107 protein-coding genes, 2 tRNA genes and 3 pseudogenes (2 of these 112 cut by a window edge) are annotated in these 113205 nt (G+C 70.7%); 36 read left to right on the top strand and 76 right to left on the bottom strand.

Annotated features, from left to right (window positions below; genetic code table 11):
- The 4 genes from BKA18_RS20580 to BKA18_RS20565 form a co-directional block, all read right to left on the bottom strand.
- Nucleotides 1-188 carry the start of a phytoene desaturase family protein gene (locus BKA18_RS20580; protein WP_366044161.1) on the bottom strand. Its footprint begins 1294 nt before the window's first position, so only the first 188 of its 1482 coding nucleotides appear in the window; it begins with the start codon at nt 186-188; its stop codon lies off the left edge, out of view.
- Nucleotides 185-2122, bottom strand: coding sequence for an ABC transporter ATP-binding protein (locus tag BKA18_RS20575; RefSeq protein WP_366044160.1), 1938 nt, complete (start codon nt 2120-2122; stop codon nt 185-187). Before BKA18_RS20575 ends, BKA18_RS20580 begins: the two co-directional genes overlap by 4 nt.
- 456 nt (nt 2123-2578) lie before the next feature.
- Nucleotides 2579-4315, bottom strand: coding sequence for a threonine/serine exporter family protein (locus BKA18_RS20570; protein ID WP_006604056.1), 1737 nt, complete (start codon nt 4313-4315; stop codon nt 2579-2581).
- 258 nt (nt 4316-4573) lie between these two features.
- Nucleotides 4574-5284: a DedA family protein gene (locus BKA18_RS20565; protein ID WP_366044159.1), complete on the bottom strand. Its 711-nt coding sequence runs from the start codon at nt 5282-5284 to the stop codon at nt 4574-4576.
- Between the two features lie 207 nt (nt 5285-5491).
- On the opposite strand from BKA18_RS20565, the gene BKA18_RS20560 reads away from it, so the two are divergent.
- From BKA18_RS20560 to gad, 4 genes are all read left to right on the top strand, one after another.
- A complete protein-coding gene (locus BKA18_RS20560; protein ID WP_006604058.1) occupies nt 5492-5860 on the top strand; it encodes a YbjQ family protein in 369 nt (122 codons plus the stop codon).
- A 90-nt stretch (nt 5861-5950) separates the two neighbouring features.
- Nucleotides 5951-6613 (top strand): leucine efflux protein LeuE, encoded by a 663-nt coding sequence (gene leuE / locus BKA18_RS20555; protein ID WP_366044158.1) that lies wholly within the window; start codon nt 5951-5953, stop codon nt 6611-6613.
- 148 nt (nt 6614-6761) lie between these two features.
- Nucleotides 6762-7385: an NAD(P)H:quinone oxidoreductase gene (gene wrbA / locus BKA18_RS20550; RefSeq protein WP_366044157.1), complete on the top strand. Its 624-nt coding sequence runs from the start codon at nt 6762-6764 to the stop codon at nt 7383-7385.
- A gap of 17 nt (nt 7386-7402) precedes the next feature.
- Nucleotides 7403-8818 carry a glutamate decarboxylase gene (gene gad, locus BKA18_RS20545; RefSeq protein ID WP_366044156.1) on the top strand — a complete coding sequence of 472 codons (1416 nt, stop codon included), beginning with the start codon at nt 7403-7405 and terminating at the stop codon, nt 8816-8818.
- Between the two features lie 18 nt (nt 8819-8836).
- Here the strand turns inward: gad and BKA18_RS20540 are convergent, their stop codons facing one another.
- The 4 genes from BKA18_RS20540 to BKA18_RS20525 all read right to left on the bottom strand — a co-directional run bounded on the left by BKA18_RS20540 (nt 8837) and on the right by BKA18_RS20525 (nt 12687).
- Nucleotides 8837-9535 (bottom strand): PadR family transcriptional regulator, encoded by a 699-nt coding sequence (locus BKA18_RS20540; protein ID WP_366044155.1) that lies wholly within the window; start codon nt 9533-9535, stop codon nt 8837-8839.
- 59 nt (nt 9536-9594) lie between these two features.
- Nucleotides 9595-10143, bottom strand: coding sequence for a DinB family protein (locus BKA18_RS20535; RefSeq protein ID WP_366044154.1), 549 nt, complete (start codon nt 10141-10143; stop codon nt 9595-9597).
- 137 nt (nt 10144-10280) lie between these two features.
- Entirely contained in the window at nt 10281-11738 is a 1458-nt protein-coding gene (locus BKA18_RS20530; RefSeq protein WP_366044153.1) for an aldehyde dehydrogenase family protein, read from the bottom strand.
- 85 nt (nt 11739-11823) lie between these two features.
- Nucleotides 11824-12687: a helix-turn-helix domain-containing protein gene (locus tag BKA18_RS20525; protein WP_147247734.1), complete on the bottom strand. Its 864-nt coding sequence runs from the start codon at nt 12685-12687 to the stop codon at nt 11824-11826.
- 323 nt (nt 12688-13010) lie between these two features.
- Here BKA18_RS20525 and BKA18_RS20520 point away from each other — a divergent pair, with 323 nt between their 5' ends.
- The gene (locus tag BKA18_RS20520; RefSeq protein WP_359360234.1) at nt 13011-13493 is read left to right on the top strand and encodes an ATP-binding protein; all 483 of its coding nucleotides are present in this window, start codon (nt 13011-13013) and stop codon (nt 13491-13493) included.
- 146 nt (nt 13494-13639) lie between these two features.
- Here BKA18_RS20520 and BKA18_RS20515 read toward each other — a convergent pair whose 3' ends face one another.
- From BKA18_RS20515 to rpmG, 5 genes are all read right to left on the bottom strand, one after another.
- Nucleotides 13640-13879, bottom strand: coding sequence for a DUF397 domain-containing protein (locus BKA18_RS20515; protein WP_006604067.1), 240 nt, complete (start codon nt 13877-13879; stop codon nt 13640-13642).
- 285 nt (nt 13880-14164) lie between these two features.
- The gene (gene rpsR / locus BKA18_RS20510; protein ID WP_366044152.1) at nt 14165-14428 is read right to left on the bottom strand and encodes a 30S ribosomal protein S18; all 264 of its coding nucleotides are present in this window, start codon (nt 14426-14428) and stop codon (nt 14165-14167) included.
- 56 nt (nt 14429-14484) lie between these two features.
- The gene (locus BKA18_RS20505) at nt 14485-15633 is read right to left on the bottom strand and encodes a CobW family GTP-binding protein (RefSeq protein ID WP_366044151.1); all 1149 of its coding nucleotides are present in this window, start codon (nt 15631-15633) and stop codon (nt 14485-14487) included.
- Nucleotides 15633-15884: a type B 50S ribosomal protein L31 gene (locus tag BKA18_RS20500; protein ID WP_129250124.1), complete on the bottom strand. Its 252-nt coding sequence runs from the start codon at nt 15882-15884 to the stop codon at nt 15633-15635. Before BKA18_RS20500 ends, BKA18_RS20505 begins: the two co-directional genes overlap by 1 nt.
- Before the next feature lie 8 nt (nt 15885-15892).
- The gene (rpmG, locus tag BKA18_RS20495) at nt 15893-16057 is read right to left on the bottom strand and encodes a 50S ribosomal protein L33 (protein ID WP_006604069.1); all 165 of its coding nucleotides are present in this window, start codon (nt 16055-16057) and stop codon (nt 15893-15895) included.
- Between the two features lie 73 nt (nt 16058-16130).
- Between rpmG and rpmB the strand changes: the two genes are divergently transcribed.
- The 3 genes from rpmB (at nt 16131) to tatA (ending at nt 16979) form a co-directional block, all read left to right on the top strand.
- The gene (gene rpmB / locus BKA18_RS20490) at nt 16131-16367 is read left to right on the top strand and encodes a 50S ribosomal protein L28 (protein ID WP_366044150.1); all 237 of its coding nucleotides are present in this window, start codon (nt 16131-16133) and stop codon (nt 16365-16367) included.
- Complete coding sequence (gene rpsN, locus BKA18_RS20485; RefSeq protein ID WP_366044149.1) at nt 16367-16672, top strand: 30S ribosomal protein S14; 306 nt, start codon at nt 16367-16369, stop codon at nt 16670-16672. The genes rpmB and rpsN overlap by 1 nt, the downstream gene beginning before the upstream one ends.
- Before the next feature lie 109 nt (nt 16673-16781).
- Complete coding sequence (tatA, locus tag BKA18_RS20480; protein ID WP_366044148.1) at nt 16782-16979, top strand: Sec-independent protein translocase subunit TatA; 198 nt, start codon at nt 16782-16784, stop codon at nt 16977-16979.
- 18 nt (nt 16980-16997) lie between these two features.
- Here the strand turns inward: tatA and BKA18_RS20475 are convergent, their stop codons facing one another.
- The 9 genes from BKA18_RS20475 to BKA18_RS20435 form a co-directional block, all read right to left on the bottom strand.
- The gene (locus BKA18_RS20475; protein ID WP_006604073.1) at nt 16998-17843 is read right to left on the bottom strand and encodes a nitrilase-related carbon-nitrogen hydrolase; all 846 of its coding nucleotides are present in this window, start codon (nt 17841-17843) and stop codon (nt 16998-17000) included.
- A gap of 252 nt (nt 17844-18095) precedes the next feature.
- Nucleotides 18096-18392 carry a hypothetical protein gene (locus tag BKA18_RS20470; RefSeq protein ID WP_429638468.1) on the bottom strand — a complete coding sequence of 99 codons (297 nt, stop codon included), beginning with the start codon at nt 18390-18392 and terminating at the stop codon, nt 18096-18098.
- Between the two features lie 34 nt (nt 18393-18426).
- Entirely contained in the window at nt 18427-19041 is a 615-nt protein-coding gene (locus tag BKA18_RS20465; protein ID WP_366044147.1) for a chaplin, read from the bottom strand.
- A gap of 158 nt (nt 19042-19199) precedes the next feature.
- The gene (locus BKA18_RS20460) at nt 19200-19604 is read right to left on the bottom strand and encodes a rodlin (RefSeq protein WP_366044146.1); all 405 of its coding nucleotides are present in this window, start codon (nt 19602-19604) and stop codon (nt 19200-19202) included.
- 456 nt (nt 19605-20060) lie between these two features.
- Complete coding sequence (locus tag BKA18_RS20455; protein ID WP_006604076.1) at nt 20061-20468, bottom strand: rodlin; 408 nt, start codon at nt 20466-20468, stop codon at nt 20061-20063.
- A 334-nt stretch (nt 20469-20802) separates the two neighbouring features.
- Entirely contained in the window at nt 20803-21090 is a 288-nt protein-coding gene (locus BKA18_RS20450; RefSeq protein WP_366044145.1) for a hypothetical protein, read from the bottom strand.
- Between the two features lie 271 nt (nt 21091-21361).
- Entirely contained in the window at nt 21362-21595 is a 234-nt protein-coding gene (locus BKA18_RS20445; protein ID WP_006604078.1) for a chaplin, read from the bottom strand.
- 358 nt (nt 21596-21953) lie between these two features.
- On the bottom strand, nt 21954-22361 hold the full coding sequence (locus tag BKA18_RS20440; RefSeq protein ID WP_006604079.1) for a rodlin: 408 nt from the start codon (nt 22359-22361) through the stop codon (nt 21954-21956).
- A gap of 246 nt (nt 22362-22607) precedes the next feature.
- Nucleotides 22608-22853, bottom strand: a complete 246-nt coding sequence (locus BKA18_RS20435) for a chaplin (RefSeq protein ID WP_366044144.1) — start codon at nt 22851-22853, stop codon at nt 22608-22610.
- A gap of 339 nt (nt 22854-23192) precedes the next feature.
- Between BKA18_RS20435 and BKA18_RS20430 the strand changes: the two genes are divergently transcribed.
- A complete protein-coding gene (locus tag BKA18_RS20430) occupies nt 23193-24875 on the top strand; it encodes a bifunctional 3'-5' exonuclease/DNA polymerase (protein WP_366044142.1) in 1683 nt (560 codons plus the stop codon).
- 94 nt (nt 24876-24969) lie between these two features.
- On the top strand, nt 24970-25950 hold the full coding sequence (locus BKA18_RS20425; RefSeq protein WP_366044141.1) for an alpha/beta hydrolase: 981 nt from the start codon (nt 24970-24972) through the stop codon (nt 25948-25950).
- Nucleotides 25951-25972: 22 nt separating this feature from the next.
- Here BKA18_RS20425 and BKA18_RS20420 read toward each other — a convergent pair whose 3' ends face one another.
- Nucleotides 25973-26605, bottom strand: coding sequence for a TetR/AcrR family transcriptional regulator (locus BKA18_RS20420; RefSeq protein ID WP_366044140.1), 633 nt, complete (start codon nt 26603-26605; stop codon nt 25973-25975).
- A gap of 132 nt (nt 26606-26737) precedes the next feature.
- Between BKA18_RS20420 and BKA18_RS20415 the strand changes: the two genes are divergently transcribed.
- Together BKA18_RS20415 and BKA18_RS20410 are read left to right on the top strand one after the other, a co-directional pair.
- On the top strand, nt 26738-27436 hold the full coding sequence (locus BKA18_RS20415; protein ID WP_366044139.1) for a spheroidene monooxygenase: 699 nt from the start codon (nt 26738-26740) through the stop codon (nt 27434-27436).
- Between the two features lie 57 nt (nt 27437-27493).
- Nucleotides 27494-27967: a RidA family protein gene (locus tag BKA18_RS20410; RefSeq protein ID WP_366044138.1), complete on the top strand. Its 474-nt coding sequence runs from the start codon at nt 27494-27496 to the stop codon at nt 27965-27967.
- 225 nt (nt 27968-28192) lie between these two features.
- Here BKA18_RS20410 and BKA18_RS20405 read toward each other — a convergent pair whose 3' ends face one another.
- Nucleotides 28193-29374: an acyltransferase family protein gene (locus BKA18_RS20405; protein ID WP_366044137.1), complete on the bottom strand. Its 1182-nt coding sequence runs from the start codon at nt 29372-29374 to the stop codon at nt 28193-28195.
- 433 nt (nt 29375-29807) lie between these two features.
- A complete protein-coding gene (locus BKA18_RS20400; protein ID WP_366044136.1) occupies nt 29808-30692 on the bottom strand; it encodes a glycerophosphodiester phosphodiesterase in 885 nt (294 codons plus the stop codon).
- Between the two features lie 355 nt (nt 30693-31047).
- Here BKA18_RS20400 and BKA18_RS20395 point away from each other — a divergent pair, with 355 nt between their 5' ends.
- From BKA18_RS20395 to BKA18_RS20385, 3 genes are all read left to right on the top strand, one after another.
- Nucleotides 31048-31716 (top strand): response regulator, encoded by a 669-nt coding sequence (locus BKA18_RS20395; RefSeq protein ID WP_006604088.1) that lies wholly within the window; start codon nt 31048-31050, stop codon nt 31714-31716.
- Nucleotides 31713-32933, top strand: coding sequence for a sensor histidine kinase (locus BKA18_RS20390; RefSeq protein WP_366044135.1), 1221 nt, complete (start codon nt 31713-31715; stop codon nt 32931-32933). Before BKA18_RS20395 ends, BKA18_RS20390 begins: the two co-directional genes overlap by 4 nt.
- Before the next feature lie 88 nt (nt 32934-33021).
- Complete coding sequence (locus tag BKA18_RS20385) at nt 33022-33414, top strand: hypothetical protein (protein WP_366044134.1); 393 nt, start codon at nt 33022-33024, stop codon at nt 33412-33414.
- 203 nt (nt 33415-33617) lie between these two features.
- Here BKA18_RS20385 and BKA18_RS20380 read toward each other — a convergent pair whose 3' ends face one another.
- The 16 genes from BKA18_RS20380 to BKA18_RS20305 all read right to left on the bottom strand — a co-directional run bounded on the left by BKA18_RS20380 (nt 33618) and on the right by BKA18_RS20305 (nt 49397).
- Nucleotides 33618-33923 (bottom strand): hypothetical protein, encoded by a 306-nt coding sequence (locus BKA18_RS20380; protein ID WP_366044133.1) that lies wholly within the window; start codon nt 33921-33923, stop codon nt 33618-33620.
- Nucleotides 33924-34033: 110 nt separating this feature from the next.
- The gene (locus tag BKA18_RS20375) at nt 34034-34825 is read right to left on the bottom strand and encodes a hypothetical protein (protein ID WP_366044132.1); all 792 of its coding nucleotides are present in this window, start codon (nt 34823-34825) and stop codon (nt 34034-34036) included.
- Between the two features lie 52 nt (nt 34826-34877).
- Nucleotides 34878-35453: a hypothetical protein gene (locus BKA18_RS20370; RefSeq protein ID WP_366044131.1), complete on the bottom strand. Its 576-nt coding sequence runs from the start codon at nt 35451-35453 to the stop codon at nt 34878-34880.
- Entirely contained in the window at nt 35426-36706 is a 1281-nt protein-coding gene (locus BKA18_RS20365) for an MCE family protein (RefSeq protein ID WP_366044130.1), read from the bottom strand. Before BKA18_RS20365 ends, BKA18_RS20370 begins: the two co-directional genes overlap by 28 nt.
- Nucleotides 36703-38004, bottom strand: coding sequence for an MCE family protein (locus tag BKA18_RS20360; protein ID WP_366044129.1), 1302 nt, complete (start codon nt 38002-38004; stop codon nt 36703-36705). Before BKA18_RS20360 ends, BKA18_RS20365 begins: the two co-directional genes overlap by 4 nt.
- The gene (locus BKA18_RS20355; protein WP_366044128.1) at nt 38001-39329 is read right to left on the bottom strand and encodes an MCE family protein; all 1329 of its coding nucleotides are present in this window, start codon (nt 39327-39329) and stop codon (nt 38001-38003) included. The genes BKA18_RS20360 and BKA18_RS20355 overlap by 4 nt, the downstream gene beginning before the upstream one ends.
- 164 nt (nt 39330-39493) lie before the next feature.
- Nucleotides 39494-40501 carry an MCE family protein gene (locus BKA18_RS20350; protein WP_366044127.1) on the bottom strand — a complete coding sequence of 336 codons (1008 nt, stop codon included), beginning with the start codon at nt 40499-40501 and terminating at the stop codon, nt 39494-39496.
- Nucleotides 40498-41526, bottom strand: coding sequence for an MCE family protein (locus BKA18_RS20345; RefSeq protein ID WP_366044126.1), 1029 nt, complete (start codon nt 41524-41526; stop codon nt 40498-40500). Before BKA18_RS20345 ends, BKA18_RS20350 begins: the two co-directional genes overlap by 4 nt.
- On the bottom strand, nt 41523-42776 hold the full coding sequence (locus BKA18_RS20340) for an MCE family protein (protein WP_366044125.1): 1254 nt from the start codon (nt 42774-42776) through the stop codon (nt 41523-41525). The genes BKA18_RS20345 and BKA18_RS20340 overlap by 4 nt, the downstream gene beginning before the upstream one ends.
- A 3-nt stretch (nt 42777-42779) precedes the next feature.
- A complete protein-coding gene (locus tag BKA18_RS20335) occupies nt 42780-43607 on the bottom strand; it encodes an MlaE family ABC transporter permease (RefSeq protein ID WP_366044124.1) in 828 nt (275 codons plus the stop codon).
- A gap of 2 nt (nt 43608-43609) precedes the next feature.
- On the bottom strand, nt 43610-44380 hold the full coding sequence (locus tag BKA18_RS20330) for an MlaE family ABC transporter permease (protein WP_366044123.1): 771 nt from the start codon (nt 44378-44380) through the stop codon (nt 43610-43612).
- Entirely contained in the window at nt 44377-45366 is a 990-nt protein-coding gene (locus BKA18_RS20325; RefSeq protein WP_366044122.1) for an ABC transporter ATP-binding protein, read from the bottom strand. Before BKA18_RS20325 ends, BKA18_RS20330 begins: the two co-directional genes overlap by 4 nt.
- 125 nt (nt 45367-45491) lie before the next feature.
- Entirely contained in the window at nt 45492-46565 is a 1074-nt protein-coding gene (locus tag BKA18_RS20320) for an RNA polymerase sigma factor (protein ID WP_366044229.1), read from the bottom strand.
- Between the two features lie 524 nt (nt 46566-47089).
- Nucleotides 47090-47938, bottom strand: coding sequence for an alpha/beta fold hydrolase (locus tag BKA18_RS20315; RefSeq protein ID WP_366044121.1), 849 nt, complete (start codon nt 47936-47938; stop codon nt 47090-47092).
- A gap of 11 nt (nt 47939-47949) precedes the next feature.
- Complete coding sequence (locus BKA18_RS20310) at nt 47950-48510, bottom strand: anthrone oxygenase family protein (protein ID WP_366044120.1); 561 nt, start codon at nt 48508-48510, stop codon at nt 47950-47952.
- 26 nt (nt 48511-48536) lie between these two features.
- Complete coding sequence (locus tag BKA18_RS20305; protein WP_366044119.1) at nt 48537-49397, bottom strand: NAD(P)H-binding protein; 861 nt, start codon at nt 49395-49397, stop codon at nt 48537-48539.
- Nucleotides 49398-49481: 84 nt separating this feature from the next.
- Here BKA18_RS20305 and BKA18_RS20300 point away from each other — a divergent pair, with 84 nt between their 5' ends.
- On the top strand, nt 49482-49967 hold the full coding sequence (locus BKA18_RS20300) for a MarR family winged helix-turn-helix transcriptional regulator (RefSeq protein ID WP_366044118.1): 486 nt from the start codon (nt 49482-49484) through the stop codon (nt 49965-49967).
- Between the two features lie 907 nt (nt 49968-50874).
- Here the strand turns inward: BKA18_RS20300 and BKA18_RS20295 are convergent.
- From BKA18_RS20295 to topA, 10 genes and pseudogenes are all read right to left on the bottom strand, one after another.
- Nucleotides 50875-51096, bottom strand: a pseudogene (locus BKA18_RS20295) (hypothetical protein); the annotation flags it as partial.
- 175 nt (nt 51097-51271) lie between these two features.
- Nucleotides 51272-51655, bottom strand: a complete 384-nt coding sequence (locus tag BKA18_RS20290; RefSeq protein WP_366044117.1) for a hypothetical protein — start codon at nt 51653-51655, stop codon at nt 51272-51274.
- A 22-nt stretch (nt 51656-51677) separates the two neighbouring features.
- On the bottom strand, nt 51678-52994 hold the full coding sequence (locus BKA18_RS20285) for a WXG100-like domain-containing protein (protein ID WP_366044116.1): 1317 nt from the start codon (nt 52992-52994) through the stop codon (nt 51678-51680).
- Nucleotides 52994-53362, bottom strand: a complete 369-nt coding sequence (locus BKA18_RS20280; protein ID WP_366044115.1) for a WXG100 family type VII secretion target — start codon at nt 53360-53362, stop codon at nt 52994-52996. Before BKA18_RS20280 ends, BKA18_RS20285 begins: the two co-directional genes overlap by 1 nt.
- Nucleotides 53363-53576: 214 nt before the next feature.
- On the bottom strand, nt 53577-54173 hold the full coding sequence (locus tag BKA18_RS20275) for a hypothetical protein (RefSeq protein ID WP_429638462.1): 597 nt from the start codon (nt 54171-54173) through the stop codon (nt 53577-53579).
- 456 nt (nt 54174-54629) lie between these two features.
- Nucleotides 54630-54703: transfer RNA gene (locus BKA18_RS20270), tRNA-Thr, on the bottom strand.
- 102 nt (nt 54704-54805) lie between these two features.
- Complete coding sequence (locus BKA18_RS20265) at nt 54806-56395, bottom strand: alpha/beta hydrolase (protein WP_366044114.1); 1590 nt, start codon at nt 56393-56395, stop codon at nt 54806-54808.
- Between the two features lie 343 nt (nt 56396-56738).
- Entirely contained in the window at nt 56739-57989 is a 1251-nt protein-coding gene (locus BKA18_RS20260) for a DNA polymerase III subunit delta' (protein ID WP_366044113.1), read from the bottom strand.
- A 237-nt stretch (nt 57990-58226) separates the two neighbouring features.
- Nucleotides 58227-61616: a dTMP kinase gene (tmk, locus tag BKA18_RS20255; RefSeq protein WP_366044112.1), complete on the bottom strand. Its 3390-nt coding sequence runs from the start codon at nt 61614-61616 to the stop codon at nt 58227-58229.
- Between the two features lie 133 nt (nt 61617-61749).
- Nucleotides 61750-64587, bottom strand: coding sequence for a type I DNA topoisomerase (topA, locus tag BKA18_RS20250; protein ID WP_366044111.1), 2838 nt, complete (start codon nt 64585-64587; stop codon nt 61750-61752).
- A gap of 504 nt (nt 64588-65091) precedes the next feature.
- On the opposite strand from topA, the gene BKA18_RS20245 reads away from it, so the two are divergent.
- Both BKA18_RS20245 and BKA18_RS20240 read left to right on the top strand, forming a co-directional pair.
- Nucleotides 65092-65730 (top strand): hypothetical protein, encoded by a 639-nt coding sequence (locus BKA18_RS20245; RefSeq protein WP_366044110.1) that lies wholly within the window; start codon nt 65092-65094, stop codon nt 65728-65730.
- Nucleotides 65727-66167, top strand: coding sequence for a DUF2752 domain-containing protein (locus tag BKA18_RS20240; RefSeq protein ID WP_006604138.1), 441 nt, complete (start codon nt 65727-65729; stop codon nt 66165-66167). The genes BKA18_RS20245 and BKA18_RS20240 overlap by 4 nt, the downstream gene beginning before the upstream one ends.
- 25 nt (nt 66168-66192) lie before the next feature.
- Here BKA18_RS20240 and BKA18_RS20235 read toward each other — a convergent pair whose 3' ends face one another.
- The 7 genes from BKA18_RS20235 to bldG form a co-directional block, all read right to left on the bottom strand.
- On the bottom strand, nt 66193-66597 hold the full coding sequence (locus BKA18_RS20235) for a hypothetical protein (RefSeq protein ID WP_366044109.1): 405 nt from the start codon (nt 66595-66597) through the stop codon (nt 66193-66195).
- 255 nt (nt 66598-66852) lie between these two features.
- Nucleotides 66853-67050, bottom strand: a complete 198-nt coding sequence (locus tag BKA18_RS20230; protein WP_093484401.1) for a hypothetical protein — start codon at nt 67048-67050, stop codon at nt 66853-66855.
- Nucleotides 67051-67137: 87 nt separating this feature from the next.
- The gene (locus BKA18_RS20225; protein WP_366044108.1) at nt 67138-68676 is read right to left on the bottom strand and encodes a DUF7059 domain-containing protein; all 1539 of its coding nucleotides are present in this window, start codon (nt 68674-68676) and stop codon (nt 67138-67140) included.
- A 148-nt stretch (nt 68677-68824) separates the two neighbouring features.
- Entirely contained in the window at nt 68825-69409 is a 585-nt protein-coding gene (locus BKA18_RS20220) for a small secreted protein (protein WP_366044107.1), read from the bottom strand.
- A 218-nt stretch (nt 69410-69627) separates the two neighbouring features.
- A complete protein-coding gene (locus tag BKA18_RS20215) occupies nt 69628-72033 on the bottom strand; it encodes a sodium-translocating pyrophosphatase (RefSeq protein ID WP_366044106.1) in 2406 nt (801 codons plus the stop codon).
- 835 nt (nt 72034-72868) lie between these two features.
- The gene (locus tag BKA18_RS20210; protein ID WP_366044105.1) at nt 72869-73303 is read right to left on the bottom strand and encodes an ATP-binding protein; all 435 of its coding nucleotides are present in this window, start codon (nt 73301-73303) and stop codon (nt 72869-72871) included.
- A 111-nt stretch (nt 73304-73414) separates the two neighbouring features.
- Nucleotides 73415-73756, bottom strand: a complete 342-nt coding sequence (gene bldG, locus BKA18_RS20205; RefSeq protein ID WP_046926810.1) for an anti-sigma factor antagonist BldG — start codon at nt 73754-73756, stop codon at nt 73415-73417.
- Nucleotides 73757-73918: 162 nt separating this feature from the next.
- Here bldG and BKA18_RS20200 point away from each other — a divergent pair, with 162 nt between their 5' ends.
- Nucleotides 73919-76282, top strand: a complete 2364-nt coding sequence (locus BKA18_RS20200; RefSeq protein ID WP_366044103.1) for a DEAD/DEAH box helicase — start codon at nt 73919-73921, stop codon at nt 76280-76282.
- Between the two features lie 207 nt (nt 76283-76489).
- Here the strand turns inward: BKA18_RS20200 and BKA18_RS20195 are convergent.
- The 7 genes and pseudogenes from BKA18_RS20195 to ssd form a co-directional block, all read right to left on the bottom strand.
- Nucleotides 76490-76810 (bottom strand): annotated as a pseudogene (locus BKA18_RS20195) (Rv3654c family TadE-like protein); the annotation flags it as partial.
- Complete coding sequence (locus tag BKA18_RS20190) at nt 76788-77183, bottom strand: TadE family type IV pilus minor pilin (protein WP_366044102.1); 396 nt, start codon at nt 77181-77183, stop codon at nt 76788-76790. The pseudogene BKA18_RS20195 and the gene BKA18_RS20190, both read right to left, overlap by 23 nt.
- On the bottom strand, nt 77170-77382 hold the full coding sequence (locus BKA18_RS20185) for a DUF4244 domain-containing protein (protein WP_006604147.1): 213 nt from the start codon (nt 77380-77382) through the stop codon (nt 77170-77172). Before BKA18_RS20185 ends, BKA18_RS20190 begins: the two co-directional genes overlap by 14 nt.
- 224 nt (nt 77383-77606) lie before the next feature.
- The gene (locus BKA18_RS20180) at nt 77607-78167 is read right to left on the bottom strand and encodes a type II secretion system F family protein (RefSeq protein ID WP_366044101.1); all 561 of its coding nucleotides are present in this window, start codon (nt 78165-78167) and stop codon (nt 77607-77609) included.
- 275 nt (nt 78168-78442) lie between these two features.
- The gene (locus BKA18_RS20175; protein WP_366044228.1) at nt 78443-79357 is read right to left on the bottom strand and encodes a type II secretion system F family protein; all 915 of its coding nucleotides are present in this window, start codon (nt 79355-79357) and stop codon (nt 78443-78445) included.
- Between the two features lie 23 nt (nt 79358-79380).
- Nucleotides 79381-80547 (bottom strand): TadA family conjugal transfer-associated ATPase, encoded by a 1167-nt coding sequence (locus tag BKA18_RS20170; RefSeq protein ID WP_366044100.1) that lies wholly within the window; start codon nt 80545-80547, stop codon nt 79381-79383.
- Entirely contained in the window at nt 80544-81716 is a 1173-nt protein-coding gene (gene ssd, locus BKA18_RS20165) for a septum site-determining protein Ssd (protein ID WP_429638460.1), read from the bottom strand. Before ssd ends, BKA18_RS20170 begins: the two co-directional genes overlap by 4 nt.
- Before the next feature lie 489 nt (nt 81717-82205).
- Here ssd and BKA18_RS20160 point away from each other — a divergent pair, with 489 nt between their 5' ends.
- Complete coding sequence (locus BKA18_RS20160) at nt 82206-83111, top strand: HAD family hydrolase (protein WP_040898760.1); 906 nt, start codon at nt 82206-82208, stop codon at nt 83109-83111.
- A gap of 362 nt (nt 83112-83473) precedes the next feature.
- Here the strand turns inward: BKA18_RS20160 and BKA18_RS20155 are convergent, their stop codons facing one another.
- Nucleotides 83474-84331, bottom strand: a complete 858-nt coding sequence (locus BKA18_RS20155; RefSeq protein WP_366044098.1) for a Fic family protein — start codon at nt 84329-84331, stop codon at nt 83474-83476.
- 101 nt (nt 84332-84432) lie between these two features.
- Between BKA18_RS20155 and BKA18_RS20150 the strand changes: the two genes are divergently transcribed.
- The 7 genes from BKA18_RS20150 to BKA18_RS20120 all read left to right on the top strand — a co-directional run bounded on the left by BKA18_RS20150 (nt 84433) and on the right by BKA18_RS20120 (nt 93930).
- Entirely contained in the window at nt 84433-85419 is a 987-nt protein-coding gene (locus BKA18_RS20150; RefSeq protein WP_366044097.1) for an ATP-binding protein, read from the top strand.
- 459 nt (nt 85420-85878) lie between these two features.
- Nucleotides 85879-88215 carry a SulP family inorganic anion transporter gene (locus tag BKA18_RS20145; RefSeq protein WP_366044096.1) on the top strand — a complete coding sequence of 779 codons (2337 nt, stop codon included), beginning with the start codon at nt 85879-85881 and terminating at the stop codon, nt 88213-88215.
- A gap of 148 nt (nt 88216-88363) precedes the next feature.
- Complete coding sequence (gene acs, locus BKA18_RS20140; RefSeq protein ID WP_366044095.1) at nt 88364-90328, top strand: acetate--CoA ligase; 1965 nt, start codon at nt 88364-88366, stop codon at nt 90326-90328.
- Between the two features lie 330 nt (nt 90329-90658).
- Nucleotides 90659-92053 (top strand): Na+/H+ antiporter NhaA, encoded by a 1395-nt coding sequence (gene nhaA / locus BKA18_RS20135; protein WP_429638458.1) that lies wholly within the window; start codon nt 90659-90661, stop codon nt 92051-92053.
- Nucleotides 92054-92094: 41 nt separating this feature from the next.
- Nucleotides 92095-92553 (top strand): phage holin family protein, encoded by a 459-nt coding sequence (locus tag BKA18_RS20130; protein ID WP_366044094.1) that lies wholly within the window; start codon nt 92095-92097, stop codon nt 92551-92553.
- Nucleotides 92550-93488: an alpha/beta fold hydrolase gene (locus BKA18_RS20125; RefSeq protein WP_366044093.1), complete on the top strand. Its 939-nt coding sequence runs from the start codon at nt 92550-92552 to the stop codon at nt 93486-93488. Before BKA18_RS20130 ends, BKA18_RS20125 begins: the two co-directional genes overlap by 4 nt.
- A 244-nt stretch (nt 93489-93732) precedes the next feature.
- The gene (locus BKA18_RS20120) at nt 93733-93930 is read left to right on the top strand and encodes a hypothetical protein (protein WP_366044092.1); all 198 of its coding nucleotides are present in this window, start codon (nt 93733-93735) and stop codon (nt 93928-93930) included.
- Nucleotides 93931-93999: 69 nt separating this feature from the next.
- Here the strand turns inward: BKA18_RS20120 and BKA18_RS20115 are convergent, their stop codons facing one another.
- Genes BKA18_RS20115 through nth form a run of 3 tightly spaced genes read right to left on the bottom strand, consistent with a single transcriptional unit; the run spans nt 94000 to nt 97173 of the window.
- Entirely contained in the window at nt 94000-95199 is a 1200-nt protein-coding gene (locus tag BKA18_RS20115; RefSeq protein ID WP_366044091.1) for a MarP family serine protease, read from the bottom strand.
- Nucleotides 95200-95212: 13 nt separating this feature from the next.
- Nucleotides 95213-95941: an NUDIX hydrolase gene (locus BKA18_RS20110; protein ID WP_366044090.1), complete on the bottom strand. Its 729-nt coding sequence runs from the start codon at nt 95939-95941 to the stop codon at nt 95213-95215.
- A 53-nt stretch (nt 95942-95994) separates the two neighbouring features.
- Nucleotides 95995-97173 (bottom strand): endonuclease III, encoded by a 1179-nt coding sequence (gene nth / locus BKA18_RS20105; RefSeq protein WP_429638455.1) that lies wholly within the window; start codon nt 97171-97173, stop codon nt 95995-95997.
- Between the two features lie 251 nt (nt 97174-97424).
- On the opposite strand from nth, the gene BKA18_RS20100 reads away from it, so the two are divergent.
- On the top strand, nt 97425-98099 hold the full coding sequence (locus BKA18_RS20100; RefSeq protein WP_006604164.1) for a Crp/Fnr family transcriptional regulator: 675 nt from the start codon (nt 97425-97427) through the stop codon (nt 98097-98099).
- Between the two features lie 243 nt (nt 98100-98342).
- Nucleotides 98343-99161 (top strand): nucleotidyltransferase, encoded by an 819-nt coding sequence (locus BKA18_RS20095; RefSeq protein ID WP_366044088.1) that lies wholly within the window; start codon nt 98343-98345, stop codon nt 99159-99161.
- 38 nt (nt 99162-99199) lie between these two features.
- On the opposite strand, the gene BKA18_RS20090 is transcribed toward BKA18_RS20095, so the two are convergent.
- From BKA18_RS20090 to sp36, 4 genes are all read right to left on the bottom strand, one after another.
- Nucleotides 99200-100036, bottom strand: a complete 837-nt coding sequence (locus BKA18_RS20090) for an MBL fold metallo-hydrolase (protein ID WP_006604167.1) — start codon at nt 100034-100036, stop codon at nt 99200-99202.
- Nucleotides 100033-100974, bottom strand: coding sequence for an NUDIX hydrolase (locus tag BKA18_RS20085; protein WP_366044087.1), 942 nt, complete (start codon nt 100972-100974; stop codon nt 100033-100035). The genes BKA18_RS20090 and BKA18_RS20085 overlap by 4 nt, the downstream gene beginning before the upstream one ends.
- A gap of 124 nt (nt 100975-101098) precedes the next feature.
- The gene (locus tag BKA18_RS20080) at nt 101099-101563 is read right to left on the bottom strand and encodes a RidA family protein (protein ID WP_006604169.1); all 465 of its coding nucleotides are present in this window, start codon (nt 101561-101563) and stop codon (nt 101099-101101) included.
- On the bottom strand, nt 101560-101721 hold the full coding sequence (sp36, locus tag BKA18_RS20075; protein WP_003975360.1) for a Sp36 family protein: 162 nt from the start codon (nt 101719-101721) through the stop codon (nt 101560-101562). The genes BKA18_RS20080 and sp36 overlap by 4 nt, the downstream gene beginning before the upstream one ends.
- A gap of 209 nt (nt 101722-101930) precedes the next feature.
- On the opposite strand from sp36, the gene bagA reads away from it, so the two are divergent.
- Both bagA and bagB read left to right on the top strand, forming a co-directional pair.
- Nucleotides 101931-102986, top strand: coding sequence for an ATPase BagA (gene bagA / locus BKA18_RS20070; RefSeq protein ID WP_366044086.1), 1056 nt, complete (start codon nt 101931-101933; stop codon nt 102984-102986).
- Nucleotides 102983-104362 carry an ATPase BagB gene (gene bagB / locus BKA18_RS20065; protein WP_366044085.1) on the top strand — a complete coding sequence of 460 codons (1380 nt, stop codon included), beginning with the start codon at nt 102983-102985 and terminating at the stop codon, nt 104360-104362. Before bagA ends, bagB begins: the two co-directional genes overlap by 4 nt.
- 239 nt (nt 104363-104601) lie before the next feature.
- Here the strand turns inward: bagB and BKA18_RS20060 are convergent, their stop codons facing one another.
- Nucleotides 104602-104943 carry a WhiB family transcriptional regulator gene (locus BKA18_RS20060; protein WP_006604173.1) on the bottom strand — a complete coding sequence of 114 codons (342 nt, stop codon included), beginning with the start codon at nt 104941-104943 and terminating at the stop codon, nt 104602-104604.
- A 382-nt stretch (nt 104944-105325) separates the two neighbouring features.
- On the opposite strand from BKA18_RS20060, the gene BKA18_RS20055 reads away from it, so the two are divergent.
- Nucleotides 105326-107521, top strand: a complete 2196-nt coding sequence (locus BKA18_RS20055; protein ID WP_366044084.1) for a transglycosylase domain-containing protein — start codon at nt 105326-105328, stop codon at nt 107519-107521.
- 90 nt (nt 107522-107611) lie between these two features.
- Here the strand turns inward: BKA18_RS20055 and BKA18_RS20050 are convergent, their stop codons facing one another.
- Nucleotides 107612-108076, bottom strand: a complete 465-nt coding sequence (locus BKA18_RS20050) for a GatB/YqeY domain-containing protein (RefSeq protein WP_006604175.1) — start codon at nt 108074-108076, stop codon at nt 107612-107614.
- Nucleotides 108077-108207: 131 nt separating this feature from the next.
- On the opposite strand from BKA18_RS20050, the gene BKA18_RS20045 reads away from it, so the two are divergent.
- From BKA18_RS20045 to BKA18_RS20035, 3 genes are all read left to right on the top strand, one after another.
- A complete protein-coding gene (locus tag BKA18_RS20045; RefSeq protein WP_366044083.1) occupies nt 108208-109134 on the top strand; it encodes a metallophosphoesterase in 927 nt (308 codons plus the stop codon).
- Nucleotides 109135-109479: 345 nt separating this feature from the next.
- Complete coding sequence (locus BKA18_RS20040; RefSeq protein ID WP_366044082.1) at nt 109480-110208, top strand: integral membrane regulator; 729 nt, start codon at nt 109480-109482, stop codon at nt 110206-110208.
- 12 nt (nt 110209-110220) lie between these two features.
- Nucleotides 110221-110294 (top strand) — tRNA-Pro (locus BKA18_RS20035).
- A 931-nt stretch (nt 110295-111225) separates the two neighbouring features.
- Here the strand turns inward: BKA18_RS20035 and BKA18_RS20030 are convergent.
- A pseudogene (locus BKA18_RS20030) lies at nt 111226-111510 on the bottom strand (hypothetical protein); the annotation flags it as partial.
- An 850-nt stretch (nt 111511-112360) separates the two neighbouring features.
- Between BKA18_RS20030 and BKA18_RS20025 the strand changes: the two are divergent.
- Nucleotides 112361-113205 carry the beginning of an nSTAND1 domain-containing NTPase gene (locus BKA18_RS20025; protein ID WP_366044081.1) on the top strand. It continues 3145 nt past the right edge of the window, so the window shows 845 of its 3990 coding nt (coding positions 1-845); the start codon lies at nt 112361-112363; its stop codon lies beyond the right edge, outside the window.

Raw genomic sequence — 113205 nt, 5'->3', positions numbered from 1 at the left:
GCCATGGGGTGGACGGCGGCGCAGAGGTCGTGCAGCACGCCGCTGTCGAAGAGGGGGGCCGTGCGCAGCCCGCCGCCGATGGTGTCGGCTCCCTCGTAGAGCTCCACCCGCAGGCCGGCCCGGGCCAGGACCACGCCGGCCGCGAGGCCGTTGGGGCCGGTGCCCACGATGGCGACGTCGGCGCTCACCACTGCTCCTCACTCCTGATGGGCCGCAGGCGGACGGTCTGGTCGGTCAGGCCGGCATACGCGGGCCAGCCGATCGCGATGGCGGGCGGCGGTGACCACGGTTCCATGGGGACCGGGGCGGCCGCCGCCGGGGCGGTGTAGCCGGACCCGGCGTGCAGTTGCGAGCCCGCCAGCCGCCGGTAGAGCTCGTCGTGCTCCATCAGGTCCCGGTGCACGCCGGTCGCCCGGACCCGGCCGCCCTCCAGCACCACGATCTTCTCGGCGTCGACCACGGTGGAGATCCGGTGGGCGATGGCGATGACGGCGCACTGCCGGGAGACCCGGCGCAACACCTCGCGGAAGTCCCGCTCCGAGTCGGAGTCCAGGTTGGAGGTGGCCTCGTCCAGCAGCATGACCGCGGGCTTCTGCAACAGCGTGCGGGCGATGCACAGGCGCTGGCGCTGACCGCCGGACAACCCACTGCCCTGGTCGCCGAGTTCGGTGTCGAGCCCGCGCGGGAGATGGGCGACCACCGAGCTGAGGCCGGCCATCTCCACCGCCTCCTGGATGTCGTACTCCGTGGCGTGCGGATTGGCGTAGATGAGGTTTTCCCGCACGGTGCCGCGCATGGCGGCGCTGTCCTGCTGGACGTAGCCGACCAGCCCGCGGACCGTGTCGAGCGGCAGCGACTCGATGTTCTGCCCGCTGAGCTGCACGCGGCCGCCGTCCGCCGCGTAGAAGCGCTCGATCAGCTGGAACATGGTGGTCTTGCCCGCGCCGGACGGCCCGACCACCGCGGTCAGGCCGCGCGCCGGCACGGTGAACGAGACTCCCTGGAGAACCGGCGTCAGCTCCTCCTGCTTCCCGCGGCGGTAGGCGAACCGCACGTCGTGGAATTCGACCGCCGGCCGTTGCCGGGCCAGCGGCCCGAACGACATGGGGGGCCGTGCGTCCGCCCGCTCGTTGCCTTCCTGGGGCATACGGGCGAGCTCGTCGACCCGCTGGATGGCCGCTCGGCCCTGGACGAACTGGCCCACGCCCATGAAGAACATCACCAGCGGCGAGACCAGTTGGAACAGATACATGATGAACGAGGTCAGGGTGGCCATGTTCATCTCGCCACGGGCCACCCAGGACATGCCGACACCCACCACGACGGCCAGCGCGCCCTGCGTGCCGACGTTCATGGAGGGCATCAGCAGGGCGTTGTAGGCGTTGACCCGGATACCCGAACGCCGCGCCTTGTCGGCCAGCTTGCCGATCCGGGCGGCCTCCCGGGGCTCGGCACGGGAGGCCTTGACCGTGGGGAGCGCGGAGAGCACCCGCTGGATGTCACTGGCGAATTCGCCGGTGTCGTCCCGGTTTTCCAGGGCCACCTTGCGCAGCTTGCGGGCGAGCGCGATGGAGATGATGCTGGCGACGCCGAGGCAGCTGATGGTGATGACCATCAGCCACAGATCGATGAGGAACATCAGCACGACGCCGCCGATGACCGTGGCGCCGCTGATAATCAACTGAGCGAGGCTCTGCGAGAGGGCGATTTTCACCAATGAGGTATCGGTGACCGTGCGGGTGAAAATATCGCCTTGGGACTGCTTACCGAATGCGGTGAGGTCGGCGCGCAGAAGTCGTCCGGTCAAGATGCCGCGGACATCGAAGACGATATTCTCCCCGGCCCGGCCGATAATGTAGGCCTGCAGCGAGGAGAAAAGGGCGCCCGCGCAGAAGAGCCCGACCAGCTGCGCGATGGGTTGGGTCAGCGAGCCGCCGCGGCCCGCCGTCTTGATCAGTTCGCCGATGGCCCAGGGCTGGGTGAGCGAGGCAGCTACCCCGAACAAACCCAGCAGTACGCCTGTGACCAGCAGCGTGGTGTGTTGTCTGAAGACACTCGCGACCGACCCGGTGCCGTTTCCGGTCCCACCTCTCAGGCTCGCGTGGTGCGCATGACTCGCCAAGAGTGCTCCCCCCGTATTGACGACGGTCGCTTCGTGCGCGCGGCAAGGCCTGCCTGATGAGGATCCGTCGTCAAGGTGTTCGAAGCTAGCACGCCGCCCTATATCAAGTTACGGGTTAGTTGATTCGCTACCGCGCCCACCTTGGACGAGCGCCAGCCGTCCGAGACCGGCGTAAGTTAATTGCTTTGTTGTTTACTTGGCCGTTCCTCCGGGGCTGGCTACGATTGCTCTGTTACGAAGCCGGCGGCCGATCTCCGCACCGACCGAGTCGGCCCCACCATGGGGCTGCCCGGGGATGCCCCTCAGCGGCAGGCGCGAAACGCGTCAAAGATTCTCCGTCCCCCGCATTATTTGTTTTCCCGCACGCGCGCGCGACAAGGCCGCACCGTCGCAGCACTGACCACGGAGAGCACCCCTGGCCTGCGTTATCCGTGTCAGGTGCGGGCCGGCTGTCGCCTAGAAACCGCGGGTGCGCTTGGCGGCGCGGCGGCCGCCGGCGGCCTCCTCGACACCGGGCGCGCGCAGGAAGAGCCGGGCGACTTCGGCACCGAGGTTCACGCCGACGGCGATGGCGAGCGCCAGCGAGGCGGCCTGCACCAGGGACGGCAGACCCTGCGCCAGATGCCCCTGCGCGAAGTTGAGCAGGCCGAAATACGTGGCACTACCGGGCAGCAGCGGGCCGATGGCCGCCGTGACGTACGGCAGTGCGGACGCGTAGCGGTAGCGGGAGAGCAACTGTCCGAAGAGACCGACCAGTCCGGCGGCGATGGCGGTGGCGGGCACCACGTTGATCTCGGCGCGGTAGACGAGGGTGCCGTAGACGACCCAGGCGACCCCGCCGTTCAGCGTCGCGAACGCCACCGTGTTGCGTTCCTGTTGGAGCAGCACGCAGAAGGCCAGCGCCAGCAGCATGGCCGCGACGGTCTGGACCAGCGGCTCGTTGTACTGCCCCAGCGCCTGCTCCGGGTTGAGCCGCCGCAGGTCGGGATTGAGCTGCAGGCCGATGTAGAGCACGCTGAGCACGCCGACGACGATGCCGACGATGAGATAGCCGACCTCCAGCAGACGGGCGGCGGCGGTGATGTAGTAGCCGGTCAGCCCGTCGTGCACACCAGCGACCAGCGCCCGCCCCGGGATCAGCGCGAACAGTCCACCGGTGATCACCGCGGACGCCTGGACACTGGCGTGCGCCAGGCCGAAGGCGACGCCCACCGCGGCGGGCGGCATCGCGGCGACCACGAACTGGTAGAACTCCGGCAGCCCCCGCCCGGACGCGAGCCAGGCCAGCCGGTCACCGAGCATCGAGCCCACCGCGGCCGCGACGAACACCAGCATCGTGCCGCCGACCAGCATGGAGGCGGCGCCGGACAGCAGCCCGGAGGCCACCGTCAGGGCCCAGCTCGGGTAGGGGTGGCGATGACGGCGGATGTCGGCGAGGCCGCGGTAGGCCTCTTCGAGGGTGATGCCTTCGGAGGCGATGTCGTCGACGAGCCGGAAGACGGCGGACAGCCGGTTGTAGTCGACGCCGCGGCGCCGGACCGTGCGGCTGGCCGTCACCGGGTCGTCGACGAGCGACGGCTGGTAGGAGATCGACAGCAGGGTGAAGGTGACGGTCGGCTCGACGCGCTCCAGCCCGTAGGCGTGCGCCACACCGAACATCGCGGCCTCGACGTCCTCCGCGCCCTCGCCGCCGGCCAGCAGGATCTCGCCGATACGCAGCGTCAGGTCGAGGACGCGGGGGACGGCCGGGCCGGTGTCCTCCTCACCGCGCTCCGGGCGCTCGGGGACCGGCCGCTCCCCCACCGGCATCCGCAGCATCGTGCGCATCCGGTCCTGCCAGGGCGCCTCCTTGGTGAGGCGGACGACCGGTATGCCGTGCGGCGGGGTGAAGGCGGCGCCCATGGCGGTGGCACCGACGGGCATCGGGTGCTGGCCGGTGGTGCCGCTGGGCGGCGTGAACGCCGAGCCCTCCTGCTCGGCCGGGGTCTCCGGGCGCAGGCCCGCGGGCAGCGCGAACTCGGAGGTGGGGTGCTCTTCCTCGGGGACCGGCGGGTACGGCACGCCCAGCGGAGGGGTGAAGGCGCTGTGCGCCTCGTCCGACGCGGGCTTGCGGTCCTCGGGGGAACCGCTCGGGTCCGGGGCACCGCTGCTGCCGCTGGTACCTCGCTGGCCGCGTTGTGGGTCCGACGCCACGGATCTCCGCTCCTCGTACGCCTCCTGACAGGTGTCAAGGACACGATGCCTGATGGCCGTGCGCTGCGCTTCCTTGGGGCGGACGTTTTCGGCTGCGCCGTCGTGCCGCTTTCGGGAGCTCATCTCTCACACCTGCCCCGGGCCTGGTGGGAGCAGTCCCCGGGGCGGCTATACGGGGGCTGGCGGAGGCTGCGGGGGCCCGGTGGGGGCAGGGGCGGAAGCGCGCCAGGGAGGCCGGCGGCGGGTCGGGGCGCGGGGTCAGCGCTTGGCGTGGCGGCCGCGGCGCGAGGGCTCCGCGGGGGTGCCGCCCTGGGTGGCGCCCGGCGCGGGGGCCTCCATGGGCTCCTTCTTCGCCTTGCCGCGCGCCCGGAGGTACTCGACGGCGATCGGCACCACGGACACCAGCACGATCGCGAAGAGGATCAGCTCGATGTGCTTGTGGACGAAGGCGACGTTGCCCAGCAGGGCGCCGAGCAGCGTGACACCGGCGCCCCACAGGACGCCACCGACGACGTTGAAGGTGAGGAAGGAGCGGTAGTTCATCCGGCTCACACCGGCGATGATCGGCGTGAAGGTCCGCACGATCGGCACGAAGCGGGCCAGGATCAGCGACTTGGGGCCGTACTTCTCGAAGAAGTCGTGCGCCTTCTCGACGTTCTCCTGCTTGAAGAGGCGGGAGTCGGGGCGCTTGAAGAGCGAGGGGCCGACCTTGCGGCCGAAGAGGTAGCCCACCTGGTCGCCGATGACGGCCGCCAGCACCACCAGGAAGCACACCAGCGCCAGCGGCTGGTCCAGCTTGTTCGTCGTCACCAGCAGGCCCGTGGTGAACAGCAGCGCGTCACCCGGCAGGAAGAAGCCGATCAGCAGGCCGGACTCCGCGAAGACGATGACCAGGACGCCGATCAGGCCGAAGGTCGCGATCAGGTAGTCCGGGTCCAGCCACTGGGGGCCGAGCGCGAGAGTATTCACGGGGTGAAGGCTCCTGGGTCGAGGGCGCCGGATCGTGCGGTGCGACGAGCGAAGCGACGGGGTGGAGGCGCGTGTGCGGCCCAAAGCTATCAACGCCGGACGGCCCGCCGTGGTTCCAGGCGGGCGCCTGCACCCCCACCCGACGGCCCCCGACCGCTGGCCGCGCCCCCGGGGCCGGGTGATGCTGGCCACAAGGAGGTGTGCGGCATGGGCATCGAGGAGTACGGCGGCGGGCAGCACGCCCAGTCCGACGTCCTGGTGGTGACGACCAACGACGTCCCGGGGTTTCACGTGGAACGGGTGATCGGCGAGGTCTTCGGCCTGACGGTGCGCTCCCGGCACCTCGGCAGCCAGATCGGCGCGGGCCTGAAGTCGATGATCGGCGGCGAGCTGCGGGGCCTGACCAAGACCCTCGTCGAGACCCGTAACCAGGCGATGGAGCGGCTGGTGGAGCAGGCTCGCTCGCGGGGTGCGAATGCGGTGCTGATGTTCCGCTTCGATGTCACGGAGGCCGCGGACGTCGGCACCGAGGTGTGCGCCTACGGGACGGCAGTGGTACTCGCTCCGCTGAGCTGAGCGCGCCGGTCCAAGGCCGTACGGGCCGGGGGCGCGTCCGGATAGTGAAACCCGATGAGGCGGCGGACCGCGGGTGAGATCCTGCCGTCCATGCTGGGGATAACGGATCTGTCCACGTATCTGGTGGGGCTGGCACTGATCATTCTGCTGCCGGGCCCGAATTCGCTGTACGTCGTGTCGGTGGCGGCCCGACGCGGCCCGCGGGTGGCGTACCGGGCGGCGGCCGGGGTGCTGTGCGGCGACACCGTGCTGATGACGCTGTCGGCGGGCGGGGTGGCCTCGCTGCTGCAGACCAGCCCGGTGCTGTTCGCCGTGGTCAAGTTCGCCGGCGCGGGCTATCTGACGTGGCTGGCGGTCGGGATGTTGCGCGGCGCCTGGGCGCTGTGGCGCGGCCGGGAGGCGCGCCGGGCCGAGCCCGGCGAGACGCCGCGGGCGCCGAAGGAGGCCGTCGAGCGGCCGTACCGCAGGGCGCTGGTGGTCAGTCTGCTCAACCCGAAGGCGATCTTGTTCTTCATCTCCTTCTTCGTGCAGTTCGTGGACCCGTCGTACGCCCACCCGGTGCTGTCGTTCCTGACGCTCGGCGCCTGGGCGCAGCTGTTCAGCTTCACCTATCTGTCGGTCCTCATCTTCAGCGGAACGTTCCTGGCGGCGACCTTCCGCCGCCGCAAGCGGCTGACGGCCGGGCTGTCGGCGGGCGCCGGGGCGGCGTTCCTCGGCTTCGCGGCGAAGCTGTCGCTGGCGAGCGCGGGCTGAGCCGGCGCCGGCGCGGCGCGCACGACGCGGGAGCGGGCGGGCGGCGGTCCTTCGGGGCGGCCGCCCGCCCGCTCCCGCTTCCACTGGGTGAACCCTGGAGGCCACGCACCCCCTATGCCCTTATTGTCGGGTTTCAGGAGGTACGTCCATGCCCGTGCACGACGTCAAGGTCGCCGTCATCTACTACTCCTCGACCGGCACCGTCGCCGAGCTCGCCCGCCGGATCGCGGACGCGGCCGAGCACGCCGGGGCGGATGTGCGCCTGCGCCGGACCGCGGAACTCGCCCCGCAGACCGCGATCGACGCCAACCCGGCCTGGGCGGCGAACGCCGCCGCCACCGCCGACATCATGGAGGCCGCCCACGAGGACGTGCTCTGGGCGGACGCGGTGATCTTCGGGACCCCCACCCGCTTCGGCAATGTGACCTCGCAGCTCAAGCAGTACCTCGACACCATGGGCGGCCTCTGGCAGCAGGGCCGGCTGGCCGACAAGGTCTACAGCGGCTTCACCGCGAGCGCCACCAAGCACGGCGGTCAGGAATCCACCCTGCTCGCGCTGTACCACACCATCCACCACTTCGGCGGCATCCTCGTGACGCCGGGCTACACCGACCCGGCGAAGTTCGCCGACGGCAATCCCTACGGCACCTCGCACGTCGGCGGCCCGGACGTTCCGCTCGACGACGACGCCCGTACCGCCGCCCGCATCCAGGCGGAGCGCGTCGTGAAGTTCACCAAGGCCATCAAACATGGCCTCTCACCGGCCAGTTGACGGGTAGTGGCGACCACATGACTCTGCACAAAGGCGCATCGGCATCCGACCGCAAGCAGACCGGGAACCCGGTCAACCCCTTCTACGGCGAGGCCGACCCGATCGCCGGAATGGAGACCGCACCCCCGCAGCACACCCTGCCCGACGGCCCGCTCGCCCCGCACAACGCCTATCAGTTCGTGCACGACGAGCTGATGCTGGACGGCAACTCCCGGCTGAACCTGGCGACGTTCGTCACGACCTGGATGGAGCCGCAGGCCGGCGTCCTGATGGCGGAGTGCCGGGACAAGAACATGATCGACAAGGACGAGTACCCGCGCACCGCCGAACTGGAGAAGCGGTGCGTGGCCATGCTCTCCGACCTGTGGCACGCACCCGACCCGTCGGCCGCCGTCGGCTGCTCCACCACCGGGTCGAGCGAAGCCTGCATGCTCGCCGGGATGGCCTTCAAACGGCGCTGGATGCAGCGCAACCAGGACCGTTATCCGGGCAGCGCCCGGCCCAACCTGATCATGGGCGCCAACGTCCAGGTCTGCTGGGAGAAGTTCTGCAACTTCTGGGAGGTCGAGGCACGCACCGTCCCGATGGAGGGCGACCGCTTCCATCTGGACGCGGCCTCGGCCGCCGAGCTGTGCGACGAGAACACCATCGGCGTCGTGGCGATCCTCGGCTCGACCTTCGACGGGTCGTACGAGCCGGTGGCCGACATCTGCGCGGCGCTCGACGAGGTCCAGGAGAAGCGGGGCTGGGACATCCCGGTCCATGTGGACGGCGCATCCGGCGCCATGATCGCGCCCTTCCTCGACCCGGAGCTGATGTGGGACTTCCGGCTGCCGCGGGTCGCCTCCATCAACACCTCGGGGCACAAATACGGCCTGGTCTACCCGGGCGTCGGCTGGGCGCTGTGGCGCGATTCGCAGGCGCTGCCGGAGGAGCTGGTCTTCCGCGTCAACTACCTGGGCGGCGACATGCCGACCTTCGCCCTCAACTTCTCCCGGCCCGGCGCCCAGGTCGCCGCGCAGTACTACACCTTTCTGCGCCTCGGCCGCGCGGGCTTCCGTGCCGTACAGCAGGCGACCCGCGACGTGGCCTGCTCGATGGCCGAACGGATCGGCGCGCTGGGCGACTTCAGGATGCTCACCCGGGGCGACCAGCTGCCGGTCTTCGCCTTCACCACCGCGGACCACGTCACCGCCTTCGACGTCTTCGACGTGTCCCGGCGGATGCGGGAACGCGGCTGGCTGCTGCCCGCCTACACCTTCCCCCCGAACCGCGAGGACCTGTCCGTCCTCCGGGTGGTCTGCCGCAACGGCTTCTCCATGGACCTCGCCGATCTGTTCCTCGCGGACCTGGAGCAGCTGCTGACCGAACTCCGGGAGCAGTCGGGCCCGATGCAGCGCCCGGAGAACGTGGCCACGGCGTTCCACCACTGAGGGCACGGGGGCCCGCCCTCAGTGCGCGGGGGCGGCGCCGCCCTCGCTCTCGTCCCCGGCCGCGTCCGGACCCTGGTCACGGCCCTCGTCCGACGCCGCGTCCTTCCTCGCGTACGGGTTCTCCTCCCCGTCCGCCAATACGCCCACGAACGGCTCCCCTTCACCGGCGAAGACGTACGCCCCGCCCTCGATCCGCTCGATCAGCCCGCGGGTCCATTCGGCGCCGCTGTCCGAGGAGTGCAGCCACATCCGCATGATCTCGCCGATGTGGCCGAGCTGCCCCGGCCCGCCCTCGGGCGTGTAGTACTCGGTGACCGTGCTCCGCCACTCCTCCAGCGCCCGCACCCGCTCCCTGAGCAGCGCCACCGCCTCGTCCCGCGGCAGATCGACGACGAAGCCGATGCCCGCGCTGAGCATGTCGACCTTCTGGTCGTGCCGGGAGAGCGCGGCGCGCAGCAGGGAGAAGTACTCCGCCTCGCCCGCCGCGGTCAGCTCGTACTCGGTACGCGGCGGGCCGCCGGCGGTGCTGGGCGCGATGTCATGGGCCAGCAGCAGCCCTTGCCGGGCCATCTGCTTGAGCGCGTGGTAGATCGAGCCCGGCTTGGCGTGGGACCACTCGTCGGCGCCCCAGTACTCCAGGTCATTGCGCACCTGATAGCCGTGCGCCCGGCCGTGCTGCCGCACGGCGCCCAGGACCAGCAGCCGGATCGCCGACATCGTCTCCTCTATCCTCGCGCCCCCACCGTCAGCCTAGAGGGCCCCGGCAGGGCGCCGGGCTACCCCTGCCGCGCCGCCCGCTCCTCGTCCACCAGCACAAAGGCCGTCTTCCCGTCCAGGGACTCGCGGAGGATGTCGGCGTGACCGGCGTGCCGGGCCATCTCCTCGATCAGGTGCAGCATCAGCCAGCGCATCGACTGCCGGGCCTGCGGCGGGTACCACGGCGCCTCGGGCAGCCGGAAGGTGTCGTTCAGGCTCGGTACGGAGCGGATGAACTCCTCGGTCCGCCGCGCGACGCCGTCCCAGAACGTCAGCACGCCGGCCAGCGTCTCGCCGTCTTCGAGCTGGAAGCTCAGGTGCCAAGTGTCCTGGGTCCGCTCGATGGAGTGCGGCCGCTCCTGCGCGTTCTCCAGCCAGCTCTGCTCGGTCTGCGCGACATGTTTGACCAGCCCGGCCAGCGACAGCTCACTGGCGCTCGGCCGCTCGTTCGCCTGGTCGTCGGTCAGCCCCAGGACCGCCCGCCGCAGCCCGCCGCGCTGAGCCTCCAGGACGGCCAGCAGCGCGCCGGCCTCGTCGCCGTGTGCCTCGGCAGGTACGTAAGTGGGCATGGGCTCCGCCTTTCGTGACATGACATCCCTCGGCGGCCGGCCGTTTCGCCGTCCGCCTTTCGACGTGACTCACGGTAGGAGCCCTTGCGGTCAACTTCTGTCCGCATTCCGCGGCCGCTCGCCGCGGGGCGCTCCGCTCAGAACGGGAACTGCGACCGCCCGTGCTGGATGGAGATCCACTTGGTCGTGGTGAAGGCCTCCACCATCGCGTCGCCGTTCAGCCGGCCGACACCGGAGCTCTTCGCCCCGCCGAAGGGCACGATCGGCTCGTCGTGCACCGTGGCGTCGTTGACGTGGAACATCCCAGTCTCGATCCGCTTGGCGAACTGCACCCCGCGCTCGATGTCACCGGTGTGCACGGCGCCGCTGAGCCCGTACGGCGTCGCGTTGGTGAGGCGCACCGCCTCCTCGTCACCGTCGAACGGCACCAGCAGCACGACGGGACCGAAGATCTCCTGCTGGAGCAGCGGTGAGTCGTCCGCAAGGCCGCTCAGCACGGTCGGGCCGACCAGCGTGCCCCGGGTCTCGCCGTGCACGAGCGCCGCGGCACCGTCGGCGACGGCGCGGTCCACCAGCGAGCTGACGGCCTCGGCCTGGCCCTCGTTGATCAGCGGGCCGATATGGGTCTGCGGGTCGGTGGGGTCGCCCACCTTCAGGGACCGGACCTTGGCCACGAACTTCTCGGTGAACTCCCGCTCCACGGCGCGGTCCACGAGCACCCGGTTGGCGGCCATGCAGACCTGGCCCTGGTGGACGAAGCGGCTGAAGACCGCGGCGTCGACCGCGTAGTCCACATCGGCGTCGTCGAGGACGACCAGGGCGCTGTTGCCGCCCAGTTCCAGCACGGAGTGCTTGAAGTGCGCGGCGGCGACCGTCGCGACATGCCGGCCGACCTTCTCGGAGCCGGTGAAGGAGATGGTCTTGGGCACCGGGTGCTCAATGAGCGCATCGCCGATCTCGGCGATATCGGTGACGACGACATTGAGCACGCCCGCCGGCAGCCCGGCCTCCTCGAAGATCCTGGCGACCAGACCGCCGCCGCAGACCGGGGTGTTCTGGTGCGGCTTGAGGACGACGGCGTTGCCGAGCGCGAGGGCCGGCGCGACGGACTTGATCGACAGCAGAAAGGGGAAGTTGAAGGGGCTGATGACGCCGACGACACCGACCGGGAGCCGGTAGAGGCGGTTCTCCTTGCCGTCGATCGGCGAAGGGAGGATGCGGCCCTCGGCGCGCAACGCCAGCTGGATCGCCTCGCGCAGAAACTCCCTGGCCAGATGGAGTTCGAAGCCCACCTTGGCGAGGGTGCCGCCGACCTCGGCGGCGATCGCCGCGGCCAGCTCCGCCTCACGGTCGTCGATGATCCGCAGCGCACGCTCGAAGACGAGCCGGCGGCTGTAGGGGTTGGTGGCGCCCCACGCCCGCTGTGCGCGCTCGGCCGCGCGGTAGGCCTGGTCGATCTCCTCGACCGTGGCCACGGGTATGGAGGTCAGCTTCTCGCCGTTATAGGGATTGAAGTCGACGATGTCCCATGAGCCGCTTCCCGAGCGCCACTCACCGTCGATGAACTGATACGCCAACTCGTCGAAGTAGGACATGCCATCCCGATCTGGAGAACAGGGCGCTCAGGGCGCCGTATGGGGGGTGTGCTGACTCCTGATGGCACGCCATCCTACCGACGCGTCACATAAGTTGGAGCAGCCCGCGCAGGAGGTCCCTGGTCTCGGCCGGATTCGGACCCTCTTCCTGGAGGCGGTCCATCACCCGCCCGTACTGCGCCACCTCTTCGGGCTTGTCCACGTAGAGCGCGCTCGTCAGCTGCTCCAGATACACCACGTCCGGCAGGCCCGACTCCTGGAAGCCGAGCATGGTGAAGGCGCCGCTCTCGCCCGCGTGCCCGCCAAGACTGAACGGCATCACCTGCAGCCGCACATTGGGGCGCTCGGACACCTCGATCAGATGCTTCAGCTGCTCGCGCATCACCGCGCGTTCGCCGTACGGGCGCCGCAGCGCGGCCTCGTCCAGCACACAGTGGAACTGCGCCGACCGCTCCGCCACCAGCAGCTTCTGCCGCTCCATGCGCAGCGCGACCCGGCGCTCTATCTCTGCCGGACCGGCGTCCGGCATGCCGCGTCTGACGACCGCCTGGGCGTAGTTCTCGGTCTGCAACAGCCCGTGCACGAACTGGACTTCGTAGACCCGGAGCAACGACGTGGCTCCTTCCAGACCGACATACGTCTGGAACCAGCCGGGCAGCACATCGCTGTAACTGTGCCACCAGCCCGCCACATTCGCTTCCCGGGCCAAGGACAGCAGCGCCTCACGCTCCTGCGCGTCGCCGACCCCGTACAGAGTGAGCAGATCCTCCACATCCCGTGCCTTGAAGCTCACGCGGCCCAACTCCATGCGGCTGATCTTCGATTCGGACGCACGGATCGAGTAGCCGGCCGCCTCGCGGGTTATCCCACGCGACTCACGCAGCCGACGGAGCTGCGACCCGAGCAGGATCCGCCGCACCACCGACCCGCTCGACTCACTTGCGGACACCTCTCAGACCCTCCTGTGACCCCACCCCGTCCAACAGAGGGCCGCAAGTCTGCCACGTTCGGGCTTCGTTGAGTGCTCATCCGGTTACGGATGTGTGAGGCCCCCGCAAGCCCTCCACACAAATCAGCCGGAAGAATTCCCAACGAATCGGTGCGTGCCCCCGCAATCACGGCACGTGCACGTGCATCTGCCCTTGCATCTGTCTCGGACATTGGGAACCATGGGCGTCGCACGCATGCACGCTCGTGAAAGATCCGCCAGATCCGCCAGATCCGGCTGCCCGGCCAGGGTCATGACGTCCGCGAACGCCAGGAGTGCCTCGCATGGGGACCAAGGTTTTGACCATGCTCGAGCCGTTATGGCAGGGCTTTCCTCCCGTCGACCCTCTGGCCGTCTCCGGATCCGCGTCCCGCACGCTCCCGCCGCGCTATGAATCGGTGCGCAGCGCACGGGCGTTCACCCGCGAGACCCTGCAGGGCTGGGATCTCGACGAGCTCTTCGACTCGGTCGCGCTGGTGGTCTCCGAACTCGTCACCAATGCCCTGCGGCATGCGATCCTCGCCGCCCCGGAGCAGCACGACACCGCCCCGCCCGCCCGGCTGCATCTGATGCGCTGGTCCTCCCGGCTGATCTGCGCCGTACGGGACCCGAGCGACGACTCACCGGTCGCCGGCGAGGCGGACTCCGCCGCGGAGTCGGGTCGCGGGCTGTATCTGGTGGACTCCTTCAGCGACAGCTGGGGCTGGCACCCGCTGGCCGGCGCCTCGCACGGCAAGATCGTGTGGGCGCTCTTCCGGCTGCCGTAGCCGTTCCGTACACCGGGCGCTCCGCCATCGGCGGGCGCCCGGTTGGCGTGTGCGGGCACCCCGCCGCCTCCGGGGCCGCGCCCGCGGGCCGTCCCGGCCCGCGACACCGCCCGGTCGCATACGCGCGCTCAGCCCCGTACGGGCGCTCAGTCCCGTACGAGGTGGTCGAACTCCCCGTCCTTGATGCCGAGCAGCATGGCCTGGACCTCGGCCGGTGTGTAGATGAGCGCGGGGCCGTCCGGGAAGCGGGAGTTGCGGACCGCGATGTCACCCCCGGGCAGCTTGGCGAACTCCACACAGGATCCCTGGGAGTTGCTGTGCCGGCTCTTCTGCCATGTCACCTCGTGGAGATCCGTGGCGGCCATGCCGTTGTATGCGTGGGGCACAGAGGTCTCCCGGTGATAAATGGTGTCAACTGCCCGGGAGCATAGCTCCGTTCTCATGCGGATGCATGCGCAGATGCACGTGCACGACAGCCGGTGCCGAGCCGGTCACCGCTCGTCGAGCACCGCCCCCAGCCGCTCCCCCACGCTCGCCCACGGGCCGCCGGCCATGAGCCGGTGCGTCGCTACCTGGTACGGCTCACCGGGGCCGAACCCCTCACGGACGAGGAAGAGACGTGTGCCACGCCCCTCGGGTTCCAGGGTGCAGGTGCCAGGCCACAGCGGCCGTCACCGTGACGCATACGGGAGCAGCGCCATCTCCCGGGCGTTCTTGACCGCCCGGGCCAGCTGTCGCTGCTGCTGCGCGCTGACCCGGGTGATCCGGCGATGGGGGCACCTCCCGGCCGAAGGCTGGGGGAGGATCTTGCCGCGGTCCGAGAGGAACTTCCGCAGCAGGTCGGTGTCCTTGTAGTCGATGTAGGTGATGCCCGCCGCATCCAGCGGGTTGCGGCGCGGCGGGGGCGTCCGGCGCGAGTCGTGCCGACGGGGCATGAGAACTTCCTTGTCCGTGCGGGGCGGACCGGCCGTCACAGGGGACGTGGCCGGCGTTACGAAACGGGATCGAGCAGGGCGTCGAAGGCGGGCGGCAGGCTCTTCCAGGACGGCGGGCCGCCCGCGTACTCGGCGTCGGTGAGCAGACACGACTCCAGCAGGGACCGCAGGCCCTCGCGGTCCAGGCCGGGCGAGGTGAAGACCAGGTGCTGGGCGCGGTCCCCGTGCTCGGGGTGCCAGTCCAGCGCGGCCGCGGCCCGGCGCATCGGCGGCACCAGTTCCCAGGCCGCGTCCGGGAGCGAGGCCAGCCACGGTCCGGCGTTCTCCACGCACAGCGCACCGCCGGCCGCGTCCCAGGACAGCAGCGTGTCCGGGCGGTCGGCCAGCCAGAACCGGCCCCGGCTGCGGGCGGCCGCGCAGGTCAGATCCTCCAGCGCGGTGTAGAGCCGGCCGGGGTGGAAGGGGCGGGTGTGCCGCCAGACGAGGGTGCCGACGCCGTCCGCGTCGGCCTCCTGGGGCAGCAGCGCACAGGCCGGGTGCTGGCGCGCCGCGGCCGCCGCCACATCGAAGCCGGCCGTCGCCGCGGCCGCCAACTCCTCCGATGCGACGGGCACTTGGTGTGCCATCGGATGCAGCTGGGCGAGCAGCGCGAGGTCGGCCGGCTCCGCCGCCTCCTCCCCCGCCGCGATCGCCAGCACCGGGGCGTACTCCAGCTGCCGCGCCCAGGTGTCGGCGACCGTGCGCTGGTCGGAGGCCGCGGCGGCGAGGCCCGCCTCGGCGAGGTCGTCGCCGCAGCCGAGGTAGGGCAGCAGCAGTGCCGGGTCGACGGCGGTGATCACCCCGGTCAGCGCGAGGTTCGCGCTGCCGCAGGAGGTGATCACCTCGGCCATCGCCTTGGGCTCGACCGAGTCCCACAGTTCGACGACCGCCAGCCGGCAGGTCCGGCCGGCGGCCAGCCGCTCCAGCTCGGGCACCAGGTCCTCGCGCAGCGCACAGCACGCACAGTCGTTGACCAGCGGTACGTCGGCGGTGTCGAGCGTGCCGCCGGCATCGCGGACCGTGCGCCGCACGGTGCCTTCGACGGCCGAGCCGAGATCGTGGTGGAGGGCGACGCTGCCGGGCACGGACCGCAGCAGCCGCTCGACGGCGGCCTGCCGCGCCTCCGTATGCAGGCCGCCGAGCAGCACGACGTTGAGCCGCTCCATCAGCGGGCCCGCTTGCCGTAACGGCGCTCGAACCGCTCGACGCGGCCCGCGGTGTCCAGCACCCGGGCGGTGCCCGTGTAGAAGGGGTGGCTCGCCGAGGAGATCTCGACGTCGATGACGGGATAGGTGTTCCCGTCCTCCCACTCGACCGTCTTGTCACTCGTGGCGGTCGAGCGGGTCAGGAAGGCGTAGTCGGCGGCCCGGTCGCGGAAGACGACGGGCCCGTAGGCGGGGTGGATTCCAGGCTGCATCGCTGTCCTCAGCGCTCCTCTCGGAAAGCGACGTGACGGCCGGCCACCGGGTCGTACTTGCGCAGTTCCAGGCGGTCGGGGTCGTTACGGCGGTTCTTGCGGGTGACGTACGTGTAGCCGGTGCCGGCGGTGGACCGGAGCTTGACGACCGGGCGTAGTTCATTGCGAGCCATGCGGGTAGTATACGGAAATGGTTTCCATTTTCAATAGCCTCGCACCAGGGGCCCCGACCGGAAGGACCGCACCGTGTCCGCCCACTGCCAGCTGACCGGCCGCAAGCCGGGCTTCGGCAAGTCCGTCTCCCACTCGCACCGGCGCACCTCGCGCCGTTTCGACCCCAACATCCAGCGCAAGCGCTACTGGCTTCAGAGCGAGGGCCGGCACATCCGGCTCACCCTGAGCGCCAAGGGCCTCAAGACCGTGGACGTCATCGGGATCGAGGCGGCCGTCGCCCGTATCCGCGCACGAGGGGAGAAGGTCTGATGGCCAAGCAGAGCAAGATCGCCAAGAACGAGAAGCGCCGCGCGACGGTGGCCCGCTACGCGGCCCGGCGGGCCGTCCTCAAGGCCGTCATCCGCTGTGCGCACACCCCCGAGGAGGAGCGCACCGCCGCCCGGCGCGAGCTGTCCCGCCAGCCGCGGGACGCCAGCGCCACCCGGGTACGCAACCGCGACAGCGTCGACGGCCGCCCGCGCGGCTACTTCCGCGCCTTCGGCCTGTCCCGCGTACGGCTGCGCGACCAGGCGCACGCGGGCTATCTGCCAGGCGTCCGCAAGTCCAGCTGGTAGCCGTGCCCCGGCCGTCCGGTGCCGGGGGCGCCCCCTGGACCGGGCGGCCGGGCGGTTGGGGTCATACTGGACAGAACGTCCGCCGGCCCCGACGAAAGCGAGCGCGTCCATGCTCCGCAACGCCTTCGAGCCCTGGCACCTACTCCTGATCGTCGCGGTGCTCGTGCTGCTCTTCGGCTCCCAGAAGCTTCCCGACATGGCGCGCGGCCTCGGCCGCTCGATGCGCATCCTCAAGTCCGAGGCCAAGGCCCTCAAGGACGACGCGCCCGCCGAGGCGCCCCGCCAGGAATCCACCGGCGCCCACTGACGCCGGGCCCGGCGGCGCTCAGTGATCGCCGCCCTCGTCGATCAGCCGCCGCACCTCGCGGTCGATCAGACCCAGCCGGGCCTCGGCGACCAGCGGCACCGCACGCCGCTGCCGCCGCGCCTCGGAGAGATCGATATCGATGGTGACCAGCGAGGGCTCCCACTTGGGCGCCTGCGCCACCACCGCGCCCCGCGGGTCGACGGCCCGCGAACCGCCCCAGAACGCCGCCCCGTGCTCATTACCCACCCGGTTGACGAAGACCACCCAGCACTGGAGCATCCGCGCCGTATAGGACAGCAGCGTGTCCCAGTACATCCCGGTGTCCATCGCCTCCGGATCCAGGCTCGCCGCGCTGGCGGTCGGCACGAACAGCACCTCGGCGCCGTCCTGCACCGCCAGCCACGGCAGCGCCGGCTGCCAGGCGTCATTGCACACCAGCGTCGCGCCCCGGCCGCCGCTCCTGGACTTCGTCAGGTCGTACGCCCGCAGCGACTGCCCCGGGCTGACGTGCTTGCGCTCCTCCCAGGCCAGGTAGTTGGGGAGGTACAGCTTGCGGTGCGCATGCAGCAGGGCACCGTCCGCATAGTGCCCCGCCGTGTTGTACGCCCGCAGACTGGTGTGCTCATGGAAGCCGACCAGCACATCGGGGCCGAGGGTACTGAGCTCCAGCAGCCGGGGATCGTTCGCCTCCAGGGACTCATCGCGCTTGAGCGCGCCCAAGTGGTAACCGTGCAGGCTCAGTTCGGGAAAGACGACGAGGTCCGCGCCCTGCGCCGCCGACTGCTCGATCTGCTCGCGGGCGATCTCGAGATTCGCCTCCACGTCACCGAGCACGCAGTCCGTCTGCGCCAGCGCAATGAGCATGTCCCCACCTCATCGACCGATGGCTTTTGCGGCCTTCCTCCTCATTTTGCCAGAGGCGGCAGAGCCCGGCACGGCCCGCGGCCCCTCCGGCCCCGGCCCGCTGCGCATACCCCGCGGCCTGCGGCTCCCCACCGATGAGCGACGGCGCACCCCTGCCCGTACCACCGGCCCCGGTCCTCACCCGTAGATCCGCACGAATCCGTCGTACGCCCCCAGGCCGGCTGCCGGCCGCGGCATCGCCCGCCGACAGCGCTAAGACGGCCGGCGGCCGAACCGTCCGACCCCGCCGGCGGCCGGTTCGACCAGGTGGTGCGGGCCGAGCGGGCGGTGCGGGACGACCCGGCGGTGCGGGCCGAGCGGGCGGTGCGGGACGACCGGGCGGTGCGGGACGACCGGGCGGTGCGGGACGACCGGGCGGTGCGGGACGACCGGGCGGTGCGGGACGACCGGGCGGTGCGGGACGACCGGGCGGTGCGGGACGACCGGGCGGTGCGGGACGACCGGGCGGTGCGGGCCGAGCGGCCCGCCGGACCCGCTCGGCCGGGCCACCGAGCCCCGGCCACCGCCCGGCGGCCGCCCCGCCTCACCTGCGCCGCGGACGCGCCCTGCGCAGCAGCAGCACCCCGCCGAGCAGCAGCCCACCGCCCGTACCTGCCAGCGCGCTCAGCGCACCGGGCCCGGTGGCGGCCAGCAGCGCTGATCCCGCCGAGGACCCGGCCCGCTCCACCTCATCCACGCGGGCGTCCGGTGCGGGGCGCGGGGCGGGCCTGGGGGCATGCGCCACCGGTGCCGGCACCGGGGCAGGGCGCTCGGCCCGTTCCGGACCCGGGCGCTGCACCGGCTCCGCGTGCTTCGCCGGCCCCGCGGTCGTCCAGTGCACCCCCGGGGCGCCCTCCGCGTTTGGAGGCCGCGGGGCCACGCGAGGCCGCTGCTCCGGAGGCGGTTGCTGAAGGGGCGGCGCACCGTTCCCGCACCCGTTGCCGAATGCCGGGTTGAGCGCCGCGCCCGCATTCACCGAATTGCCACACGCATTGACCGGGGTGTCCACGGTCACCTGGATGTTGTTCCCGGACAGCACCCCGGGAGAGTTCGTCGTGCTCCCTCCGGCGCCGGCATCCGCGTACGCCGCGCTGCAGCTCGCGCCGAGCACGCCCGACGCCGCCACTACGAACACGCACGCCTTCAGGCTCTGTCGCATCTCTCGTCCTTCCTCTCTCGCCCTTCCTCCGCGGTCATGGCGCACGGACCGCCGCCCGCCGCTCTCCCAGTGCCGCTCACACGACCGGGCGGTCGGCAGCGCATACGCGGCGCCGACCGCCCGAGACACAAGCGGTGATGCGGCTGGGTCGTTGGCCGTCAGCCGTTGCCGACACCGTTCCCGGAGAGGATCGGGATGTCGTCGACGATGTGCGACAGCGGGTCGTCGCCCTTGGCCTGAGTCGACTGCTCGGTGCACTGCTGGTTCTGCGAGCTGGACAGCGCGTTGATGTCCTGCGCCGCGATCGGCAGCGCGCCGGCGAAGATCTGGAGATCCAGCTTGCCCAGACCGAGGCAAGGCTTGTTCAGCGAGCCCTGGATGAGCCCGAGCTGCGTGCTCAGGTCGCCGCGCGTGGTCGAGTTGCCGAAGACCGACGACCCCCCGTTTCCGTTGACCGTCCTGGTGCCGTGCTGGTCACCGATCGCCATGGCCTGCGGAGCGGCCATGGCGGAAGTGCCGACCAACGACGCCACCACTGCCGCGCCCGCGATCATCTTGTTCATCACGAAAACCCTTCAGGAGAAGAAACTCCCGACACGGGAGCCCTGTTTGAACAACCCGCCATACCGGCTTGAGTTCTGCACCATCACCCGAATAGCCGGCATGAATCTCCCGCAAAGACAGCACCGCCGTTGCGGCGGCCGACGACGCCCCAATTCGCATAGCGGCAGTGCGACTTGTCGGTCCGGTACGTCAATTCCCTTTACATGCCGCAGGGCCTGCGATACCGATGAACGGATTCGCAGGCCCTGCTTCATTACGGACGGCATGCCAATGCCCCGGCAGCCCCATCAATCCCACAAGGGCATTGGCAGCTTCCCTCCACACACCATTCCTAACGATCCGGTTCACCGGAGTTCAGTCACGAGCGAATAACATTTCCGCTCCGGAGCCGGACAGCGGAAACCCGGGCCGCCCGGAAGAAGGAGGACCGGGCGGCCCGGGTCGTTCGCGGCCGGTCAGTGGTTGTGGACGCCGTTGCCGGAGAGGATCGGGATGTTGTCCAGAATGTGCGACAGCGGGTCGTCGCCCTTTGCCTGGGTCGAGTTCTCGGTGCACTGCTGGTTCTGCGAGCTGGACAGCACATTGATGTCCTGCAGCGCGATCGGGACCGCCCCGCCGAGAGCCTGGACCGGCACCTTGCCCACAGCGATGCAGGGCTTGTTCAGCGAGCCCTGGATCAGGCCGATCTGCGGGCTCATGTAACCGTACGTGGTCGAGTTCCCGTAGAACTGCGTAGCGCCGTTGCCGTTGACGGTGGACGTCCCGTGCTGGTTGCCGATCGCCATCGCATCGGGGGCGGCAGCGGCGCCCACGCCGACAATGGACGCAGCCGCGGCCGTGGTCGCCAGAGCCTTCTTGATCATTTTGGTCCTTCGTGTTTCGGGATGCCCTTGGGCCGGGCAATCTGCCCAACTCACAGGGAGGATTTTGGTTGTTGCCATTCACTCAAACAGCCGCGCCCTGAGCCGTTTTCGCCGCTCGGCTTCACGACTGGGCGCCGACGCTCGGAAGGAGAAACGGCCGAGGCGTGGCGCGGCTCCGGGCACCTGAATCCGCAGCCACGTACCGCGACATCTCGATATCCGCATCGAAATCACCTGACGCGGCTATGGGCTGGGAATTCCACACCCGTCGCCGCTCCAGGGCCGGGCAGCTCCGAGACCCGCACTCCAGCGGTTAATGCCACCCGCCCCAGCATTACTTGAGCGGCAGCCCACCGAGCAGCGGAGTCTTCTTGGCCGTCCCGGAGACGCCACGGAGCAGCTTCTTCGCGTTGGTCGACCTGACCTTGCCCTCCGTGGCCTTGACCGTATTGAGCAGCGGAGTGAGCTGGTGGCCGTCCAGCTGCTTGTCGCTCAGGGCATCGGTCAGCCCGCCGTTGAGGCTCATGGTCGGAGCGCCGGGCTGGGCGGCGAAAGCGGGCGCGGCGACCCCCAGTGCCATGACGGAACCGGCGACAACCGCAGCAGACTTTGCGTACTTCACTTCAACTATCCCTTCTCGGGCGGTGCTTGACGGTCCCGCGACATCAGCGCCACGTGAGCAATCACGTCGCTGATCGGATCACCGCTTTCAGCGTGACTAACGAGTTCCTTCGTCCGGGGAAACCCTGAAGTTCCACCCTTCTCGGCTGATCCGCCCGAAAATTAGAGGGGTTATGCGGATGCCCACCGGAAATGAAGGGCAACCGGCCCCGGTGCACAGGGGACCGTGCACCGGGGCCGGGTCACATCGACACGGCTCGAATTCCTTCGAGTCAGTGGTTCAGGCAGGTGTTGCCGAACGCCGGGTTCAGCAGAGCAACGATGTTGATGGTGTTGCCGCACAGGTTGATCGGAACGTGAATCGGAACCTGGATGGCGTTGCCGGAGAGGATTCCGGGAGAGTTCTTGGCGCCCCCTGCGGCCCCCGCGTCGGCGAACGCCGGTGCTGCCGAGCCCACCGCCATGAGCGTGCCGGCAGTGACTGCTGCGACCTTTGCGTACTTCACTTTCTGCCCTTCCTTGCAGCGGGTCCGTAGCGCACACGACCGTCGTGTCGCACGGGCTGCTCGCCCGTAACGCCGCTGCCGATATTGGTAACGATTTGCCCTCGTGGACGAAACTCTTGCCCGGAGGTTTTCGGAGGAATCGCCCGAAGGATGCACGACCGATTCGAGAGATTGCCACCGCGCATACGACGCGGAAAAAACACCGGAGTTCGAACAGACGAGGTATCCGCCGAATACGAATTCCTACCGAAAGGGGGATCGAGAAATTCCGTCCCTACGGTTCGTAACGGGGTACCGCAGGCCCCGGACCGCTCTGGAAAGGAGAGCCGGCGGTCCGGGCCTGCGACCGATGGCCGGCTCAGTGGTTGCCGACGCCGTTGCCCGACAGGATCGGGATGTCGCTGAGGATGTGCGACAGCGGGTCGTCGCCCTTTGCCTGAGTCGAGTTTTCGGTGCACTGCTGGTTCTGCGAGCTGGACAGCACGTTGATGTCCTGCAGCGCGATCGGGGCGGCCCCGGCCAGGATCTGGGCGTCCACCTTGCCCAGAGCGAGGCAGGGCTTGTTCAGCGAGCCCTGGATGAGCTCCAGCTGCGGGCTCATCCGGCCCACGGTGGTGGAGTTGCCGAACGCGCTCTTGACGCCGTTCCCGTTGACCGTGGACGTGCCGTTGTGGTTCCCGATCGCCATGGCCTGCGGGGCGGCAGTCGCCGAGATTCCAACGACGGACGCGGCTACAGCCGTCGTGGCCAGGACCTTCTTGATCACGATTTACCCTTCTCGAAGCGGAGTGCCCGTATCCGGAGCGCACTGGTCAACTCCCTTCTGAGGGAGCGGTTTCGCCGTTTCACCCGAATGCCACGAAACCAATAGACACATATCATTGACGCTGAGCCGCGTTGCGTGATCGGGGCCTTTACGGCATACGAAAGGCCGGTACGGAATGCGTACCGGCCTTTTGCCGCCGAGAGGCCCCGCCCGCGCGCAGGCCGGGCCTCAAGCACCGTACGGTGGTCAGAGGTTGACGCAGGTGTTGCCGAAAGCCGGGTTCAGCAGCGCGCCGGCGTTGACGGTGTTGCCGCAGATGTTGAGCGGCAGGTCGATCGGGACCTGAATGAGGTTGCCGGAGACAATGCCGGGCGAGTTCTGGGCCACGCCCGCGGCGCCGGCACCGCCGTAGGCGCTGGCCACACCTGCCCCGCCCACAACGGCAAAGCCCGCGGCGGCGGACAGGACAGCGGCCTTGGAGACAAACTTCACGGTGAACCTCTTCACTGAGCAGCAAGCAGATATCTGTGATGCGCCGCTTTGCGCGACAAGCTGCTCAACGCATCAACAGGGGGAAAGTAGCGAGTCATTCGGGTGAATGCGTGACTCATTGATCCAAAGAAATTCGGTGTGTCACCGAGTTCCTCATCCTTGCACCTCGCGCCAATCTCCGGGTGCCACACGGCGGTTGTCGGTGGTGTCGTGTGCCCTTGCCGGCCGATGCCGTGCGGAATGGGCGGTGCCGCCGGCGGCCGCGGCGACGTCCGCTCGGGCGCATGTCGTTCGTGCTGGTCAGGGCCATTGTCAGACCCTGGTGCAAGACTCAGGGGCATGAGATGGGCGGTGGTGGAGACGGGCGACGGGGGTGCTCGTCTCTGCCCGCTCGCTCCGGACGGGCGGGCCGCGGGGCCGGTGTTGCAGGAGTCCTCGCTCGCCGCGGCCGTGCGCAGCCGTCCCGAGGTCGAGCGGTGGGTGTGGCGGTCCACCGCGGAGATCTACCGGCCGCTGCTGGCGGCGGGGGTGCGGGTCGAGCGCTGCTATGACGTGGAGGCCGCGGAGGCGCTGCTGATCGGCCATGAGGAGGGGCAGTACGGCCAGCCGCGTTCCCTGGCCGCTGCCTGGGCGCGGCTGCACGGCCTGCCCGTACCGCAGGACGGGCCCGCCCGTACGGCGCAGACCCAGCCGTCCCTGTTCGAGCCGGGCGCGGTGCCGCTGCCGCCCGGCACGGACGAGCTCGCCGCGCTGCTGGAGGTCTATGCCGGCCAGGTGGCGCGCACGGAGAAGGCGGAGCATCCGGAGCGGATGCGGCTGCTGCTCGCCGCCGAGTCCGCGGGCATGCTGGTCGCCTCGGAAATGGGGCGGGCCGGGGTGCCCTGGCGGGCGGATGTGCACCGCGAACTGCTCGACCGGCTGCTGGGCGAGCGCTATCCCGGCGGGCTGGAGCCGCGGAGGATGGCGGAGCTGGCCGACGAGGTGTCCCGGGCGTTCGGCACGGACGCGCGGGTGCGTCCGGATCTTCCCCAGGACATCGTCAAGGCCTTTGCCCGCGCCGGGATCTCCCTCACCTCGACCCGCAAGTGGGAGCTCCAGCGGATCGATCATCCGGCGGTGGCGCCGTTGTTGGCGTACAAGACGCTCTACCGTCTGCACACCGCCCATGGCTGGTCGTGGCTCCAGCAGTGGGTGCACGACGGCCGTTTCCGCCCCGAGTATCTGCCCGGCGGCACGGTCTCCGGCCGGTGGACCACCAACGGCGGCGGCGCACTCCAGATCCCCAAGGTGGTCCGGCAGGCCGTGCGCGCCGATCCGGGGTGGCGACTGGTGGTCGCCGACGCCGACCAGATGGAGCCCCGGGTGCTGGCGGCCGTCTCCCGCGACCGGGGCCTGATGGAGGTGGCCGGCAGCGGCGAGGATCTGTACGCGGATCTGGCGGCCCGGGCGTTCGGCGGCGACCGCGACCGGGCCAAACTCGCCCTGCTGGGCGCCATTTACGGCCAGACCTCCGGCGACGCCCTCAAGCACATGGCCGATCTGCGCCGCCGCTATCCGGCCGCGGTGGCGTATGTGGACGAGGCGGCACGCGCGGGCGAGGAGGGCCGGCTGGTGCGCACCTGGATGGGGCGCACCTGCCCGCCGGTGTCCGTGGCACCGCCAGACGAGGCGGGGCTGCCCCAGGAGGAGGAGCAGGCGCCGGGGTACCGCACGGGCTCGGCCGCCGCCCGCGCCCGCGGCCGGTTCACCCGTAATTTCGTCGTCCAGGGCAGCGCCGCCGACTGGGCGTTGCTGGTGCTGGCGGCGCTGCGCCGGGCGCTGTCGGAGGGCGGGCTCCGCGCCGAGTTGGTCTTCTTCCAGCACGACGAGGTGATCGTGCACTGCCCCGCCGAGGAGGCGGCGACCGTGTCCGGGGCGATCGCGGCGGCGGCCGCGGCGGCGGGGCGGATCGCGTTCGGGGACACCCCCGTGCGCTTCCCGTTCACCACGGCGGTGGTGGAGTGCTATGCGGACGCGAAGTGAGCGCGGGCGCCGGCGGGGAGAGTGTCGGTCATGGCAGGGAGGGTGCGGTGTGAGCAGAATGCATGGCCCCTGACGCGACCACCGGAGGCTCCCTGTGCCCTTCCCGCCGGGAATAACCGTCCATCCTGAACTCGCCCCCTTTCTGGACGCCTTGCCGCCGTATGCCGATCCCTTCCAGGACATCGCGGCGACCCGTGAGCGGTTCGGGGAGCTGCTGGCCGCGACCCCGGCCGACCGCACCGGGGTGCGCAGCCGGCGGTACGACATCCCGCGGGAGGACGGCAGCGCCCTGACGGTCGAGGTCTACCGTCCCGAGGTCGCCGAGGGCTCCTCGCCTCCCGGCGCGCTGCCCGCCGTACTGCACTTCCACGGCGGCGGGTACGCCATCGGCCGCGCCCTGCCGGGGCAGGACAAGACGGCCATCGATCTCTGCCGGGCGCTGCCCGCGGTGACCGTCACCGTCGAATACCGTCTCGCGCCCGAGCACCGCTGTCCGGCGGGTGTGGAGGACTGCTATCGCGCGCTGGAGTGGACCGCACAGCGGGCGGCCGAGCTCGGCATCGACCCCGAACGGATCGCCGTCACCGGGAAATCCGCGGGCGGCGGGCTGAGCGCGGCGGTGGCCCTGATGTCCCGCGACCGCGGCGGACCGGCCCTCGCTTACCAGTCGATGTGCGTACCGGACCTCGATGACCGCATCGCCGAGGAGCCGGTCCCGGCGGATGCCGAAAACGCACCGGCTCCGTGGGTCAACAGCCTCCGCACGATGCGTGCGTCGTGGCAGCACTATCTGCCGGAGGGGGCCGCGGCGGGCGTCTACGCCGCGGCGGCCCGCGCCGAGGACCTCACGGGGCTGCCGCCGGCCTATGTCCTGGTCTGCGATCTCGATCCGCTGCGGGACCCGGGACTGGCGTATGCGCGGCGTCTGATGGACGCGGGGGTGCAGGTCACCGTCCGCAATGTGCCCGGAGCCTGGCACGGCTTCGAGCTGCACGCACCGCGGACGCGGCTCGCGCGGGAGATGGCGGCGCACTGGACGGGGCATCTGCGGGCGGCGTTGCATCCGGCGTCTTAGCGCACCCGGTCAGAGCGTCCGGTCAGGGCGTCCGGTCGCCCGGGCCCGTGCCGTCCGGGTGGCCGACCGTGGCGATCAGGCCACGGGTGAGCCGCACCATCGCGGCGACCAGGGGCTCGCGCGGGCGGTCGGGGCGCTCCAGCCACCACAGGGCGAGGCCGTACAGCGCGCTGCGGATCGCCTCGCCGAGCGGCTCCAGTTCGGCCTCGGGGATGCCGGGGACGAACTCGCGCAGCAGCGCCATGTCCGTCTCCCGCTGTCTGCCTTGCAGCTCCTGGTGGAAGGCCTGCACTTCGGCGTCCCCGGTGGTGTCCCGGAACATCATGCGCCAGGTGTACGGATGGCTCTGCACATGCGCGAACCAGGCGTCGTACATCGCTGTCAGCCTCCCGTCCAGATCGCCCTCGCCGTGCAGGAGTTCACCGATCGGGGCGGCGGCCAGCTCATCGCGGTGCCGCTCCAACAGGGCGAGGTGCAGCTCCTGTTTGGAGTCGAAGTGGCGGTAGAGCATCGGCTTGCTCAGGCCCGCTTCGGCCGCGATCTCCCCGATGGTCGTGCCCGCGAAGCCGCGCTCCGCGAACAGCCGGGCCGCGGTGTCCTCGATACGGGTCCTGGCCGCGGCTCGCGCGGCGCGGCTCCGGTCGATCTCGTTCATGCGCTCCCACCCCTGCGATCTGGCTTGTTCCGGCCGGTGTTTTCGGGTCGCCCTTGCCTCTCCAATGAAGCATACTAGGTCGTGTACCAAGTGGTACACGCATCAGTAACATCGAGGAACGGGGGACCTGCCGTGATCGTTTCCGTCCATGTCGCAGATATCGGTGTCCGCTCCGTACGCAGCGTCCTCCGTACGTGCCCACGGCCGGACGGGACACCCGGCCTGCGCTGGGCCCAGACCGCACTCACCGGCCTCATCGCAGCCGGCCCGCCCCGGCTGCGTCCCGGCCGGGCCACGCTGCTCGCCGCGTGGGAGGACGATGCCGCGCTCGACCGCTTCCTCGCCGAGGACCCGCTGGCGCGACGGCTGGCCGACGGCTGGCGGGTGCGGCTGCAGCCGCTCCGGATATCCGGAGCCTGGCCTGCGCTGCCGGTGGAGATCGACCCCGGTGCCGCGCGGGACGAGGAGGACGGACCGGTCGCCGTCCTCACCCTGGGGCGGTTGCGACTGCGTCGCGCGCTGCCGTTCCTGCGGGCCAATTCCCGGACCGCCGGCCGGGCCGCGGCCGACCCCTCGCTGCTCGCTTCGGTCGCCGTGGCCCGACCGCCCCGCTTCGTCGGCACCTTCTCCCTCTGGCGGAGCACGTCGGCGATGCGCCGGTACGCGTACGGGGCCGCACTCCCCGAGCACAAGGAAACCGTCAGGGAGCACCGGGCGAATCCGTTCCACCATGAGGCGGCGTTCGTGCGTTTCCGGCCCTACGGTGCGCAGGGAACGCTGGACGGGCATGAGCCGGAGACGCTTGAATCCCTGGGAGGCGGGTCGCATTGACGGCGAACGGGGGCCCGCGGAAGGCATGAAGAGGCCGGGACGAGCGCGGGAGCAGCGATGACGACCGAGAACGGCGACCACGGCGCGACAGGCGGGAACGGCGCGCACGGCGGGGATGCGGACGCGCGGCGCGACGGGCTGGCGCGCATCAACCCCCCGCATCTCGCGCCGCCGACCGGCTTCAGCCATGCCGTGCGCGCCGCCTCGGGCACCATGGTCTTTCTCGCCGGGCAGACCGCGCTCGACGGAGCGGGCAGGATCGTCGGGGACGGCATCGTGGAGCAGTTCGAGCGGGCGCTGACCAACCTCTTGGAGGTCGCGGCGGCCGCCGGCGCCGGCCCGGCCGACCTCGCCAAGCTCACCGTCTTCGCCGTCGATGTCGCCGACTACCGCCGGCATGCCCGCGACCTCGGCCAGGTGTGGAAGCGCCTGGTCGGCAGCGACTATCCGGCGATGGCCGTGATCGGCACCACCCGTCTGTGGGACGAGGCGGCACTGGTCGAGATCGAGGGCATCGCCGTCGTCCGGTAGCGGCGACGTCCGGTAGCGGCGACGTCCACCCCGTCCGCCCCGCACACACACCAGAGGCGCCCGCCCCACCGGTCCTCCGGTGGAGCGAGCGCCCCTGACGCTGTGGTTCTCAGACGCATGCCGGGCGCAGCGGCGTTCCGTTACAGACGCACGTTCCGTCACAGGCGTGCGCTTCCGTCAGGGACCCCCGCGGTGTCCCCGCGCTCGGTGCCCGACCGCGTCCGCTCAGTTCCGGCTGCGGGCCATCCCCACCGGGTCCTTCTTGAACGCCCAGGTCATCTTGGGCTCCATGGCCCACCGGAACATCCGCTGCACGGGTGGGGTGCACAGCAGGGTGATGACCGTGCCCGCGATGAGCGTCAGGAGTACCGCGCCCCAGGGCGTGTGCATCCACGGGTTGTCGTACCAGTTCCAGAAGCGCGAGCCCTTGGCCAGGAAGCCGTGCAGCAGATAGCCGTACAGCGTCCCCGCGCCCAGCGCCGTGCACCACATCGTGCGGCCCGGGATCCAGGCGAAGAAGCAGGCCACGAGCACCAGCGAGCAGCCGAACATGGCCAGCGTCATCACCGCGCCGCTCCACCACGGGGCGGCGAGTTCCTGCGCGGCATCGCGGTGGTAGAACCACGCGGCGTTCATCCGCGGCGCCGCCCAGTACGCGAAGACCAGCGCGGCGGCGAAGACCGGCACGGCCAGGATCCGCGCCTTCTTGCGGCGTACCAGCCTGAAGTGTTCCGGCCGCAGCGACAGCCCGATCACGAAGAACGGCAGGAACTGCAGCACCCGCTGGAGGTCCAGGTCGTCACCGATGTCGGGTGAGATGGATGCGAGCACGGCGATGGCCAGCGCCAGCGGGACCGGCCAGCGCACGATCTTCCACAGCGGGGTGGTCAGCCGCCAGATGAACAGCGCTGCCAGGAACCAGGTCAAATACCAGGGGTCCGTGAGACTGATCGGATATCCCGGATCGTCGTCCGCCCACCTCTTGAAGAGCGTGTAGGCGACTTCGAAGAGGATGTAGGGAACGGCGACTCCGGTAATCAGCCGCTGCAACCGGTCCTTGCGCATATCGAAACTGCGCGAGAAATAGCCGGAGATGATGATGAACGCCGGCATATGAAAGGCATACACGGTGATGTAGAGCGCCGCCGCGGACCGGCTGCCGTCCCGCAGCGGCTCCCAGGAGTGCCCCATCGCCACCAGCACAATGGCCAGGTACTTCGCATTGTCGAAAAAGGCATCGCGCGGCTTCGCCTTGGCCTCGGCCGTGGCCTCATTCTTCGCACGGCTGCCACTACGGCCCGCGGCGCGGTGCCGGGTCCGGGCCTGCGAAGTACCGCCCGCGGCGGGGGAATCGGCGGGCGGGCGGGCAGCCGTCGCCGTGGCGGAAGCCGTCGCCACGGGTGCCATCGTGGCCGTCGCACCTGTGGCTTGCGCCGGCGCCGCGGCGCCCGTATGCGTCAGCGTGTCATGCGGCATCTGCCGTGGCGGGGGAAGCGGAACCCGCCGTTCGCCGTACGCCGGAAAGTCGTTCGTCAAGGAGCCTCCCGAAAGGATCCCAGGGGAGGAACTGGGCGATGGCCCGCACCGGGCCGCACATCGGAACCCAAAAGCCAAATCCTGCGTCTTAGTTCTTTTACGGGGAGTGTGGCGGTGTCGAACACCTCAGGCACCTTAGCCCCGCGGCGGGAATCACGTAAATCCCCGACTGCCGCGGCCACACGCGGCGCATCCGCCCTCCACAGCTCCTTCACGCAGCGCGGACGGCGGTGCGCCGCCGTGGCGTGACCCCGGCACCGCGAGCGATCTGGACAATGCCCCTCGAATCACCGTCCGTTGCCCATTATTCAATAACACCGTCGACGCCCCGCGCACGCACGGACCGCGCGGTGGTGTTCTTCGCCACGTCCCACGCATAGACCTCCAAGGCGCGCCCGTGCGGCCCGCGCAGCCGGTGCACGGCCGCCAGCCAGCCTGAACTGACCGCGGAAAGCGGGGGGTTGATCTGATCGGCGAAGCGCGCATAGCCCGGCAGCCGACGCACGTCGGGCGCGCCCAGAATTCCGGTACGCACCTGCGGTGCCCGCTCGTGCACGGCCTTGACGCAGCGCACGGAGAAGCTCTGGATCACCAGCCGGCTGCGGACATGGGCGCGATCCAGCCACCCCAGTGCCCGTAGTTCGCGGAGGACCTGCGCCTCGATACCGGGATACTTCTCCGGCGCCTTGATCTCCAGCAGCAGCCGCTGCCCGTTGTGGTCCAGACGGCGCAGATAAGCGGCGAGCGTCGGCAGCCGCTCCCCCGCGAACCGTGCGCCGAACCAGCTCCCGGCGTCCAGCCGCGCGAGCTCGGCAGCCGTGAAGTCTCCCACTCGCCACGGCGCCCGCCCGGGGAACACCTTCGCGGCGTCGGTGGTCCGCTCCAGCGTGGCGTCGTGCAGCACCACCAGCCGGCCGTCCTTGCTGCGCTGCACATCGTTCTCCACCCAGATGAGTCCGCGACGGTGTGCGGCGTCGACGGCGGCGAGGGTGTTCTCCGGCGCATCACGGGAGGCGCCGCGGTGGGCGATCACCCGGGTCGCCGCCGTGCCGGGGCCGGCCCGGGCACCGCTGATCACGGCGACGTCCGCGTACTCCCCCGGTCCGGCGGAGAGCACGGACGACGACACCGCGGCCGTCACCAGGTAGGCGACCGAGGCGGCGGGTATCCGCAGCGATCTCCGAAGCATGCGGGAGCCTCCCGGTCCGCTCACCGCAGACGGCCCCGTCTGCGCCAGGTACGCCCCGTCAGGCCCTTCCTCCGGTCCAGGACCACGGCTGTCACCTCAACATGCCCGGATCCCCCCGCACCCGCCACGCGAGTACACCCCCCTGCCGCCGATCGCCGGCCGCCCCTCCGAGAGCATTTCCCCAGTTCAGCATGGGTGGGGAGGGGATCCGGGCGGCCGGGTGACGAGGTCCCGTGCGGCCCGCCATCCGTGCGGGCCGCCGCCGGAGCCACGCGGGTCCACACCCGCCGCCGATTCCCCGCCCGGCAGGGAATTCGGCGGCCCCCTCGCGCCCCGTACGGCAGAATTCCCGCCTGTGACGATTCGCCTACTGATCGCCGACGACCAGGAGATGGTCCGCCGGGGCATGCGCCGCATCGTGGAGAGCCAGCCCGATATGGAAGTGGTCGGCGAGGCGGCGAACGGCGCGGACGCCGTGGAGCTCGGGCGCACGCTGCGGCCCGATGTGGCGCTGGTGGACATCCGGATGCCGCGGATGGACGGCCTGGAGGTGACCCGCCGGCTCGCCGACCCCGCGGCGCCCGACCCGGTCCGGATCGTCATCGTGACGACCTTCGACCTCGACGAATACGTCTATCCCGCGCTGCGTTTCGGCGCCTCGGGCTTTCTGCTCAAGCGCTCCGGACCGGCGCTGCTGACCGAGGCGGTGCGGGCGGCCATGGCCGGTGACAGCCTGATCAGCCCGTCGATCACCGTACGGCTGTTGCAGCACGTCACCGGGCCGACGGCCGGGCGCCGCCCGCGCCGCCGCGATCCGGTGCTGACCGAGCGGGAGGTGGAGATCGCCGGGAAGGTCGCCGAGGGCAGGACCAATGCCGATATCGCCCGCGAGTTGTTCATCTCCGCGGGCACGGTCAAGACCCACGTCGCGAGCATCCAGCGCAAGCTCCAGGTACGCAATCGGGTCGGGATCGCCGTGCGGGCCTGGGAGTTGGGATACGCCACCGGACGGACGCCGGGATGACGGTGCCCGCCCGCGCCACGGATCGGGTGCCCGGCCTCGCCGTCGGGGAGGACGACGCGCCCCGCCGGCGAAGACGCCGCCGGTGGTCCGGGGCGGCCGCGGCGGCGATGCTCCTGCCCGCCGCCCTCTGGCCGCGCGAGGCCCTGCCGCCGGCGGTGCTGGCCGCGCTGGCGCTGGTGGTGTCGATGGCGGTCCGGCCGGCGGGCCGGCTCCCGCTCGACCGGGCGGCGGGCGGGGTCGCAGCGCTCTCCCTGGTCGCGGACTTCATCCCGTTCGGGCGGGCCGAGGCGGCCCTGCTCTGGCTCCCGTTCGAGACGCTCGCGCTGCTGGTGCTCCTGGAGCGGGTGGTACGGCACGTACCGGCGCCCCGCGTGGGCCTCGTCGGTGCCCTGACCGGCACCGCCACGGTCCTGCTGCCGCTGCGCTTCACCCTGCACGCGCCGCACACGGGGCTCAAAGAATCGGTCTTCCTGGCCGCGCTGGCCCTCTTCCCGGCCGCCGGAGCGGCGGGCGTCGGGCTCTCTCTGCGGTCGCTGGACAACCGCCGGGCGCATGCCGTGGCGCTGGCCCGGCGCGAGCAGCGGCTCGAAGTCGCCCGCGATCTCCACGACTTCGTCGCCCACGAGGTGACCGGCATCGTCCTGGAGGCCCAGGCGGCCCAGCTGGGCGAGGACCCCGGGCCGGCGGAACACCGCGCACTGCTGGAGCGCATCGAGCAGGCCGGGCTGCGGGCGCTGGACTCCATGGACCGGACGGTGACCACCCTGCGCGAGGCGGACGGCCGCCCCTGGGAGGAGCCCGGACCCACCCGGCTCCACGGCCTGGCCGATCTGCCCGAACTCCTCGACCGCTTCTCCGCGATGTCCCCCGCGGAGGTCACTCTGTCCCTGGCGGACGAGGTGGCCGGCACGCTCGCACCCGAGGCCGAGGACACCGCGTACCGCGTGGTGCTGGAGGCGCTGACCAACGTACGGCGGCATGCGCCGCGGGCCGGCGGGGTCGAGGTGTGCGCGGGCCCGACCCCCGAGGGCGGCGTGGAGATCTCGATCGCCGACCACGCCGGGCCCGCCACGCCCGACGGCACCCGGCAGGGCGGCGGCACCGGCCTCGCGGGCCTCGCCGAGCGGGTCGGCGCTCTGGGCGGGAAGCTGGAGGCGGGCCCGTACGCGCAGGGCTGGCGGGTCCGTTGTGTGCTGCCGGGGCCCGCCCTTCGCTGACCCGATATCTGCCGAACGGCAGATGTGCGGCCCGCCCCGGCTCGGGATCCTCCTCGGAGTGCACCATCCCGTACCCGTGGAGGAACCGATGTTTCCCAGTCCCGGCCCGCGCCGGTCCGTTGCCCTCGTCGTCGCGGTGGCGGCCACCGCCCTCGGAGTCACCGGCTGTTCCGTGGACGCCTCGCAGCAGAAGCCGGAGTCGAAGAGCTTCCGGTACGCCGGGACCGCCCTGAAGCTGACGACGCACGAGGTGGCCACCGACCTCGTCGCCGCCGACCGCAAGGACATCAAGGTCATCCGCTGGTTCGACGCGGCCGCGGGCAGCGAGCATCTGACGTGGACGCTCAAGGGCGACACCCTCGACATCGACGCGGGGTGCAGCGGGATCGCGTTCTGCGACGCGAAGTTCAGGGTCGAGGTGCCCCGGGGCATCGCGGTGATCAAGGACGGCAGGAAGACCGGGCTGACCGGGAAGAAATGACCCGTCTTCCGCACCGGCACCCTGCGCCGCACCGGACGCGACCGACCACACCACCGCTGACCTGGCCCGTCCCGCAACGGCCAGCACGGGAGGGGGAGTTGCGATCTGCCCGCCGCACTGCGTCGGACCATCACCGACCGCCCCGTACGGGTGGCCGGCCTGGTGACCGCCGTCGGCCTGCTCCCGCCCGGGCGGCGCCTCGGCTACACCGGCGGGTGGTCCGGCACGGGGGAGGCAGCGACCGCGTCGTCAAGGATCTGCTCCCGCGCGGCGATGGTCATGGCGTTGATGGCGGCGGCCAGCGGGAGAAGCTCACCGGCCGGGACGGGATGCGCGCGCAAGTCACCGGATACCTCCAGTGTGGTGATGGCATCCCTGATGAGACGCATCGCTTCGGGAGTCCTGGGGACCGCGTCGGCTTTCACGAGGTTCAGCATCGTCTCCAAGGCATCGGCCAACTCACGTACCGCGTGCCGCAATTCGTCGGTATCGGGGAGTTCTTCGTCCATGGCGCAATGATCCCGCCGTGGCCGTGGATGCGCCAGCGCCCCGGGCCGCCAGGTGAGTTGGCGGTCCAGGTTGTCTGGAACGGCGGGTTCCACCGATGCGCGGCACACCGTCACAGGGCGTCGAGCGCGCTCACCTTCCAGCCCCCGGAGGTGTCCACGAGCGTCATGCGGACCCGGTTGAGGTCGAGGCGCGGACCGGACACCTGAGTGCTGTTGGTGACCTGGTTCATGAAGAGGAGAACGACGACCTTCTCCGGCGAGGCGGAGACCACCGATGCGGCGGAGGCTCCCCCGGCGGGGGGCTTCGCCACCGTGGCCGTGACGACGCCCTGGTACTTCTCGGCGGTGGGCGCCACCACCCTCGTGGTCGTCTTGCGGTACTTGCCCGCGAAGGAGCCGGTGAGGTGGGCGCGGGCCTTCGCGAAATCGCGATCGAGGTGGCGGTGGTCGTAGGAGAGGATCTCCGGCGCGTCCTTGCGCGCGACGGCCGGGGCCTCGGTGCGCGCCTCCTGCGTCCGCCGGTCCTCCCGGTACTCCCAGCCCAGCATGGCGGCGGCGACGAGGCCCGCCACGACGAGTGCGGCCAGCACGGCGGTCACCGCACCGGAGATCCGGCGGGCCGGCTTCGCGCTCTTCTCCGCTCCTGCGTTCTTCTCCGCTCCGGCCTCGCCACGGACGGCGCCCTTCGCCCGCTCCCGGGCCTCGGCGCCCGCCTCGGCCCCGGAACCGGACGCTTCGTCCACCACCGCGCTCTCCGTCGCCGCCTCCTCCTCGTCGAGGGCCGACTCATGCGCTTTCTCGGCCCGCTTGGAGGCGGCGCGGGCGGCCGCCGCCACGGATCGCTGCCGGGCCGATGTGCCGGCGCCGGCGCCGGCGCGGCCTCGTACGGTCGCCTTGGTCACGGTGTTTCTCCTTACTCGCCAGACGGCTGGGGGGTGCGGATCAGCCGACGGGTCAGCCGACGAACTCGAGATTCGAGGTCAGCCACCGCCCGCCCTCGAGCACGAGGTCGAGTTGCAGCCGGTAGTTGCGGGCCTGGCCCTGGGGCGCGGCGACGTTGGTCACCTTGCTGTCGGCCACGACCAGGACCTGGGCGGATGTGGCGCCCGCCTTGGCGATACCGGCTTCGAGGACATGTCCCTCAGAAACCGACTTGTTGTCCGTGACCAGCTTGGTGAGCTCCTTGGTCTGGGTGGTGAACTGCTCCTTGAAGTCACCGGTGGCGCCCTTCAGGACGTTCTTGCTGTCCCGGTCGTAGTGCCGGTAGTCGAGCGAGGTGAAATTCACCGCAGACTGCCGGGCCGCCGCCAGAATGTCCTGGTTACGTTGTTCCTCCCCGTGCTGTTGGTACAGCCGCACCCCGAAGAAGCCGGAGAGCACCACCAGCACGGCGAGGACGCCGGCGAGCACCACGGGGAGCACCCGGCTCTCCCGCGCCGCGCGCACGGCCTCGGTCGCAGGGCGCGGCGCGGACGCCGCCGTACGCTCCGCCAGGCGGCGGATCATGCCATGGGTCCGACGAGCAGCCATTGCCACGAGTCCTTTCCGAACGCACTCTGTTCTCCGCCCGTCGAGCCGATCTGGACGGTCCCCCCGCCCGGACCGGCGGCCTGGCCGGTCGCGGGATCGTACGGTGCGATGTACGACGCCGGATCGCCGCCGCCCCGCACCTCGGAGCTTGTGGGCCGCGGAACGTTCTGCGCGCCGCGGACCGAACTCTTGCTGCCCCGCGGGAGCGTGCAGCGCGCGGACGTGTTCGCCTGCACCTCGCGGGTGTCCTTCGGGTCGCGCCGCTGCGTCGATCCGTAGCCCTGCCGGCACGACGGGGGGTCGTCGGCGTTGACCACCAGGCCGAAGTGGCTGGTGCCGTCACCCGGCAACACGGTGAAGCTGCCGGCCACGACGACCGGGAAGGTGACCAGCGTCTGCTCCACGTTGGGGAGCCGCGCCACGGTGACCTGTCCACCGCTGATCAGGTTCCCCAGCAGGACCGGCAGCGCCTTCCGGTTGGCCTTCAGCAGCGAGTCCATCTCCTGCGCCGCCGTCGAACCGCCGTCCACCAGCCGCCGGACGTCGCGGTCGCTGTCCTTGATCTGGCCGGTGAGGTCCGCCAGATCGCGGGAGAACGACTTGAAGGCCGAGCCCTTGTCGTTCTGCGTCTTCAGGACGGTCTGCGAGTCGTCGATCAGCGAGATCGTCTGGGGCAGGCTGTCGCTCGCCGACTCCACGAGCCGGTTGCCCGAGTCGACCATCCGGGTCAGGTGCGGGGCCGTGCCGGTGAACGCCTGGCCCAGCTCGTCGACGGTGGTCCGCAGGTCCTTCTTGTCCACGGAGCCGACGAGGCGGTCCAGGCTGCGGATCATCTCCGTGGTCGGCAGCGGCGTGCGGGTGTCCTGGGGGGAGATCGTGCTGCCCTCGTGCAGATACGGGCCGCCTGCGGCACGCGGCTGCAGATCGATGTACTGCTCGCCCACCGCCGAGCGGTTCGCCACGACCGCGAGCGTGTCGGCAGGGATACGCGAGCCGTCCTCGATACGCAGCTCCGCCGAGACGCGCGAGCCGACCAGGCGCAGATCGCCGACGCGGCCCACGGGCGCGCCGCGGTAGGTGACCTCGGCGCCCGAGTAGATGCCGCCGGAGTCGGCGAACCGGGCCTGCACGGAGTACCCGCTGTCCGTCAGGCGGTCGCCCAGTCCCGCGTACTCGGCGCCGACGTACGACACACCGATCGCGGTGACCGCGGAGAAGGCGAGCAGTTGGACCTTGACCGTACGAGTGATCATGGCTGCATCCCCTTCGTCAGGAGCTCCGCGAGGCCCAGGTCCACGCCGTCGCCGAAACCGGTCCCGCCGCTGCCCTGGTGGGCGTCGTAGCTGCTGGTGCACACCGGCGGGCAGAGCACGCCGCCGCCGGACGATCCCTTGTCCCCTCCCTGGCCGTCTGCGCAGTCGCTGCCGGGCAGGCAGGGCGCCGAGGACGGTGTCGGCAGACCGGGCAGGTCCGGCACGTGCGGGGTGGCCGGCAGATCGGGCGTGCCGGGGAGCTTGGGCTTCGGCTTGTGCGGCGAACCGGGCTTCTTGCCGCCGCCGTTGGAGAGATTGCCGTAGATGCTCTTCAGGTCGAGATCCGCGGTGATGTGCAGGTTGGTGTAGTCGCCCTTGATGGCGTCGACGGAGTTGCGCGGGAACGGATAGGTGGTCATCAGCTCCAGCGCGTTGGGCAGGTCGTCGCCCGCCTTGTTCAGCTGGGTGAGGATCGGCTGCAGGTGCTTGAGGTTGGCGATCGTGTCGTCCCGTGAGCCGTTGATCACCTTCGTGCCGACCGTGCCGAGGTCGGACAGGGAGCGCAGCATCCGCGTCAGGTCCTTGCGCTGGTCGGCCAGGACCTTCAGGGCCGGCGACATGGTGTCGACCGCCCGGCCGATCGTGGTCTTCTCCCGCGCGAGCCTCGTGGACAGCCGGTCGATGCCCTTCATGGCGCGGATGATCTCCGAGCGCTGGTCGTCCAGGCCGCCGAGGAAGGTGTCCAGCTCGGTCAGCAGGTTCTTCACCCGGTCCTCGCGGCCCGCCAGGGAGTGGTTCAGCTCCACGGTGATCGTGTGGAGCTGCGCCACACCGCCGCCGTTGAGCAGCGCCGACAGAGCGGACAGCACCTCCTCGATCTCCGCGTTCCGGTTGCTCCGGGACAGCGGGATCTTCGCGCCCTCGGTGAGCCTGCCGACGGGCGCTACGTCCGCGGGCTTGGCGAGCGAGACGTACTTCTCACCGAGCACGCTGGTCTGGCGCAGCTCCGCGACGGCGTTGGCCGGCAGCTTCACCGTGTCGTCGACGCGCAGCCGTACACGCGCCTGCCAGCCGTGCAGCTCCACCTTCTCCACGGCGCCCACGGTGACGTTGTTGACCTTGACCGCGGACTGCGGCACGAGGTCCATCACGTCCCGGAACTCGACCGTCACGTGGTACGCGTCTCCGGCGGCGGCGCCGCCGGGGAGCGGGACGTCGTACAGGCCGTTGAACTCACAGCCGGTCAGCAGCAGCGCCCCGGCGACCGCCCACGCGGCCGCTTTGCGCGGGGCGGTCATGCCTGGGCTCCCAGGATGCCGCCGAGCGTCTTGTCGGTCGTGGCGACACCGGGCGCCGGGGGGACCGCGCCGGTCAGGGAGTTGGCGGTCGGCAGTTTCGGGAGGCCACCGAACAGCTTCCCCAGGTCGTGGCAGTCCGACTTCTCGCCCGCCGTCCTGAGCAGGGCGCACATCAGGCCGGCCGGATCCTGCGGTTGCTCGGCGTTGTTACGGGTGTCCAGCGTGCCCGATGCCGGGTTGTAGGCGTGCGCGAGATTGCCGAGACCGGCGGGCGCGACGTCCATCAGCTCCTCCAGCGCGGCGCGCTGCTTGACCAGCACGCGGGTCACCTCGCTGAGACCCTTCACATTGCGGGTCAGCGCCTTCTTGTTGCCATGGACGAATCCGGACACGTCCTTGAGCGCGACGGACAGGTTCTTGAACGCCTCCGCCAGGTCCTTGCGCTCGCCGGAGAGCTGGTGCGCGGTCGTGGCCAGACTGTCGTTGAACGAGCGGACGCTGTCGTCGTCCGCGGCCAGCGCGGCCGTGAACACCTGAAGGTTCTTCACCGTCCCGAACATGTCCTTGCGTCCGTCGGAGAGAGTGGTGAGGGCCTGCGAGACATCCTTGATCGTCTGGTTCAGGTTCCTGCCGTTCCCCTTGAGGTTGTCCGCACTGACGCCGATGAGCCGGGACAGCGCTCCGTTCTTGTTGGCACCGCGCGGACCGAGCGCCTCCGATGTGGTGTGGAGGCTGTCGAAGATCCGGTCCAGCTCGACCGGTACGGCCGTCCGCTCCTCGGGGATGACCGCGCCGCTCTTCATGGCCGGGCCCCCGCGGTACACCGGCAGCATCTGCACGTAACGGTCGCTGACCACCGAGGAGTTGACGATCGCGGCCTTGGCGCCCGCGGGCACCTTGCGACCGGCCTCGTACTCCATCTCGACCCGCACCCTGCGGCCCTGCGGGGTGACGCTCTTGACCTCCCCGATCGGGATGCCGAGGACGCGGACGTCCGAACCGGGGTAGATGCCGACGGTCCGCGGGAAGTACGCGGTGACCTTGACGGGGTCCGGCTTCGGCCAGAACGCGACGGCCAGGCCGGCGACGAGCAGGCACAGGGCGGTGCCGAGCGCGACGACGCGGCGGATGCGCCCCTGGGAGAGGCGGCGGGTGCGCCCCTGCGGCAGGAAGGTCCACCGGGGCCGCTGCAAGGACCCGCGCCGAGGCCGGTCCGGTGGCCGGTTCATCGGGACCCGCACGGGGGTGTCTGTACGGCCGGCGCTCCCCTGCGGGACGCGGCCGGCGCGCCCCTGCGGCAGAAAGGTCCACCGCGGCCGCTGCAAGGACCCGCGCCGAGGCCGGTCCGGTGGCCGGTTCATCGGGACCCGCACGGGGGTGTCTGTACGGCCGGCGCTCCCCTGCGGGAGGCGGCCGGTGCGCCCCTGCGGCAGGAAGGTCCACCGGGGCCGCTGCAGGGACCCGCGCCGGGGCCGGTTCGGTGGCCGGTTCATCGGGACCCTCCCGAGGGTGTCTGGGGCGCGGACGAGCCGCCCCGCACGGTCGCGGGCGCGGCGACGAGGTTCTGGATGTAGGTGTCGAACCAGCGGCCGTTGCCCAGGGTGTTGGTGAAGACCCGGACGAAGGGCGCCAGCCCTTTGATGCTGCGGTCGAGGCTCTTCTCGTTGCGCTGCAGCATCCCGACGAAGGTGTTCAGGCGGTTCAGCGCGGGGCCGATCTGCCGGCGGTTGTCGTCGACGAGGCCGGAGAGCTGCACGCCGAGTTCGGAGGCGTTCACGAGCAGGTTGTGGATCGCCGCGCGCCGCTTGTTGATCTCCGCGAAGAGCGCGCTGCCGTCCTTCACCAACTTCATGAACTCCTTCGACCGGTCGGAGAGCACACCGGTCACGCCGTTGGCGTGCGAGAGCAGCTCACGCAGCTCCTTGTCGCGCGAGGCCACGGTCCTGGAGAGCCGGGACAGCCCCTTGATGGACGCCTTGACCTCGGCGGGCGAGTCCTTGAAGGTCGTGGAGATGGTGTCCATGGCCTTCGCCAGGTTCTCGGTGTCGACCTTCTCGCTGGTCGTGGTCAGGTCGCTGAACGCCTCCACCACGTCGTACGCCGACACCGTCCGCTTCAGCGGGATCTCGCTCCCGGGCTCCAGCTGACCGGTGCCCTTGGGCTCCAGTGAGAGGTACTTGGCTCCCAGGATCGTCTTGACCCGGATGGACGCGCCGGTGTCGGTCCCGAACCTCGGCTCGTCCTTCACCCGGAAGGTGACCTTGACGTGGTCGCCGTCGAGGTCGACGTCGCCGACCTTGCCGACCTTGACCCCGGCGATGCGGACCTCGTCACCCGACTTCAGACCGCCCGCCTCGGAGAAGGCGGCGCTGTACTCCGCTCCGTTCCCGATCAGCGGAAGGCTCTCGATGTTGAACGCGCCGGCGATCAGCAACGCGAGGGTGATGAGGCCCACCGCTCCGATCGTGACGGGGTTGCGCTCGCGGAAGGGAATCATCGGCCGCACCTCGCCTGGGCGACGTGGAGGTCGGGCGTGTACGCCTTCGCCGTCTGCGGCAGCATGATCCGGCCGTCGAAGTCGCACAGGTAGAAGTTGAACCAGGAGCCGTACGAGCCGGTGGCGGTCAGCTTGTTGAGCTTGTGCGGCAGTCGCTTCAGGACGCCCTCCACGGTCTTCTGGTTCTTGTTCAGCGTCCCGGAGAGCTCCGACAGTCCCGCGATGTCGGACCGCAGCGCCGGACGGCCGTCCCGCAGCAGGCCGGAGGTGGCACCCGTGAGGTCGCCGATGCCGGTGAGCGAGTCGCCGATCGCCACGCGGTCTGCGGACAGTCCGGAGATCACCCGCTGGAGTTGCTTGAGCAGGCCGGAGAAGCGCGTGCTGCGCTTGTCCAGCGTTCCCAGCACCTCGTTGAGGTTGTCGATCACGGAACCGATCAGCTGGTCGCGGTCGGCGAGCGTCGTGGTGAGCGAGGCGGTGTGCGCGAGCAGGCTGTTGACCGTGCCGCCCTCGCCCTGCAGGGTCTTGATGATCTCCGACGCGAGCTGGTTGACGTCCTTCGGGCTCAGCGCGGCGAAGAGCGGCTTGAAGCCGTTCAGCAGCGCGTTGAGGTCGAGGGCGGGCTGCGTACGGGAGAGCGGGATGCTGCTTCCGGGCTTGAGCCGGGTGCCGTCCCCGGCCCCCTCGGTCAGCGCGATGTACCGCTGCCCGACGAGGTTCCGGAAACGGATGACGGCGCGCGTCGAGGTGAGCAACGGCCGGTCCTCGGTGACGCTGAAGGTGACCTCGGCGAGGGTCCGGTCCTTGATCTCGATGTCCTCGACCTCGCCGACGCGCAGGCCGGCCACCCTGATGTCGTCGCCCTTCTCCAGGCTGGTGACGTCGCTGAACACCGCCTTGTAGGTGTCCTTGGGGGTGAAGTCGACGTTGACGATCGTGGCCGCGAGCAGCGCTGTCGCGAGGAGGGTCACCGCGGCGAAGATGCTGAACTTGACCAGCGGCGCGGCCGTTTCCATGGCCTTCATGCGACGCTCACCGCCGTTCCCCGTGCCATCGGGCCGAAGAGCAGGGTCGTCACGGACGGCACCTCATCGGCGGGCACACCCATGACCGGGGCCACGAGCGAGCCGATGACCCGCTGCTCGGCGGCCGTTGCCGTCACGCCGCTCTGTCCTGCGGATGCCGAGCCGCCGGAGCCCTTGGTGCCGTCGTCGAGCTTGATCGGCGGCTGGGGCGTGCCGGGGTGGGGAAGTCCGCGGCAGTGGGGACCGGAGCGGTCGGCGTAGCGCGGCTCCTCGCCGGGGCGGTAGGGGGACCTGGGCAGGACGGCCTCCAGGGTGATGTGCATCTTCCCGCCCTGGAAGATCTGCTCGGCCAGCGGTTCCTCCTTCGTCAGACCACTGAGGAGACAGGGGAATTCGGGTGAGTAGCGATCGAGCAGCGCGAGGGTGGGGCGGGAGACGCGACCGAGGGTGATGAACCGCGCGGAGTTCTCGTCGAGGAAGTCCTTCGCGGTGTGCGCGAAGGTGGTCGTCCCGGTGAGGGTCGAGGCCATCTCGTCCTTCTTGTCGACGACAGTCAGGCTGGTGGTGATGGTGTTGTGCAGGATTCTCAGCAGGTCGGGGGCGGCGTCACCGTAGAGCTCGACCGCGTCGGCCAGCCGCGAGATGTCCTTGCGCATCGCCGGCATGTGCGGGTTGAGGCGGTGGAGGTAGCGCTCGACGCGCTCGAAGTTCGCACCGATCTCGTCCCCGCGGCCCTCGAATGCGGTGGCGACCGCGGACAGCGTGGCGTTCAGCTTGGCCGGCTGGACCGCACGGAGCAGCGGCAACAGGTCGTTCATCAGCTTCTGGAGCTCGATGGCGGCCTTCGTACGGTCCTGAGTGATCACGTCTCCGGCCCGGATGGGCCGCGCGGCGGGCTTCTTCGGGACCTCCAGGTCGACGTACTTCTCGCCGAACAGCGTCTTGGGCAGCAACAGGGCGTGGACGTCGGCCGGGATGAGCGACGCGTGCTCGGGGGAGAGCGCGATGTCGACCGTGGCCTTGTCGCCGTCGGCCCGCACCTCGCGGACCTCGCCCACGACGAGGCCGCGCAGCTTCACGTCGGCGGGCGGGTCCAGCTGGTTGCCGACGGTGTCCGCCTGCAGGGTGATCGCCACGGCCGGCGTGAACACCTTCTGGTAGATCGCCACGGTGAGCGACAGCAGCAGGCCGATGACGACGAGGAAGACGACGCCGTAGAGCCGCAGCCTGAAGGGATGGGTTGTCGACATCGGCTACCCCGCGATCCGCACGGTCGTGGTGGCTCCCCAGATCGCCAGGCTGAGGAAGAAGTCAAGGATGTTGATGGCGACGATGGACGTCCGTACACCGCGGCCGACCGCCACACCGACCCCCGCGGGGCCGCCCTTGGCGCAGTAGCCGTAGTAGCAGTGGACAAGGATGATCACGACGGCGAAGAGGATCACCTTGCCGAACGACCAGAGCACGTCGATGGGTGGCAGGTACTGCTGGAAGTAGTGGTCGTACGTGCCGCTGGACTGGCCGTAGTAGCCGGTGGTGATCGTCCGGGCCGCGAAGTACGAGGACAGCAGACCGACCACGTAGAGCGGGATCACCGCGATGAACCCGGCGATCATCCGGGTCGTGACCAGGAACGGCAGTGAGGGGACGCCCATCACCTCAAGGGCGTCGACCTCCTCGCTGATCCGCATCGCGCCGAGCTGGGCGGTGAACCCGGCGCCGACCGTGGCGGAGAGTGCGAGCCCGGCGACCAGGGGTGCGATCTCACGGGTGTTGAAGTAGGCGGAGAGGAACGCCACGAAGTTGGAGGTGCCGAGCTGGTTGAGCGCGGTGTATCCCTGGAGTCCGACCTCGGTGCCGGTGAAGAAGGAGAGGAAGGCGATGACACCGACGGTGCCGCCGACGACCGCCAACGCTCCGCGGCCGAAGCTCACTTCGGCCAGCAGGCGCAGGACCTCCTTCTTGTAACGGCGCAGGGTGCGGCCGGTCCAGGCGAGGGAGCGCCCGTAGAAGGACAGCTGGGTCCCGAGCTCTTCGAGGGTGCGGAGGGGGCCGGAGAGGAATCGTTTGGACAGCGCCATCACTAACCCCTCTGCGGAACGAGCTGGAAGTAGACCGCGGTCATCACGAAGTTGGTGACGAACAGCAGCATGAAGGTGATGACGACCGACTGGTTCACCGCGTCGCCGACACCCTTCGGACCGCCCTTGGCGTTCAGGCCCTTGTACGAGGCGACGATCGCCGCGATGGCGCCGAAGAGCAGCGCTTTCAGTTCGGCCCAATAGAGGTCGGGCAGCTGCGCGAGGGTGGTGAAGGAGGCCAGATACGCGCCCGGCGTCCCGTGCTGCATCACCACGTTGAAGAAGTAGCCGCCGCTCACGCCGACCACGGAGACCAGTCCGTTGAGGAGCACCGCCACGGCCATCGAGCCCAGCACACGGGGGACGACCAGCCGGTGGATCGGATCGATGCCGAGGACTTCCATGGCGTCGGTCTCCTCGCGGATCTTGCGTGCGCCGAGGTCCGCGCAGATCGCGGAGCCGCCGGCTCCTGCGATGAGGAGGGCGGTCACGATCGGCGACGCCTCACGGAGGACCGCCAGGACCGACGCGGCTCCGGAGAAGGACTGTGCGCCCAGCTGCCGGGTCAGGCTTCCGATCTGAAGTGCGATGACAGCGCCGAACGGGATGGAGACCAGCGCGGTCGGCAGGATCGTGACGCTCGCGATGAACCAGGACTGCTGGATGAACTCCCGCAGCTGAAAGGGGCGGCGCGGCAGGGTGCGGAGAACATCCAGAGCCAGCGAGAAGAGGCTGCCCGAATGTTTCAGCCCGGCCGTGGGCGAGAGGCTCATGCTCCGCTCCCCCCGCCGTCCGGGCCCACGGCCACGCGCAGATTCCGCAGCCGCTGCATCTTCTCCTCGTGCTCGGCGATCCCCTCCCAGCGGGGCGAGCGGGTGATGCCGGGGCTGGGCAGCAGGCGCGGGATCTTGCCCCCGCCCGATCCCTTGCCGCCCTTCGGGCCGCGGTGGTTTCCGGCATGGAGCTCGGCGAGTTCCTGCTTGACCTGGGCCGCGTCCTTCTCCTCGGCCATGCCGATCGGACCCTGCATGCGTCCGTTGAGGAACTGGCCCACGACCGGCTCCTCACTGGTGAGCAGGTCTTCGCGGGGGCCGAACATCACCAGCTCGCGGCGGAAGAGCAGGCCGATGTTGTCCGGCACCTGGCGGGCCGAGGCGATGTCGTGGGTGACGATCAGGAAGGTGGCGTCGATCTGCGCGTTCAGGTCGACGATCAGCTGGTTGAGGTACGCCACGCGCACCGGGTCGAGCCCGGAGTCGGGCTCGTCGAAGAGGATGATCTCCGGGTCGAGCACCAGCGCCCGCGCCAGACCCGCTCGCTTGCGCATACCGCCCGATATCTCGCCGGGCAGCTTCTCCTCGGCTCCGATCAGGCCGACCATGTCCATTTTTTCCAGGACGATCCGCTTGATCTCGCCCTCGGACTTGCGCGTGTGCTCACGCAGCGGGAAGGCGATGTTGTCGTAGAGGTCCATCGAGCCGAACAGCGCACCGTCCTGGAAGAGGACGCCGAACAGCTTGCGCACCTCGTACAGGTCGTGCTCGCGGAGGCGGGTGATGTCCTTCCCCGCGATCGTGATCGAGCCTCGGTCCGGCTTCAGCAAGCCGACGAGCGTCTTCAGGAAAACAGACTTGCCGGTGCCCGAAGGGCCCAGCATGACCGATATCTCCCCGGCGGGCAGAGTCAGCGATACGTCCTGCCAAATAACCTGCTGACCGAAGGATTTGGTCAACCCTTCCACGCAGATCTCGACACCCATCCGGCCCGCCCTTCAGCCCTGAAGTAGCTCTGTCATCAGCTCTACGGGGGAGGGCGGGGCGTCCGTCGCTCGTCCGCCAAGATTTTTTTACCGGGCCGCAATCCTGCGTCGACGAGGGGCAAACATCACTGTGCGCGGGGCACGCGCGGCAGTTCGTCGGCGGCGCTCGGGGTGACCACCGGTGCGTCGTCCTCGGCGTCCTCGGCAGGCGTGCCCGGGACGGACGGAGCAGCCGGAGCGGCCGGAACAGCCGGAGCGGCCGGAGCAATCAGGGGCGCCGAAGAAGCGGCAGAAGGACCGGGCACCGCCGGGGCTTTCGGAACATCGGGCGCTTTCGGAACATCCTTGACGTCCGGTACGGACAGCATCCGAGGAACGGACGGGGTGGCCGGAACAGCCGATTCCGTCAGCGGCGGCAGCGGGAGCGACACGTCGAGAAGCATCAGAGGGGCGCCGGCGAACGGCCCGTCCGGTCCCCACGCGGCGGGACCGCGGGGTTCCGATCCGGCCATGGGGCCGGGCGCGTCGGTCCGGTGGTGGCCCTCCTCCGCCGTGGGCGAGTCGGCCACGGCCTGGGAGGAAGCCGGCGGACGAACTCCGCCCTCCCCCATCTCCCTCTGTATGGAGGGAAGTGCGAACCCCAGAGCTGCGAGCGTCGCCGCGGTGGACGCCACCGTCGCCACCTGCGCACCGCTGCCCAGCCGGGGCCGGCCGCGCCAGCACATCCAGAAGCCGGTGGCGAGCGTCGCGCCGAGCGAGTTGCGCATCGTACGACGGGCCCTGGCGAGCAGCGACTCGACCGTCCGGTAACTCAGCCCCATCTTCCGGGCGACCTGGCCGACGTCCAGGTCCTCCGACTTGAGCCAGAGCGCCTCCGCCTGCCGTGCGGGCAGTTCGCCGCTCCGGCTCGCCAGCCACTTGGCCTCGGCGCGATCGCACACCACTTCGTCGACGGGGGCGATGGGGTGCGGGGTCAGCGTCGAGCGGGTGCCGACCTCGGCTTCACGTTTGGTCTGGCGGTACCGGTCGACACACAGACGCATGGTCACGGTCGTGAGCCACGCCCCGAGCCGCTCGTCCTCGACGTGCGGAGTCTCCATGGCGCGCACCATCGCCTCGTGTACGGCGTCCTCCGCATCCTCGACGCTCATGGACCGCCTGCGCGCGACCCTCAGCAGATGCTCGCGATGGCTCCACATACGCTGCCAGCGCTCGTCCGAGCGGCCATGCGATCGCCCCGAAGGTACGGACTGCGGATCAGTCGCCATCAGGCCTCCTCGCACCGTTTCGCAATACTGGCCCTCGGAAGAGCCGTCCATCCCCCCGGTCGATGGCGGCCGACATTACCGGCAGGTACACCGTGGCGGGAGGGGGGACCGTGGCCGAATGAGCGCGAAGACAGTCACGATTCAGTTGCGTTTCGCTCCACTCAGTAGCGTTACGATCCACGCATCCAGATACCGGGATCGCTCCGCCTCGCCCGCGAGGGCGCCCGGCACCGAGTGGTTCAGCCGCATACGCCGTAATAGCCGGTATACGCCAGCAGGGCGCCCTCACACCCGGGATCGCACGGCACGGCCCCAGACGCTCTGCGACCGGACGCGGGCCCGCGGCGTGCACCGGCGGCACCACCCGCAGGATCGTGGGGTGGTCCGCTCACGCGAGCTCGCGCCAATGCCGTATCAGGCAGTGTTCGCCTGGTCGTGGTCCAAGGGGTTCCGTCCTAGGTGGCGTCGGATGCGTGGGTGAACTCCCGGAGGAGTTGGGCGAGTTTCGTCGGCTGGTCCAGGGGGACGAGGGTGTAGCTGTCTGCTATCTCGACCAGCCGTCCGTGGGGGAGGAGTTCGGCGAGGCGTCGGCCGTGCTCGGGGGGCATCACGCGGTCACCGCTTGCCCAGACCACGAGGGCGGGGGACGTGAAGTTCGGCAGGCGTTCGGCCGCGGCGAGCAGGAGGTCGGTGTCTGCCGCTGCGGCTCGCAGTGTTCGTACGGCGTCGTGGCGGATCCCGGGCTGCTTCATGACCGGCTTCGTCCACCGGGCGGTGGCGGCGTCTCCGCGCAGTGTCAGCCACCCGAACGCGATCGGGAGGCGGCGGAGCGGCCGCAGCCTCATCTGCTGCATGAACAGCCCGAACATCCGGGGCGGGAGCTTGCCGGTGAGCACGAGCGTCTTGCCGGTCAGTCCTGGCAGGAAGTTGTCGAACGCATCGCATGAGACGAGCACGGCCCGTCCCACGCGTGCGGCGCCGTCGCACATGAGCAGTTGGACGAGTGCTCCGCCGGTGTCGTTGCCGACGAGGGTGACGTCGTGGAGATCGAGGCGGTCGAGGAACTCCGTGACCAGCCGTGCCACCCCGGGCAGCGAGAGGTCGGCGTCGGCGTGCATCGCGCGACGGTGCGCGCCGAACGGCAGCGTCGGTGCCACGCACCGGTGGTCGGCGGACAGGTCGGCGATCGGTCCGTCCCACAGCGAGGCGTCCATCATCAGCCCGTGCAGGAGCACCACCGTCGGGCCGTCGCCGCCGGTGTCCTCGTATGCGATGGTCCCGGCGGACAGTTCGATCTCCCTCATGTCGATCTCCCTCAGGTCCGTTGGTGCAGCGGGGAATCTTCTGGTGCGGCGGGGAGTCCGCGGTGCGGCGACGTCGATGTCGCCTGGTGGGTGCCGTGCGATGTTCCCGTCGCATGGGCGATCAAGGCTGTGAACGCGAGCACGGCCGCGCCTGTCCGCACGCCGTGGGCGATCTGCCAGTGATCACGTACGGTCGCCCAGTCCGCGGGCGGCGCCTGCACATTCCAGTCGAGCTGGTCGGCGTTGATCGGCATGTTGATCACGAGCGTCAGGGCGAGGATCCCGACCAGCAGGGTGAGGGCCATCAGCGTCCACCAGGGGGTGCGTCCTGACGCCTTGAACGTGAAGGCGACGAGCAATGCCGTGGTGATCAGTGCCGGCAGGAGCGTGGCGACGGCGAGCTTGTCCAGCGAATCGAGTTCGACCTGACGGACCTGGGTGTACACGTGCCGGTCGAAGCCCCGCAGGGACAGTTCGAGGACGAGCACGGAGACGAGGAAACCCGCGAAGACGCCCGAGAAAAACAGGCCGGCCCACCGCACGACCTTGGCAACCGGACTGTTCGGCACCATCGTTCCTCCCTGTCGCGGCCGCGGGCTCATGAGCCGGCCGGGGCCGCGAAGGCGGCGATGTTGTCGGCGGCCCACGCGGCGAAGGTGAGTGCGGGGCGGCCCAGGAGCTGCTCCACGGTGTCCGTGGACGGGCCCGGCGTGTTCGCGTAGTCGGCCAGGGAGCCAAGGAGCCGGTCGGGAAGGTCCTCGGCCAGGCCCTGGGCGAGCATGGCCTGGCGGACCTGTTCGGGAGCGAGCTCCTGGAAGGACAGGTCCCGGCCTATGGCCTCGCCGATGAGGCGGACCTTGTCCCGCTGGTCGAGTGACAGTGGGCCGGTGAGCAGGTAGGCACGCCCCGCGTGCGCTGCGTGCCCGGGGCCCGCCAGTGCCCGTAGGGCCACCTCTGCGATGTCGCGCTGGTGGATCGGCGAGGTCGCCGCGTCGCCGTAGGCGCCACGCACGACGCCGGTCGCGCGGATCTGTGGAGCCCAGGCCAGCGCGTTGGCGGCGAAGTCGGCGCACCGCAGGAACGTCCACTGCAGGCCGGAGTCCCTGACGGCTTCCTCCACCGCCCTGAACTCGTCGGCGAACCGCCGGTGGCCGGCAGGGTGCTCCACGGTCGCGGCCGACAGCACCACCACCCGCCGCGCGCCCCGAGCCGCGGCCAGCGACAGCAGCTCAGCGGCGGCTCCACCGACAGCACGCGGGCTGAGCAGAACCCCCTCGACGCCGTCCGGCAATGCGGTCAGGCTGTCCGGCCTGGACGGATCCCCGTGCACCACCTGCGCACCATCGGGCAGGGCGGCGGCTGGATCGCGGGTTACCGCCGCCACCTTCTCGCCGGCTTCCAGCAAGAGGTTCACCGCTTCGCGTCCGACGCTCCCGGTCGCTCCGATCACCACGAACATGTCGATGCCCCCTCACCCCGGCCCCGTCGTTCGGGTGCCGTAATATACGAGAACCGTAGCATATTGATTTGAGAGGCGTACATTATGGTTCCCGTAGAATCTGGGGATGCGGCCCGACGTCGACGACGGGCCACGGTCGAGGTCAAGCAGGGACTGCGCGAGCTGGGCGCCGAGCTGACCCTGCTCAACCGCCAGGTCGGCACCCGCCTCGGCCTCAAAGACATCGACCTGGACTGCCTCGACCTCATCAACACCCACGGTCCGCTGAGCCCGACCGCCCTGGCACGACGAGCCGGGCTGCACGCCGCCACGACGACTGGGGTTCTCGACCGGCTCGAACGCGCCGGCTGGGTGACCCGCGACCGCGACCCGGCGGACCGCCGGGCCTTCCTGGTCCGAGCCCTGCGCGAGCGCAACGCCGAACTGCTGGAGCTCTTCGCCGGGATGAACTCCTCGGTGGAGCAGATCTGCGCCGATTACGACGACGCCGAGCTTGAACGGCTCGCCGACTTCCTCCGCCGCACCGCCGACGCCGGCCGAAACGCAGCCGAGGGACTGGCCGGCAACTGAGGGACCGGCCGGCAACTGCCGGCCTCCGCAGAGGCCGGGTCGCCGCAATCGCCACCTTCCGCAAAAATCCCAGGCCACAGGCCTGGCTCACCGGACCCTGGCGCGCACCCCTCGCACTCCCCTACGCATGACGCCACCCACAAACTGACCGACCATCAGGACGGCAACACAAAAGACCAGGTCAGAGCATGTCTGACCTGGCCTCAGATGGAGCCGCCTTCGGGATTCGAACCCGAGACCTACGCATTACGAGGGGTGCAAGATCATCCCGGCTAGTGCTGAGCGGTGCCGCTGGATCCCGTTTCCGCTGATCAGAGACTTGCGACCTTGATCGACGTGACGCCGGGTCCAGCATGTGCCGCCCCGTCCGCTCACGTAGCGCTCACGCAAACTACGCGGGGACGGATACCTTCTGAGCCCTGCTCTTCACTCGCCCACGGGCCGCACCGGCAGACGGATGTGGAAGGACGCGCCCCCCAGCTCCCCGTACGGCGACTCCGGCAAGGTCGACTCCAGGGTCAGCCTCGCTTCCATCGACTGTGTCATGTGCAAGCGCGACAGCAAGAACCCCAGCCGTGGCAAGCGAGCGGTAAAAGAGCCGCTCCCGCGGCACCTCCGGCAGGGCTGTCGCTTGACGCTGAACAGGCAGCGTCGGCATCAAGGTCAGCAGCTCCGGCATTGCAGGCTCCGTAGCCCCAGCCTCACCTGTGGAATCCCTGCCCGCCTCGTGGCGCTCGATGGCAGGGGGACGCTCAATGCGTCGAGTCTGCGCGGACTTCCCGAGCCGCCCCTCGTCCCGGATCCTCTTCCGCTCCTTTGCCGCCCAGTCTGTGGCACTTCTAGCAAATCCTCGGAGCTCAATGAACGCGGCATTCTCCTGGAACCCCATCCGATCGGTCTTGGGGCACTCGGTGCCGTTCCAGCCCTGCACGCCGATTTTGTCGAGCCCGCGCCGCTCGATACGGACCCACGTACGCCGGCCCGTCCGCGCTCCGAACGAGCGGCGTTTACGTACCACCGTGTCCCGGTCCAGGTCGACTTGAAGAGATCGCGCTACGTGATCGAGAACGTTGTCAACCGGTTCGACTCGCAAGTCGACGGAGCGCGCCGAAGGTGCCGAGAGCCTCATGCGGGCGACCGTAGCACCGGATCCCAAGTCGATCTCGGACACCGCGATCGGGCCAAGCCACGACAGTCGGCGAGGGTACGAAGGGGTACGGGGTCTTGATGGGTCGGAGCGATCACGACTGATCGGGGTAGTCGTTCCAGCTGCGGTGTTGGCGGATGTCGAGCCCTCGACAGCGTCAGAGAATTTCCTGCACCTCGTCAGACAGGGAAATCAGGCGTGCCTCATCCACAACGGGCAGCTTGTACCCCTGCGCGCGGGCACGGGCGAGAAACTCGTCCGGCAGGCGCACGTGGTAGCGGCTCAGGTAGAACCACAGATCCCCGCGCCAAATCCACTCGCCATCGGTGAAGACGGAGTCCCCACCCAGGATGCGCTCGTCCGACCCCAGGATATCGCCGACCGTTCCCATAGCTGAGAACAGCTCTTCACCGTCACGGAGATACTGCACGACCCGGTCCTCGTCCGGTTCGCGTGCCTCCCGCGTGAAGTCCTGGAGTTTCCCGTCGGGGGTGCCAGCGCGCTCCAGCCACAGCTCTTCGTAGTGACCGAGAATTTTCATTGAGGGTCCTTGGTGTCCGTGCTCACTGGGCTATGGGAAGGAAGGTACGCCAGTAGCCGTCGCCGAAGATGATCGGCTCCTGGCCGGCACCGGCGCCCCTCATCACACCCACCTTGTTGGTGGGCGCCATGACAGGGACGCCCAGTTCGTTTGCCACCTGTTGCGCTGCCGGTGTAACGCTCACGCCCTCACCTGCCGTTCCCGAATGGCAGGATACGAGCCTGACCGGACCGCCGTCGTAACTCGGGTTGTTCCGGATGGCATCCGCGATCTGAGCCGGGTGGGTGTTTCCTCCGGAGAATCCGTTGCCGTGCGCGTTGACACGTCCCGGCTCGAAGAATCCGCGGTCGTTGCCATGGATGACGACGTCGTGGAACCCGTCTTTCGGTTTCACCCAGTCAAGGTTCTTCAGGGTTGCTGAGTCGTAGCCGATCCCCGTCGAGCCAGGGCGGTAGTAGACGGGGTCGCCGGCCGCGAGATGAGCATCACCCGCGGTCTTGGGTGGCGCGGGGACAGTGGAGTCAGAAGCAACTCGGGCGTCGTAGTGGCGGCTCATGTTGAGCGAACCGGCCCTTGGCACTTGCAGGGAGTTGATTCCCTCAAGCTCGAGCGTGGTCGCGCCGAGGGCGGATTCTGCGCCCGCCCCCTTGGCAGCCCTGGTTGCCACGCGGGCCCCGGCGCCGAAAGCCCCACCGAGGAGTATGCCGGTCGTGCCAGCGGCACTGGCTTCCTGGAGGTTGATCCCGTGCTGGTCGCCGAGGAGGTTACGGCCGCCTTGGGCGACGACCACGTCGACGGTGATGGCCTCGACGCCACCGATAGCGGCGGTGGCCAGGACCGTTCCGGCGATCTCAGCGACGGTGGCGGAAACGGCCACGCCCGCCGTACTCGCTGCGGCGACGATCGCCTCGGTGGCGCCGGCTGCCGCGACTTCGCTGATGCCTCCTGTGAAGAGGGCCAGAGCCGTACCGGCGACCAGGACCGCGCCGGCGATCTCCAGCTCGTGCTCGATCTTCCTCTTGGCCTCGGCGACCTGGTCGGCGTACTTGTCCAGGGCCTTGGCCATGTCGCGGGCGGCGGCGGCCACGTCGTCGAGGTAGCCCTTGCCGCCGCCGTGGTACTTGCGCCAGAACTCCCCGAACGCCTCGATCGACTTGCCCTTGTTGTTGTCGATGACGTCTTGGGCCTTCTTGTGGCAGGCGGCCGTGCAGTCCTCGACATCATCCGCGAAGGTGCGCCAAGCGCGGGCGGCCTCCCGGAGTTCGTCCTCATCGGCCTCCGGCCACCACATGCCGGTGAGGTCCTGGACGATCTCCTTGGCCTTGTCGGCAGCACCCATCACTTACTGCCCTCGAAGCCGGACTTGGCCGAGTGGTCAGCGTCTTCGTGGTTGGCGGCCATGTCGTTCATGGCCTTGGTGATGCTGGACAGGCCCTTGACCAGAGCTTCTGCCGCCTTCTCGATCTGCGCCTGGTGTGGGGCATAGACGTGCTCGAACTTCTTGCCCTGCTCGTCACCGCCCCAGGGCTCTCCTAGCCCGCCGAGAGTGTGGCGAAGCTTGGTCGTCGCCCGTTGCAGGGCGACAGACTCACGGTGGAATGTCGGTGCGGCGGACTTGAGTTGGTCGGTGTCTATGTCGAAGCCGTCGCCAGCCATGCCGTGTTCCCCCTCGGCCGTGTACGCGTAGTCGTCGCGAGCCGCTGACATGCTTCGGCTCACAGGTAGCGACCGTCGCATACAGCACTGACAACCGCCCTGATGGGAGCGCATTTCAGCCACGGTACGACGTGGCCCGGCAGTGAGCCTGGGGCAAGACTGCCCCCTACCGATCGGATTCCGGCAGGGGCGGCGATTCACCGAGCGCGCGGCCTGACTTTCGCTGTACGACCACAGCGGAGCCACGGTCGTACAGCGCAATGGGCTAACGGCGCTGGCGAAGCTGCGGCTCGGCCGGTGCCGTAGTTCCCATGATGGATGGGCGAAGTCGGGCCCTGTGGGCGGGAACGAGGCTGTGAGGGTCGTGCGACGGCGGGCGGCGTCCGGCGCGGCGGTGGGTTACGGGGTTGCGTCCGGTGTGCTGGATGCGGGTGATCAGAGCGCGGGCGGGCTGACGGGCGGTGGTCAGTTCACGTTGGGCTACGGCCTCCTTGAGCAGTTGGTGCGGTTTGTGACCGCGGGCTTCGGCGTCGGCGAGGACAGCGGCGAGAGCCGGCCAGCCGGTGTCGGTGAGGATCCACTCGGCACGCTCGGGTATGGCGGCTCGTACGTCGCTGGCCAGGGTGCGGCGGATCGTCTCCTTCGGCTGACGTTGCGCGAGGTTCTGCGAGTCCCGGAGCGAGAGCGTGGTCGGCGGCGCTCTGAAGCTGCTGGAGGCTTGGCCGGCCGCGTCGGCCTGGTGGGCGTGGCCCTTGGCCTCGTGCCAGCGTCCCGCGACGATTGCATCCCAGACAAGCCCCGCGATCAGGGCAGCGAGGGCGCTGCCGTCGGGGCCGGCGGCGGTGTGGGCAATGTCGCGCACCGCGGTCCGCAGGGCTTGGGCAGCTCGATCCTCTGCCCGGATCTGGGACCGCTGGGCGCGAGAGAACGCCTTCGAGTCGGCTTGGAGTTCGTCTCGCAGGGCGGTGGGTGCTTTCTGGGCGGTGGCTTCGATCAGTTCGCCAAGGGCAGCGATGTGTGCCTGGACTCGTGCGTCATTCGTGAGGTCGGTGTGGAGAGTGTCGAGGGCGTCGGTAGCCTGGCGCCAGGGGGTGCCAGGCCGGTTTCGGCGGTGGGGTCTTCCTCCGGCGTGCTGGTCTGCAGGCGGGCCTTCAGCGAAGAAAGCCAAGCGGAGGAAGCCCGAGAAGTGGGTCGCCGAGCGGCTCCGCTCACGCATCGCTCACGCAAGCACATCCACGGCATCCCCGTCGTGCGGATCGGCGTGCCCCGCGCATGAAAAAACCCCAGGTCACGGCGAGTGAGTCCTGGGGTTAATCCGAGCCGCCTTCGGGATTCGAACCCGAGACCTACGCATTACGAGTGCGTTGCTCTGGCCAACTGAGCTAAGGCGGCGTGGTGCGCGGCCCAGTCTACACATCGCTGAGGGGTGCTCTGTAACCGGTTTAGGGGCTGGTCAGCGGTTGGCTGGAAGGTGTGTGGGCGGTGTGGTGCGGATCACTTGCAGCGTTTGCCCTTCGGGGGGACGGTGCCGTCGAGGAGGTAGGTGTTGATCGCGGTGTCGATGCAGTCGCTGCCGCGGCCGTAGGCGGTGTGGCCGTCGCCCTCGTAGGTGAGGAGGGTGGCGCTGGAGAGCTGGCCGGCGAGGGCCTTGGCCCAGGTGTAGGGGGTGGCCGGGTCGCGGGTGGTGCCGACGACGAGGATCGGGGCGGCGCCCTTGGCCTCGATGCGGTGGGTTGTGCCGGTGGGCTTGACCGGCCAGTACGCGCAGTTCATGGCGGCCCAGGCGAAGCTTTCGCCGAAGACCGGAGAGGCCTTGCGGAAGCTGGGCAGGGCGGCGCGGACCTGGTCGGGGTTACGGAAGGCGGACGCGAGGTCGACGCAGTTGACGGCGGGGTTGGCGTACATCTGGTTGCTGTAGGTGCCGTTCGGGTCGCGCTCGTAGTAGCTGTCGGAGAGGGTGAGCAGCCCGCGGCCGTCGCCGCCCTTGGCCTGGGCGAGGTATTCGCGCAGGACGGGCCAGGCCCGTTGGTCGTACATGGCGGCGATGACGCCCGTGGTGGCGAGGGATTCGGTGAGCTTTCGGGCCTGCCCCGTCGCTGCCGGGTGAGCGTCCAGCTTCTTGAAGAGGGCGGACATCTGCCGGCCGGCGTCCGCGGTGCTCTTCGTGCCGAGCGGACAGTCCTTGTGCTTGATGCAGTCCGCGGCGAAGGCCGTGAAGGCGGTGTTGAAGCCGGCGGTCTGGTCGAGGTTGACGGTGCGGGCGTCGAGCGCCGGGTTCATGGCGCCGTCGAGGACCATGCGGCCGACGCGGGAGGGGTAGAGACCGGCGTAGGTCGCGCCGAGGAAGGTGCCGTAGGAGGCGCCCACGTAGGTGAGCTTCGCATCGCCCAGGACGGCGCGCAGGACGTCCATGTCGCGGGCGGCCTCGATGGTGGAGACATGCGGGAGCAGCTTGCCGGAGCGGGATGCGCAGCCCTTGGCGAACGCGCGGTAGGCGTTGGCGAGCTTGGTGGTCTCGGCGGGTGAGTCCGGGGTCTGGTCGATCTGGGTGTAGCTGTCCATCTGCTTGTTGGTCAGGCACTCGACCGGTGCGCTGCGGGCCACGCCGCGCGGGTCCATCGCCACCATGTCGTAGCGGGCGCGGACGGCGGCGGGCTGGGGTGCGTACTGCTGGAGGTAGTCGATCGCCGAGCCGCCGGGGCCGCCGGGGTTGACCATCAGGGAGCCGATCCGGCTGCCGGGGCCGGTGGCCTTCTTTCGGGCCACCGCGAGCTTGAGGTCGTTGCCGGCGTCGGGCTTGGCGTAGTCCAGGGGGGCCTTCATCGTGGCGCACTCGAATCCGGACACTCCGCAGGGATGCCAGCTCAGCTTCTGGTCGTAATACGGGCGGAGGTTGCCGGGGGTGGAGGACGGGAGGGGCGCAAGGGTGGCGTCGTCGGCGGGGCGCTGGGCACCGGCCTCCGTGGTGCCGCCCGCGGACGCCTCGCCGCCGGGGGACGAACTCCCCGAGGAGCAGCCGGAGATCAGCAGAGCGGTGGCCGCGAGGACAGCGGCGGAGGTGCGGAGCAGACGGCTGGTGGCCATGGGCGGTGTCCCTTGGTCTCGGTCCCTGGAAGGTGGAGTGCGGTGCGGTGCGGTCCCTGGGGGTGGAGTGCAGGTGGAGTACGGGGCGGGCGGGGCGATGCAGGTAAGCGCGCGCGGAGCCAGTAGTGGGTGGGGCCCCGGGTGTTCCCGCGAGGTGTTCGGCTGCGGCCCCGGCGAGTGCGGGGCGGTGGCGTGGAGTGGCGGCCGTAGTGGCACGGCGGTGATCGGCGGTGGGTGAGGGGTGACGACTGCTGAACGGAGAGTATCCGGGTGAGGACGTTGTGTGCGGCTCCTTGGGGTGAGGGCTGGGTCGGGGTGGTGGCTCCCTGGCTGGGGGCGGTGGTCAGCCGGCCCGGAGGGCTGCCGTCATGGCCTCGACCGCGAGGAGGGGGGCCACATTGCGGTCCAGGGCCTCGCGGCAGGCGATGACGGCTTCTATCCGGCGGAGGGTGCGTTCGGGGGTCGAGGTGGTGGCGATGCGCTGGACGCTGTCGCGCACCTCGTCGTTGGCGAGGGCCACCGAGGCGCCCATCTGGAGGGCGAGGACGTCGCGGTAGAAACCGGTGAGGTCGACCAGGGCGAGGTCGAGGCTGTCGCGCTGGGTGCGGGTCGAGCGGCGCTTCTGCCTGTCCTGGAGCTCCTTCATGGCGCCGGCCGTGCCGCGCGGCAGCCGGCCGCCGGTCCCTGAGGCGGCGCCGAGTGCGGCGCGCAGCTCCTCGGTCTCCTTGGTGTCGACGTCCTCGGCGACCTGTTTGGCGTCCTCGCCCGCGGCGTCGATCAGCTCCTGGGCGGCCTTGAGGCAACCGCCGATGTCGTCGACGCGGAGCGGGAGTTTGAGCACGGCGGTCCGGCGGGCGCGGGCGCGCTCGTCGGTGGCGAGGCGGCGGGCCCGGCCGATGTGTCCCTGGGTGGCGCGGGCGGCCCGGGCGGCGGCCTCGGGCTCGATGCCGTCCCGGCGGACGAGGACCTGGGCGACGGCGTCGACCGGCGGCGTGGTCAGGGACAGCTGGCGGCAGCGGGAGCGGATGGTGGGCAGGACGTCCTCGACGGAGGGGGCGCAGAGCAGCCAGACCGTACGGGGGGCGGGCTCCTCCACCGCCTTGAGGATGACGTTGCCGGCGCCTTCGGTGAGGCGGTCGGCGTCCTCCAGGACGATCACCTGCCAGCGGCCGCCGGCCGGGGAGAGGGAGGAACGCCGGACCAGGTCACGGGTTTCCTTGACGCCGATGGACAGCAGATCCGTACGGACGATCTCGACATCGGCGTGCGTACCGACCAGGGCCGTGTGGCAGCCGTCGCAGAAGCCGCAGCCGGGGGTGCCGAGCTCTGTGGCGCGGTCCGGGCTGACGCACTGCAGGGCGGCGGCGAAGGCCCGGGCCGCGGTGGCCCGGCCGGCGCCGGGCGGGCCCGTGAACAGCCAGGCGTGGGTCATCTGGGAGGCGCCGCCCCCCTCGGCGGACGGCTCCGGCTGCGCAGCACGCCCGGACCCGGCCGCGGCATGCTCCGCGGTGACGAGGGCGTCGGCATCACGCGCCGCCGCGGCCAGCTGCGCCGTCACCCGGTCCTGGCCGACCACGTCGTCCCACACCGTCATCGCTGTCCGCCGTTCCTGTCCGTTCCGTGCTGCTCGTGGTGTGTGGCGTGCGCCTGCGCCCGGCCGCACACACCACGCATTGCTCCGCGCCTGACCCATTGTGGTGCAACCCACTGACAAACGAACCCGGAAGCCGGCGCCGGCCGCTCGGCGGACACCCGTCCCGGACCGGAAAACGGCCGTGACCGCAGCTTTCGGGCTGCGGCCACGGCCGTCGGCAGGCGCCTTCCGGGCCGGCTAGCGGCGCCGTCCCCGGCCGCCGCGACGGCCGTTGTCGCCCGCTCCGCCGTCCGCTTCCTCCTCGTCGTGCTCGCCCAGCAGCTCGTCGGCGAGCGTCGGCAGATCGTCCAGCGGGGTCTCCTCCGCCCAATCGGGGCGGGGGCGGTTGCGCGGCGGGGTCTCCACGGGGCGGCCCGTTTCCGGGTCGATCTGCGGGAGTTCGCGGGTGCGCTCGACGCGCGACTCGGCCGGGGAGCCGGACGGCCGTCCCGCTGCCGTGCCGTTCGCCGTCCCCGGTGTCCCCGACGCCTCCGGTGCCTCCTTGCGGAACATCCACGACGGCACGCGGTCGGCGGGGTCGCCCGCCCGGCCGTGCTCGTCCCGTCCAGAGTCCCGTCCACCGGAGTCCCGTCCACCGGTGTCCCGTACGGGCGGCAGGACGGCGGTCTCCTCCGCGTCCGCGCCGGCTCCACGGTCGTACCCGGAGTCCCGGGCGTCCCGCACCGAGGGCAGCACCGCCGTCTCGTCCGCCGCACCGGACGGCTGACCGCCCCGCGCCTCGGGCCACGACAGGGCCTCCGTACGCTCGGCGTCCGCACCGGAACCGGACGCGGCGGAACCGGGCCCACCGGAACCGGACGCGCCGGAGTCCGCACCCTCGCTCTCCGCCATCCGCTTCCGCAGATCCGCGATCGGCGTCTCCGCAGTGGGCGCCTCGTCCGCATCCCTGGCCTCGGCCGCCGCCTTGGCCTCCGCCGCGGCCGCCTCCTCGGCGGCCGCCCGCCGCGCCTCCTCGGCGCGGACCAGGGCCGCCTCGGCCTTGCGCTGCTTCTCCAGGCGGCGCTCCTCGGCCTCCTTGCGCAGCCGCGCCTCTTCCTCGTGCTGCTTGCGCAGCCGCTCCTGCTCGGCCTGGCGGGCGCGCTCCTCCGCCTCGCGGCGCTGCCGCTCCGCCTCCGCGGCCTGCCGCGCCTCCTCGGCGCGCTTGCGGGCCTCTTCCGCCTGGCGGGCCTCCTCGCGCGCCCTGGCATTCTCGGCCTCGCGGCGCTTGCGCTCCTCTTCCTCGGCGCGCAGCTTGGCGAGCTGTTCCTGGCGCTCGCGCTCCAGACGCTCTTCCTCCGCCTTGCGCGCGGCCTCCTCCTCGGCCTTGCGGCGGGCCTCCTCCTCGGCGGCCTTACGGGCCTCGGCCTGCGCCTGGATCTCGGCCTCGGACAGCGGGAGCACCTGGTCGAGGCGGTGGCGTACGACGGTGGTGACGGCTTCCGGTTCCTGCCCGGCGTCGACGACCAGATAGCGCGCGGGGTCGGCGGCGGCGAGGGTCAGGAAGCCGGCGCGCACCCGCTGGTGGAATGCGGCGGGCTCGGACTCCAGCCGGTCCGGCGCCTCGGTGAAGCGCTCCCGCGCGGTCTCCGGGGAGATGTCCAGCAGCACCGTCAGGTGGGGGACGAGGCCGTCGGTGGCCCAGCGCGAGATCCGGGCGATCTCCGTGGGCGCGAGGTTGCGGCCGGCGCCCTGGTAGGCGACCGAGGAGTCGATGTACCGGTCGGTGAGGACGACCGCGCCGCGCTCCAGGGCGGGCCGGATGACGCTGTTGACGTGCTCGGCCCGGTCGGCGGCGAACATCAGCGCCTCCGCACGGTCCGAGAGCCCGGACGTCGAGACGTCCAGGATGATCGAGCGCAGGCGCTTGCCGATCGCGGTGGCGCCCGGCTCGCGGGTCACCACGACCTCGTGGCCCTTGCCGCGGATCCACTCCGCGAGTGCCTCGACCTGGGTGGACTTGCCGGCGCCGTCGCCGCCTTCGAGGGCGATGAAGAAGCCGGTGGGAGCGGGTGCCTGAGCCGGGTCACCGCCGCGCAGCGCCTCCAGCAGATCGCGCCGCAGCGGCACGCCCTGCCGGTCGTCGACCTTGCCGAGGACCAGTGCGGCGACCGGCAGCAGCAGCGCGCCGGCCAGCATCAGGGTGTAGGCGGCGCCGCCGTAGGCGAAGTTGAAGGTGCCGTTTCCAAGGTGGTGCGGGCCGATGACGGCGGCGAGCAGCGGCGCGACGATGGCGGCCACCGCGATCGAGAGCCGCACGACGGCGTGCAGATGCTCGGTGGTGCGGGCGGTGCGGGACTCCTCGGACTCCTGGTCCAGCAGGACGTGCGCCGTATTGGCGGCTATGCCGGCGCAGATGCCGGCCAGCAGCGCGAGGACCAGCACTGTCGTCGGGTCCGGGACCAGCCCCATGGCCAGCAGCGTCAGGCCGGTGGCGGCCACCGCAAGGGCGAGCAGCCGGCGCCGGGAGAGGACGGGCAGCACGCGGTGGGCGCCGCGGATGCCGACGGCCGTGCCGCCGGTCAGCGCGAGCACCACCAGCGCGAAGGCGGCCGGTCCGCCGGCCAGGTCGTAGCCGTGCAGCACGGCGAGCGAGACGGCGGCGGCGATCGCGGCGGCCACCGCGGCGCAGGTCGTCACCAGCAGCGGGATGGCACCGGTGCGGCCCTTGTCGGCGGCCGTCCGGGCGGGACCCTGCTCGGGCTTCTCGCCCTGGGCCGGCTGTGCGGTCTTCGCTCCCGTGGCCTTCGGGCGGAGCAGTCCCTCCAGAGGGGAGCGCGGCCGCGGCGTCTGCACCCCGGGGAGTTCGATGAAGTAGAGGATCGATACGGAGGCGGCGAACAGACCGGCGGCGACGTACGAGCCGAGCGCGGCCTGGTGCAGGTGGAACCAGTCGATGCCGGTGCCCAGCAGCTTGCTGACGAGCGTGACGACCACCAGTACAGCGGCCGCGATCGGCAGCGAGACGAAGGCGGTGCGCAGCGAGAGGCGGCGCAACGCGTCCATGTTGTCCGGGAGCGGCCGGACGGCGGAGCCCTCCGCGGGCGGCGCGGGCAGCAGCCCGGGGGCCGCGCTCTCCCGTGCGACGGTCCAGAAGCGTTCGGCGACGCCGGTGACGAAGACCGTGACCAGCAGCCAGGCCAGTGCGTTGTCCGGCGTCCAGTCGATCCACAGGGGGGCGACGACCAGCAGCGCGAGCCGCAGCAGATCCGCGCCGATCATCGTCCAGCGCCGGTCCAGCGGCCCCGACGGCGCGGTGAGCGCGGACAGCGGGCCCAGCAGGACGGCCCCGAAGAGCAGCGTCGACAGCATCCGGGCGGCGAAGACCGCGGTGACCGCAAGGGCGGCACCCCGATAGCCACCGCCGAAGACGGGCTCACCGCCCAGTGGTACGTACAGCGCCGCCTGGAGGGCGAGGAGTACCAGGACAAGCATGGACAGGGCATCGCCGATACCCCCGACGAACTGGGCGCTCCACAATCGCTTCAGTGGGGGGAAGCGAAGCAGGGCTCGCACGGCGCGCTCGCGGGAATCCGCCGCTAGGGCGCCTGAAGTGGGGGTCACGACCGTTGGCTGCTCGGCACGCGTCATCTCGCCAGCCTATCGGGACACGCCACGCCGTCGAGCGCCTGCCCGAACAAATGGGCGGGCCCGACGGAATGTATCCGTCGGGCCCGCCCTTGTCCTGCGGTTTTGCGTCCGGCCGGCCCGGCCGGAGGCTCCGCTAGTCCTCGGCCGACGCCGCCGTCTTCTTTGCCGCCGCGGTCTTCGCGGTGGCCTTCTTGGCGGTCGTCTTCTTCGCCGCGGTGGTCTTCTTCGCCGCGGTCTTCTTGGCTGCCGTCTTCTTCGCGGCCGTCTTCTTGGCCGGCGCCTTCTTGGCCGCCTTCTTGGCGGTCTTCTTCGCCGGCCCCTTGGCGCGCTTCTCCGCCAGCAGCTCATAGCCGCGCTCGGCGGTGATCGTCTCGACGTCGTCGTCCCGCCGCAGGGTCGCATTGGTCTCGCCGTCGGTGACGTACGCACCGAAGCGGCCGTCCTTGACCACCACCGGCTTGCCGCTGACCGGGTCCGTGCCCAGTTCCTTCAGCGGCGGCTTGGCGGCGGCCCGCCCGCGCTGCTTGGGCTGGGCGTAGATCGCCAGCGCCTCGTCGAGGGTGATGGTGAACAGCTGCTCCTCGCCCTCCAGGGAGCGCGAGTCGGTGCCCTTCTTCAGATACGGGCCGTAGCGGCCGTTCTGCGCGGTGATCTCCACGCCCTCGGCGTCCTTGCCGACGACGCGCGGCAGCGACATCAGCTTGAGCGCGTCGGCCAGCGTCACGGTGTCCAGCGACATCGACTTGAAGAGCGAGGCGGTGCGCGGCTTGACCGCGTTCTTGCCGGTCTTCGGGGTGCCCTCGGGCAGGATCTCGGTGACGTACGGGCCGTAGCGGCCGTCCTTGGCGACGATCTGGTGACCGCTCTCCGGGTCCATGCCCAGCTCGAAGTCGCCGCTCGGCTTGGCGAGCAGCTCCTCCGCGTACTCCACCGTCAGCTCGTCGGGCGCCAGGTCGTCGGGGACGTCGGCGCGCTGGTGGCCTTCGGCGTCCTTCTCCCCGCGCTCGACGTACGGGCCGTAGCGGCCGACCCGCAGCGTGATGTCGCCGCCGACCGGGAAGGACGAGATCTCCCGGGCGTCGATCGCACCCAGGTCCTCGACCAGCTCCTTGAGCCCGCCGAGGTGGTCGCCGTCGCCGTTGCCGGCGTCCGCGGCGCCGCCCTCGCCATGGCCCTCGCCGAAGTAGAAGCGCCGCAGCCACGGCACGGACTGGGCCTCACCGCGTGCGATGCGGTCGAGGTCGTCCTCCATCTTGGCGGTGAAGCTGTAGTCGACCAGCCGGCCGAAGTGCTTCTCCAGGAGGTTGACCACCGCGAAGGACAGGAACGACGGGACGAGCGCGGTGCCCTTCTTGAAGACGTAGCCGCGGTCGAGGATCGTGCCGATGATCGACGCGTACGTCGACGGACGGCCGATCTCGCGCTCTTCCAGCTCCTTGACCAGCGTGGCCTCGGTGTAGCGGGCGGGCGGCTTGGTGGCGTGCCCGTCGGCAGTGATCTCCCGCGCGGCCAGCGCATCGCCCTCGGCGACCTGCGGCAGCCGGCGCTCGCGGTCGTCGAGCTCCGCGTTCGGGTCGTCCGCGCCCTCCACATAGGCCTTGAGGAAGCCGTGGAAGGTGATGGTCTTGCCGGACGCGCTGAACTCGACGTCCCGGCCGTCGGCGGCCCGGCCACCGATCTTGACGGTGACGGAGTTACCGGTCGCGTCCTTCATCTGCGAGGCGACGGTCCGCTTCCAGATCAGCTCGTAGAGCTTGAACTGGTCGCCGGTCAGACCGGTCTCGGCCGGGGTGCGGAAGCGGTCGCCGGAGGGGCGGATCGCCTCGTGCGCCTCCTGGGCGTTCTTGACCTTGCCGGCGTACGTGCGCGGCTTGTCCGGCAGGTAGTTCGCGCCGTACAGATGCGTCACCTGCGCCCGGGCCGCGGCGACCGCGGTGTCCGAGAGCGTGGTGGAGTCCGTACGCATATAGGTGATGAAGCCGTTCTCGTACAGCTTCTGCGCCACCTGCATCGTCGCCTTGGCGCCGAAGCCGAGCTTGCGGCTGGCCTCCTGCTGGAGGGTGGTCGTCCGGAACGGGGCGTACGGCGAGCGGCGGTAGGGCTTCGACTCGACGGAGCGCACCGCGAAGTCGGTCTGCTCCAGGGCGGCGGCGAGCGCGCGGGCGTTCGCCTCGTCCAGATGGAGGGCGTCGTTCTTGAGCTGCCCGTTGGGACCGAAGTCACGGCCCTGCGCGATGCGGCGGCCGTCGACGGTGTTCAGCCGGGCGGTCAGGGTCGACGGGTCGCTCGCGTCGCCGGCCCGGCCGGTGGCGAAGGTGCCGGTCAGATCCCAGTACTCGGCGGAGCGGAAGGCGATGCGCTCGCGCTCCCGCTCGACGACGAGCCGGGTCGCCACGGACTGGACCCGGCCGGCCGACAGCCGCGGCATGACCTTCTTCCACAGGACCGGCGAGACCTCGTAGCCGTAGAGGCGGTCGAGGATGCGGCGGGTCTCCTGGGCGTCGACCAGCTTCTGGTTCAGGTCACGCGGATTGGCGACGGCCTCGCGGATCGCGTCCTTGGTGATCTCGTGGAAGACCATCCGGTGGACGGGGACCTTGGGCTTGAGGATCTCCTGGAGGTGCCAGGCGATGGCCTCGCCCTCGCGGTCCTCATCTGTGGCGAGATAGAGCTCGTCGGACTCGGCCAGCAGCTCCTTGAGCTTCCTGACCTGGTCCTTCTTATCGCTGTTGACCACATAGATCGGCTGGAACTCGGCGTCGACATTCACACCGAGACGGGCCCAGGGCTCGCCCTTGTACTTCGCCGGGACCTCCGCGGCACCGTTGGGCAGGTCCCGGATGTGCCCGACGCTGGCCTCGACCACGTAGCCAGGGCCGAGGTAGCCCTTGATCGTCTTCGCCTTGGCAGGCGACTCGACGATGACGAGTCGGCGGCCGCCGCCGTCTGCGGTCTCGCTGGTCGGGGACAACTTCGCTCTTCTCTCCGGTCGACGCTGGGAATACCCCCCGGTCGGACGTTGGGGGCGCACTGCGGTGACGCTTGACGCTGCGGAGTGTGACGGTACCTCCCGGCCCCGTGTCAAACGGAAAAACCCCGCAACGCCACTCGAACGGTAACCCGACTACATGCCTTCATGCCGCCCGGACCGCACCAGGCGTTCTCCGCGGGCCGGGAGCGGGCCCGATGGATCATGGCGAGCCAACGCTGCTTCCCGGCGCCCACCTCGGAGGACTCCTGCGGACCGCGGTCCCGGCACCATCGGCGATCTCACACAGTGACGGATCCCCGACGGTTCGCCGCCCGCCCGTCGCCGCCCGTCGCACCGTCCGCGGGCGGCCGACCGTCACAGGGCGGCGACGGATGCTGTCATTGCCTTGATACAGCATGTGAGCGGGCTGGCAGGATGGACACGGCACGGCTCGCCGTTCGAGCCGAGTACTGCCGTCATCACGCACCCTCGGGGGGACCACCCATGGCGAACCAGTACCCCGGACCGCCACCGGAACAGCCGCCAAGCCAGTCCGGCCAGTCCGGCCAGAACCCTTACGCCACGCCGGACGACGGCGCGCCCGCCGGCTCCGGATACGGCTTCCCGCAGGGCGGCCGCCCCGGGGAGCCCGGATACGGCTATCCGCAGGCCCCTTCGCAGCAGCCGCCCGGATACGGCTATCCGCAGGCCGCCTCGCAGCAGCCGCCCGCGCCCGGCTTCCCGCCGGCCGCCCCGCCACAGCCGGCGCCCGGCGGATTCCCGGGCGGCGCCCAGCCCGGCGGGATGATGCTGTCGCTCGGCGATATCGCGGTCAGCGGCGACACGGTCATGACACCCGCCGGGCCGATGCCGCTCAAGGGCGCGGTGTGGACGGCGACCGATATGTCGCGGACGGAGGAGAGGATGCCGACGCACGCCGTCGTGCTCGCGATCGTCTTCTTCCTCTTCTGTCTGCTCGGTCTGCTCTTCCTGCTGATGAAGGAGCGGGTGACGACCGGGTTCGTGCAGGTCACGGTGAACAGCGGCGGCCGGCACCACTCCACGATGATCCCGGTGCAGTCCCGCGAGCAGGTCATGTTCGTGCTCAACCAGGTCAACTACGCCAGGTCGCTGAGCGTGTGAGTCCCGAGGAGCTGTGGGGTCCCGCCGAGCCCGCGGGGCCCTCCGGGGCGACGGTCCGGAAGCGCACCCTCCGCACCGCGTCGATCGCGCTCGGTCTGGGTGCCCCCGCCGCCGTCTACCTCTGGCACACCGATCCGCACCAGCCGGGGCAGCTGCTGCTCCCCTGCCCCTTCAAATGGGCCACCGGACTGCTGTGCCCGCTGTGCGGCGGGACGCGGATGGCGTACGACCTGATGCACGGCGACGTGCTGACGGCCTTCCACGACAACGCCGTGCTCCTCGCGCTGGGCGGGCCTCTCGCGGCGTACGCGGTCGCGCGCTGGCTGGTCGCGGGCCTCGGCGGGCGCACGTACCGACCGCGGGTGACGGCCCGCGGCAATGCCGTGGTGCTCGGCATTGCCGCGGTGTGGATGGTCGCCCGCAATCTCGTCGGTTAGGGAGCGGCCGCGGGACGGTCCCAGGTCAGCGAACGGTGACCTGGACCACCGGCGAGACGGTGCTGCCGGCGCCGATGCGGAGCTGGTTGACGCCCTTGATGCCGAGCTTGACCCGCACCGAGTAGGTGCCGGTGCGGTTGACCGGCGTCTGTGCGGGCAGCGAAACCCACTTCGTGCCCTGCTTCTGCTGGACGGTGACCTTGGTCCCGGCCTTGAGGCCCTTGGCGGCGCCGGAGATCCGGAACTCCTGCCAGGCGTTGACCGTGGTGGCGCTGGCCTTGGCCGTCAGGCTGGCGGCGGCCGGCGCGGTGGCCACGACCGAGGCGGACGAGTGGAGGTCCTTCGGCACGGCGAAGGCCGCGGCGGTGCCGCCGCCGAGCAGGGAGACGGCGATGACGCCGACGGTGGCGTAGCGAAGTGCACGGTTCATCTGAGTTCCTCACTGAGGTGTCGGTGCGCCTGCCGGTCTGGTGGCCGTCGGCCGACCGGCCTGTTGAAGACCTGCACTGAGGAACATGGCTGACGGCACTGGAAAGTTCCCGCTTACCGCCACAGATCGGCCAACTACGGCGGAACTGTCCGGAAGTGAACGTCGTGCCTTGTCAGGGCAGTTGAGGCCGGCGCTTCAGCGCGGTGGCGAAGGCCGGCAGCGAAGGCCGGCAGCGACGACCGGCAACGGCCGCGGCTACAGCGCCGCCAGCAGCCAGCAGCCCGTGGTCAGGAACACCACCCCGGACAGCAGCGCCGTCACGGTGGCGACCGGACGGCTGACACCGTCGGCGACCGGCATACCGGTCCGCAGGCACAGCCCCGTCCACGCCAGAAGTCCACCGCCGAACAGCGCGAACGCCACACCGGCGAATGCCTCGGGTCCACTCTCCATGCGGGGAGCGTGACACGCCGGGGCAGCCTCCGGGCGAACGCCGGATGAACGGCTTCCGCGTGTCCCGCACCGCTCCCCTGCTTCTCGTCAGTCGCCCGCCGCCACCGGCTCCAGGAACCCCTGCTCGACCAGCGTCCGGATCGAGGCGGGGGTACGGTCCCGCAGCAGAACCGGGTCCTCGCCGACGAGTTGGGCGATGGCGTCCAGGATCCGTCCGGCGGGCAGCGAGCCGTCACACACCCCGGCGAAACCCGCGCCGACCGTGTCCACCTTCGTCGCGCGCCGCATACCGCGGTTCTGACGCAGCACCACATGCTCCGGGTCCTCCGACCCGGGCAGCCCGACCTGCTCCTGCACCACCCCGTCGGCGAGCCGGAAATGGGCGGCCAGCAGCGCCGCGTCGTCCGTGGCCTGCAGATAGTCCTGGCGGGCGAAGTGCGCTACGACCGACTCCCCCAGGGGCTGTTCCACCGGATGCGGCCATTCCTCGACCGTGATCGACGGGGTGTCCGACCCGGACTTGCGCAGCGTGATCCAGCCGAAGCCGACGGCCTTGGTCTTGTGCGCCTCGAACTCGTCGAGCCAGGCGTCGTAGCGCGCGGTGTACGTCTCGTCACCGGCACGGTGGTCGCCCGCGTCCCGCAGCCACAGCTCGGCGTACTGGGTGACGTCCTGCACCTCGCGCTGCACGATCCAGGCGTCGCAGCCGCGCGGCACCCAGGAGCGCAGCCGGTCGTGCCACTCCTCGCCCGCCACGTGCTGCCAGTTGGCCAGCAGCTGGCAGTATCCGCCGTCGTTGAGACGCGCGGCCGACTGCTGGACGAGCGTCCGGCACAGGTCGTCGCCGCCCATGCCGCCGTCGCGGTACGTCAGACGGGCGCCCGGCGAGATCACGAACGGCGGGTTGGACACGATCAGGTCGTACGTCTCCTGCCCGACGGGCTCGAACAGCGAGCCCTCCCGCAGGTCCGCCGGTGCGGCCCCGGAGAGCGCCAGCGTCAGCGCGGCGATCCGCAGCGCCCGGGGGTTGAGGTCGGTGGCGGTGACCCGGGTGGCGTGCTGGGCGGCGTGCAGCGCCTGGATGCCGGAGCCCGTACCGAGGTCGAGCGCCGTGGCGACCGGGCGGCGCACGGTGAGGCCCGCGAGGGTCGTGGAGGCGCCGCCGACGCCGAGCACCAGCTCGGAGCGGTCCGCGTCCCCGTCGCCCCGGATGCCGCCGGCGCCGCCGACCGCACACCCCAGATCGGAGACGATCCACCAGTCCTGCCCCTCGGGGCCGCCGTACGGACGGACGTCCACACTGGCGCGCAGCTCGTCGCCCTCCTGCACCAGCCAGCCGTCGGCGAGGCAGTCCGCGACCGGCAGCGCGGCCCGGGCCCGCTGCAGCGCCACCGGACGCTGCAGCAGGAACAGCCGCACCAGGGTCTCCAGCGGGCCGTCGCCGCGCGTCGCCCGCACCGCGGGGACGGTCTCGCTGCGCGCCAGCGCGGCATAGGCCGGGGCGCCGAGCAGCTCCAGCAGCCCGTCGGCGGTGAAGTCGGCGGCCAGCAGGGCCTCGCGCAGCCGGGCGGTGCGGGCGCTGCTCTCGGGGTCCTGGGCATCTGCGGTGGGGAGGTGCGTACTCACGCCACCATTGTCGGCCCTGCCACCGACAATCGGCGACGGCCCGGCGCCGCGCCCCTTCCGGGCGCGTCGCCGGGCCGTCCGCAGCCGTGCCGGGTCCGCGTCCACCGCGGTCCGCCGGCCCTTCGTCCTTCCCTGCCGTTCCGGGCCGCTACGCCTTCTTGGACGGTGTGGGGGCCGGGGAGCCGGACGCGGCCGGGTTCTGACAGCCCTTCTGGTTGGCCATCGCCGTGCCGACGTCGCCGGCCTCCAGGTTCTTGAAGGCCGCTTCGCTCTGCTTGTTGAGCTTGTTGATGCCGTTGGACAGATTGCGCAGTCCGTCCGCGAACTTCAGCTTGTCCGAGGTGTCCAGAGCCTTGACCTGCTTCTGGAGGTCCGCATATCCATTGGACAGCGAGTTGAGCTCCTTGACGGCGTTCTGCTGGGCCTGCTTGCCCTTCTCGGTGGGCGGCGGCCCGGCCTTCTCCAGGGACGTGGCCAGCGAGGCGTACGCCTGGGAAATCTTCTGGAAGGCCGCCGAGTCGGTCTGCTGGACCTTCTTGGAGTCCGTGCTGCCGTTGTCGGCCGCCTGCATGGCGGCGTTGGCGTCCTGGATCTGCTTGAACTGAGCCTGCGCAGGGTCGCAGAAAGTCTTCGCCCAGTTGTTGAGCTTCTTCTGGCTGTCGTCGCTGCAGCCGGTCAGCGCGAGCACCAGTGCCGCACCGCCGGACAGTGCAGCCACAAGCTTCTTGTTCACCGGATTGGTCCCTTCCATGGCTCTCGGCCCCGGAACATACACGTCCAAAGGGCCTGGGCAACGGGTCGGGCATCCCCGCCCGTCCTCATTGCAGCCATTTGCACCAAGCGCCGCAGGGCCACCCGAGCACACGGAAGGCGGGTGGCCGGCGTCTGCAAAAAACGCCGTCCACCCGCCCAGTTGAGCGGTCCGCGCGCCCTTCCGGTGATCCTTGCCGGCTAGGAAGCCACCGCCGTCTTGACCGATTTGGCGATGCCTTCGGGATCTTCGGAGTTGTCTTCGTCACCCACGGCGATTCCGCGCCGCTTGGAGACGTAGACCGCGCCGACGATGACGGCGATCGCCAGCAACGCGACCACGAGCCGTACGCCGACGCTCTTGTCCTCCCCGTATGAGAACTTCACCACAGCCGGCGCGATCAGCAGCGCCACCAGGTTCATGACCTTCAGCAGCGGGTTGATCGCCGGGCCCGCGGTGTCCTTGAACGGGTCGCCCACGGTGTCTCCGATGACCGTCGCGGCATGCGCCTCGCTGCCCTTGCCTCCGTGGTGGCCGTCCTCGACGAGCTTCTTGGCGTTGTCCCACGCACCACCGGAGTTGGCGAGGAAGACCGCCATCAGCGTGCCGGTGCCGATCGCACCGGCCAGGAACGAGCCGAGCGCGCCGACGCCGAGCGAGAAGCCGACCGCGATGGGGGTGAGCACCGCCAGCAGCCCGGGAGTGGCGAGCTCACGCAACGCATCCTTGGTGCAGATGTCGACGACCCGTCCGTACTGGGGCTTCTCGGTGTAGTCCATGATCCCGGGGTGCTCGCGGAACTGCCGGCGCACCTCGAAGACGACCGCTCCCGCCGACCGCGACACCGCGTTGATCGCCAGCCCCGAGAACAGGAAGACGACCGAGGCGCCGAGGACCAGCCCGACCAGGTTGTTGGGCTGCGAGATGTCCAGGCTCAGGCCCATGCCGGTGGCGGCGGTGCCGACGCCCTGGACGGCGGTGGCGATCGCGTCCCGGTAGGAGCCGAAGAGCGCGGCCGCGGCCAGTACGGCCGTCGCGATGGCGATGCCCTTGGTGATGGCCTTGGTGGTGTTGCCGACCGCGTCCAGGTCGGTGAGCACCTGCGCGCCGTCACCGGTGACATCGCCGGACATCTCCGCGATGCCCTGGGCGTTGTCGGAGACCGGGCCGAAGGTGTCCATCGCCACGATCACGCCGACGGTGGTCAGCAGACCGGTGCCGGCCAGTGCCACCGCGAACAGCGCCAGCATGATGGAGGCCCCGCCCAGCAGGTACGCCCCGTAGACGGCCAGACCGATCAGCACCGCCGAGTAGACCGCCGACTCCAGGCCGAGCGAGATGCCGGCGAGCACGACCGTGGCCGGGCCGGTCAGCGAGGTCTTCCCGACGTCCCGCACGGGACGCCGGGTGGTCTCGGTGAAGTAGCCGGTCAGCTGCTGGATCAGCGCGGCGAGCACGATGCCGATGGCCACCGCCACCAGCGCCAGCATCCGCGGGTCACCGATCCGGCTCAGGATGCCGGGGTCGGTGACACCGGTCAGGCGGCTGTAACTGGACGGCAGATAGGTGAACACCGCGACGGCCACCAGAACCAGCGAGATGCCTGCGGAGATGAAGAACCCGCGGTTGATCGCCGTCATGCCGCTGCGGTCGCGGCGCCGGGGTGCGACGACGAAGATGCCGACCATCGCGGTGAGCACCCCGATCGCCGGGACCAACAGCGGGAAGGCGAGCCCGGCATCGCCGAAGGCCGCCATGCCCAGGATGAGGGCGGCGACCAGGGTCACCGCGTACGACTCGAAGAGGTCGGCGGCCATACCGGCGCAGTCACCGACGTTGTCGCCCACGTTGTCCGCGATGGTCGCGGCGTTGCGCGGGTCGTCCTCCGGGATGCCCTGCTCGACCTTGCCGACGAGGTCCGCGCCGACGTCCGCGGCCTTGGTGAAGATGCCGCCGCCGACCCTCATGAACATCGCGATCAGCGCGGCGCCGAGACCGAAGCCCTCCAGCACCTTGGGCGCGTCGACCGCGTACACGAGCACCACGCAGGACGCGCCGAGCAGGCCCAGCCCCACGGTGAACATGCCGACGACGCCGCCCGTACGGAATGCGATCTTCATCGCCTTGTGGGAGACCGCCGTAAGATCCTTTTTCTCGGTGTCCCCCTCGGCGGGAGTGGCTTCCCGGGCGGCCGCGGCCACGCGCACATTGCTGCGCACGGCGAGCCACATGCCGATATAGCCGGTGGCCGCCGAGAATCCGGCGCCGATCAAGAAGAAGGCGCTGCGTCCGGCGCGCTGCGTCCAATTGTCCGCGGGAAGCAGCATGAGCAGGAAGAACACCACGACGGCGAATACGCCGAGGGTCCGCAACTGCCGTGCCAGGTAGGCATTTGCGCCTTCCTGCACGGCCGCCGCGATCTTCTTCATACTGTCGGTTCCCTCACCGGCCGCGAGCACTTGGCGGACCAGCACCGCCGCGACAGCCAGCGCCGCCAGGGCGACCACGGCGATCACCAGCACGATGCCGCGGTTGCCCGCCGTAAGAGACGGCCCGGCCAGAAAAGTGGGGGTGTCAAGCAACTGAGGGGTGTAAGGCCCCGCCATTCGTCCTCCTTGACGTTTGGCACATGGGCGCGCGGAAGCACGCTCAGGCGTCCTGAGCAAGATGTGGACGGATTGTAGGGAGCCGCGGTGGATCAAAACAGTACGCGTCAAAGGGAATTCGCCGGTAGCAGGGAAGATCAAAAGGCCGACGCCGCTCGGAATTCGCCCGGACGAAGGAATGCGACGAATTCACTGACTGCTGCCCGATGATCTCTCTGTCGTACTGATCGTTCACCGCCGGCGTACTGATCGTCGCTGCTCAAGGATGCCGCCTCGGAATCCGGGCCGCTTGAGGCCGCCGTGACACCGGAGAGAATTGATCCGCCCCGCTACGGCCGAACGGGTGGCCCACCACGCGCCCACCGCGTCCTGGCATCCGGCGAAGCCGCACCAGATCAAGTCCGGATCGCATCGCATGGCTGCGGCGGGGTTCGGGGCGCGCAGGGGCCGGGACGGCGGGATGGGGCCGGGGGAACCGGGGCAGGGGGCCCTGAGCCGCGAGCTAGGGCCCTGGAGCCGGGGCACGGGGGCCAGGGCAGCTGGGGACGGAGCCGGGCCACGGGAGCCGGGGCACGGGGGCCAGGGCAGCTGGGGACGGAGCCGGGCCACGGGAGCCGGGGCCGGGGCCGGGGTGAACACGGGAAGCTGTGGCCTCGGGCCTGCTGAGGGGCTCGTACCGCGGTCGGGGCGATGAGCAGTCGCCGGAGCGCGCCGGGACCCGCCGCGGGACGGCAGGAAGCGCGCAATGACGGGCACGAGGCCCTGGGTGCGAAGTACGCGCGCGATCAGGCAACCGGCCGGGTCGCAGCGGCAGGCGGTAAGGCGCTACCGGCCCCTACGGCAGGACCGCTCCCGCCGTCGTGGGCCAGGTCATGCGGATCATTCCGCCGTCCTTGCCGGTGGTGACCTCGACGTCGTCGACCAGCCCACTGATGACCGCGAGGCCCATCTCGTCGTCGCCCTCGGCGTCGCTCTCCGCGGCGCCCTCGGCCTGGTCGGTGCCGTGCGCACCGGAGTCGCCGTTCACTCCGTCGCCCACTTCGATCGAGAACTTCTTCTCGTCCTCGATCAGCAGGACCCGCACCGGCGAGTTGATGTCATGGCTCTCGTGCAGCCCCACGGCCCGGCTGCACGCCTCACCGACGGCGAGCCGCACCTCGTCGAGCACGGCCTCGTCCACCCCGGCGCGCCGTGCCACGGCAGCCGCGACCAGACGCGCGGTGCGGACATGCTCAGGAAGGGCGCTGAAGCGAAGTTCGACGGTGGCCATGCCATCCCCCTCGTTATGCGGGCGTGCGACGCAGGGGGCCGGACACTGCGTCCGGTACCCCCCACTGCTTCCTCCCCCCGCGCCTGATGGCGCGGGGGCCCGGCGAAACCGTCAGTCGGTGGCGGAGACGGCTTCGTCGACCGAGGTGTGAATCGGGAACACCTTGGTCAGACCGGTGATACGGAAGATCTTGAGAATGCGCTCCTGGTTGCAGACCAGGCGCAGCGAGCCCTCATGGGCACGCACCCGCTTGAGCCCGCCGACCAGCACGCCGAGCCCAGTGGAGTCCAGGAAGTCGACACGTTCCATGTCCACCACGAGGTGGTAGCTTCCGTCGTTCACAAGCTCGACCAGCTGCTCGCGCAGCTTGGGCGCGGTGTATACATCAATCTCGCCACCGACCTCGACGACCGTACGGTCGCCAACGGTCCGGGTCGACAGGGACAGGTCCACGGATCCTCCAGCACCTTGCTATCGAGCGGTCGCCCCCCTGGGGCCTCCCCACCGAAGGTAGGGGCGGATCTGGCAGCCGCCATGGCATTCAATCACTTACCAGCAGGCGTGCACGACGCCCTTTGAGCATTGTCCGTCACTCCGGTGACACACTCGGTGCCGATGGCCTCCAATCCACTCCCGCCGGATGCGGGCGCGCGCCCTTCCCCAGGCATGATTCTCGAACGTCTCGCCCGGGGCGCGACCCGCGCTGCGCGCATCACTCATACGGAGCACTTGCCCCCGCGCATCGGCAGCCATGCCGACTGGCCGCAACAGATCCGGCCGGAAGTGATCGACGCCATCCGGTCGGCCGGAATCGAGCGTCCCTGGGCCCACCAGGCACGGACATCCGAACACGCGGTGCGCGGCGAGTCGGTCGTCGTCGCCACGGGGACCGCGTCGGGGAAGTCGCTGGCGTATCTCGCGCCGGTCCTCTCCACGCTCCTGGACGGCTCCGAGGCCCCGAACGGGAGGGGCGCCACGGCCCTGTATCTGGCCCCCACGAAGGCGCTGGCCGCCGATCAGCGGCGTGCCGTACGCGAGCTGGCCGCCCCGCTGGGCACGGCCGTCCGGCCCGCGGTCTACGACGGTGACACCCCCGTCGAGGAGCGCGAATGGGTCCGTCAGTACGCCAACTACGTGCTGACCAACCCCGACATGCTGCACAGCGGCATCCTGCCGTCGCACCCGCGCTGGTCCTCCTTCCTGCGTGCGCTGCGCTATGTCGTCATCGATGAATGCCACAGCTACCGCGGCGTCTTCGGCTCGCATGTCGCGCAGATCGTCCGCCGGCTGCGACGGCTCTGTGCCCGCTACGGCTCCGATCCGGTCTTTCTGCTCGCCTCCGCGACGGCCGCCGAGCCGGGGCAGGCCGCGACCCGGCTCACCGGTCTGCCAGTGGTGGAAATCACGGAGGACACCTCTCCGCGCGGCGAGTTGGTCTTCGCGCTGTGGGAGCCGCCACTGACCGAACTGCACGGCGAGCAGGGTGCCCCGGTCCGCCGCACCGCCACCGCCGAGACCGCGGACCTGCTCACCGATCTCGCCGTCCAGGGCGTGCGTACCGTCGCCTTCGTCCGCTCCCGGCGCGGCGCCGAGCTGATCGCCCTGATCACGCAGGAGCGGCTGGCGGAGGTGGACCGTTCGCTGCCCGGACGCGTCGCCGCGTACCGGGGCGGCTATCTGCCCGAGGAGCGCCGCGCCCTGGAACGCGCGCTGCACAGCGGCGATCTGCTCGGTCTGGCCGCCACCACCGCGCTCGAACTGGGCGTGGACGTCTCCGGACTGGATGCCGTGGTCATCGCCGGCTATCCGGGGACCCGGGCCTCGCTGTGGCAGCAGGCCGGGCGGGCGGGCCGCTCCGGACAGGGCGCGCTCGCCGTGCTCGTGGCCCGCGACGACCCGCTGGACACCTATCTGGTCCATCACCCCGAGGCGCTCTTCGACCAGCCCGTCGAGACCACCGTCCTCGACCCCGACAATCCGTACGTGCTCGCCCCTCACCTGTGCGCGGCAGCCTCCGAAATCCCGCTCACCGAAGCAGACTTCGCCCTCTTCGGTACTGCGGCGGCCGGTCTGATGCCCCAGTTGGAGGCCGCGGGCCTGCTGCGCCGGCGCGCCAGGGCCTGGCACTGGACGCGCCGCGAGCGGGCCGCCGACCTCGCCGACATCCGCGGTCAGGGCGGCTCGCCGGTGCAGGTCGTGGAGGCCGGCACCGGGCGGCTGCTGGGCACCGTGGATGCCGCCGCCGCGCACACCACCGTCCACGACGGCGCGGTCCATCTCCACCAGGGGCGCAGTTATGTCGTCCAACAGCTCGACCTGGACGACGATGTGGCGCTCGTCGAGGAGGCCAGCCCGCCCTATTCCACGACCGCCCGCGACACCACCGCCATCTCGGTCCTGGAGACCGACACCGAGATTCCCTGGGGTGACGCCCGGCTGTGCTTCGGCTCCGTCGAGGTCACCAATCAGGTCGTCTCTTTTCTGCGCCGGAAACTGATCACCGGCGAGGTCCTCGGCGAGACCAAGCTCGATCTGCCGCCTCGTACGCTGCGCACCCGTGCGGTGTGGTGGACGGTCACCGAGGACCAGCTCGACGCCGCCCGGGTCAATCCCGAGCAGCTGGGCGGCGCCCTGCACGCCGCGGAACACGCCTCCATCGGCATGCTGCCGCTCTTCGCCACCTGTGACCGCTGGGACATCGGCGGCGTCTCCGTGCCGCTGCACCCGGACACCCTGCTGCCGACCGTCTTCGTCTACGACGGCCACCCGGGCGGTGCCGGATTCGCCGAACGCGCGTTCCACACGGCCGCCGACTGGCTCACCGCCACCCGTGACGCCATCGCCGCCTGCGAGTGCGAGGCCGGCTGCCCTTCCTGCATCCAGTCCCCCAAGTGCGGCAATGGCAATGACCCGCTCCACAAACGGGGAGCCGTTCGATTGCTGGGCGAACTGCTGCGCGGGGCGCCGAAGGAGGCCTAGCGGGTGCCGCAGCGGCATCGCTGGTGCCGCGAACGGCGTGACGGGTGCCGTAGAGGGCGTGAGGGGTGTTGTAGGCGGCGTAGGGGGTGGGCGGCTCACGGCGCTCAGTGGGTCGTCGGCGACCCGCGCGACGCCGCTGGCCGCGGCATCCGTAACGGGCCTGGCCCCGGCCCGCTCCTGGGGAAAGCGCCCGGCCGGGCCGGCCCGGGCGCGAACCCGGGAGGTGAACGGGGTACTCCCTGCCTCGGCCGAGACATCGGCGATCGAGCCGTCCACCACGCAGCGCACCAGGCGGGTGTGCTGCGCCGCCGCCACCCGGCGCGCCGCCGAGCAGGCCCCTGCCGGGCCCTGCAGGGCGTGATCCGCCGCAGCCAGCGCCGCCAGGTCCGCGGCGCCACCCGCCCGGTGTCGCGCCGTGACGGCCTGGCCCACACCCATCAGGGCAACGAAGACCGCACACAGCGCCGCTGCCGCGAAGACCGTCCAGACCGTTGCCGAACCCTCGTCACCGCACCGTCTCCTCCGCAAGGGCCACCGCCTCCCCTCGAACCCGCACCGTCAGCCGCGCCACGCCGGGCAGCTGGGCCTCGACCCGTACGCGCACCAGAGCGCCCTCCCTCGACAGCACGACCCGCGCACCCCGAGGGGCCGCACCCCGCGCCGCCGAGATCGCAGCCGACCGTGGTTCCGACCGCGCCGCGGCACGGGCCCCGGCCCGCGCCGCGTCCACGCACTCGATACGGGCGCAGGCCGCCATCAGCCCCCACATCAGCGCCGCCACCACCGCCACCAGTACGGGGAGAACCACAGCGGTCTCCGCCGTCACGAATCCGGCGTCGCGGGCGCTCGGCGGGGCGCCCCGAGCCCGGGGGCCCGGGGCGCGGCCGTCAGAACTGGACATTGATCGCCCGCTCGATCACCGATCGGAGCAGCGCCTGCACCGGCCCGCTCGTCACGACCTTGTAGAGCACCGCCGCCAAGGCACACGCCGCGAGCGTCCCCACGGCGTACTCCGCCGTGGTCATCCCCCGGTCGTCGGCCCCGATCGCGCGCAACCGCGCCCACCACCACCGGACTGTTCCACTCCGAACCATGTCCATCCCCCTTTGGATGTCTTCTGCTGATGGATCTCTTCTGCTGGTTGGCTGCCATCTGCCGGTTGGCCGTCGTCTGCCGATGGCCAGTTGAGGACGTGCCGGTGGCCGGGCCGGTGAGCCGGTGGCCTGGCCGGTGAGCCGGCGCCTCCTCCTGTCGCCGGTCCCCTGCCACGGCCGGTAAGGACTCGCTCTTCACCAGCCGCCTTCCAACCCGCGGCGCCCACGGCTCAGTTGCGCCCGAGCAAGCCGCTCGCCAGGCCGATCAGTACCGGCGCCACTCCGAGCGCCAGGAACGCCGGCAAGAAGCACGCCGACAGCGGCATGGTGACCAGCACCCCGGCCCGCCGGCCCCGGGCGACCGCCGCCCGGGCCTGCTCCGCACGGAGCCCGGCGGCGGTCCGGGAGGCCGACTCGACGGCCGGTACCCCGGATATCCCGGCGCGCTCCATACAGCGCGCCAGCCCTTCCGCGCCGGGGAGTTCGGCCAGCCGTGGCCAGACGGCCGCCGGCTCACCGCCCAGGCGGAGTTCCGCCGCCACCTGGCGCAGCCGCTCTGCCACGGGCCCGTCGAGCGACCGGCCCACTGCCTCGGCCGCTTCGCGCGGCCCGGCTCCCGACGCGAGGCAGGCCGCCAGCAGATCGCCGGCCGGTGCCAGTGCCGCCCGTACCTCCGCGGCCGCCAACCGCGCCGCTTCCGCACCACGTTGGTGTGCCAGACAGCGGTGTGCTCCAAAGCCCACGGCGAGTCCTGCCAGGACGCCGCCCACACCACCGACGAGGATGACCATGAAGAGAGCCGCTCCCACGGGGCCGGCCCACTCGCTCAGCCGACCGTGCGCAGCGTCCTTCGTCCTCGTGGCTCGCCTGCGCCACGGGCCCCCGGCCGACGCGCTGGGCCGGACGGCGTGACCGCCGTATCGATCCGGACGAGCGGCTGCCCATACCGTCGAGACCCGTCGTCTTACGACTCGCCCGCTGTGCACCTCCCGCAGCAGCGCCACGGCGCAGAGCATCGCCGTCATGGCCGCGACCGCCATCCCCACCCTGTGGACAACTTCTGCGCTCATTTCCACCCCCTCCCCCGAGCGCCTTCCGCGGCCGCGACGATCCGGGCCGTCCAGGCCACTCCGCCCCATTCCAGGAGCCCGCCGATCACCAGGCAGCCCCACCCGGCCGGGGTGTGCAGCAGCACCCGCAGCGGGTCGGCGCCGAGCGCGCTGCCCATCAGGAGCCCGCCCACGGGCAGCAGGGCGAGCATCAGAGCGGTGGCTCGGGGGCCCGCCAACTGGGCCCGCAGTTCGTCGCGTTGATCCCGCTGGGCGCTGAGCCCGGCCGCGATCCGCTCCAGCCCGCAGGCCAGTCCCGCGCCGCCCTCCACCGCCACCTGCCAGCACGCGGCCATTCCGGTCAGCCCCTCGGCCCCCGGCAGTCGCGCCGCCGCACGCAACGCCTGGGGGACATCCCCTCCGTAACGCGCTGCCGCGGTCACCGCCGAACCTGCCGTTCCGAGCCCCGGCGTCCCCGCGGCGAGCAGTGCCTGGGCGGGCTGCCTCCCGGCCCGCAGCTCCCCCGCCACCGCCGCGCACAGCGTGATCACCCCGGCGGCCCGCCGGTCACGCGCTCGTACCGCTCCACGAGCGCTCAGCCACCGCCGGACCAGGAACGCGGCCGCTACGGAAGCCAGTGGCGGAAGCACGGAACCGCCCAGCACCCCCAGCACCAGCCCGGCCGGCAGACACCAGAGCTCCCACCCGACGTCCCCCAGGGGCCCTACGCGCCAGCGCCGCCCCGCGTCCCCCTCGACCACCCGCTGTAGGCACCACTTCCGCACCCCCTGGCCCCGCAGCCTGGCCTGCCACCCCACTTCCGCGTCCCTCTCGCCGTGGCTTCCGAACAGCGCCCGGGCCCGCCGCCGTACGTCGTCCGGCCGGCCCCCGGCCAGCCGGCCCGCGGCTCCCGCGCAGAGCACCGCGGCCATCAGCGCCGCCCCGTCGGCCGCGCTCACCGGAACCCGCCCCCGCCGCGCTCGCACAGCCGCATCAACCGCCCCCAGCCGGGCGCCTCCTGGAAGCCGTCGGGGCTTTGGACGGCGGCCGGTACGGTCACCACGAAGCCGTCGCGGTCCCGCTCCAGGACGTGCACCTCGGCGATCCGGCGGCGGCCGTTCCGGTCGCGTACGAGATGCAGGACGACCGAGACCGCTGCCGCCAACTGGCTGTGCAGTGCGGCGCGGTCCAGACCCGCGGTCGATCCGAGGGCCTCCAGGCGCGCGGGGACGTCGGACGCGGCGTTGGCATGGACCGTCCCGCAACCACCCTCGTGCCCCGTGTTGAGGGCCGCCAGCAAATCTGTGACCTCGGGGCCGCGTACCTCGCCGACCACCAGCCGGTCCGGGCGCATCCGCAGCGCCTGCCGTACGAGGTCCCGCAGCGTCACCCGGCCGACGCCCTCCTGATTGGCCGGCTGGCTCTCCAGCCGCACCACATGGGGATGGTCCGGACGCAGCTCCGCCGAGTCCTCGGCCAGGACGATCCGCTCCTCCGGGCCGACCAGGCCCAGGAGGGTGCTCAGCAAAGTGGTCTTGCCGGCGCCCGTGCCGCCACTGATCAGGAAGGACAACCTGGCCGTCAGGAGTGCGCGGAGCAGTTGATCGCCGCCCGGCGGGACCGTGCCGGCCGCCACCAGCTCCGCGAGGCCGAAGGCCCGCGGCCGTAGTACCCGCAGCGAGAGACACGTACCGGCGACCGCCACCGGGGGCAGCACGGCGTGCAGCCGGGTGCCGTCCGGCAGCCGGGCGTCCACCCATGGCCGGGCATCGTCCAGCCGCCGGCCTGCCACCGCCGCCAGCCGCTGGGCAAGTCTGCGTACCTCCGCCGCGTCCCGGAAGCGGACCTCCGTACGCTCCAGCCCGCCGCCGCGGTCCACCCACACCTCGTCCGGGGCCGTGACCAGGACATCCGTGACATCGGGCGCCGCCAGAAGCGGCTCCAGCGGGCCGCTGCCCACCATTTCGGAGCGCAGCACGGCCACCACACCCAGCACCTCGGCGTCCCCAAGGAGCCGCCCCTGCTCTCGCAGCGCCAGTGCCACCCGCGCCGGCGTCGGGTCCGCCCCGTCCTCGGCGAGCCGCCGGCGCACCGCCTCCAGGAGGTCCTGGCCCTGGCTCATGTCCGGCCTCCGTCCCGCCAGGGCGCCTGCGACGGCCCGCCGTCCGGCTCCGGAACCGGACCTGACCCCGCCCCGGCTCCCGGCCCGCCGCCCTCGCCCCCGCTCTCCGTCACCCGCTCCCAGAAGCCCGCGCAGAACCGCGCCAGCGGACCGCGAAGCTGCGCCCCCGGCGGCACGCCACGGGCAAGATCGGCCAACAGCCCCGCCTCCCACGGCACTTCACCTGCCAGAGGCAGCCCCATCAGGCGGGCGATCTCGTCCGGCGGCAGGCCGTGGCCATGGCGTCCGGGAGCCTCACAGGCCACCACCCGCAGATCGCCGAGCACCTGCTGCACCCCGAAGGCCACCCGCTGGGCGGCCGCCACCGCGCGCAGCTCCGTAGGAACGAGCAGCAGGCCCATGTCCACCTGGGCCAGGGCCTCCGCCGCCGCCTCGTCGACACGGCGCGGCAGGTCCACCACCACGACGCCGCCGCGCCGGCGCGCCGCCGCCATGACCGCGCGCATGGCCGACGGCGGGATGACGACATCGGAGTCCCGGTCCCAGCTGAGGACCCGCAGCGAGTGCAGCCGCGGCAACGACTCCGCCAGGGCGCCGCAGGCCACCCGGCCGCGCGATTCGGCGAAGGCGGGCCAGCGCAGGCCCTTTTCCTTCTCCCCGCCCAGCAGGACGTCCAGCCCGCCGCCCAGCGGATCCCCGTCGACGAGCAGGGTGTGCCGGCCCGTCCGGGCCGCGGTGAGGGCCAGCGCACCGGCCAAGGTGCTCGCTCCGGCACCGCCGCGGCCGCCGATGACGCCGACGGTCAGGGCCGGCGGCCCGACGCCCTCGATGGCGTCGGCGATCCGGTCCACCAGCCAGCGCTCGCCCTCGGGCAGCGCGAGCACGCGCTCCGCCCCGAGAGCGACGGCCTGGCGCCACAGATCCGGGTCGTCCGCGTCGCGGCCCGTCAGAAGGACGCCCGCCCGTCGTCCGGCGCCACCTAACCGGCGTGCGCAGTCCGCGCCGACGATCACCAGAGGCGGCGCCTCCCACTCCCCTTTGCGGGCCGGCAGCCCGTGCGCCACTTCGGGCATCGCACCGGCCGCCGCGCACAGCCGCACAAGATCGTCGAGGAGTTTTTCGTCCTCGGTGATGATCAGCGGCCCACCGCGCTCTCCGCCACTTCCCACCGGTTGTTCCGATGACACGAATCCGGCCACGTTCTGTCCCCCTATCGCTACGCAACTCGCACATCCGCGAACTCGCGGACTTTCACCGTGCAGCGATCGGAAAACTCTTGTGGATCTTGAAGCAAATCTGTGGACAACGCCACGACTGTGAATATCCCTGTCACCTATTCCGGCGAGGAAGGGCCGCTTCCGGTACTCAAGAGAGCGTTCCGCAGAGCATCCCGGCAACTACGGTGCGTAATGGACCGTGAACGCCGTGACTCCGGTCGCCGCATGGGGCAGGGAGAGAAGTGGATCCTCGTCCGACGACGGAAAATGCGTCCGGACATGCGACGACCCCCGCCGGGGGGGAGAGCGGGGGTCGTCCCCACGGCCGACTCGGGGGGGGGAGGAGCCGGACCGGGTTAGCACGGTCGCGAACGATCCGTGACTTCCATGGTGTACCCGACAGCCTTCTCAGGCAAACCCACGCGCCACACCTTACGCCGAATGGTGGGCGCCTATGCTCGCCCCGTGGAAAACCACTCCGTGCCTCACTCGAGTCCCCGTACTGCCGCGTTCTTCGACTTGGACAAGACCGTCATTGCAAAGTCGAGCACGCTGACCTTCAGCAAGTCGTTCTACCAAGGCGGCCTGATCAATCGGCGGGCCGTACTGCGCACTGCGTACGCCCAGTTCGTGTTCCTGGCGGGCGGCGCCGACCACGATCAGATGGAGCGAATGCGCGAGTATCTCTCCTCACTGTGCCGCGGCTGGGACGTGGCGCAGGTACGGGAGATCGTCGCCGAGACGCTGCACGATCTGATCGACCCCATCATTTACGACGAGGCGGCCTCGCTCATCGAGGAGCATCATGCCGCTGGACGGGACGTCGTGATCGTGTCCACCTCGGGTGCCGAGGTCGTCGAACCGATCGGTGAACTCCTGGGCGCGGACCGGGTGGTGGCCACCCGCATGGTCGTCGGCGACGACGGCCGTTTCACCGGCGAGGTGGAGTATTACGCCTATGGCCCGACCAAGGCGGAAGCCGTCCGGGAGCTCGCCGAATCCGAGGGCTACGACCTGGAACGCTGTTATGCGTACAGCGATTCGGCGACCGATGTCCCCATGCTTTCGGCGGTCGGTCACCCGTGTGCGGTCAATCCGGACCGGGCGCTGCGCCGTGAGGCGACCGCGCGCGGTTGGCCGGTTCTCTCCTTCAATCGCCCAGTCCCGCTCAAGCAGCGGCTGCCGACGCTGTCGATGCCCTCCCGGCCGGCCCTCGCCGTCATGGCCGCCACGGGCGCAGCGCTCGCCACTGCGACGCTCGTCTGGTACAGCAGCCGCCGGAAAACCACAAAGCGCCGCCTCGGCCCTATTGGCCGCGGTCCCATGACCCGCACCGATCGCGTTTGACGTCAAACGTAAAGATCTGCGAAGCAGGGTTCCGCTTGACTCACCCGAGGAGTACAAAGGACTTAACGGCCCGCGAGACCAAGGACATCCGAGAGGAACGCCTTTAACGCAGGAAGTGGCCCACGGACCGATGCATGAATGCCGGGCACCCACGCGACGCCGACCCGTCGATTACGGGCCAGCCACACCAGGTAACCGGACGAAGATTCCGACCTGATGGGCACATTTTCGAGCACGCATGGTAACCCGGCGGACATGCCAGCGGCGGTACCACCCATTGGTACCGCCGCAACCCTGTTCAGGGGCGAATGAAGCAATGCTTCCGGAATTCCCGGGCACCTCCCCGAGCTTTCCGCCGCCTCTTATGCCGCACCGCGCTGCAGCGCCTCACAGACAGCAGTGCTCTCCCTCACGCCCAGTCCCACCGCACGTCCGCAGTGCGCGATCCACGCCGCGACGCCCTCCGGGGTGCCCGAGACATAGCCCTCCAGGGCCGCGGCATACGCCGCGCGGCCCAGTTCGGCGTGCCCGACCTCGGCAGGGCAGATCGACTTCGGGTCCAGCCCGCTCCCGACCAGCACGATCCGCTCGGCGGCGCGCGCGACCAACCCATTACAGGAGGCGAACGGCCGCAGCGCGAGCAGCTCGCCGTGCACCACCGCCGCGGTCACCAGGGCCGGCGCCTCGGTGCCCGCGAGGAGCATGCGCGACAGCCCGTCGAGCCGACCGGCGACCTCGTCGGCGTCCGGCAGCGCCAGCTCGATGAGCGGTTCGTCGACCGGTTCGCCGGCCAACCGGGGCCGCCCCACCGTTTCGTCCGCCGACTCGCCGCCGGCCGCCACCAGATGCAGCCGCGCCAGCACCCGCAGGGGCGACTGCCGCCACACGCTGAGCAGCTGGCCGGATTCGGCCGTCAGCCGCAGGGCCGCACCGACCGTCCGCGGCTCGCCCTCGACGCCGAAGTCGGTACGGCGGCGGACCTCTTCGAGCGCCCAGTCGGCCCCCGAAAGGGCCGCGGAACCGCGCGCTCCGCGCAGCGCCGCCTCGGAGGTGACCTCATTGCTGCGGCGTCGCATGATCCGGTGCCCGTAGACCCGGTCCACGCCCTTGCGCACGGAGTCCACGGAGTCGGCGACTCCCGGGAGCGAGGCCAGGGTCACGAGCGGATCATCGCTCGCATTGGGGGGTGCGGGGGAGGTCCCCCGGGAGATTCCAGCCATGACTACGACCCTACGCACCACCTGGCCATACCCCTCGAAGGAGTGGTCTTCCTCACGCGGCTCTCTCACTCAGAGCCAGGCCGAGATTACCCTTGGTGAACATGAAGATCGCTTTCGTAGGCAAGGGTGGCAGCGGCAAGACCACCCTGTCCTCCCTGTTCATCCGGCATCTCGCCGCGGCCCGGGTCCCCGTGATCGCGGTGGATGCCGACATCAACCAGCATCTGGGCGCCGCCCTCGGACTCGACGAGACGGAGGCCGCCGCGCTGCCCGCGATGGGCGCGCATCTCCCGCTGATCAAGGACTACTTGCGCGGCAGCAACCCCCGCATCCCGTCCTCCGAATCCATGATCAAGACCACCCCGCCCGGTGAGGGCTCACGACTGCTGCGGGTGGACGAGGACAATCCCGTCTACGACGCCTGTGCCAGGCAGGTGGAGCTCGACGACACCACCGTGCGGCTGATGGCGACCGGCCCGTTCACCGAGTCCGATCTGGGCGTGGCCTGCTACCACTCCAAGGTCGGCGCGGTGGAGCTGTGCCTGAACCACCTGGTGGACGGCCGCGAGGAGTACGTCGTCGTCGACATGACGGCCGGCTCCGACTCCTTCGCCTCCGGGATGTTCACCCGCTTCGACATGACCTTCCTGGTCGCCGAGCCGACCCGGAAAGGCATCGCCGTCTACCGCCAGTACAGCGCGTACGCCCGGGACTTCGGCGTCCCCCTGAAGGTCGTCGGCAACAAGGTGCAGGGCCCCGAGGACCTGGCGTTCCTGCGCGACGAAGTGGGCGACGACCTGCTGGTGACCGTCGGCCACTCCGACTGGGTACGCGCCATGGAGAAGGGCCGCCCGGCCCACTTCGCCCACCTGGAAGAGGCCAACCGCAGCGCCCTGCGGACGCTGCACGACACGGCCGACGCCGCCTACGGACACCGCGACTGGGAGCGCTACACGCGCCAGATGGTGCACTTCCACCTGAAGAACGCGGAGAGCTGGGGCAACGCGAAAACCGGGGTCGATCTGGCGGCCCAGGTCGACCCCTCCTTCGTGCTCCTCGAGGGGACGGCTGCCCCACAGCCCGCCTGACCCGCCAGGCGGCGCGGGCGGCAGAGGTCCTTGTTCTGCGTCGCCGCGGAGCAGCCCGCCACCGTTGCCAGCGCCACGGCCGCCGCGATGGATGCCGTCACGTTTGACGCCGTCACCCTTGCTGCGGCCGTCATCGGCCACCCCGTTCCCGGTGGCTGGGCGCACCTTCCGAGTGATTGATCGGAATAACCGCGCGCAAGCTTCCCTGCACAAAGGAAGGGCTCTGAAACGGCAAGTCGTTGGCCACCATATTCACCTGATGGAGGGAAGGATTGCGGCGTTTGCCCGCAAAGTCTTCTCCTGGCCTTTACCTGTCATTACGGTTCATTTACCGATGCTTGAGAGTCACCGCACCGTCACGCCACAGCGACGGCTACCGGCCGGCTCGCGTCCCGCCGCAGTACACCGCCGCCCCACGATCGCGCCCCGCGCGACCGCGTCGCCCCGGAGGAGACGGGAATGTCGCAGATCGAGAAGTCGCCGCCGCAGCCGCCGCACACCCAGCACCACCCCGAGCTCCCTCCCGAGCCCCGTACGGCGGCCGAGCCCGGCTCCCGTACGAAGCGGACCGGCCGGGCCGCCTGGCGGCGGGATCTCTCCGCCTCGGTCGTGGTCTTCCTGCTCGCCGTCCCGCTGTCCCTGGGCATCGCCCTGGCCACCGGCGCCCCGCTCCAGGCCGGGCTGGTCGCCGCCGCCGTCGGCGGCATCGTCGCCGGTCTGCTCGGCGGCGCCCCGCTCCAGGTGAGCGGCGCGGCGACCGGCCTCCTGGCGGTCACCGCCGACCTGGTCCAGCGCTACGGCTGGCGCGCCACCTGCGCCATCACGGCCCTGGCCGGCCTCGTCCAACTCGCCCTGGGGGCGCTGCGCGTGGCCCGGGCGACCTCCGCCGTCAGCCCGGCGATCGTGCACGGCCTGCTAGCCGGTATCGGGGTCACCATCGCCGTCGGACAGCTCCATGTGGTGCTCGGCGGCAGCCCCGACGGCTCGGCGCTCGACAACGCCGCGGCGCTGCCCGGCCAGTTGGCGCATCCGCACGCCCCGGCGCTGCTGATCGGCGCCGTCACCGTGGCCGTACTCATCGGCTGGGGACGGCTGCCGGGCCGCGCCGGGCGGTGGGCGCGGGTGCTCCCGGCGCCGCTGGCTGCCGTGCTGGCGGCGACGGCGGTGAGCGCGGGGACGTCGGCGGCGCGCGTCGAGCTGCCCTCCTGGCGGGTGCCCGAGCTGCCCGCCCTGCCGGACGCGTCCGTGCCGGCCCTCGCCGCCGCGGTTCTGACCGTCACCCTGGTCGCCGGCATGGAATCGATGCTGTCGGCGGTGGCCGTCGACCGGCTGGCGGCGGAGCGGCCCGGCGCCCCGGCGGGGCGCGTACGGCTCAACCGCGAGCTGGCCGGCCAGGGCGTGGCCAATGTCGTCTCCGGGCTGCTGGGCGGGCTGCCGGTCTCCGGGGGTGCGATGCGCGGCTCGGCCAATGTGCGGGCCGGCGCGGTCACCCGGCGCGCCACCGTGCTGCACGGCGTGTGGGTGCTGCTGTGCGCGGGCCTGCTGACTGCGGCGTTGGAGGCGATCCCGCTGGCCGCGCTCGCCGCGCTGGTCATGGTCGTCGGCGTACAGATGGTCAGTTTCGCGCACATCCGGCATGTGCAGCGGCACCGCGAATTCCCGGTGTACGCCGCCACGTTGGGCGGTGTCGTCCTCTTCGGCGTACTTCAGGGTGCAGTGACGGGCATCGCCGTCGCGGTCTTCCTGGCGCTGTCCCGGCTGACCCGCACCAGGGTCGCGGTGACGGAGGAGCCCGACGGCTACCGGGTACGTGTCAGCGGGCAGTTGACGTTTCTGGCGGTGCCGCGGCTGACCCGGGCGCTGGCCAAGGTGCCGGCACGCGCCGATGCCGTCGTCGAGCTGTGCGGCTCGTTCATGGACCATGCCGCCTACGAGGCGCTGCAGTCCTGGGCCGCCGCCCATCGGGCGCACGGCGGCCGGGTGACCCTCGGAGGCCGCCCGGGCCGGCCGCCCGCCAAGCCGGCCGGCGCGCACTCCTGCCGGCCGTGGACGCCCTGGCGCAGCCATCACTGCGCCCGGCCCACCCCGGACGAGGCAGCGGCCCCGGAGAACAGCGGCAGCCAACTCCTGGGCGGGGTCAGCGCCTTCCAGCGCCATACGGCTCCGCTCGTCCGCGAGGAGCTGGCCCGGCTGGCGCGCGAGGGCCAGCGGCCGACCCAGCTGTTTCTGACCTGCGCCGACTCGCGGCTGGTCACGAGCATGATCACGTCCAGCGGTCCGGGCGATCTGTTCACCGTGCGCAATGTCGGCAATCTGATGCCGCCGCCCGGCTCGGACGCCTCCTGCGACTCCGTCGGGGCAGCGGTCGAGTACGCGGTGGAGGTGCTGCGGGTCGGCTCGATCACGGTGTGCGGGCATTCGGGATGCGGCGCCATGGCAGCGCTGCTGGGTGCTGCCGCCCCGGAGGAGGCCGAGCCGACCCCGCTCGCCCGATGGCTGCGGCACGGCCGGCCGAGCCTGGCGCGTATGCAGCGCATCGGACGGCTGGGGCGGGGCGAAGTCGCCCTGAGCGAGCGGCCGGTGGATGATGATCAGGAGCGGCTGGCGCTCGTCAACGTCATGCAGCAGCTCGACCACCTGCGGGCGCACTCCTGTGTGGCCCGCCGGGTGGCCGAGGGCTCGCTCACCCTCCACGGCATGTATTTCCACGTCGGCGAGGCCCAGGCCTACGTGCTCGACGAGGCCACCGGGCGGTTCGGCGCGGTCCGCGGCGAGCCGATGCCGCTCACGGTCTGACCTGCGCAACTCCCCCTCGATCTCCCAGGAACGGACCGTCGACGCAGAGGTCTACACCAATTCTTTTCCACAGCCCTTGTCAGGCCAGGCGTGGGCTGATGAGCTATGCCCTGGGGACACATCGGACGCCCTGGGAATGGGAGAAGTTGTGAGCAACGAAAGCCTCGCCAACCTGCTCAAGGAGGAGCGGCGGTTCGCACCGCCCGCCGATCTGGCCGCGCACGCCAACGTCACGGCTGCCGCGTACGAGCAGGCCGCGGCAGACCGGCTGGGCTTCTGGGCCGAACAGGCCAAGAGACTGTCCTGGGAGACCGCGCCGACCCAGACTCTCGACTGGTCCAACGCACCCTTCGCCAAGTGGTTCGCCGACGGCAAGCTCAATGTCGCCTACAACTGCGTGGACCGCCATGTGGAGAACGGCCTGGGCGACCGGGTCGCCCTCCACTTCGAGGGGGAGCCGGGCGACACCCGCTCGATCACCTACGCCGAGCTCCAGCGCGAGGTCTCCAAGGCCGCCCATGCGCTGACCGAGCTGGGTGTGCGCAGCGGCGACCGGGTCGCCATCTACCTGCCGATGATCCCGGAGGCGGTCATCGCCATGCTGGCCTGCGCCCGCCTGGGCGCCCCGCACTCCGTCGTCTTCGGCGGCTTCTCCGCGGACGCGCTGGCCACCCGCATCAACGACGCCGACGCCCGCGTGGTGATCACCGCCGACGGCGGCTACCGCCGCGGCAAGCCGTCCGCCCTCAAGCCCGCCGTCGACGACGCGCTGACCAAGCCCGGCACGGAGAACGTCCGCAGCGTTCTGGTCGTCCGCCGCACGGGCCAGGAGGGCGTCGCCTGGCACGAGGGCCGGGACGTGTGGTGGCACGACATCGTCGAGCGGCAGAGCGACCAGCACACGCCGGAGGCCTTCGACGCCGAGCACCCGCTGTTCATCCTGTACACCTCCGGCACGACGGGTAAGCCCAAGGGCATCCTGCACACCACCGGCGGCTACCTCACCCAGGTCTCGTACACCCACCACGCGGTGTTCGACCTCAAGCCGGAGACCGACGTCTTCTGGTGCACCGCCGACGTCGGCTGGGTGACCGGCCACTCGTACATCACCTACGGCCCGCTCTCCAACGGCGCCACCGAGGTGCTCTACGAGGGCACGCCCGACACCCCGCACCAGGGCCGCTGGTGGGAGATCGTGCAGAAGTACGGCGTGACGATCCTCTACACCGCGCCGACCGCGATCCGCGCCTGCATGAAGTGGGGCGACGACATCCCGGCGAAGTTCGATCTGTCGTCGCTGCGCGTCCTGGGGTCGGTGGGCGAGCCGATCAACCCCGAGGCATGGATGTGGTATCGCAAGCACATCGGGGCCGATGCGACGCCGATCGTCGACACCTGGTGGCAGACCGAGACGGGCGCCATGATGCTCAGCCCGCTGCCGGGCGTCACGGCGACCAAGCCCGGCTCGGCCCAGATGGCGCTGCCCGGTATCGCCGCGACTGTCGTGGACGACGACGCCCGCGAGGTCCCCGACGGCGCCGGCGGCTACCTCGTGCTGACCGAGCCCTGGCCGGCCATGCTCCGCACGATCTGGGGCGACGACCAGCGCTATCTCGACACGTACTGGTCCCGCTTCGAGGGCAAGTACTTCGCCGGTGACGGTGCCAAGAAGGACACGGACGGCGACATCTGGCTGCTCGGCCGGGTGGATGACGTGATGCTGGTGTCCGGCCACAACATCTCCACCACCGAGGTGGAGTCGGCGCTGGTGTCGCATCCGAAGGTGGCCGAGGCCGCGGTCGTCGGCGCCACCGACCCGCAGACCACCCAGGCCATCTGCGCCTTCGTCATCCTGCGCGGCGGTGCGGCGGAGGACGAGGGCCTGGTCGAAGAGCTGCGCGCCCATGTCTCCCAGCAGCTCGGCCCGATCGCCAAGCCCAAGCGGATCCTGCCGGTGGCGGAGCTGCCCAAGACCCGCTCCGGCAAGATCATGCGGCGGCTGCTGCGCGATGTCGCGGAGAACCGTGACCTCGGTGACGTCACCACGCTGACCGATTCCTCGGTCATGGACCTGATCCAGGCGAAGCTGCCGAGCGCGGCAAGCGAGGACTGAGCGGAACGGATGACGGGGGCGTCCGGCCGGTGCGGCCGGACGCCCCCGTCGTCGTACCCGGACCCGCCGCGCTGCCACGCCGCACGCCCTCCGACGTCCGGCCCAGCAGAGGGGAGGGCGGCCCGCCCGCCGGCCCAGCAGAGGGGAGGGCGGCCCGCCCGCCGGACGGCCGGACGGCCGTTTTGCCCGTAAAGTAAGGCCATCGGACAGCGCCCCGCACCCGCCCGGTAAGGTGGGAACCGCGTCAAGGAAACGCAAAGAAACTCTGGGTGTGCCGGGAAGTCTGGTCGGCAACTGCAACAGCCGTACACAGCTGCCGGAGGTCACCCCGTGAGAGCGCCCAACAACCGCCGCTCCATATTCCTGGGACGTATGTCCCTGCCCGAGCGGAACTACCTCGCGGACGCGCTGCGCGCCGAGACCGTCGGCGGCATCCTCCTCCTCGCCGCCGCCGTGGCAGCCCTGATCTGGGCAAACACCCTCGGCGGAAGCTACGAGGCGGTCCGCGGCTTCCACCTCGGCCCGTCCGCAGTGGGCCTGGATCTGTCCGTCCAGCACTGGGCCGCCAACGGGCTGCTCGCGGTCTTCTTCTTCGTGGCCGGCATCGAGCTCAAGCGCGAACTGGTCGCCGGCGAGCTGCGCGACCCACGGGCCGCCGCGCTCCCCGTGATCGCCGCGATCTGCGGGATGGTGATGCCGGCGGTCGTCTACTTCGCGGTCAACGGCCTCGGCGGCGGCTCACTACAGGGCTGGGCGGTCCCCACCGCCACCGATATCGCCTTCGCCCTCGCCGTCCTGGCCGTGATCGGCACCTCCCTGCCCGCCGCGCTGCGCGCCTTTCTGCTCACCCTCGCGGTGGTCGACGATCTCTTCGCGATCCTGATCATTGCGGTCTTCTTCACCTCGACGATCAATTTCCTGGCGCTCGGGCTCTCCGTCGCCGGGCTGGTGCTCTTCTACCTGCTGCTGCGCAAGGGCGTCCGGGGCTGGTACGTCTATGTCCCGCTCGCCGTGGTCATCTGGGGCCTGATGGAGAACAGCGGGGTGCACGCCACCATCGCCGGCGTCGCGATGGGCCTGATGCTGCGCTGCACCCGGCGCGAGGGCGAGACCTCCTCCCCGGGCGAGCACATCGAGCACCTGGTCCGCCCGCTCTCGGCGGGCTTCGCCGTACCGCTCTTCGCGCTCTTCTCGGCGGGCGTGTCCCTGTCCGGGGGCGCGGTCCATGACGTCTTCACCCGACCGGAGACGCTCGGGGTCGTGCTCGGCCTCGTGGTGGGCAAAATGCTCGGCATCTTCGGCGGCACCTGGTGCACCGCCCGCTTCACCAGGGCCCAGCTCAACCCCGACCTCAAGTGGCCGGACGTCTTCGCCGTCGCCTCCCTGGCCGGTATCGGATTCACCGTCTCCCTGCTCATCGGCGAGCTCGCCTTCTCCGAAAACCCGGTCCTGACCGACGAGATCAAGGCATCCGTACTGATCGGCTCGCTGCTGGCGGCCGTCTTCGCCGGCATCCTCCTCAAGGTCCGCAACGCCAAGTACAAGACGCTGTGCGAGGACGAGGAGCGGGACGAGGACCAGGACGGCATCCCGGACATCTACGAACTCGACAAGCCCGAATTCCATCTGCGGATGGCAGCCATCCACGAAGCCAAGGCCGCGGAACACCGGCGGCTTGCCGAACTGGCCTCCGGCACGCACGCCGAGGACGATGATCCGGCATGATCTGAGAGGCTTTTCCGGGTGACGAGAAGAGGGAGACGGCGATGAGCGCAGCCGACAACGGCACGGAACGCAGCCTCGGACAGCTGGTGGCCACGGCCACGGCCGAGATGTCCGCGCTGATGCACGACGAGATCGCGCTGGCCAAGGCGGAGTTCCGGCAGGACGCCAAGCGGGCGGGCATCGGCGGTGCGGCGTTCTCGGTGGCGGGCGCGCTGGCGCTGTTCGCGCTGCCGGTACTGAGCTTCGCGGCGGCGTACGGCATCCACAACCTCGGCCTCGGGCTCGCCTGGTCCTTCCTGATCGTCGGGGGTGCCTTCCTGGTGCTCGCCGGACTGCTGGCCCTCCTCGCGATGGCGAAGATGAAGAAGATCAAGAAGCCGGAGCGGTCCATCAGCTCCGCGAAGGAGACCGCGGCGGTGCTCCAGAAGGCCAAGCCGCACCCGCGCGTGACGCCGGTGGAACACCCGGTGCTGGAGTCTGTGACACGCTCATCGGTATGACAGCCCCCGACAGCACGGCCTCGGTCGTACGGCTCGACGTCCCCGGTGGGAAAGCGGTGTCCCACCGTGACGTCGCGGCCAACGGCGCCCGCTTCCACATCGCGGAGATGGGTGACGGCCCGCTGGTGCTGCTCCTGCACGGCTTTCCACAGTTCTGGTGGACCTGGCGGCACCAGCTCCCGGCCCTTGCCGAGGCGGGTTTCCGCGCGGTGGCGATGGACCTGCGGGGCGTCGGCGGCAGCGACCGCACCCCGCGCGGCTACGACCCGGCGAACCTCGCCCTGGACATCACCGGCGTCATACGGTCCCTGGGTGAACCGGACGCCGCACTCGTCGGGCACGACCTGGGCGGCTATCTCGCCTGGACGGCTGCGGTGATGCGGCCCAAGCTGGTGCGCCGGCTGGCCGTGGCCTCGATGCCGCATCCGCGCCGCTGGCGTTCGGCGATGCTCGCCGACGTCCGGCAGAGCGCCCGGAGTTCGCACATCTGGAACTTCCAGCGACCCTGGCTGCCGGAACGCCGGCTGACGGCGGACGACGCGGAGCTGGTGGGCCGGATGATCCACGACTGGTCCGGCCCGCGGCTGCCGGACGAGGACGCGCTCGCGGTCTACCGGCGGGCGATGAGCATCCCCTCGACGGCGCACTGCTCGATCGAGCCGTACCGCTGGATGGTGCGATCGCTGGCCCGCCCCGACGGGATCCAGTTCAACCGCCGGATGAAGCGGCCGGTACGCGTGCCGACGCTGCATCTGCACGGCTCCCTCGACCCGGTGATGCGCACCCGCAGCGCGGCCGGCTCCGGCCAGTACGTCGAAGCGCCGTACCGCTGGCGGCTGTTCGACGGCCTGGGGCACTTCCCGCACGAAGAGGACCCGGTGGCGTTCTCCACGGAACTGATCAACTGGCTGAAGGATCCGGAACCGGACCGCTGACGAGCCGCGCGCGGCCGGCGGCCCGGGGCAACACACGCCCCGGGCCGCGCCGTTGAGGCAGCCTTCTCGGCCCTTTCGTGCGGACGTCCGTGCCCCGCTGAGCGGGCGGCCCGACCCGCTGAACGGGGTACTCGCGTCCCACTCTCGAACGCTCGTATGACGAACAGCCAATTGCCCGGCGCATAGGCCAATTGGCGGTCCCCGAGGCGGTTACCGACCTTGGGCCACGGGCAGAGTCGAAGGTATGGGCTGGACGCACGACTACCGTGACGTGGCACGCAACCGCCGCAGCAGTGCCGCTGCAGTGGGTACTCAGGGCAGGGGAACCCCGGACCTCGGGTCCGGACCGTCCCCCGACCCGGCGCACCCGATGGGCATCCCGCGGATCCTGCGCCGCAGAGCGCGCTGGATGAGCGCGCGACTACGCCATCCCCGTACCTGACACACCCGGACCCGCCGGCGAGGCGCGGGAAGCCCTGCTCCCCGCGCCCGTCGTGCCGCTCCCTCGGACTCAGATCGCGCAGCCCTGGCTGTCGACCTGCTGCTCGGCCGTACGCCCCTTGACGATGTCCGAACGGATCTCGTCGGAGGTCAGGGCGTAGCCGGTGTGCGAATCGTCCAGCGACTTCGCGAAGACGACGCCGTAGACCTCGCCCTTCGGCGTGAGCAGCGGGCCGCCGGAGTTGCCCTGCCGGACCGTGGCGTAGAGGGAGTAGACATCGCGGCGGACCGTGGCGCGGTGGTAGATGTCCGGGCCGTTCGCCTGGATACGGCCGCGGATACGGGCGGCGCGGACGTCATAGCCGCCGTTCTCCGGGAAGCCGGCAACGATGGCGTTGTTGCCGCTGCGTGCGTCCGGGCCGGCGAACCGGAGCGCCGGGGCGCTCAGCGACGGTACGTCCAGGACCGCGATATCGCGCTGCCAGTCGTAGAGCACGACCTTGGCGCCGTACGTGCGGCCCTCGCCGCCCACCTGGACGGTCGGCTCGCGCACCCCGCCGACGACATGGGCGTTCGTCATCACGCGGTGCCGGCCGAAGACGAAGCCGCTGCCTTCGAGGACCTTGCCGCAACCGGGAGCCGTACCGACGACCTTGACGATGCTGCGCCTGGCCTGTGCCGCCACCGGGCTGGTGGCGAGCTTCGGGTCGGGCGCGGGCACATTGTTGATCGGCTCGTTGGAGAACGGCGTGAAGACTTGCGGGAAGCCGTTCTGGGCGAGGACCGAGGAGAAGTCGGCGAACCACGTGCTGGCCTGCTGGGGCATCACCCGGGACACGCCCAGCAGCACCTTGGAGTTGCGGACCTCCTTGCCGAGGGTCGGCAGGGACGTACCGGCCAGCGCCGAGCCGATCAGCCAGGCGACCAGCAGCATCGCCAGGACGTTGACCAGCGCGCCGCCGGTCGCGTCCAGCGCTCTGGCCGGTGACCAGGTGATGTGGCGGCGCAGTTTGTTGCCCAGATGGGTGGTGAGCGCCTGGCCCACGGATGCGCACACGATGACGATGGCGACCGCCGCGATGGCCGCGAAGGTGCCGGGTGTCGCATCACCGGTGATCTCGTTCCAGATCACGGGCAGCAGATAGACCGCGACCAGGCCGCCTCCGAGGAAGCCGATCACGGACAGGATGCCGACGACAAAACCTTGCCGATAGCCGACGATCGCGAACCACACGGCCGCGACCAGCAGCAGGATGTCCAGGACGTTCACGCCCGCCACCGTCTCATGAGCGCCAGTCGAGTGGGACCGCCTTGTCACGGTCCCACGGAATCTCCCAGCCCGCGTAATGCAGGATCCGGTCGATCACTCCGGCCGTAAAGCCCCAGACCAGAGCATTCTCGACAAGGAATGCGGGTCCGGTGTGGCCACTGGGGTGGCGCGTCGTCACCCGATGGGCCGGGTCCGTGAGATCCGCCACGGGAACCGTGAACACCCGGGCGGTCTCCGCCTGGTCGACCGCACCGACCGGGCTCGGCCGGCGCCACCACCCCAACACGGGTGTCACCACGAAGCCGCTGACGGGGATGTAGAGCCGCGGCAGCACCCCGAAGACCTGGACACCGGACGGGTCGAGGCCGGTCTCCTCCTGAGCCTCGCGCAGCGCCGCCCGCACCGGGCCGGGCCCGTCGGCATCGCCGTCCTCCGGGTCGAGGGCACCTCCGGGGAAGGAGGGCTGGCCGGCATGGGAGCGCAGGGTGCCGGCGCGCTCCATCAGGAGCAGCTCGGGGCCGCGCGAGCCATGGCCGAAGAGGATCAGGACCGCGGACTGCCGGCCGCCACTCTCCGGCGGCAGAAAGCGGCTGAGCTGGCGCGGCTGGATCGTGGCGGCCGCGCGGGCCACCGGGGCCAGCCACTCGGGCAGGCCGTCGGCGGAGACCGGGATCTTCGGACCGGGCGCCGCGCCGCGCATGCCCGCCTCCTCGTCGTACCGCTGCTCCCGTGCACTTCTCATCCGCGCCCCCTCAGGCCTGGCATCGATCGTCGGTCACCTCTGGACGGCTGCCGTCACGAGGCGGCCGCCGGGGGCGCCATGGGGGGCGCGGGCTGCCCCGGATAGTCGGCCGGCGGCTTCAGCCGCTGTCCCGGCTGGCCCCCCAGCTCGTACTTGAGCAGCTTCTTCGCCTTCTCCGGGTCCGTCTCGCCCTCGCCGTACGCCGGGCACAGCGGGGCGATGGCGCAGGCGCCGCAGGCGGGCTTGCGGGAGTGGCAGACGCGGCGGCCGTGGAAGACGACGCGGTGCGAGAGCATCGTCCACTCGCTCTTGGGGAAGATCCCGGCGACGTCCGCCTCGACCTTCTCGGCGTCCTCCGCGGTGGTCCAGCCGAAGCGGCGGGCGAGGCGTCCGAAGTGCGTGTCGACGGTGATTCCGGGGACGCCGAAGGCGTTGCCCAGCACCACATTGGCGGTCTTGCGGCCGACCCCGGGGAGGGTGACGAGGTCCTCCAGGCGGCCCGGCACCTCGCCGCCGAAGCGGTCGCGCAGCGCCGCGGACAGGCCCAGCAGCGACTTCGCCTTGGCCCGGAAGAAGCCGGTCGGCCGGATCAGCTCCTCCAGCCGCTCCGGGTCCATGGCGGCCATGTCCTCGGGCGTCGGGCAGACCGCGAACAGGCGCGGCGTGGTCTGGTTGACCCTCAGGTCGGTGGTCTGCGCGGACAGGACCGTGGCGACCAGCAGCTCGAAGGGGTTGGTGAAGTCCAGCTCGGGGTGGGCGTACGGATACAGCTCGGCCAGCTCACGGTTGATCCGGCGGGCCCGCCGCACCATCGCGACCCGGGACTCGGGCTTGCGGGCGGGGGTCTTCTGGGCGGGGGCCTGCGTGGCCGCGGTCTTCTTGGCCGCCGTCTTCTTGGTGGCGGTCGTCCGGGCGGGAGCCTGCCCGGCGGCCGCGGCGGTCTTCTTCGCCACGGCCTTCTTCGCGACGGCCTTCTTCGCCGTGGCCTTCTTGGCGACGGCCTTCTTGGCGGCCGCCGGCTTCTCGGGGGTTTCGTTCACGGCGGCCTTCTTCCCTGCCGAGGTCTTGCCTACCGGGCTCTGTTCCGCGGCGGTCGGTGCGGTGGTGTGCGGCGCCGCCGGTCGCGACGCGCCGGGCTGCCGGACGGCCGGCTTCCGGACGGCCGACACCCCTGGAGTCGATTTGTTACGTTTATCCGAACTCGAGGCGCGACCGGACGGCTGTTCGCCCACAGCGGAATCACGCCCTGCACTCACCCGTCCGGCCCCCCAGTCCTCTGCTCTCACCTAGGTATTGGACACTCGGCCAGAGTAAGGCCAGCCACTGACATCCGGCTTGATCGCCGGGAATCGTGACTCCAATCGGCCCCCTGCCTTATGGCTCGGGGCACCGGTCCGGCAAACTTGTGATTGATCGCACTGTTTTGCATTCCGGCATGATGGGGACCACAGTCCCCCGGAGCATGTCGACAAGGAGAGAACTCGTGGACGACGTTCTGCGGCGCGCACCGCTCTTCGCGGCGCTCGATGACGAGCAGGCGGCCGAGCTGCGCGCCTCGATGGGAGAGGTCACGCTCGCCCGCGGCGACGCCCTGTTCCACGAAGGGGACCCCGGCGACCGCCTGTATGTGGTCACCGAGGGCAAGGTGAAGCTGCACCGCACCTCCCCCGACGGCCGGGAAAACATGCTCGCCGTCCTCGGCCCCGGGGAGCTGATCGGAGAGCTCTCGCTCTTCGACCCGGGCCCGCGCACGGCCACCGCCTCCGCCCTCACCGAGGTCAAGCTCCTCGGTCTGGGCCACGGCGACCTCCAGCCCTGGCTGAATGCCCGCCCCGAGGTCGCCACGGCGCTGCTGCGGGCGGTCGCCCGTCGGCTGCGCAAGACCAATGACCAGATGTCCGACCTGGTCTTCTCGGATGTGCCGGGCCGGGTGGCCCGCGCCCTGCTGGACCTGTCGCGCCGCTTCGGTGTGCAGTCCGAGGAGGGCATCCATGTCGTGCACGACCTGACCCAGGAGGAGCTGGCCCAGCTGGTGGGCGCCTCCCGTGAGACGGTCAACAAGGCGCTCGCCGACTTCGCGGGCCGCGGCTGGCTGCGCCTGGAGGCGCGCGCCGTGATCCTGCTGGACGTCGAGCGGCTGGCCAAGCGCTCGCGCTGATCCGGCGCACGGACTGCCTTGGAAGGGCCCCGCTCCGGCGGGGCCCTTCGCCATGGCCGGCGGCGCCCCTGTGCCGCCGCGGCGCCGCGGGGCCACCGTCCGCTCGCGGAGCCGGGCGCGAGATCCACTCGCGGAGCCGGGCGCGAGATCCACTCGAGGAGCCGGGCGCGAGATGCACTCGCCGCGCCCCGCCGCCCGTTAACCACTCGCGGCGCCGCCACACTCTTCGCCATAGTGCCGCCCATGACCAACGGCACCGGGCTGGACGAGGACGGCCACTTCGTACGGGAAGGGTCCCTGGACCGGGTGTCCGCGCGGTTCGCGCCCGTCGTGGCGGAGCTCGGTGCCCGGCTCGGCGCGCACTTCGGCCCGGAGCGCCTGCACAGCAGCTATCTCTTCGGCAGCATCCCGCGCGGCACGGCCGTCCCCGGAGTCTCCGACCTCGATGCGCTGCTCGCCCTGCGGGAGGAGCCCACCGACGCCGACCACGCCGCCGCGCGCGCCCTGGAGGACCGGCTCGACACCGCCTTTCCGCAGCTCAACGGTGCAGGGATCCTGCTGTTCAGCACGGCCCGCCTGCTGAGCGAGCGGGAGCGCCACGACCTGGGATGGTTCGTGGCCTGCCTGTGCACCCCGCTCAGCGGCCCGGATCTCGCCGCCCGACTGCCCCGTTACCGCCCCACCTCGCTCCTCGCCCGGGAGACCAACGGCGATCTCTTCCGCGGCCTGCCCGGTCTGCGCGAGCGGGCCGCGGCGGCCACCACGGAAGCCGAGCGCGCCCGGCTGACCCGGGGCGTGACGCGCCGGCTCGTACGGACCGGGTTCACCCTGGTCATGCCGCGCTGGGGTGGCTGGACCAGTGACCTCGCCGAGTCCGCGGAGGTGTTCGGCCACTACTACCCGGCGCACGCCGGGCAGATGCGCGCCGCCGCCCGCGCCGCCCGGGCGCCCGCTGCCCACCCGGAGCTGCTGGACGAGCTGCTCAGCGGCCTCGCCCCCTGGCTGGCCGGCGAATATCTGGCCGTCCACGGGGCGAAGGCGCCCCGCCCGGAGGACCGCTGACGGAGCCTCTCCGCCGTCGGGGAGGCCCGCCCGCGGCGTCAGCAGTCGATGAGTCCGTGTTCGCCCAGGTAGTCCAGCTGCGCCCGGACCGACAGCTCGGCGGCGGGCCACAGGGAGCGGTCGACGTCGGCGTACACGCTCGCGACGACTTCCTCGGGCATGCGGTGGCCGGCCTCGACGGCGGTCTCCACCTGGGCGAGCCGGTGGGCGCGGTGCGCCAGATAGAACTCCACGGCCCCCTGGGCATCGTTCAGCACCGGCCCGTGGCCCGGCAGGACCGTCGCCACCCCGTCGTCGACGGTGAGCGAGCGCAGCCGGCGCAGCGAGTCCAGATAGTCGCCCAGCCGCCCGTCGGGGTGGGCGACCACCGTGGTGCCGCGCCCCAGGATCGTGTCGCCGGTGAGGACCGCACGATCGGCCGGGAGGTGGAAGGAGAGCGAGTCCGCGGTGTGGCCCGGTGTGGACACCACACGCAGCTCCAGGCCTCCGGTGGTGATGACATCGCCCGCGTCGAGCCCCTCCTCCCCCAGGCGCAGCGCCGGGTCGAGCGCCCGTACGGCCGAACGGGTCAGCTCCGCGAAGCGGGCGGCGCCGTCGGCGTGGTCCGGGTGACCGTGGGTCAGCAGGGTCAGCGCGATGCGCTTGCCGGCCTGCTCGGCGATGTCGATGACGGCCTGGAGGTGGCCCTCGTCGAGCGGCCCGGGGTCGATGACGACGGCGAGGTCGGAGTCCGGTTCGGCGACGATCCAGGTGTTGGTGCCGTCCAGCGTCATCGGCGACGGGTTCGGGGCCAGCACACAGTGGGCGCGCGCGGTGGCCGGCCCGGAGAGCACCCCGCCGCGCGGCCGGCCGGGAAGAGCGGTCGGTTCGGTCATGCGGGGGTCCCTCCCGAGGGGCCGGGGCGGTCCGAGGGGCCGTCGGCATCCCCCGGAGCACCGGTGCCGGTGTCCGTCTGCGCGATGTGCTTGGTGAATTCGTCGTGTCCCGGCCAGCTCAGCTCGATCTCGCCGCCCACGAGGCGGGCCCGGGCCAGTACCGGCGTCAGATCCTGCGCCTCCGCGGCGGCCAGCGCGTCCGCGACGGAGGCGTACGGCTGGAGCCCGCGCAGCGTCGCGATGGTCGGCGGCATCATCAGCAGCTCGCCGCGGTCGTATCCGTCGGCTGCCTCCTTGGGCCGGATCCACACCGTGCGGTCGGCCTCTGTGGAGGCGTTGCGCGTCCGCTGGCCCTCGGGGAGCGCCGCGACGAAGAACCAGGTGTCGTAGCGCCGCGGTTCGAACTCCGGGGTGATCCAGCGGGCCCAGGCACCCAGCAGGTCGGAGCGCAGGACCAGGCCGCGGCGGGCCAGGAAGTCGGCGAAGGACAGCTCGTGGGCGACCAGGGCGGCGCGGTCCGCCTCCCAGTCCTCGCCCGTGGTGTCGGCGACGACCGTGTCGGCCGAGGCGCCGGCGAGCAGCACGCCCGCCTCCTCGAACGTCTCACGGACCGCCGCGCAGACGATGGTCTGTGCGGTGGCCGGATCGACGCCCATACGGACCGCCCATTGGGCGCGCGAGGGACCGGCCCAGGTCACCGGGCGTTCGTCGCGCGGATCGACCGACCCGCCCGGATAGGCGTACGCACCCCCGGCGAAGGCCATGGAGGTGCGTCTGCGCAGCATGTGGACGGCGGGGCCGCCGGCGGCGGAGTCCCGCAACAGCAGGACGGTCGCGGCCCGCCGGGGCTCGGAAGGGGTCAGCTCGCCGTTCGCGAGGGCCCGGATGCGGTCCGGCCACTCCGGCGGGTACCACTGGCCATTGGTCGTGGACGCCATGGCCGGATGCTATGCGCTCGCGCGCGGATGTTCGAGGGCCACTTTCGCGCCGGTGGGCCCCTGCTGACGAGGGGCCCACCGGGGCACCGCACACGGGGCGGACGTCACCGCCCCCACGAGGGGTCTATTCGGCGATCTCCACCTGGATCTCGACCTCGACCGGCGAGTCGAGCGGCAGCACCGCAACGCCCACCGCGGACCGGGCGTGCACGCCCTTGTCGCCGAGGATCTCGCCCAGCAGCTCGCTGGCGCCGTTGAGCACGCCCGGCTGCCCGGTGAAGTCCGGCGCGGAGGCCACGAAGCCGACGACCTTCACGACCCGCTGGATCTTGTCGAGGTCGCCGACGACGGACTTCACGGCGGCCAGCGCGTTGAGCGCACAGGTCGCGGCGAGTTCCTTGGCCTGCTCCGCACTGACCTCGGCACCGACCTTGCCGGTGGCCGGCAGCGCGCCGTCGACCATCGGCAGCTGGCCGGAGGTGTGCACATAGGCGCCGGAGCGCACCGCGGGCTGGTAGGCGGCCAGCGGCGGCACGACCTGCGGCAGCGCGAGACCGAGCTCCGCGATCTTGTCTTCCACCGTGCTCACGCCTGCTTCTCCCGCTTCAGGTAGGCCACCAGTTGTTCGGGGTTGTTCGGGCCCGGCACGACCTGGACCAGCTCCCAGCCGTCCTCGCCCCAGGTGTCCAGAATCTGCTTCGTCGCGTGCACGAGCAGCGGCACGGTCGCGTATTCCCACTTGGTCATGGGGCGAGCGTAATGCCTGTCCACGGCGGCGGTGGACGCCGTCCGCCGTGGTCCGCCACCACCCGTCCCGCGCGGCGCCGACGTGCCCGGTCACCCGGCCCCTACGGCACATCCCTGACCCGTCCCTGACGCACCGCGGGCAGATCTCCGGGGTGTCCCAGGCGCCATCCCGGGCGTAGCCGGGACGCGGACTGGTTAGGCTCCTTGGCGTGAGCAGGCTCCATGTCGTCAGCGGCAAGGGCGGCACCGGCAAGACCACGGTCGCCGCCGCCCTCGCCCTCGCCCTGGCCACCGAGGGACGCCGTACCCTCCTGGTCGAGGTCGAGGGCCGGCAGGGCATTGCCCAGCTGTTCGAAACCGAAGCGCTTCCCTACGAGGAACGCAAGATCGCGGTGGCACCGGCGTCGGACGGTGCCGCGCTCCGGGTCTCCCCCGGGACCGAGTCCGGGGGCGAGGCCCCCCGGAGCGCCGGAAGACGCGCGGGCGGCGAGGTCCACGCCCTCGCCATCGACGCCGAACGCGCCCTCCTGGACTACCTCCAGATGTTCTACAAACTCGGCAGCGCGGGCCGGGCGCTGAAGAAGCTCGGCGCGATCGACTTCGCCACGACCATCGCGCCGGGCCTGCGGGACGTCCTGCTGACCGGCAAGGCCTGCGAAGCGGTCCGCCGCAAGGACAAGAACGGCAGGTTCGTCTACGACGCGGTCGTGATGGACGCCCCGCCGACCGGCCGCATCACCCGCTTCCTGAACGTCAACGACGAGGTCGCCGGCCTGGCGAAGATCGGCCCGATCCACAATCAGGCGCAGGCCGTGATGCGCGTCCTGAAGTCACCGGAGACCGCGGTGCATCTGGTGACGCTCCTGGAGGAGATGCCCGTCCAGGAAACCGCGGACGGCGTCGAGGAGTTGCGCGCCGCCGGCATCCCCGTGGGCGGCATCGTCATCAACATGACCCGCCCGGCGCTGCTGGACAACGGCGACCTCGACATCGCCGCCCGCGGGGCCCGTGCGGGCGTCGCCAAGGCGCTCTCCCAGGCCGGTCTGGGCGGCGCCCGCCGCGGCGGCCTGGCAGACCGGCTGATCGACCCCCTGCTGGAGCAGGCGCGCGAACACGCCGAGCGGGTCGAGCTGGAGCGCGCCGAGCATGCCGAACTCACCGCAATCGGCCTGCCCACCTACGAGTTGGAGCTGCTCCCCGAGGGAGTGGACCTCGCCGGGCTCTACCACCTGGCGAGAGACCTGCGGAAACAGGGGCCCATATGACCGCGGACAACACGACGCTGGACGCCTCGGCCCCGCGGCTCGAGGTCGACGCACTGATCGACGACCCGCACACCCGCATCGTGGTGTGCTGCGGCTCGGGCGGTGTCGGCAAGACCACGACCGCCGCGGCCCTGGGCGTACGCGCCGCCGAACGCGGCCGCAGGGTCGTCGTGCTGACCATCGACCCGGCCCGGCGGCTGGCCCAGTCCATGGGCATCTCCGAGCTGGACAACGTCCCGCGCCAGGTCAAGGGCGTCGACGAGTCCGCGGGCGGCGAACTCCACGCGATGATGCTGGACATGAAGCGCACCTTCGACGAGATCGTCGAGGGCCATGCGGATGCCGACCGGGCCCGCGCGATCCTGGAGAACCCCTTCTACCAGTCCCTGTCGGCCGGTTTCGCGGGCACGCAGGAGTACATGGCCATGGAGAAGCTCGGCCAGCTCCGCGCGCACGACGAGTGGGATCTGATCGTCGTCGACACCCCGCCGAGCCGCTCCGCGCTGGACTTCCTGGACGCGCCCAAGCGCCTCGGGTCCTTCCTGGACGGCAAGTTCATCCGGGTGCTGATGGCCCCGGCGAAGGTCGGCGGCCGGGCCGGCATGAAGTTCCTCAACGTCGGCATGTCGATGATGACCGGCACCCTCAGCAAGCTCATGGGCGGGCAACTCCTGCGGGATGTGCAGACATTCGTGGCCGCCATGGACACCATGTTCGGCGGCTTCCGCACCCGCGCGGACGCCACCTACCGGCTGCTACAGGCGCCCGGCACGGCGTTCCTCGTGGTGGCCGCGCCGGAGCGGGACGCGCTGCGCGAGGCGGCCTACTTCGTCGAGCGGCTGGCCGCCGAGCAGATGCCGCTGGCCGGCCTGGTGCTGAACCGGGTGCACGGCAGCGGCGCGTCCCAACTCAGCGCCGAGCGCGCACTGGCCGCCGCGGAGGCCCTGACGGACCAGCGGGCCGAGGACACCCATGCGGACGCCGGCACGGACGCCGGGGACGACACCGACCCACCGTCCGCCGCCCGCGCAGAAAATAATCTTGAAACCGGCGGCATTGTGGATCTCGGCGGCGGGAAGGCTGGATCACGTACCGCCGGCGGCCCCTCCCCCGCCGCGGCGGAGCATGTGACACCCACCTCGGCCTCGGCAGCACAACTGGCCGCCGGGCTGCTCCAACTGCACGCGGAACGCATGCAGGTCCTCGCGCGCGAACGGCGCACGCGGGACCGCTTCACCGCGCTGCATCCCGAGGTTCCGGTAACGCAGGTCGCAGCGCTGCCCGGCGATGTTCACGACCTCGCGGGACTGCGCGCCATCGGCGACCGGCTGGCGCTGAACCTCACGGATACCGAGGGCACGGACACCGACGGCTGAGCCGTACGTAGACGACTGAGCCGTACGTACGCCGGCCCAGCCAATCATCCGCGCCACCCACCCGCCACACAGCGCCCCTCGCCTGCACATCCAAGGGGCGCACCGAACCGCACTCCGGCCCCTCGCCTCCCCCAACTCCAGGGAGCGCCAAGGCCACTGACCGGCATGCCACGCCGGAACGACCGGACCGAGCCATCAGCCGAACGTTCTCGGCCATGTTCTGCCGGCCGGACCCGCGGCTACCCGACCGCGGCGAACTCGTCGAACATCTCGTCCTCACAGTCCACGGACAGGATGCCCGTGCTGCGCTCGTATTCCGTACGCGCTGTCTCCAACAGCCGGCGCCACGACGTCACGGTCGGGCGGCGACGCAGCAGCGCCCTCCGCTCGCGTTCGGTCATCCCGCCCCACACGCCGAACTCCACCCGGTTGTCCAGGGCGTCGGCCAGGCACTCCGTGCGCACCGGGCATCCGGTGCACACCGCCTTGGCGCGGTTCTGCGCCGCCCCTTGAACGAACAGTTCATCCGGATCGGTAGTGCGGCAGGCTGCCTGTGCACTCCAGTCGGTTACCCAGCTCATGCTGGCGCCGTCCTCTCCCGAATCGAGGCTCCCCCACGGCGGCAATCGGCATATTCACCGTTGCCAGTTGAGGACGTTACGGAAGGCAGACAGGGCGCAACACCCCCTTCGGGCCCAATCTTGAATGGCCCGAACGGACTATGCGTATGCGGCAGATCACCCAACGGAGTGACCGCAGGGCATACCGCACTTTGTGCACAAGGCGGGACACTTCACCGCCCTGACGCGGGACTTTTGTCGTCATACACGGGCACGTGGGGGTGCGGGCCGCGGGGAGTGGGGGTTGACGAACTCGTGCGTAACCGTTCAGCTGGGCAGCCGAGAACAGGCTAAACGAACAGGTGCACCCCTGTCCGGCGGATTGAGAACGTAGGGTGCCCTCATGCCTAAGAAGCGCGATGGCGGAGGTCTGTCCAAGACGCAGCAGGCCGCCAAGTTCCTCGGTGTCAGCGTCCTGGCCGGAGCGGTACTCGCCGGTCTCGCGCTCCCGGCGGCCGGGGCCCTCGGCCTCACCGCCAAGGGATCGGTCGAGGGCTTCGACGACATCCCGACGAACCTCAAGACGCCACCGCTCAGCCAGCGGACCAGGATTCTGGACGCCAAGGGCGGCGAAATCGCCAAGGTCTACTCGCGTGACCGCACGGTCGTCGGCCTCAAGGACATGTCGCCGTACATCCAGAAGGCGATCGTGGCGATCGAGGACGCGCGCTTCTACGAGCACGGTGCCGTCGACCTGAAGGGCATCCTGCGGGCGGTCAACAAGAATGCCCAGTCGGGCGGTGTCTCCCAGGGCGCCTCGACGCTGACCCAGCAGTATGTGAAGAACGTCTTCATCGAGGAGGCGGGCGACGACCCGGACAAGGTCGCGCAGGCCACCCAGCAGACCATCGGCCGCAAGATCAAAGAGCTCAAGTACGCGATCCAGGTCGAGAAAGAGCTCGGCAAGCAGAAGATCCTGCAGAACTACCTCAACATCACGTTCTTCGGGCAGCAGGCCTACGGCATCGAGGCGGCCGCCCAGCGCTACTTCAGCAAGCACGCCAAGGACCTGAATCTGCAGGAGTCGGCGCTGCTGGCCGGCCTCGTCCAGTCGCCCAGCCGCTATGACCCGGTCAACGACCCGCAGGAGGCCACCCTGCGGCGCAACACCGTCCTGCAGCGGATGGCCGACCTCAAGGACGTCACCCAGGCGCAGGCCGACGCGGCCGCCAAGAAGCCGATCAAGCTGGCGGTCAGCCGTCCCAAGAACGGCTGCATCACCGCCACCGACGGCGCCGGCTTCTTCTGCGACTACATCCGCAAGGTCTTCCTCGGCGACAGGTCCTTCGGGAAGACCCGGAAGATCCGTGCGCAGCGCTGGAACGAGGGCGGCATGACCATCCGCACCACCCTCGATCCCCAGACCCAGAAGTCGATCCAGGCGTCGCTCGGCGATCACGTCTACGACGACGACCCGGTGGCCGGCGCCGCCACCATCGTGGAACCGGGGACCGGCAGGATCCTCGGCATGGGCCAGTCACGCCCGTACGGCTTCGGCGAGAACCAGACAGTGATCAACCTCTCGGTCGATCACCGCATGGGCGGCGGTGCCGGCTACCAGCCCGGCTCGACCTTCAAGCCGGTGATCGCGGCGGCCGCGCTGGAGCAGGGGACCAGCCCCGAGCAGGAGTACCCCTCGCCGTACCGGATGCCGTATCCGAGCCCGGTCCAGACCTGCGACGGCGAGTGGCAGGGCACCGACAGCACCCAGAACGAGAACAAGGAAGAGGTCGGCCCGTACGCGATGAAGGAGGCGACCGCGAAGTCGGTCAACACTTACTTCGTGCAGCTGATCAGCGATATCGGCATCTGCCCCGCGGTGAACATGGCGCAGAAGATGGGCATCGAGCGGGCGGACGGCAAGCCGCTGCAGCAGGTGCCGTCGATGACGCTCGGCGTGCAGGAGATGTCGCCGCTGACCATGGCCGCCGGGTACGCCGCCTTCGCCAACGGCGGTGAGTACTGCTCCCCCGTCGCCATCGAGTCGATCACCGACGCGCGGGGCCGGGCGCTGAAGGTCCCGCAGACCAGCTGCCGCAGCGCGATGTCCAAGAAGACCGCGGACACGATCAACACCCTGCTCAAGGGCGTGGTCGAGGACGGCACCGGCAGGGAAGCCGGCCTCAAGGGACGGGACAGCGCCGGCAAGACCGGCACCAGCGACAGCCGCTACGCCGCCTGGTTCGTCGGCTACACCCCGAACGCGGCCGGTGCGGTCTGGGTCGGCGACCCGCAGCACAAGCGCAAGATGTACGACATCACCATCGGCGGCGTCCCCCACGACAAGGTCTACGGCGCCGACACCCCCGGTCCCATCTGGCGGGACGCGATGACCGGCGCCCTGGACGGCCGGCCCGCGCCCGCCCTGCCCACCGTCCCGATCGACGATCCCGCCAAGGACAAGAGCCCGGGCGACGAGGGCGACAAGGGGGCCCCCGCCAAGCACAAGCCCGGCCGGGGCGGCCACGGCAAGAAGCCGGGCGGCGGCTGGAGCATTCCCGGCTTCCCGGACATTCTGGGCGGCGGTAACGGCGGCTGACAGACAGTCGGTTGGCCGTACGGCAACGACCGAGGGGCGCCTCCACCACGGAGGCGCCCCTCGTCTTTCCGGCAGAACCGCCCCGGCCGCTCAGCCGGCCAGCAGCTTCTTCACCACCGCGGCGACCCGGCCGCCCTCGGCACGGCCCGCCACCTGCGGGTTGACGATCTTCATGACGGCACCCATCGCCCGCGGCCCCTCGGCACCGCCGGCCTTGGCCTCCGCCACGGCGGCCGCGACCAGCTGCTCCAGCTCGTCATCGGTCAGCTGCTTGGGCAGATAGTCCGCCAGCACCTCGCCCTCGGCGCGCTCCCGCTCGGCCTGCTCGGCGCGGCCGCCCTGGGAAAAGGCGTCCGCGGCCTCCCGGCGCTTCTTCGCCTCCCGCGCGATGATCTTCTCGACCTCGCCGTCGGACAGCTCGCGCGCGGCGGTGCCCGCGACCTCCTCCTTCTGGATCGCGGTCAGCGTGAGACGGAGGGTGGAGGAACGCAGCTCGTCGCGTGCCTTGATCGCAACGGTGAGGTCGTCCTGCAGCTTGGACTTGAGCGTGGTCATGCCGTCGAGTATGCCCCCACCCACCGACAACCGCCGCGCCATTTCCGCCCGGGCAACCGCCTACCCCCACCCGGCGGACCCCGCCCGCCCGTGCGCTGCACCCACCCCCGTCACTCTGCGACGATGGAAGCATGCGCGCGCGATACGGAGTACCCCTGACCCTGACCGCAGTCGGCGCGGCCGGCCTGGCCTATGCCGCCGGCTTCGAAGTCCGCTCCTTCCGCCTCCGGCGCGTCACCGTGCCCGTACTGCCCCGTGGCATGCGGCCGTTGCGCGTCCTGCAGGTCTCCGACATCCACATGGTCAGCGGACAGCGCAAGAAGCAGCGCTGGCTGCAGTCGCTCGCCGGGCTGCGCCCCGACTTCGTCATCAACACCGGCGACAACCTCTCCGACACGGAAGGCGTCCCCGAGACGCTGGACGCGCTGGGCCCGCTGATGGAGTTCCCCGGTGCCTACGTCTTCGGCTCCAACGACTACTACGGCCCCAAGCTGCGCAACCCCGCCCGCTATCTGCTCGAGCGGGTCCAGGGCCGGCACGGCCTCAACGGCAACGCGCCCGTGGTGAATGCGGTCCACAACCCGTGGGAGAACCTGCGCGACGCGTTCGACGCGGCCGGCTGGGTCGGCCTGTCCAATTCCCGCGGCCGTCTCAAGCTGGAGGGCATCGAGATCGCCCTGACCGGCCTGGACGACCCGCACATCAAGCGTGACCGCTACGCCGAGGTGTCCGGCGGCCCGGAATCCGGCGCCGATCTCTCCCTGGCCGTCGTCCACGCCCCCTATCTGCGCTCCCTGGACGCCTTCACCGCGGACGGCTACCCCCTGATCCTGGCCGGCCACACCCACGGCGGCCAGCTCTGCATCCCCTTCTACGGCGCCCTCGTCACCAACTGCGACATCGACACCGACCGGGTGAAGGGCCTGTCCACCCACACCGCCGGCGGCCACACCTCCTTCCTCCATGTCTCCGCCGGTTGCGGCACCAACCGCTACACCCCGGTCCGCTTCGCCTGCCCTCCGGAGGCGACGCTGTTGACGTTGACGGAGAGGGGCTGAGGGGCTGGCCTGGCCTGGGGATGTTCGGGGGCCGAGGCGGTCGGGTCGAGACGGTTGTCGGCCGTCGGGGGCCGAGGCGGTCGTCAGCCGTCGCGGCCGAGAGGGGCGGGTGCCTGTGCGGTCGGACGCTGACACGGTCGGGGGACTGAGGAAGTCGAGGGGCTGACGCGGTTCCGGGGCTGGGGCAGTCGAGGAGCCAAGGCGGTCCGGGGGCCGGGAGCCATGTCCCTGCTCGTTCCGCCGGCTCCTCGCCAAGGTGCCGGAACCGACCACGAGCTCCCCCGGACCGGAGTTTTGCCGGATGGGGACTCCCCCGCTCACTGATCATCGCCGTAACGTGGAGGAATGTCCGACCCCACCCGGACCTCGCAGTCCACGCGCCACGCCACCGGCCCGGCCGGCGCCGCCGCCCGTACCCCGGCGGCAGCCGTCGCCCCCATGATCCGCCGCCCCTTGGCGGCCACCTTCCGCGCCCTCATCACCGCGGCCGCCCTGACCGGCCTGCTCCTCGCGGCCGGCGGCGTCGCCGCCCCGGCCGCACTGCTGACCCGCTTCACCGTGCAGGCCAACCTCGTCGCCGCGCTGGTCTTCGCCTGCTCCGCCCACCGCGCCTGGACCGGCCGCCGCGCCCTGAGCCCGCGCCTCACCGGCGCGCTGCTCCCGTTCCTCTTCCTCCCCGCCCTCCTCCACTACGCCTTCCCCGCCGCCGACTCCACCGCCTTCGCCCTGCCGCACGCCACCGCCCCCACCGTCACCCAAGCCCTTTCGCACCAGCTCCTCTACGCCCTCACCCCCTTGGCCGCCCTCGCCGACTGGCTCCTGCTGACAGCCCCCCGCGGCTTCCGCCCGGCCTGCGCCTGGCAGTGGCCGGCCTACCCCCTGCTCTACCTCGCCTTCACCTTCGCCTTCCCCACCGCTGCCGGCGCCCCTTCCCCCAGCGCCGCCCTCGCGCTCGCCATCGGCCTGGCCGGCTGCCTTCTCCCCTTGATCGTCATCGGGATCGACCAGGTCAGGCCCGCTCCCCGGCTCCGCAGAAACCGGATTTCACCTACGGGGATCGGTCCGCTAAAGTAGAGCTCGTTGCTTCGGGGTGTAGCGCAGCTTGGCAGCGCGCTTCGTTCGGGACGAAGAGGTCGTGGGTTCAAATCCCGCCACCCCGACTGAAGGAACAAAGGTCAAGGGCCTGATCCTCATTGAGGATCAGGCCCTTCCTGTATCTCCGGTGATCGTTGAGGAGAATTCCGGGAGAAGATCTTGGGCGGGGCCTCCCAGACGCTGCGGACTAACGCGCTTTCAGGCGCTCCTGCTGGAGTCGATCCAGCGCCGGAACGCGTGACCTGGGACACAGCGCCAGGCGAGCGTCGGGGGCGCGGGCCACTCCGCCTCGGAACCCTCCATGTGTCCCACATGCGTCCCGTGCACTCGTCCGTCAAATTGACTGGTGTGCCCAGCTTTTCGCTGCGCGTCCTGATGAGCGCTGCTTCTGCTGTTCGCGCCGATCGCTATGGGAGACCGGCAGGTTCATCCGCCGAGCAGCCAGATCACGGCAGTTCGGCCGTAATTGAGGACGACGCGAGGCTCTTCGGTAGTGACGGACGAAGGCCCCGGTTCCGCTGCTGCCGCCGCCCCGGCCTTCGCGCTGCCGCCGGTGGGCAGGTTCTTGCGCTAGCGGGCGGACATTCGTGAGGTGAGGCGCACTCGCGCTGATATCCGTAGGGGAAATCGGCGTTCCGGCCGTCGCGCCTCTGATGCATGCCCGGCAGCATGCATTCTCCACTACGTCTGAATGCGAATGGAGGTAGCGGCATCGGATGAAATGTTTCAGGGGTGGCGCATGCTCATAGTCGGTGTATTGCGCAGGCAGAATCCATCCCCACATGACGCCCATCGATCATGGACGCTTGGCGCGTTGTGCACACCGCACGCCGCGCACCGCACGCTCGCGCTCTGGACCGGCGGCGAATATTTGCGATTCCGCTACATGTCCCGCGCATTCTCGATATGCGTGCCGGCAAGAGGGCTGGCGCCCGAGCGCCCCGCGCCCAGGGGGCACTCGTGATCAGTGCGCCCCTGAGCTGGGCGGAAGCATGATCAGAGACGCCGCAGCCAGGCTGCGGCGCCGTGGCCGACCGCGAGGTAGATCACCGCGGGCAGGGCGTAGTTGAAGAAGACGCGCAGCGCTTCGGTGTCCATGGTGAAGATGTCCTGCGACCAGCCGGCGAGCCAGTCGGCCATGCCGTGCACGAAGTCGACGAAGACGTTCGCCTGGTTCGCATCGAGCAGGTACAGCAGGATCCACAGCCCCAGGAATACCGCGGCGACATCCGCGAGGCTGTGAATGATCAAGGCCAACCGATCCGCCCCGACGCCCCGCCGGTTACCCGCCGGATTCCTGGGCGTGTGGGACGGGGCATTCGAAAAGCCGCCGTATGGGGCACCAGGTTCAAGTTGAGCGGGAGAGGGGGAATTGTCATTGCGTGGGGTGTACGCCCTTGCGGCGGGCAAAGGGGCCGCATCGCCGCCGCGCGGAGCGTGTGGACCGCCGAGGTAGGGAGGGTTTCTACTGGGGTCGTATGGGGCATTTTGCGGCATGCCATCGTTGCTGTAACTCATGGTCGGCCACATTTCCCGCCCAGGGTTTTCAAAACCCTCTTCACCGCCAATTCACATTCCTGTCGCTCCGGAAGTGACAGGTGAGTTGCGGGGCGGCCGGCGCCCCCGGTGCCGGTTTCCTGGGCGGGGTCGACGGGCGCGGCATACGAGCGCTCGCCACGTCGGACCGCCGCGTACGGGCCGGTGCGCCCTCCGCCGCCGTGCCGTTCGACGCCGGTCTCTCCCCTCGTAGAGACCGGTGCCGAACGGCGCGGGCGGTGCCGATCCGCGCCCCCCGTACCGGCGCGGATCGAAGAATGGTGGACCCGTAGGCGACACGATGGCGGTCCGGAGGGGACCGGCGCCATGGATCTCTTCAACTCATGTGCCAAGACCTCACTACCGGATGGTGACTCCGGCGGAAGATGACGAGAACATGCGTCAAGGGTTCTCTCCGCGCGCTGAGCTGGTGGCCTGTAGGGCCGATACCCGGTTGCTGCGCTGCTGCGTCATGATCCTGCCAGCTGCGGCTCCCGCCGAGGAGGTTCCGGCCTCGGACCGACGGCGTTACCGCAGGTCAGCCAGATAAGGTGAGTTTTCCGGTCCGGATGTCCAGGCGCGGGGGAAGTAAGGAGTGGAGACCTTGAGTTCCGACTCAGGGGCACGCACAGCCTTCGCGGAACGGCTCGCGCTGCTGTACAAGGAGGCCGGCAACCCTCCCCTCAAGAAGGTGGCCGAAGCGGTCGTCAGGCTTCAGCGGGTCGACGAACGAGGGCGGCCCGTGCGGGTATCCGTACAGCGGATCAGCGACTGGCGACGGGCCAAGAACGTGCCGGCCCAGTTCGACGGCCTCGCCGCGGTGCTGCAGATCCTCGTCCCCGAAGCACGGCGCCAGCGGCCCGTGCCGGTGTCCACGGGCCTGTACGACCTGGCCCAGTGGCAGCGCCTGTGGGAGCGCGCGGTCGGCGACCGCGCCGCGGCATCCGCGGACGAGGAGGAACGCCCCCCGGTCGAAGCCCCGACGGTACCCGGTGTGTGCCCCTACCGGGGGCTGGCTTCGTATCGTCAGCAAGACGCCCGGTGGTTTTTCGGACGCGAGCGGAGCACGGATGCCCTCGTCGCTCAGCTGAGTGCAGCGGAGACGACGGGCGGCCTGGTCATGCTCGTGGGCGCCTCCGGGGCGGGAAAGTCCTCCCTGCTCAACGCCGGCTTGGTGCCCGCGTTGCAGAACGGCGCGTTGGGTGACGGGACCGGCCGGGAAGTGCTGCAGCTCGTGCCGGGCGGCGATCCGCTCGCGGAGCTGACCCGCCGGATCCCTGAGCTTGCACCCGTCCTCTCTGCCGCGGGGGAATCAGCGGGGAAAGAGCCCGGTACCGCCCACTTCGCGCGCGGGGTGCGGGAGGCCGTCACGGCGTGGGCAGGGCGCGGGACGTCCTCCGCGGCCCGTCCGGTCGTCATCGTCGATCAATTCGAGGAAGC

The organism is Streptomyces auratus, from assembly GCF_050433025.1.
Taxonomy (GTDB): Bacteria; Actinomycetota; Actinomycetes; order Streptomycetales; family Streptomycetaceae; genus Streptomyces; species Streptomyces sioyaensis.
Note: the sequence above shows the minus strand (reverse complement) of the source record. Positions and strands in the feature narration are given on the sequence as shown.

Excerpts from the sequence above, each read along its gene's own strand:
- BKA18_RS20560 (WP_006604058.1), top strand. The coding sequence starts at position 5,492 with ATGGGCATCGAGGAGTACGGCGGCGGGCAGCACGCCCAGTCCGACGTC.
- leuE (WP_366044158.1), top strand. The coding sequence starts at position 5,951 with ATGCTGGGGATAACGGATCTGTCCACGTATCTGGTGGGGCTGGCACTG.
- wrbA (WP_366044157.1), top strand. The coding sequence starts at position 6,762 with ATGCCCGTGCACGACGTCAAGGTCGCCGTCATCTACTACTCCTCGACC.
- gad (WP_366044156.1), top strand. The coding sequence starts at position 7,403 with ATGACTCTGCACAAAGGCGCATCGGCATCCGACCGCAAGCAGACCGGG.
- BKA18_RS20540 (WP_366044155.1), bottom strand. The coding sequence starts at position 9,535 with ATGTCGGCGATCCGGCTGCTGGTCCTGGGCGCCGTGCGGCAGCACGGC.
- BKA18_RS20535 (WP_366044154.1), bottom strand. The coding sequence starts at position 10,143 with ATGCCCACTTACGTACCTGCCGAGGCACACGGCGACGAGGCCGGCGCG.
- BKA18_RS20530 (WP_366044153.1), bottom strand. The coding sequence starts at position 11,738 with ATGTCCTACTTCGACGAGTTGGCGTATCAGTTCATCGACGGTGAGTGG.
- BKA18_RS20520 (WP_359360234.1), top strand. The coding sequence starts at position 13,011 with ATGGGGACCAAGGTTTTGACCATGCTCGAGCCGTTATGGCAGGGCTTT.
- rpsR (WP_366044152.1), bottom strand. The coding sequence starts at position 14,428 with ATGCCCCGTCGGCACGACTCGCGCCGGACGCCCCCGCCGCGCCGCAAC.
- BKA18_RS20505 (WP_366044151.1), bottom strand. The coding sequence starts at position 15,633 with ATGGAGCGGCTCAACGTCGTGCTGCTCGGCGGCCTGCATACGGAGGCG.
- BKA18_RS20500 (WP_129250124.1), bottom strand. The coding sequence starts at position 15,884 with ATGCAGCCTGGAATCCACCCCGCCTACGGGCCCGTCGTCTTCCGCGAC.
- rpmG (WP_006604069.1), bottom strand. The coding sequence starts at position 16,057 with ATGGCTCGCAATGAACTACGCCCGGTCGTCAAGCTCCGGTCCACCGCC.
- rpsN (WP_366044149.1), top strand. The coding sequence starts at position 16,367 with ATGGCCAAGCAGAGCAAGATCGCCAAGAACGAGAAGCGCCGCGCGACG.
- tatA (WP_366044148.1), top strand. The coding sequence starts at position 16,782 with ATGCTCCGCAACGCCTTCGAGCCCTGGCACCTACTCCTGATCGTCGCG.
- BKA18_RS20475 (WP_006604073.1), bottom strand. The coding sequence starts at position 17,843 with ATGCTCATTGCGCTGGCGCAGACGGACTGCGTGCTCGGTGACGTGGAG.
- BKA18_RS20465 (WP_366044147.1), bottom strand. The coding sequence starts at position 19,041 with ATGCGACAGAGCCTGAAGGCGTGCGTGTTCGTAGTGGCGGCGTCGGGC.
- BKA18_RS20460 (WP_366044146.1), bottom strand. The coding sequence starts at position 19,604 with ATGAACAAGATGATCGCGGGCGCGGCAGTGGTGGCGTCGTTGGTCGGC.
- BKA18_RS20455 (WP_006604076.1), bottom strand. The coding sequence starts at position 20,468 with ATGATCAAGAAGGCTCTGGCGACCACGGCCGCGGCTGCGTCCATTGTC.
- BKA18_RS20430 (WP_366044142.1), top strand. The coding sequence starts at position 23,193 with ATGAGATGGGCGGTGGTGGAGACGGGCGACGGGGGTGCTCGTCTCTGC.
- BKA18_RS20420 (WP_366044140.1), bottom strand. The coding sequence starts at position 26,605 with ATGAACGAGATCGACCGGAGCCGCGCCGCGCGAGCCGCGGCCAGGACC.
- BKA18_RS20410 (WP_366044138.1), top strand. The coding sequence starts at position 27,494 with ATGACGACCGAGAACGGCGACCACGGCGCGACAGGCGGGAACGGCGCG.
- BKA18_RS20405 (WP_366044137.1), bottom strand. The coding sequence starts at position 29,374 with ATGGCACCCGTGGCGACGGCTTCCGCCACGGCGACGGCTGCCCGCCCG.
- BKA18_RS20400 (WP_366044136.1), bottom strand. The coding sequence starts at position 30,692 with ATGCTTCGGAGATCGCTGCGGATACCCGCCGCCTCGGTCGCCTACCTG.
- BKA18_RS20390 (WP_366044135.1), top strand. The coding sequence starts at position 31,713 with ATGACGGTGCCCGCCCGCGCCACGGATCGGGTGCCCGGCCTCGCCGTC.
- BKA18_RS20385 (WP_366044134.1), top strand. The coding sequence starts at position 33,022 with ATGTTTCCCAGTCCCGGCCCGCGCCGGTCCGTTGCCCTCGTCGTCGCG.
- BKA18_RS20380 (WP_366044133.1), bottom strand. The coding sequence starts at position 33,923 with ATGGACGAAGAACTCCCCGATACCGACGAATTGCGGCACGCGGTACGT.
- BKA18_RS20370 (WP_366044131.1), bottom strand. The coding sequence starts at position 35,453 with ATGGCTGCTCGTCGGACCCATGGCATGATCCGCCGCCTGGCGGAGCGT.
- BKA18_RS20365 (WP_366044130.1), bottom strand. The coding sequence starts at position 36,706 with ATGATCACTCGTACGGTCAAGGTCCAACTGCTCGCCTTCTCCGCGGTC.
- BKA18_RS20360 (WP_366044129.1), bottom strand. The coding sequence starts at position 38,004 with ATGACCGCCCCGCGCAAAGCGGCCGCGTGGGCGGTCGCCGGGGCGCTG.
- BKA18_RS20350 (WP_366044127.1), bottom strand. The coding sequence starts at position 40,501 with ATGATTCCCTTCCGCGAGCGCAACCCCGTCACGATCGGAGCGGTGGGC.
- BKA18_RS20345 (WP_366044126.1), bottom strand. The coding sequence starts at position 41,526 with ATGAAGGCCATGGAAACGGCCGCGCCGCTGGTCAAGTTCAGCATCTTC.
- BKA18_RS20340 (WP_366044125.1), bottom strand. The coding sequence starts at position 42,776 with ATGTCGACAACCCATCCCTTCAGGCTGCGGCTCTACGGCGTCGTCTTC.
- BKA18_RS20335 (WP_366044124.1), bottom strand. The coding sequence starts at position 43,607 with ATGGCGCTGTCCAAACGATTCCTCTCCGGCCCCCTCCGCACCCTCGAA.
- BKA18_RS20330 (WP_366044123.1), bottom strand. The coding sequence starts at position 44,380 with ATGAGCCTCTCGCCCACGGCCGGGCTGAAACATTCGGGCAGCCTCTTC.
- BKA18_RS20325 (WP_366044122.1), bottom strand. The coding sequence starts at position 45,366 with ATGGGTGTCGAGATCTGCGTGGAAGGGTTGACCAAATCCTTCGGTCAG.
- BKA18_RS20320 (WP_366044229.1), bottom strand. The coding sequence starts at position 46,565 with ATGTGGAGCCATCGCGAGCATCTGCTGAGGGTCGCGCGCAGGCGGTCC.
- BKA18_RS20315 (WP_366044121.1), bottom strand. The coding sequence starts at position 47,938 with ATGAGGGAGATCGAACTGTCCGCCGGGACCATCGCATACGAGGACACC.
- BKA18_RS20310 (WP_366044120.1), bottom strand. The coding sequence starts at position 48,510 with ATGGTGCCGAACAGTCCGGTTGCCAAGGTCGTGCGGTGGGCCGGCCTG.
- BKA18_RS20305 (WP_366044119.1), bottom strand. The coding sequence starts at position 49,397 with ATGTTCGTGGTGATCGGAGCGACCGGGAGCGTCGGACGCGAAGCGGTG.
- BKA18_RS20300 (WP_366044118.1), top strand. The coding sequence starts at position 49,482 with ATGGTTCCCGTAGAATCTGGGGATGCGGCCCGACGTCGACGACGGGCC.
- BKA18_RS20290 (WP_366044117.1), bottom strand. The coding sequence starts at position 51,655 with ATGAAAATTCTCGGTCACTACGAAGAGCTGTGGCTGGAGCGCGCTGGC.
- BKA18_RS20285 (WP_366044116.1), bottom strand. The coding sequence starts at position 52,994 with ATGGGTGCTGCCGACAAGGCCAAGGAGATCGTCCAGGACCTCACCGGC.
- BKA18_RS20280 (WP_366044115.1), bottom strand. The coding sequence starts at position 53,362 with ATGTCAGCGGCTCGCGACGACTACGCGTACACGGCCGAGGGGGAACAC.
- BKA18_RS20265 (WP_366044114.1), bottom strand. The coding sequence starts at position 56,395 with ATGGCCACCAGCCGTCTGCTCCGCACCTCCGCCGCTGTCCTCGCGGCC.
- BKA18_RS20260 (WP_366044113.1), bottom strand. The coding sequence starts at position 57,989 with ATGACGGTGTGGGACGACGTGGTCGGCCAGGACCGGGTGACGGCGCAG.
- tmk (WP_366044112.1), bottom strand. The coding sequence starts at position 61,616 with ATGACGCGTGCCGAGCAGCCAACGGTCGTGACCCCCACTTCAGGCGCC.
- BKA18_RS20245 (WP_366044110.1), top strand. The coding sequence starts at position 65,092 with ATGGCGAACCAGTACCCCGGACCGCCACCGGAACAGCCGCCAAGCCAG.
- BKA18_RS20235 (WP_366044109.1), bottom strand. The coding sequence starts at position 66,597 with ATGAACCGTGCACTTCGCTACGCCACCGTCGGCGTCATCGCCGTCTCC.
- BKA18_RS20230 (WP_093484401.1), bottom strand. The coding sequence starts at position 67,050 with ATGGAGAGTGGACCCGAGGCATTCGCCGGTGTGGCGTTCGCGCTGTTC.
- BKA18_RS20215 (WP_366044106.1), bottom strand. The coding sequence starts at position 72,033 with ATGGCGGGGCCTTACACCCCTCAGTTGCTTGACACCCCCACTTTTCTG.
- BKA18_RS20210 (WP_366044105.1), bottom strand. The coding sequence starts at position 73,303 with ATGGCCACCGTCGAACTTCGCTTCAGCGCCCTTCCTGAGCATGTCCGC.
- BKA18_RS20200 (WP_366044103.1), top strand. The coding sequence starts at position 73,919 with ATGGCCTCCAATCCACTCCCGCCGGATGCGGGCGCGCGCCCTTCCCCA.
- BKA18_RS20190 (WP_366044102.1), bottom strand. The coding sequence starts at position 77,183 with ATGTCCAGTTCTGACGGCCGCGCCCCGGGCCCCCGGGCTCGGGGCGCC.
- BKA18_RS20185 (WP_006604147.1), bottom strand. The coding sequence starts at position 77,382 with ATGGACATGGTTCGGAGTGGAACAGTCCGGTGGTGGTGGGCGCGGTTG.
- BKA18_RS20180 (WP_366044101.1), bottom strand. The coding sequence starts at position 78,167 with ATGGTCATCCTCGTCGGTGGTGTGGGCGGCGTCCTGGCAGGACTCGCC.
- BKA18_RS20175 (WP_366044228.1), bottom strand. The coding sequence starts at position 79,357 with ATGGCCGCGGTGCTCTGCGCGGGAGCCGCGGGCCGGCTGGCCGGGGGC.
- BKA18_RS20170 (WP_366044100.1), bottom strand. The coding sequence starts at position 80,547 with ATGAGCCAGGGCCAGGACCTCCTGGAGGCGGTGCGCCGGCGGCTCGCC.
- BKA18_RS20160 (WP_040898760.1), top strand. The coding sequence starts at position 82,206 with ATGGTGGGCGCCTATGCTCGCCCCGTGGAAAACCACTCCGTGCCTCAC.
- BKA18_RS20155 (WP_366044098.1), bottom strand. The coding sequence starts at position 84,331 with ATGGCTGGAATCTCCCGGGGGACCTCCCCCGCACCCCCCAATGCGAGC.
- BKA18_RS20150 (WP_366044097.1), top strand. The coding sequence starts at position 84,433 with ATGAAGATCGCTTTCGTAGGCAAGGGTGGCAGCGGCAAGACCACCCTG.
- BKA18_RS20145 (WP_366044096.1), top strand. The coding sequence starts at position 85,879 with ATGTCGCAGATCGAGAAGTCGCCGCCGCAGCCGCCGCACACCCAGCAC.
- BKA18_RS20130 (WP_366044094.1), top strand. The coding sequence starts at position 92,095 with ATGAGCGCAGCCGACAACGGCACGGAACGCAGCCTCGGACAGCTGGTG.
- BKA18_RS20125 (WP_366044093.1), top strand. The coding sequence starts at position 92,550 with ATGACAGCCCCCGACAGCACGGCCTCGGTCGTACGGCTCGACGTCCCC.
- BKA18_RS20120 (WP_366044092.1), top strand. The coding sequence starts at position 93,733 with ATGGGCTGGACGCACGACTACCGTGACGTGGCACGCAACCGCCGCAGC.
- BKA18_RS20110 (WP_366044090.1), bottom strand. The coding sequence starts at position 95,941 with ATGAGAAGTGCACGGGAGCAGCGGTACGACGAGGAGGCGGGCATGCGC.
- BKA18_RS20095 (WP_366044088.1), top strand. The coding sequence starts at position 98,343 with ATGACCAACGGCACCGGGCTGGACGAGGACGGCCACTTCGTACGGGAA.
- BKA18_RS20090 (WP_006604167.1), bottom strand. The coding sequence starts at position 100,036 with ATGACCGAACCGACCGCTCTTCCCGGCCGGCCGCGCGGCGGGGTGCTC.
- BKA18_RS20085 (WP_366044087.1), bottom strand. The coding sequence starts at position 100,974 with ATGGCGTCCACGACCAATGGCCAGTGGTACCCGCCGGAGTGGCCGGAC.
- sp36 (WP_003975360.1), bottom strand. The coding sequence starts at position 101,721 with ATGACCAAGTGGGAATACGCGACCGTGCCGCTGCTCGTGCACGCGACG.
- bagB (WP_366044085.1), top strand. The coding sequence starts at position 102,983 with ATGACCGCGGACAACACGACGCTGGACGCCTCGGCCCCGCGGCTCGAG.
- BKA18_RS20060 (WP_006604173.1), bottom strand. The coding sequence starts at position 104,943 with ATGAGCTGGGTAACCGACTGGAGTGCACAGGCAGCCTGCCGCACTACC.
- BKA18_RS20055 (WP_366044084.1), top strand. The coding sequence starts at position 105,326 with ATGCCTAAGAAGCGCGATGGCGGAGGTCTGTCCAAGACGCAGCAGGCC.
- BKA18_RS20050 (WP_006604175.1), bottom strand. The coding sequence starts at position 108,076 with ATGACCACGCTCAAGTCCAAGCTGCAGGACGACCTCACCGTTGCGATC.
- BKA18_RS20045 (WP_366044083.1), top strand. The coding sequence starts at position 108,208 with ATGCGCGCGCGATACGGAGTACCCCTGACCCTGACCGCAGTCGGCGCG.
- BKA18_RS20040 (WP_366044082.1), top strand. The coding sequence starts at position 109,480 with ATGTCCGACCCCACCCGGACCTCGCAGTCCACGCGCCACGCCACCGGC.